Genomic DNA, 97152 nt, shown 5'->3' on the forward strand with positions numbered 1-97152 from the left:
CTTCCGGGACCAGGCCGCCGCTTGTGACAGTGGCCTGTGACTCCTGATGCGTAAGTGCACAACGCAGTCTCCAAGGCTGTGAGTTGGAGGGTCAAGGACGCGTTCCGGTCAGCTTTTGCGAAGGAGTTGTGTGGGCCGGAACGAGCCGGTAAGCGGGCGACTGCGGTGGGTGTCCGGGCCGTACCGCCCGTGAGCGGGGCGCGCCGGTGCATACCGGGCGCGGGTTGCCCGCCGCGCGGGGAGGTCCGGCAGCGGAGGGGTGTACTCCGTGTGAGGAGGTGGTGCGGGCCACCGTCGAGATCCGGCCGAGTCCGGCCGGCCGGCGTGACGCGAGCCTCCGTCCGCGTGATCTGTGACAGTAATCACCGCCGCAGTGTGATCTGTGATTTAGGAGGGTCGCTGCCGCGGGGATAACCTGCGAGACGGACATGCCGCGTACCGGCTGACGATGTACGCCCTTGCTGTGACTGCGTTGTCACCCTGCCTTCGCGGCACGCCCGCGCAGACAACGAATCCGCGATCACCACGACTCGCGGGCTACTTGATTAGCAAAGGGACGGACGCGCGTGGACCTGTTCGAGTACCAGGCGAGGGACCTCTTCGCCAAGCACGGTGTACCGGTGCTGGCCGGTGAAGTCATTGACACGCCTGAGGCGGCCCGCGAGGCGACCGAGCGTCTTGGCGGCAAGTCGGTCGTCAAGGCCCAGGTGAAGGTCGGCGGCCGCGGCAAGGCCGGCGGCGTGAAGCTGGCCGCGACCCCGGACGAGGCCGTCGCTCGCGCGACGGACATCCTCGGGATGGACATCAAGGGCCACACGGTCCACAAGGTGATGATCGCGGAGACCGCTCCGGAAATCCTCGAGGAGTACTACGTCTCGTACCTCCTCGACCGCACCAACCGCACCTTCCTGGCCATGGCCTCGGTGCAGGGCGGCATGGACATCGAGGAGGTCGCGGAGAAGACCCCCGAGGCCCTCGCGAAGGTTCCGGTCGACTCCAACGAGGGTGTGACCATCGAGAAGGCCCGCGAGATCGTCGCCCAGGCGAAGTTCCCGGAGGCCGTGGCCGAGAAGGTCGCCGAGGTCATGGTGACCCTGTGGGACACCTTCGTCGCCGAGGACGCGCTCCTCGTCGAGGTCAACCCGCTGGCCAAGGTCGCCTCCGGCGACATCCTGGCGCTGGACGGCAAGGTGTCCCTGGACGCCAACGCCGAGTTCCGCCAGCCGGAGCACGAGGCCCTCGAGGACAAGGCCGCAGCCAACCCGCTCGAGGCTGCCGCCAAGGCCAAGGGCCTGAACTACGTCAAGCTCGACGGCCAGGTCGGCATCATCGGCAACGGCGCGGGTCTCGTCATGAGCACCCTGGACGTCGTCGCGTACGCCGGTGAGAAGCACTCCGGCGTCAAGCCCGCCAACTTCCTCGACATCGGTGGCGGCGCCTCCGCCGAGGTCATGGCGAACGGCCTGGAGATCATCCTCGGCGACCCGGACGTCAAGTCCGTGTTCGTCAACGTCTTCGGCGGCATCACCGCCTGTGACGAGGTCGCCAACGGCATCGTGCAGGCCCTGGAGCTGCTGAAGTCCAAGGGTGAGGACGTCAACAAGCCGCTCGTCGTCCGCCTGGACGGCAACAACGCGGAGCTGGGTCGCAAGATCCTGTCGGACGCGAACCACCCGCTCGTGCAGCGCGTGGACACCATGGACGGCGCGGCCGACAAGGCCGCCGAGCTCGCGGCTGCGAAGTAAGGGAAGAGGGACTCCAGAACAATGGCTATCTTCCTCAACAAGGACAGCAAGGTCATCGTCCAGGGCATGACCGGTGCCACGGGCATGAAGCACACCAAGCTCATGCTGGGTGACGGCACGAACATCGTCGGCGGCGTGAACCCGCGCAAGGCCGGCACCGAGGTCGACTTCGACGGCACCTCCGTACCGGTCTTCGGCTCGGTCAAGGAGGCCATGGAGAAGACGGGCGCCAACGTCTCCGTCCTCTTCGTGCCGCCGGCCTTCTCCAAGGCCGCCGTCGTCGAGGCCATCGACGCCGAGATCCCGCTCGCCGTCGTGATCACCGAGGGCATCGCCGTCCACGACTCCGCCGCCTTCTGGGCGTACGCGAAGGCCAAGGGCAACAAGACCCGCATCATCGGCCCGAACTGCCCCGGTCTCATCACCCCGGGCCAGTCCAACGCCGGCATCATCCCGGGCGACATCACGAAGCCGGGCCGCATCGGCCTGGTCTCGAAGTCCGGCACGCTGACGTACCAGATGATGTACGAGCTCCGTGACATCGGCTTCTCGTCGGCCGTCGGCATCGGTGGCGACCCGGTCATCGGCACCACCCACATCGACGCCCTCGAGGCGTTCGAGGCGGACCCCGACACCGACCTGATCGTCATGATCGGCGAGATCGGCGGCGACGCCGAGGAGCGTGCGGCCGACTACATCAAGGCCAACGTCACCAAGCCGGTCGTCGGCTACGTCGCGGGCTTCACCGCCCCCGAGGGCAAGACCATGGGCCACGCCGGCGCCATCGTCTCCGGCTCCTCGGGCACCGCCCAGGCGAAGAAGGAGGCCCTCGAGGCCGCCGGTGTCAAGGTCGGCAAGACCCCGACCGAGACCGCCGAGCTCGCCCGCGAGCTGCTCGCCGGCTGAATCCGGCGCGGCGCGGCACTGCGTCCCTGACGTGGTGTGCGCGTAGTTTTCCGAGCGCGGACCCGTACTCCCTTGGGGGGTGTACGGGTCCGCGTTCGTGTGTACGGGGCCGCGCGTCAGGGGCGGTGCTGCGGGTCGTGCTCGGCGTGCGCGTCGCCGGCCGGGGCCGCGGGCGCGCCGGGCGGCACGGGCGGCTGGACGTACCGCTCGCCGGTGCCCGCCCACAAGGAGGCGGCCGTGACCGCCACGATCAGCCCGGTCAGCCCGATCGCGCTGCGCGTCATCCGCCGGGTGCTGCGCTCGCTGCCGGTCCGTACGGCACGCGCCGACGCCGTCCGTACCGGGTGCGCGTCCGCCAGTTGCGCCAGCCGCTCGCACAGGATCTCCCGCTGCCGGGCCGGCGGCGCGCCGGCCAGCCCCAGCTCCGGAAGCCGCCCGGCCAGCGCCTCGCGGGCGTGCGTGAGCCGCCCGCGCGCGGCCGGCGTGCTCGCCTCGATCTCGGCCGCGGCCTCGGGCAGCTCCAGGCCGACGGCGTCGTGCAGCAGCAGGGCGCGGCGGTAGGGCGCGGGCAGCCGCAGCAGGGCGGCCAGCAGCGGATCGGGCCGCCCGCTGCCCGCCGCCTTCACGGGGGACCGGCAGGTGCTGGGGCGAAAGCGGTGCCAGGGGGAGAGCGCGTACTCGTGGGTCGCGGCCCGCACCCAGCCGGCCGGGTCGTGGTCCGTGGCCACCTCCGGCCAGCGCTGCCAGGCGAGCTGGAAGCCCCACTCGACGGCCTCGCGGGAGAGGCGCGGCCGGCCGGTGAGGAGGAACGCCTGCCGGGCGAGCGCCGGTGCGTGCCGGACGTACAGCGCGTCGAAGGCGGCCGCGGGTGACGGCGCGTCACCGGTCGCGGGTGACGGCACGTCAGCCGGGCCGGGACCCTCACCGGCCCGCCGGGGCTGCTGGGACTTTCGGGCTGTCCGGGTTGTAAATCCCATAAACGTATCTTGGGCGACACGTCCGGCATTCGCCCGCTGCGTAGTGGAAACGGGTGTTGTTGGCAGCATGGCGGCGTGAGCCAGATGACCGACAACGGACCGACGGCGGCCACGCCGGGCGGGGCCGCCGCGCAGCCCGCCACCACGACCGGCGGCGCGCTCCTCGCGGGGATGGTGACCGCCGGGCTGGGCCTCGGCGTCTGCACCGTCTCCGTCCTCCTCCTGTGGATCGCCGCGCCGGCGCCGGCCGCCGGCAGCCCCTCCGGCGCGCTGCACATCGCCGCCGACCTGTGGCTGCTCGCGCACGGCGCCGACCTCGTACGGACCGCGGGGCCCGGCGCGGCCGCCGTGCCGGTGGGCGTGACGCCGCTGCTCCTCGTCGCCGTGCCCGTATGGCTGCTGTACCGCTGCGCCCAGCGCGCCCTGTCGGCGGCGGACGGCGGGCCGCGACGGCATGCGCGCGGCACGGGACCGCTGCGCCGCCCCGCTTCCCCCGGCGCCGTGCTCGGCCGGTTCCTCGGCGGATACCTGCTGACCGCCGCGGCCGCCGTGGCGTACGCGGCGTCCGGGGCGCTGCGAGTCGCGCCGGTCAGCGCGCTGCTGTGCGTACCGCTCACCGCCGCGGGCGCGGTGGCCGTGGCGGCGGCGCGCACGGTCGGGCTGCGCGCCGTACTGCCACTGCCCGCGCGCGCCCGGCGGGCCTGGGCCGGACTGCCGCCCGGCGTGCGCGCGGCACTCGCCCCGCCCCGGCGCGCCGCCGCGCTGCGCGCCGCCTGCGCGGCCGGCGCGGTGCTGCTCGCCACGGGCGCGCTGCTGGTCCTGACCGGCGTGGTGTGGCACGCGGGCGCCGTGCGTCACAGCCTCCTGCACGTCGCCCCGGACTGGCCCGGCCGCGGCACGGTCCTGCTGGTCTGCCTCCTGCTGCTGCCAAACGCGGCCGTCTGGGGCGCCGCGTACGCGCTGGGCCCCGGCTTCACACTCGGCGCCGGCAGCGCGGTCGGCCCGCTCGGCGCCGTCGGCTACCCGGCGGGCCTGCCGCCCTTCCCCCTGCTCGGCGCGGTCCCGCAGGAGGCCGCCGGGTCCCCGCTGACCTGGGCGGCGGCCGTCGGGCCCGTCGCGGCGGGGGCGGCCGCCGCGTGGTACGCGGCGCGGCCCGCGCGCGCCGCGGCGGCCGCGCGCGGGCCCGAGGCCCGGCTGCTGCGCTGGAACCGCCGGGCCACCGCCACGGTCGCGGCGCTCGCGGCACTGATGTGCGGGGCCGGGGCCGCGGTGCTCGCGGGCGCGGCGGGCGGCGCGCTCGGCACCGCCGCGCTCCGGCACGTCGGCCCGAGCTGGTGGCTCACGGGCGCGGCGGCGGCCGGCTGGACGGCGGCCGTCGCCGTACCGGGCGCGCTCGTCCTGCGCGAGTGGCATCTGTGGCGCACGCTCGGCCGCTCGCCGCTGGCGAAGCGCCGCTCGTGACCCCGCTGGAGGCCCGTGGTTTTTATTCCTGCACGCTCAGGATCGGCCGGAGCTGCTCGGGGAGGAGGTCCTCGCAGGAGTGCTGGGCGGACTGGGTGAGGGCGTCGTTGACGCAGGTGTAGTAGTCCTTGTACACGAGCTGGAGCGTGAAGCCCGCGGCCACGATGCACAGCGCCAGGCACGCCGTGACCAGCCCGCTCACCGCCGCGGTGGTCTGCGGCCGGCTGCTGCCGGAGGCCGTGGGCGCGCCCGTGTTGCCGGCGGTCGCGTGCGGCGGTCCCGCCGTCGGCGTGGTGTCCTGCTCGTGCGACGGCCTGCCGATCCCGATGTCCGCCGCCGTGGCCTTCGCGCCCTCCGGCTTCCCCTGGCCCGGCTTGCCCGCGCCCGGCTTGGCGCGCAGCGCGCTGATGCCCCAGTACAGGGCCAGCGCGCCGAGCAGCAGGGCGATCTCCGGGAGACTGAAGAGCGAGAAGAAGAACGCCCACATGCCCGACAGGAGCGCGTAACGCGCCCGCCGCTGGGCCGGGTCGGTCGGGTCCCAGCGCAGCCCGGTCTGGCCGGGGCCGCCGGAGCCGCCCGGTCCCTCCGGGCCGCCGCGCCCGGGGCGGCTGCCGAATCCGCCGCTCTGGCGCCCCGGCTGCCGGCTGCTCCACTGGCTGCCCCAGGCATGCCGGCCGTCGTGCTCGTCGGAGGAACCCCCGGCGTGGTCCCCGGAGTCGCCGGAGTCCCCGGAGGCCCCGGAGTCCTCGGGGTGTCCCGAGTGCGCGTGGCGGGGCCGCCATTCCCGGTCGGGCGTCCCGGCCGGCGGCGCGGCGAAGGGGTTGTCACGGTCCCGGCCGTCCTGGCCGCCGGCCCCCGCACCCCGGCCCTCCCCGGAAGCGCCCTCCGGGGAGGACGGCGACGGCTTGCGCTCACGCGGCAGCAGCACCGCCGCCCAGGGAGCGGTGGCGGGCTGGGGGCACCTCCCAGCGGTAGCTGGGGGCGGGAGAAGGAGGGCCGCCCGGCGGCGTCGGTCCGTCATCTGAGGTGCGTCTTCCCCTTGTCTCGTCCGTTCGCCGTTCCGTCCGTCCGGCGGCGGGTCCACCACGATTCGCGCGCGATCTGCACAGATCACATGCGGTCTTACGCCCGACGCTACCTTCCGCGTCCGCCCCCGTCCCGTGGGGGCCGCGCGGTGTGCCGGTATCGTTGCTGACGGTCGGCGCCTTCGTAGGGTTCCCCGGATTTCCGGTACCCACGGCCTTGTACGACCACACAAAGCTCGCGAGACCGAGAAAGAACCGCCGTGGCTTCCTCCCCACCCACCGTCCCCGCGCCCGCACGTCCTGGCCGCCCGGCCCGGATCGTCGTGCTGGTGTCCGGTTCCGGCACCAATCTCCAGGCGCTGCTGGACGCCATCGCCGAGCAGGGCGCGGAGGCGTACGGCGCCGAGATCGTGGCCGTCGGCGCCGACCGGGAGGCCATCGCCGGCCTGGAGCGCGCCGAGCGCGCCGGGCTGCCGGTCTTCGTCTGCCGGGTCAAGGACCACGCCGACCGCGCCGCGTGGGACCTGGCCCTCACCGAGGCGACCGCCGCGTACGAGCCGGACCTCGTCGTCTCGGCGGGCTTCATGAAGATCCTGGGCAAGGAGTTCCTGGCCCGGTACGGCGGCCGCGTGGTGAACACCCACCCGGCGCTGCTGCCCAGCTTTCCCGGTGCCCACGGCGTACGCGACGCGCTCGCGTACGGCGCGAAGGTCACCGGCTGCACCGTCCACTTCGTCGACGACGGCGTCGACACCGGTCCGGTCATCGCGCAGGGCGTGGTCGAGGTCCGGGACGAGGACGACGAATCCGCGCTGCACGAGCGGATCAAGGAAGTCGAGCGTTCGCTGCTCGTCGATGTCGTGGGGCGTCTGGCCCGTAACGGCTACCGCACTGAGGGACGAAAGGTAGTTATCCCGTGACCGAGACCGCCGAAGGTACCAAGCGGCCCATCCGCCGCGCGCTGGTCAGCGTCTACGACAAGACCGGGCTGGAAGAGCTGGCGAAGGGGCTGCACGCGGCGGGCGTCCAGCTCGTGTCGACCGGCTCCACCGCGAGGAAGATCGCGGCGGCCGGTGTCCCGGTCACCAAGGTCGAGGAGCTGACCGGCTTCCCCGAGTGCCTGGACGGGCGCGTGAAGACGCTGCACCCGAAGGTGCACGCCGGCATCCTCGCCGACCTCCGCCTGGAGGACCACCGGCAGCAGCTCGCCGACCTGGGCGTCGAGCCGTTCGACCTGGTGATCGTGAACCTCTACCCGTTCGCCGCGACCGTCGCCTCGGGCGCGACCCCGGACGAGTGCGTCGAGCAGATCGACATCGGCGGCCCGTCGATGGTCCGCGCCGCCGCCAAGAACCACCCGTCGGTGGCCGTCGTCGTCAACCCGCAGCGTTACGAGGACGTGCTCGCCGCCGCCTCCGAGGGCGGCTTCGACCTCGCCACCCGTAAGCGGCTGGCCGCCGAGGCGTTCCAGCACACCGCTTCGTACGACGTGGCCGTCGCCTCCTGGTTCGCCGACGACTACGCGGCCGCGGACGACTCCGGCTTCCCGTCCTTCACCGGCGCCACCTACGCGCGCAAGAACGTCCTGCGGTACGGCGAGAACCCGCACCAGGGTGCCGCGCTCTACGTGGACGGCAAGGGCGGACTCGCCGACGCCGAGCAGCTCCACGGCAAGGAGATGTCGTACAACAACTTCACGGACACGGACGCCGCGCGCCGTGCCGCGTACGACCACGCCGAGCCCTGCGTTGCGATCATCAAGCACGCCAACCCCTGCGGCATCGCGATCGGCGCGGACGTCGCCGAGGCGCACCGCCGCGCCCACGAGTGCGACCCGCTGTCCGCCTTCGGCGGCGTGATCGCCGTCAACCGCCCGGTCAGCAAGGCGATGGCCGAGCAGGTCGCGGAGATCTTCACCGAGGTCATCGTGGCGCCGGACTACGAGGACGGCGCGCTGGAGGCCCTCACCAAGAAGAAGAACATCCGCGTGCTGCGCGTGCCCGGCGCCCCGGCGAACCCCGTCGAGGTCAAGCCGATCGACGGCGGCGCCCTGCTCCAGGTCACCGACCGCCTCCAGGCCGACGGGGACGACCCGGCGAACTGGACCCTGGCGACCGGTGAGGCTCTGTCCGCCGACGAGCTCGCCGAGCTGGCCTTCGCCTGGCGCGCCTCCCGCGCCGTGAAGTCCAACGCGATCCTGCTCGCCAAGGACGGCGCCACGGTCGGCGTCGGCATGGGCCAGGTCAACCGCGTCGACTCCGCGAAGCTCGCGGTGCAGCGCGCGGGTGAGGAGCGGGCGCGCGGCTCGTACGCCGCCTCCGACGCGTTCTTCCCCTTCCCCGACGGCCTGGAGGTCCTGACCGAGGCCGGCGTGAAGGCCGTGGCCCAGCCCGGCGGTTCGGTCCGCGACGAGCTGGTCATCGAGGCCGCGAAGAAGGCGGGCGTGACGATGTACTTCACGGGCACGCGCCACTTCTTCCACTGAGCCCCGCGCGCGCCTCAGCGCCGCGCGCACGACGAAGGCCCCCGTCCACGGTGTGGACGGGGGCCTTCCGCGTGGCGATTACTTCTTGATGACCACGGTGCCGGCGGCACGGTCGTGCCAGCCCTGCAGCTTGCCGCTGTTGTCGAAGAACGGTGACAGGTAGGTCAGCAGCATGCCGATGTAGCAGATGAACGCGCCGACCATCGGGATGATGTAGCGGATGAAGCCAGCGCCGACGCCGGGGACGCCGCCGGTGGACTCCTTGACGACCCGCAGGCCGAGCGCCATCTTGCCGAAGGTGGCGCCCTTGATGCCGATCATCAGCCACTCGTAGAGCAGCATGAAGAGGGCGAAGATGCCCAGGATGCCGAACATGACGGCGACACCGCTGCTGGCCTGCGCGGCGGCCTCGTTCATGCAGGCGTCGTAGCCCGGGTCCATGTAGCTGCCGCAGTCCTCGGCGGCGTTACCGGCGATGCCGACGACGCTGCCCAGACCCGCGACCATGGCGATCGTCATGATCACACCGACGATCACGCCGTCCAGCAGTCGCGCCAGGAAGCGCTGGCCCATCGTCGCGAGCAGCACCGGGCCGCTGACGAGGTTGATGTAGCCGTTGTTGGCCTGGACGGAGCTGCCGGCGGGCTGCTGCTGGCCGTACGCGGCCTGCTGGCCGTACGGCTGCTGCGGCGCGCCCGGAGCCTGCTGCGGGTAGCCGTAGCCCTGCTGCGGCGGGACGCCCTGGGGAGCCTGCTGGGGGTAGCCGTAGCCGGGCTGGCCCTGCGGCTGCTGGGGCGGCTGCTGGCTGTAGGGGTTGTTCGGGTCGCCGGCGGGGGGCGGAGGGTAACTCACGGAAGCTTCCTTCGGGCGGGGACGTGGCGGGCCGACGGTTACTACGGGAAGCCACCGGACCGCCCCCGCGGCAGCGCCGCGTGAGCTGTGAAGAGTGCTTGGTGTTCTCCCCCGAGCGTGCTGCCGTCACATTCGGCCCCTCCTGCGACTGCAGCACGTATCGCAACATCGTGAAGTCCGGATAAAGGCTTTGTCCAGCGGACGAGAGTCCGTAGTCCCCAGGTGATCCCGATATGTGTTGTTCCTGTTACCGAGATTGGACAGCTCTGTGGTCCGCTCGCGACAACCGTCGTGCTTCTACGCGCGTCGACCTCCGAACCCGGCCCTGATTGGTACCCCGCCCCGGTCATCCGGGAGGATAGGAGCCATGAGCGCCCAGATTCTCGATGGCAAGGCCACCGCCGCCGCGATCAAGTCCGACCTGTCCGCCCGCGTGGCGGCGCTGAAGGCGAAGGGTGTCCAGCCGGGTCTGGGCACCATCCTCGTCGGCGAGGACCCCGGCAGCCAGAAGTACGTCGCGGGCAAGCACCGCGACTGCGCCGAGATCGGCGTCGCGTCCATCCAGCGCGAGCTGCCGGCCACCGCGACCCAGGAGGAGATCGAGGCGGCCGTCCGCGAGCTGAACGAGGACCCGGCCTGCACCGGCTACATCGTCCAGCTCCCGCTGCCCAAGGGCATCAACGAGAACCGCGTCCTGGAGCTGATCGACCCGGCCAAGGACGCCGACGGCCTGCACCCGACCAACCTCGGCCGTCTGGTGCTCAACGAGGCGGCCCCGCTGCCCTGTACGCCGAACGGCATCCTGCGGCTGCTGCGCCAGTACGGCGTCGAGATCAAGGGCGCCGAGGTCGTCGTGGTCGGCCGTGGCGTGACCATCGGCCGCTCGATGCCGCTCCTGCTCACCCGCAAGTCCGAGAACGCCACGGTGACCCAGTGCCACACCGGCACCCGGGACCTCGCCAAGCACCTCAAGGAAGCCGACATCATCGTGGCGGCGGCCGGCTCGCCGCACCTGATCAAGCCGGAGTACGTCAAGGAGGGCGCGGCCGTCCTGGACGTCGGCGTCAGCCGCGACGAGAACGGCAAGATCGTCGGCGATGTGCACCCGGGCGTGCGCGAGGTGGCCGGCTGGGTCGCCCCGAACCCGGGTGGCGTCGGCCCCATGACCCGCGCGATGCTGCTGGTCAACGTCGTCGAGGCCGCCGAGCGCGCGGCCGGCTGAGCCGCGGCGGCCGACGACCGTACGGACGACAGAAGGGCAGCCAGCGCATGAACGCCGGAGCGCACTCGGACGGGGTGTCCAGGCCGCAGCGCCTCACGCGACGCTTTCCGCTGATCACGAAGGACACCGCGCGGCCGCAGGGCGGCGGCCGCGCCGCGCCCGGTGACGCGCCGGCGCCGGTCCGCCAGTGGCCGCTGCTCACGGTGATCGGCGGAGTCGCGCTCGGCCTGCTGGTGCTCTCCCTCGACGCTTTCCGGGCGGGGATCCTGCTGATCGGGCTGTCCCTGCTGGCCGGCGCGGTCCTGCGGCGGGTCCTGCCGTCCGTCGGGATGCTCGCCGTACGGTCGCGCTTCACGGACATGGCGACGTACGGCGGGCTCGGCTTCGTGATCGTGATGCTGGCGCTCATGATCCAGCCCAAGCCCTGGCTGTCGCTGCCCTTCCTGGACGACATCGTCCACTTCACGGTGCGCTGACGGCCGGCTGCCGAACGCGCCCCGGCCGCGAAGGTTCCGTACGTGTACCGCGTGCGGAGGCGCGTGTCCAAAGCGTGAACGCTCCCCTGCGTCCTCGTCATGGGAACTGGCATCCTGGCTGCCGGCATCCCAACGGATAGCCGCAGCAGTTCGGGGGGATAGGGGGAGGCAATGCCTCGCTGGAGGGCGCTACCGGAGGAACTCGATCCGCAAGTGCGGGAGTTCGCCGGGCAGTTACGCAGGCAGGTGGAGCGCAGCGGGCTGAGCATATCGGCCCTTGCGGACCGCACGGGCTACAGCAAGACGTCGTGGGAGAGGTACCTCAACGGCCGGCTGCTGCCGCCGCAGCGCGCGGTGGTGGCGCTGGCCGAGGTGACGGGCGCGCACACCGGCCATCTCACGACCATGTGGGAGCTGGCCGAACGGGCCTGGAGCCGTTCGGAGATGCGGCACGACGTCACGATGGAGGCGATCCGGGTCGCCCAGGCGCGGGCCGCACTCGGCGAGTTCGGCCCGGCGCCGGACGAACCGAAGGGTGGCCTCGGGGACTTGGGCAAGCGGTCGGTGGCCGCCGCCCCGGCGGCGCCGGCCCCCGAGGCGCCGCCTCTCGACGTGCCCGAGGCGCCTGCCGCAGGGGAAGTGCCCGACGCACCCGGCGCGCCCGAAGCGCCCACCGCGCCGAGACTCCCGCACCAGCGAGGCGGCGGCTCCCCGGCCCTGGGCGCGCACCCCGCGCCCTCCATACCCCCGACGCCCGCCCCGCCCGTCTCGCCGCCCACAGCACCGCCCACAGCGCCGCCCGCCGCCGGGCCCGACCCGGAGCGCCGCCGCCGCATCACGATGTTCGTGACCGGCGTCGTCGGGGCGCTGCTGCTGATCGCCGCTGCCGTGCTGCTGCTCGGTGGCGGGGACGGCGGGCAGCGGGCGGAGCCCGCGCCCGCGCCCACCCACTCGCAGGCGCCCGACCTGCCGGCCGGCGTGAAGTGCAGCGGCGCCGGCTGCACGGGCAAGGACCCCGAGGAGATGGGCTGCGGCGGCACGCACGCCACGACCCCGTCCCGGGGTGTCATGGGCGGCGCGCTGATCGAGGTCCGGTACAGCAAGGTCTGCGGTACCGCCTGGGCCCGGCTCACGGGCGGCGCGCAGGGCGACCGCGCCACCGTCACCTCCGGCGGGCGTACGGAGGAGGCGAAGGCGGGCCGGGACGGCTCGGCGTACACCGCGATGGTGCAGGTCAGCGGCGCGCCGGAGAAGGTCAGGGCGTGCGGCACGACGAACGCGGGCTACCAGAGCTGCACCGAACCGGAAGCCGCTCCGGCGACCGGCTCGGCACCGGCCACCGCGTCCTGACCGCGCCCGGCGCGGGCCGTGTTGGTCCGTTCGGGCGTTCCGCGGAACCGTGGGCATGACCCGGCCGGAACGGGGCAGGCGCCCGTTCGACCCCCCACGGGTGTGGCACCGCCCGGCGGCCGCTCGCGCTCCCCTCCTTGTCGCGGGCGGCCGCTCTCCGTCCGCCGGGGGGCCGGTCGCGCGTCTTCGGGCAGGCGGCCGGTGACCTGCGAAGTGACGGCCGGTGAGGAGTTACACACCGGCCTGTCACCGGTGGGGCGCCGCCGTCCGATAGCCTGACGCCGGGTCTCTTGATACCGAGATACATCGAGGGGCTCCGTATACATGGGCAGGGACACCCACCGCCCACCGCAACATGGTGGCTCTGGGGCTCGCCCCCAGAAAAAACACGCCGCAGGAGATCGCCATGACCCGCACTCCCGTCAATGTCACCATCACCGGCGCCGCCGGCCAGATCGGCTACGCACTCCTCTTCCGCATCGCTTCCGGTCACCTCCTCGGTGCCGATGTGCCGGTCAAGCTGCGCCTCCTGGAGATCCCGCAGGGCCTGAAGGCCGCCGAGGGCACCGCGATGGAGCTCGACGACTGTGCCTTCCCGCTGCTCCAGGGCATCGAGATCACCGATGACCCGAACGTCGCCTTCGACGGCGCGAACGTCGCCCTGCTGGTCGGCGCCCGCCCCCGTACCAAGGGCATGGAGCGCGGTGACCTGCTGGAGGCCAACGGCGGCATCTTCAAGCCGCAGGGCAAGGCCATCAACGACCACGCGGCGGACGACATCAAGGTCCTGGTCGTCGGCAACCCGGCCAACACCAACGCGCTGATCGCCCAGGCGGCCGCGCCGGACGTACCGGCCGAGCGGTTCACCGCGATGACCCGCCTGGACCACAACCGTGCGCTCTCGCAGCTCTCGAAGAAGACCGGCGTGCCGGTCTCCGAGATCAAGAAGCTCACGATCTGGGGCAACCACTCCGCGACCCAGTACCCGGACATCTTCCACGCCGAGGTCGCCGGCAAGAACGCCGCCGAGGTCGTCAACGACGAGCAGTGGCTGGCCGACGAGTTCATCCCGACCGTCGCCAAGCGCGGTGCGGCGATCATCGAGGCCCGTGGCGCCTCCTCGGCCGCCTCGGCCGCGAACGCCGCCATCGACCACGTCCACACCTGGGTGAACGGCACCGCCGCCGGCGACTGGACCTCGATGGGTATCCCCTCGGACGGCTCCTACGGCGTGCCGGAGGGCATCATCTCCTCCTTCCCGGTCACCACCAAGGACGGCAAGTACGAGATCGTCCAGGGCCTGGAGATCAGCGACTTCTCCCGCACCCGCATCGACGCCTCGGTGCAGGAGCTGGTCGAGGAGCGCGACGCGGTCCGCGGCCTGGGCCTGATCTGATCCGTTCCCCCTCGGGGGACGGCGCGAGCCCGTACCGCTCACTTCACGGTGAGCGGTACGGGCTCGCTGTTTTTCCCCCGGCTCCAGCCGTCTTCGCACCCCGCTGTAGAGGACACCGATCCGCCAAAACGGGACAAGCTTGGGTAACTCAACAGTAAATCCGTGACTCCAGTCACCTTCCGTGAAGTTTTGCGCATGAGGACCGCATAAGAGGGGAGGGGTCGATGTTGCTGGTGTGAACCAGCGGCACCAAACGGCAAGTGCAAGTGGAAGGCTGAGCGGACGTGTCGGCAATCGAGACCATTCACGTAGACGGGGTGTGGCGCGCCGCCGCATCCGACGCCACGCGGGAGGTCCTCGACCCCGCCGACGCGACGGTGCTGGCGACCGTGTCGGAAGGCGGCGTCGAGGACGTGGACGCGGCGGTCGCCGCCGCGTCCCGGGCATTCGGCGGCGGGGCCGGTGAGTGGCCGCGCACGGCCGCCGCCGAGCGGGCCGCGCTGCTGCGCCGCGTCGCGGATCTCCTGCAGCGGGACCGCGAGGAGATCGCGCTGATCGAGAGCCGGGACACCGGCAAGACCCTGGAGGAGGGCCGGGTCGACGTCGATGACGTGACCAATGCCTTCCGGTACTTCGCCGACCTCGTGATGAACGAGAGCGGCGGCCGGGTCGTGGACGCGGGCAGCGAGGACGTGCACAGCGTCGTCGTGTACGAGCCCGTCGGCGTCTGCGCGATGATTACGCCCTGGAACTACCCCCTGCTGCAGGTGAGCTGGAAGGTCGCCCCCGCGCTGGCGGCCGGCAACACCTTCGTGGTCAAGCCCAGCGAGGTCACCCCGCTGTCCACCGTGCACCTGGTGAAGCTGCTGGTGGAGGCCGGTCTGCCGACCGGTGTCGCCAACATCGTCACCGGCGCCGGCGTCCCCGTCGGCCAGCGCCTCGCCGAGCACCCGGACGTGGACCTGTTCTCCTTCACCGGTGGGCTGGTCAGCGGTACGAAGGCCGGTGCGGCCGCCGTGTCCGGTGCGAAGAAGGTCGCGCTGGAGCTGGGCGGCAAGAACCCCAATGTGGTGTTCGCCGACGCCTGCTCCACGGACGAGGAGTTCGACACCGCCGTCGACCAGGCGCTGAACGCCGCCTTCATCCACAGCGGCCAGGTCTGCTCGGCCGGTGCCCGCCTGATCATCCAGGCGTCGGTCAAGGACCGCTTCGTCGCCGAACTGGCCCGCCGCGCCGAGCGCATCAAGCTCGGCCGGGGCACCGAAGAGGGCGTCGAGTGCGGCCCGCTCGTCTCCCAGCAGCAGCTCGACAAGGTCGAGGCGTACGTCGAGTCCGCGCTCAAGGAAGGCGCCCGGCTGCGCTGCGGCGGCTCGCGCCCCAAGCCGAGCGACGTCCGCCCCGAGGGCGGCTACTTCTACCAGCCGACCATCCTGGACCAGTGCCACCGCGGCATGAAGGTGGTCCGCGAGGAGACCTTCGGGCCGATCCTCACGGTGGAGACCTTCACCACCGAGGACGAGGCCGTCGAGCTCGCCAACGACACCGAGTACGGCCTGGCCGGCGCGGTGTGGTCCGGTGACACCGCACGCGCCCGCCGGGTCGCTGCCCGGCTGCGCCACGGCACCGTCTGGATCAACGACTACCACCCCTACCTCCCGCAGGCGGAGTGGGGCGGCATGGGCAAGTCCGGCGTCGGCCGCGAGCTGGGCCCGGCCGGTCTGGACGAGTACCGCGAGAGCAAGCACATCTACGAGAACCTGCGCCCGGAGCCGGTGCGCTGGTTCGCGGGCTGACGAGCCCGCGGTGACCGGGCGGGCAGCGGCACCCCGCACCCGCCCGGCCACCCCGCAGCCCGCCTCTCGAAGCGGGCCCGGCCGCACCCCACCCGGCAGGCCAGGCCCGCCCCTGTACCTCCCGGCCGCAATGAAGCGGCCCAGCGGATCCGCAGCCCCGCCGAGCGCACCCGCTCCGAAGCACTGCGCACCCGCTCGAACTTTGGAAAACACAAGGAGCTACCCATGTCTCCCGCAGCAGCGAAGAAGATGTCCGCGGACTATGTGATCGTCGGCGGTGGCACCGCAGGATCGGTGATCGCCTCCCGCCTGACCGAGGACCCCGACGTCACCGTCGCCGTCATCGAGGGCGGCCCGTCCGACATCGACCGCGAGGACGTGCTGACGCTGCGCAAGTGGCTCGGCCTGCTCGGCGGCGAGCTGGACTACGAGTACACGACCACCGAGCAGCCGCGCGGCAACTCGCACATCCTGCACAGCCGCGCCAAGGTCCTCGGCGGCTGCTCGTCGCACAACACGCTGATCTCCTTCAAGCCGCTGCCGTCCGACTGGGACGAGTGGGAAGAGGCGGGCGCCACCGGCTGGAACGCCAAGGCGATGGACCCGTACTTCGGCAAGCTCCGCAACAACATCGTGCGGGTGGCCAAGAAGGACCAGAACCAGATCGCCACGGACTGGATCGAGGCCGTCAAGGACGCCCTGGACGTCCCCGAGGTCGTCGGCTTCAACGACCAGCCCTTCGAGGAGGGCGTCGGCTTCTTCGACCTCTCCTACCACCCGGAGAACAACAAGCGTTCCTCCGCCTCGGTGGCCTACCTGCACCCGCACATGGAGGCCGGTGACCGGCCGAACCTGACGCTGCTGCTGGAGACCTGGGCGTACAAGCTGGAGCTGGACGGCACCACCGCCAAGGGCGTCCACGTCCGCACCAAGGACGGCGAGGAGATCTACCTGGAGGCCGGCCGCGAGGTGCTGGTCTGCGCCGGCGCGGTGGACACCCCGCGGCTGCTGATGCACTCCGGCATCGGTCCGAAGAAGGACCTGGAGGCGCTGGGCATCGAGTGCGTGCTCGACCTGCCGGGCGTCGGTGAGAACCTGATCGACCACCCCGAGTCGGTCATCGTCTGGGAGACCAACGGACCGCTCCCGGGCAACTCCGCGATGGACTCCGACGCGGGCCTCTTCGTGAAGCGGGACCCGGACCACAAGGGCCCGGACCTGATGTTCCACTTCTACCAGATCCCCTTCACCGACAACCCCGAGCGGATGGGCTACGAACGCCCCGAGCACGGCGTGTCGATGACCCCGAACATCCCCAAGTCGCGTGCACGCGGCCGCCTCTACTTGACCTCCGCCGACCCCGAGGTCAAGCCCGCGCTGGACTTCAAGTACTTCGAGGACGAGGGCGACTACGACGGGCAGACCCTCGTCGACGGCATCAAGCTGGCGCGCAAGGTCGCGCAGTCCGAGCCGTTCGCCAAGTGGCTCAAGCGCGAGGTCTTCCCCGGCCCCGACGTCACCGACGACGCGGAGATCAGCGAGCTGGTCCGCAAGGCCGCGCACACCGTGTACCACCCCGCCGGCACCTGCAAGATGGGTGCCGTCGACGACGAACTCGCCGTTGTCGACCCGCAGTTGAAGATCCGCGGTCTGAACGGTATCCGTATCGCGGACGCGTCCGTCTTCCCGACGATGCCCGCCGTGAACCCGATGATCGGCGTGCTGATGGTGGGGGAGAAGTGCGCCGAAATTCTCACCGAGACCCCGACCCAGGGAGGTGATGCGTGATGGCCAGCACCGTCGTCGACGCATCCGGCACCGAGAAGTCCACCGCCACGCCCACCGGTACGCAGACGGAGCAGGACGCGGTCTTCGCGGTCCGCCACCTGTGGAAGGTCTTCGGACCCAAGGCCGAGAAGGTGCCCGAGGACGCCTCCCTCGCCGAGCTGTCCGCGCAGGAGCTGCGCGAGAAGACCGGCTGCACCGCCGCCGTCCGTGACGTCTCCTTCGACGTCAAGAAGGGCGAGGTCTTCGTCGTCATGGGCCTCTCCGGCTCCGGCAAGTCCACCCTGGTCCGCTGCCTGACCCGGCTCATCGAGCCGACCAGCGGCGACCTGGAGATGGACGGCGAGGACGTGCGCGGCATGGACCGGTCCGGGCTGCGCGAGCTGCGCCGGCACCGCGCCGCCATGGTCTTCCAGCACTTCGGCCTGCTGCCGCACCGCTCGGTGCTGGACAACGTCGCGTACGGGCTGGAGATCCAGGGCGTCGGCAAGGCCGAGCGCCGCGCCCGGGCCATGGAGACGGTCGAGAAGGTCGGCCTCGGCGGCCTGGAGCAGCGCAAGCCCGGCCAGCTCTCCGGCGGTCAGCAGCAGCGCGTCGGCCTGGCCCGCGCGCTCACCGTGGACCCCGAGATCCTGCTCTTCGACGAGCCCTTCAGCGCGCTGGACCCGCTCATCCGGCGTGACATGCAGGAGGAGGTCATCCGCCTGCACAAGGAGGAGGGCCGCACGATGGTCTTCATCACCCACGACCTCGCCGAGGCCCTGCTGCTCGGCGACCGCATCGCCCTGATGCGCGACGGGAAGATCGTCCAGCTCGGTACCCCCGAGGAGATCGTCGGCTCGCCGGCCGACGAGTACGTCCGGGACTTCGTCCGCGACGTGCCCCGCGAGCAGGTGCTGACCGTACGCCGCGCCATGCGGCCCGCCGAGTCCGGCGAGGCAGACGAGGGCGCCGCGCTCACCCCCGACACGCTGATCTCCGACGCCATCGAGGCCGTGGCGCGCTCCGGCGGCGCGGCACGCGTCGTCGAGAACGGCCGCTGCCTGGGCATCGTGGACCACGCCTGCCTGCTCAACGTCGTCGCCCGGCTCGACGAAGAGGCGCCGGACGACGGGAAGGCGGCCGCCTGATGCATCCCCCCACCGTCCCCACCGTTCCCGTGACGCTGAATCTGAGAGCCCGCCCCGCGGCCGCCCGGCCGCTGACCCTGCGGGGGCTGCGCGCAGCGGCCCGCCGGTACTGGCACGAGGCGCAGCGCGCCGCCGCGCTGAACGTGCCCACCGGTACCGCGAAGCGGGGGCGCGTGTGAGCGCCGCCACGACCAGCCCCGCCACGACCGCACCGGGCACCTCCTCCCAGGGCCCGTCCCGCGTCGCCACCTCCCTCCGCCACGGTGCCCTCGGCAAGCTGCTGATCCTCGCCGTCGCCGCGGCTGTCCTCGTCCCCCTCGTGAACGCCAAGTGGGCGAGCGGTGTCTGGCCGCACGCGCTGACCGTCGACCTCTCCGGTCCGTTCGGCGACGCCAGCACCTGGATCGTGAACAACCGCGATTCGCACTGGTTCTTCGTCTACTTCCTCGGCCACCTCTCCAACGGCGTGGTCGTCTCCGTACGCGCCGTCTACCTCTGTCTCCTCGCGCTCGGCTGGACCGGCGTGACCGCGCTGGTCACCCTCGTCGCCTGGCGCGTGGCGGGCCTGCGCATCGCCGCGACCGCCCTGGTATCGCTGCTGGTCAGCGGCGTGCTCGGGATGTGGGTACCGACCATGCAGACCATCGCGCTGATGGTCGTCTCGGTGCTCGTCTCGATCGCCGTGGGCGCGCTGCTCGGCCTCGCCGGCGGCCTCTCGGACCGGATGTTCCGGCTGCTGCGGCCGGTGCTGGACACCATGCAGGTGCTGCCGGCCTTCGCGTACCTGCTGCCGTTCGTCATGGTCTTCGGCATCGGCGTCCCCGCGGCGCTGCTCGCCACCGTGATCTACGCGGCCCCGCCGATGGCCCGGCTGACCGCGCTCGGCCTGCGCGGCGCCGACGCCGGCGTGCTGGAGGCCGTCGCCTCCCTCGGCGCCACCGGCAAGCAGCGGCTGCTGACCGCCCGGCTGCCGCTGGCCCGCAAGGAGCTGCTGCTCGGCGTCAACCAGACGATCATGATGGCGCTGTCCATGGTCGTCATCGCCTCGATGATCGGCGCGGCCGGCCTCGGTGACCGCGTGTACCAGGCGCTGGCCTCCGTCGACGTCGGCGCCGCGCTGGCCGCCTCCATCCCGATCGTGCTGCTGGCCATCGTCATGGACCGCACCACCGCCAAGGCCGGCGAGCGGCTCGGCGCCGGCCAGGCCGGCGGCCCGGCCTGGCTGCGCGGCCGCTTCGTCTGGCCCGCCCTCGCCGTCGTGACCGCGCTCGCGGCCGTCGTGGGCCGGCTCACCGGCTCGCTGGTCTGGCCGACCGCCTCGGTGGTCGACATCGCGCCGCCGGTCAATCAGTTCAAGGAGTGGATGGTGGACCACCTCTACTCCGGCATCCCCGTCGTCGGCGGCACCGCCGACTGGGCCGCTGGCTTCACCTCCTGGGTGCTCAACCCGCTGCGCGACGGCCTGACCGCGCTGCCCTGGTGGGGCGCGCTGCTGATCGTCGCGGCGCTGGCCTGGCTGATCGGCACGTGGCGCACCGCGCTGACCGCCACGCTCGCGCTCGCCGTCATCGGCGTGCTGGGCGTCTGGGTGCCGTCCATGAACACCCTCTCGCAGGTGCTCGCCGCCCTGGTGGTCACGCTGGTCGTCGGCGTCGGCGTGGGTGTGCTCGCGGCCGGCAGCGCCCGTATGGAGAAGATCCTGCGGCCGGTGCTGGACGTCTGCCAGACCATGCCGCAGTTCGTGTACCTGATCCCGGTGGTCGCGCTGTTCGGCGTGGGCCGCGCCCCGGCCGCCGCGGCGGCCGTCGTCTACGCGCTGCCCGCCGTCATCCGCATCACCACCCAGGGCCTGCGCCAGGTCAGCCCCGCCGCCATGGAGTCCGCGCAGTCGCTCGGCGCGACCCGCTGGCAGCAGCTCCGCCAGGTGCAGCTCCCGCTGGCCCGGCCCGCGCTGCTGCTGGCCGTCAACCAGGGCGTCGTCCTCGTCCTCGCCGTCGTCATCATCGGCGGCCTGGTGGGCGGTGGCGCGCTCGGCTACGACGTCGTCACCGGCCTGTCCACCGGCGACCTGGGCCTCGGCATGATCGCCGGTATCGCCATCGTCTGCCTCGGCCTGATGCTCGACCGGGTGACGCAGCCGACGGACCGCCGCGCGGGGAAGGGAGCCTGACCGTGATGCTCACGCGCAAGCGCACCACGGCCGTCGGCGCGGCCGCGCTGACCGGCACCGTGCTGCTGGCCCTCAGCGGCTGCGGCAAGGCCGACATGACCAAGCAGACGTCGCCGTTCGCGGCGGCCGCCGGTACCAAGACGGTGACCCTCTCCACGCAGACGTGGGTGGGCGCGCAGTCCAATGTCGCGGTCGCCAAGTACCTGCTGGAGCACGAGCTGGACTACCGGGTCGACACCGTTCAGGTGGACGAGACCCCGGCCTGGGACGCGCTCAGCCAGGGCCGCGTCGACGCGATCATGGAGGACTGGGGCCACCCCACCCAGGAGAAGCTGTACGTCGACGACAAGAAGACCATCGTCCCCGGCGGTGACCTGGGCGTGGACGGCCACATCGGCTGGTGGGTCCCCAAGTACTTCGCGGACAAGCACCCGGACGTACTGAACTGGAAGAACCTCGACAAGTACGCCGACCAAATGAAGACCGCCGAGAGCGGCGACAAGGGCCAGCTCATGGACGGCTCGCCGTCCTATGTCACCAATGACAAGGCGCTGGTGAAGAACCTCAAGCTGAATTACGAGGTCGTCTTCGCCGGCTCCGAGGCGGCCCAGATCACGCAGATGCAGCAGTTCGCCAAGGAGAAGAAGCCCTTCCTGACGTACTGGTACGCGCCGCACTGGCTCTTCAACCAGCTGCCGCTGAAGGAAGTCAAGCTTCCGAAGTACACGAAGGACTGCGCCGACAAGGGCACCAAGGATCCGACGACGATCGACTGTGCCTATCCGACGACGCCGCTGCAGAAGTTCTTCAACGCCGACTTCGCCAAGGGCAAGAGCTCGGCCGCGCAGTTCCTGAAGAATTTCAAGTGGACCACCAAGGACCAGAATTACGTCTCGGAGCTCATCGCCTCCCAGCACCTGCCCGCGGACGAAGCGGCCGCGCGCTGGGTGAAGAAGAACCCGGACGTCTGGCAGAAGTGGATGCCGAAGAAGTGACCCGCTGAAAAGCGGTTGTGCCGCGGCCGGGTATCCCTCACGGGGTGCCCGGCCGCCGCCATTCCGCGGCGGTCACCGCGTATTCGACATCCCCGTGCTCGGCCCCCGGCAGCGGATCCGCCCATTCCTCGTGGAACGTACGGATGTACCGCAGCCCGGATTTCTCCAGCACCCGCCGGGACCCGGCATTCACTGCCATCGTCGTGGCCGTCACCCGCACCACGCCCAGCTCCGTGAAGCCCCTGCTGAGCAGCGCCCGGGCGCCCTCCGTCGCGTACCCCTGCCCCCAGGCGGCGCGCCGCAGCCGGTACCCCAGCTCGGCCTCGTCCGTACGGCCCGCCCGCACGGGCCGGAATTCGAACCAGCCGAGAAACGCCGCGGTGGTCCTTTCCTCGGCGGCCCAGTATCCGAAAGCGGCGGGGCGCGCATAGCGCGTGACGAGCAGCTCGGGCGCCGGGTGGCCCCTGTCCAGGAATCGCATGACTTCGGGTTCGCCGTGCAATTGACGCAGATTGTCCAGGTCCGCCCCGGCGAAAGCGCGCAAACGCAGCCGTTCCGTCTCCAGTAAGACGTGCATCACAGCCCCCTACTCGCGCGTCACCCCCTGCTTAGCGGCATAGTAGGGCCCGCCCCTGAATGGGGTCATGACAAAAACAGCACAGCAGTTACCAGGGGGAGCAGGACCCATGCCATCCATACGCCGAACCGCAGCAGCCGCCGTGGCGGTCGCCGCGCTGCTCGTCACCGCCACCGCCTGCGGGCCCGAGGACACCAAGGCCGCGGGCCAGGACAGCGCGGCGCAGGCCGACGGGAAGCCGGACGGGATCGAGCTCCCCAACGGCCTGCCCAAGGACCTGGATTCGCTGAAGAAGTGGGAGCAGGGCGGCTGGAAGGACTGGGACAAGGAGACCTGGGCCCGGAAGGCGTCCGAATTCGCCAACCCGGTCATCAAGGACCTCTGGAAGCCGTCCCGCATGGCCAAGGCCGCGGACGCCCCCACGGTGACCACGCAGAGCGCCGGTTCCGGCGGTACGGGCGCCACCGATCCCGAGCCGCGCCCGGTGACCGCCCGGCAGGTCGAGCGCCCGTACCACCAGCACATGGCGCCCATCGGGAAGATCTTCTTCGACAGCCCCGACGGCCCGATGGTCTGCTCCGGCACCGTCGTCACCGACCCGGCCAACCCGGGCAAGTCCAACCTGGTGTGGACCGCGGGCCACTGCGTGCACTCCGGCCGGAACGGCGGCTGGATGCGCAACATCGTCTTCGTGCCCTCGTACAACGACAACGGGCTGCCCGCGAACCAGGTCTCCGCCTCCTCGCAGCAGAACGTCACCCCGTACGGCACCTGGTGGGCGGACTGGTCGCAGACCGCCTCGCAGTGGATCGACGGCGGCGGCCACAGCGGCAACGCCGCGTCCGCCTACGACTTCGCCGTGCTGCACGTGAAGCCGGAGAACGGCGGCGGCAAGTCCCTGGAGGAGACCGTCGGCGCCTCCGTACCGGTCTGGTTCGGCGCGCCCTCGGGCAGCGGGGTGACCGGCCTCAGCGGCGTCAAGGCGATCGGCTACCCGCAGGCCCCGCCCTACGACGGCGCGAAGATGATGAACTGCCTCGACCGGCCGGTGCGGCTGACGATGGCTCAGGGCACCCCCGCCATGCACTGGATCGGCTGCAGCATGACCGGCGGCACCTCCGGCGGCGGCTGGCTCACCGACCACAACGGCGAGCTCTCCCTGGTCTCCAACAGCTCCATCGGCTCGCGGGACCACACCTGGCTGGCCGGGCCGCACCTCGGCACCGAGGCGAAGGGCGTCTTCGACGCGATCAGCAAGAAGTACGCGGGGCAGTGACGCGCCGCGCGTGACGGCACGCAGGAGTCGCGGCCGCTTCCGTACGAGCCCGTACGGAAGCGGCCGCGCCCGCGTTCAGCCCGCCCGCAGCTCCGCCGCCACCCCGCGCAGCGTGTCCATGGCCCGGCGCTGCAGCCCACCGCCGAAGGTGACGCGGGAGGCGCCGGATGCGCCCAGCGCGCGCGGCGACGGGCCGCCCGGCAGCGCGATCGCGTTGACCGGCGCGCCGATGCCCTCCGCCAGGTCGGACAGCAGCTCCGGCGGCGCGAGGATCGGATACACGCAGTCGGCGCCCGCGGCGACGTACCGCAGCCCGCGCGCCACGGCCGGCGCGGCACCGCTCCCGCCGTGCAGGAAGGTGTCGATCCGGGCGTTGATCACCAGCGCGTCCCCGGCGACGGCCCGTACCTCGGCCAGCCACTCGGCCTGCTCCTCCGGATCGCGCAGGGTGCCGGTCGCCGCGTCCGAGTCCTCCAGATTGCAGCCCACCGCGCCCGCGTCCAGCAGCCGTTCGACCAGCTCCTTTGCGGGCAGGCCGTAGCCCGCCTCCACGTCGGCGCTGACCGGCACGTCCACGGCCCGGGTGATCCGGGCGATCGCGGCGAACATCTCGTCCGGCGGGGTGTGCCCGTCCCCGTACCCCAGCGACTCGCCGATCCCCGCGCTCGGCGTGGCCAGCGCCTCGAACCCGGCCTCCACGAAGACCCGCGCGCTCGCCGCGTCCCAGGGCCCCGGCAGCACGAGCGGGTCCTCCGACGCCCGGCGCAGATGCAGAGCGCGCAGCGCCGCGGCGCTCACGCGGAGGACTCCGGGGCCGGCCGGCGGCTCATGCCGGAGAGCTTCCCGGCGCTGACCGTAGCGGGCCCGCGCGCGCCGGCGTCGCCGCCGGCCGTCGTGTTCATCGTCATGCGTCCGACGCTACGACGCACCTGGCCGCTGGGTAGGGTCCTTCCCGGCTTTCGCCGCGGAATTCGTCCCCGGACCGGAGGCGACCGCCCGCCGTCCACCGAGGAGTTCACCATGACCGCGCGCCCCGTCACCCTCGTCACCGGCGGCAGCCGCGGCATCGGCGCCGCCACCTGCGTCCGGCTGGCCGCCGCGGGCCACGACCTGGCGCTGTCCTACGTCCAGGACGCCGGAGCCGCCGAGCGGACCGCCGAGGCGGTACGCGCCGCCGGAGCCCGCTGCGTCGTCGTCCGGGCCGACACCGCCGAAGAAGCCGACGTGGACCGGCTGTTCGACGCGGCGGCCGACCGGCTCGGACCGGTCACCGGACTGGTGAACAACGCGGGCGTGACCGGACCGCTCGGCAGGCTCGCCGACGCCGACACCGCCGTGCTCCGTCGCGTCCTGGACGTCAACGTCCTCGGCGCGCTGCTCTGCTGCCGCCGCGCCGCCCAGGTCATGGCCCCGCGCCGGACCGGGTCCATCGTCAACGTCTCCTCGGCGGCCGCCACCCTCGGCAGCCCCGGCGACTACGTCCACTACGCCGCCTCGAAGGCCGCCCTCGACGCCCTGACCGTCGGGCTCGCCAAGGAACTCGGCCCCGACGGCATCCGCGTCAACGCCGTGGCCCCCGGCATCACCGACACCGACATGCACGCCGCCATGGGCGCCCCGGACCGCGCGGCACAGGCGGCCCCCGGCATCCCCCTCGGCCGCGCCGGCGAGCCCGGCGAGATCGCCGCCGCCATCGCCTGGCTGCTCTCGCCGGACGCCTCGTACACCACGGGCACGGTCCTGCGGGTGTCCGGCGGACGGTGAGCCGCGGGCGCGCCGCCCGTGCGTCGAAGTGGGCCGGGGCGCCGGGCAGATGGCTCAGGCCGGTGTCCGGATCCTCGCTGCCGAGGCCGCCTGCGCGGCGCGCCCGGCCGCCCCCTAGGCTGGCGGGAGCACGACAATCGCTTCTACGGGGGACGACGAACCATGGCCGAAAAGGCACGGCGGAGGCTGCGGTCGAGCACGGTGATCCTGGGCGGGATGGGCGCGCTGGCCGCGGCCCTCACCTCCTGCGGCTCCGAGCCCGACAAGCGCTGTGTGGACCGCGGCAGTTACGACACGCTCAACGGATACCGCGTCGTCGATTCCAAGCACTGCACGAGTGGCAGTACGTCAGCGGGCAGGAGCGGCAAGAAGGGCAGCCGCGGCGGGTCGGTCGACGGCCAGTGGTACTACGACGCGGACGTCGACGGGCGCCACGCCGACTACGGCACATTCAGCAAGAGCCAGGCCGTGGACCGGGGCGGTTTCGGCTGCTCGGGTTCGGCCGGCGGCTGAGCGGGCGCGGCGGCATGGAACGGCACACCATCGAGCCCCGCCCCGGCTGGCAGCAGACCGTCGAGGCACAGGGCCTGATCTACCCGCTGACCCGGTACCCGGACGGCTCGCTGCGCCCGTACTGGGACGAGAGCGCGTACTACTCCTTCACGCTGCCCGAGGTCGAGGCGCTGGAGGAGGTCGTCGAGGAACTGCACGGCATGTGCCTGGCCGCGGCGGCGCACATCGTCGAGCACGACCGCTTCGCCGATCTCGGCATCGATGACCCGCGGCTGGCCGGCCTGATCGCCGAGGCGTGGCGGCGCAGGGACGAACTGCCCTCCCTTTACGGCCGGTTCGATCTGCACTACGACGGCACCGGGCCGGCGAAGATGCTGGAGTACAACGCCGACACGCCCACCTCGCTGGTCGAGGCGGCGAGTCCGCAGTGGTTCTGGATGGAGGACCGGTTCCCCGGCGCCGACCAGTGGAACTCGCTCCACGAGCGGCTGGTCGAGGCATGGCGGCGGCAGGCGAAGCTGCTGCCGCCCGGCGCGCCGCTGCACTTCGCGCACTCCGCGGGGGACGAGCTGGGCGAGGACCTGATGACCGTCGCGTACCTCATGGAGACCGCGCAGCAGGCCGGGCTGGAGACCGTCGCGATCTCCGTGGAGGACATCGGCTGGGACCGCCTCGCCGGCCGCTTCGTCGACCAGCGGCTGAAGTTCATGCGGGCCTGCTTCAAGCTGTACCCGTGGGAGTGGCTGGCCACCGACCGGTTCGGTCCGCACGTCCTGGACACGCTCGACAACGGCGGCGGCACCGGTACCACGCTGTGGATCGAGCCCGCGTGGAAGATGCTGCTGTCCAACAAGGCGCTGCTCGCGATCCTCTGGGAGCTGTACCCGGGCCATCCGAACCTCCTCCCGGCGTACCTGGACGGCCCGCGCGAACTCGCGGACGCGGCGGGGTACGTCGCCAAGCCGCTGCTCGGCCGGGAGGGGGCCGGCGTCACGGTCCACCGGGCCGGCGCCGAGCCGGTGGTACGCGACGAACCCTGCTGCTACCAGGAACTGGCCCCGCTTCCCGACTTCGACGGCAACCACGTCGTCCTCGGTGCCTGGGTCGTCGAGGACGAGGCGGCCGGGCTCGGGATCCGGGAGTCCGCCGGGCTGATCACGGACGAGTACGCGCGCTTCCTGCCGCATGTGATCCTGTAGGAGCGCGGCCCCGCGGCCCGCACCGTCACCGGGCGGGCACGTCGCGTAGTCGGCCCCGGGGCTTGTCCTACCTATCGGTATTCCCACCGGCGGCCAGGACGCCCCGCGGACCTGAGAGAATAAGTGCCATGGCTCTCGATCGTCCGCGTGTGCTCTCCGGTATCCAGCCCACCGCCGGCTCCTTCCACCTCGGCAACTACCTCGGCGCCGTCCGCCAGTGGGTAGCGCTCCAGGAGTCCCACGACGCCTTTTACATGGTCGTGGACCAGCACGCGATCACCGTGCCGCAGGACCCGAAGGAGCTGCGCGCGAACACCCGCGTGGCGGCCGCCCAGCTTCTCGCGGCCGGGCTGGACCCGGAGCGCTGCACCCTCTTCGTCCAGAGCCACGTCCCCGAGCACGCGCAGCTCGCCTGGGTGCTGAACTGCATCACGGGCTTCGGCGAGGCGTCCCGCATGACCCAGTTCAAGGACAAGTCGGCCAAGCAGGGCCAGGACCGCACGACGGTCGGCCTCTTCACGTATCCCGTGCTGATGGTCGCGGACATCCTGCTGTACCAGGCCGACCAGGTCCCGGTCGGCGAGGACCAGCGCCAGCACCTGGAGCTGACCCGCGACCTCGCGGACCGCTTCAACCAGCGCTTCGGTGACACCTTCACGATTCCGAACCCGTACATCGTGAAGGAGACCGCGAAGATCCAGGATCTTCAGGACCCGCTGATCAAGATGAGCAAGTCGGCGTCCTCGCCGAAGGGCATCATCGACCTGCTCGACGAGCCCAAGGTCACGGCCAAGAAGATCAAGAGCGCGGTGACCGACACGGACACGGTGATCCGCTTCGACCGCGAGGCCAAGCCGGGCGTGTCCAACCTGCTGACGATCCTCTCCACCCTCACCGGCACGGACATCCCGCAGCTCGAGAAGGACTACGAGGGCAAGATGTACGGCGCGCTCAAGACCGACCTCGCCGAGGTGATGGTCGACTTCGTCACACCCTTCCGGGACCGTACGAAGGAATACCTCGACGACCCCGAGACGCTGGACTCTGTCCTGGCCAAGGGCGCCGAGAAGGCCCGCGCGGTGTCCGCCGAGACGCTGGCCGCCACGTACGACCGGATCGGCTTCCTGCCGGCCAAGCACTGAGCGCCCGCCCGGATGCGCTCGCCGTAACGGCGGCGCACCCGGCACACTGGCATCCGGGGACACCATCCGTTTCAGGTGAGGAGAACGCAGTGGGGACCGTAACGCTCGGCGTTTCGATCGCGGTCCCGGAGCCGTACGGCCGCTTCCTCCAGGAGCAGCGCGCGCGCTTCGGGGACCCGGCCGCGCACGCCATCCCCACCCACGTCACCCTCCTCCCGCCCACCGAGGCCGACCCGGCGGACCTGCCGCGGATCGAGGAGTACCTCGCCGAGGTGGCGTCGGAGTTCCGGCCCTTCACGCTGCGTCTGAAGGGCACCGACACCTTCCGGCCGCTCTCGCCCGTCGTCTTCGTCAAGCTCGTCGACGGCAAGGCGGGCTGCACGGCCCTGCAGGAGCGCATCCGCGCCGCGTCCGGGCCGTGCGCCCGCGAGCTGCAGTTCCCGTACCACCCGCACGTCACCGTCGCGCACGGCACGTCCGAGGAGGCGATGGACCGGGCCCAGCGGGAGCTGGCGGACTTCGAGGCCGCCTGGACGATAGGCGGTTTCGCGCTGTACCAGCAGGGCGCCGACGGCGTGTGGCGGCTGGAGCGCAATTACCCTTTCGGCGCACCGGTCGGCGGCGTCCCGCGGCAGGCCGACCTCACCCGGCCGCCGGCCCCCTCCCGCTGACCCGCCGCGCGCTGGCGCGTCTGCGCCGTACGCGGCCATCCGGAGGCTAGTGTTCCGCCGGATGGGGGACAACGGCTCGGGAAGGGGTACCCGCGGCTCATGGAGTGGCTGACCAGGCTGCCGCTGATCGGACCCGCGGTGGTGTGGCTGATGCGCACCCACCTGTGGCGGGCGTACCAGCGGATGGACCGCGTGCACTGGACCCGGCTGGCCGCCGCCCTCACCTTCACCAGCTTCGTGGCGCTCTTCCCGCTGCTCACGGTCTCGGCGGCGATCGGCGCCGCGACGCTCACCGACGCGCAGCTCCGCCAGTTCCAGCACCAGCTCACCGAGCAGGTCCCCGGCATCGCCGGGCAGCTCGACGTCGGGGCGCTGGTGGACAACGCGGGCACGGTCGGGGTGATCGCCGGTGCCGCGCTGCTCTTTACGGGCGTGGGCTGGGTCCAGTCGCTGCGGGACTGCCTGCGCGCCGTCTGGGAGACCGACGACGAGGACGGCAACTTCTTCGTCGCCAAGGCCAAGGACGGCGCGCTGCTGCTGGGCCTGGGCGGGGTGGCGGTGGTCTCACTGGCCTGCTCGGCGTTCGCCTCGGCGGCGGTGGGCCGGGTGGCGGGGGCCATCGGCATCCCCGAGGACGGCGCGGGCAGCGTCCTGCTGACACTCGCGGGCTTCCTGATCGCCGTGCTCGCCGACTTCCTGCTGCTGGCGTACGTCCTGACCCAGCTCCCCGGCGCGGAGCCGCCACGGCGCGCCGTGGCCGTCGCGGCGCTGATCGGCGCGGTCGGCTTCGAGGTACTGAAGTACGCGCTCAGCGGCTATCTGCAGGGCGTCGCGGCGAAGAGCATGTACGGCGCGTTCGGCACCCCGATCGCGCTGCTGCTGTGGATCAACTTCACCGCGAAGCTGCTGGTCTTCTGCGCGGCCTGGACGGCCACCCAGGAGCCGGCCGACGAGCCGGTGGAGGTGCCGGCGGCGCCGCCGTCCGCGGGAGCGGCGGAGGACGCCGCCTGACGCCCTCCCCGCCCGTCAGGGACCGGCTCAGCGGCCGCGGCGCCGTACCAGCTCCGGCAGCGGCCAGCGGCGGTGCACCGCGAAGGCCACGCCGCCGAGGACGATCAGCGCGCCGCCCGCGATCCCCAGCGCGGCCCACGCGCCGCTCCGGCTGCCGTCGCTCTCCGTAGCGGCGAGGTGCGCCGCGCTCTTGCCGTGCGGCTTGCCGGCGCTGTGCTTGCCGGCGTCGCCCTCCTCGCTCTTCGGGCCGACCAGCCGCCCCACCGGCTCGACCTCGTCCCGCGCCGCGAACCCCCAGTCGAACAGCGCGGCGGTCTCCTTGTAGACCTCGTTCAGGTCCTTCTTGGCCGGGTTCATGACCGTGACGAGGAGGACCTTGTCGCCGCGCTGCGCGACGCCGGTGAAGGTCGAGCCCGCGTTCGTGGTGTTGCCGTTCTTCACGCCCGCGATGCCCTTGTACGGCTTCATGCCGAACGCGCCGGTCAGCAGCCGATTGGTGTTCTGTATGCCGAAGGCCGGGCGCTTCTTGCCCTTCTTCGCCTCGCCCGGGAACTGCGCGTACGCCGTCGAGCAGTACTCCCGGAAGTCCGCGTTCTGCAGCCCGGAGCGGGCGAACAGGCTCAGGTCGTACGCGCTGGAGACCTGCCCCTTCGCGTCATAGCCGTCCGGGGTGACGACGTGCGTGTCGTGCGCGTTCAGCTCGTCCGCGTGCGCCTGCATGTCGCGGACGGTCTGCTCGACGCCGTGGTTCATCGAGGCCAGGGTGTGCACCGCGTCGTTGCCGGAGCGCAGGAAGACGCCCAGCCACAGGTCGTGGACGGAGTAGGTCTGGTGCTCCTTTATGCCCACCAGGCTGCTGCCCTCGCCCATGCCCTCCAGGTCCTCGGGCTCGACCTTGTGCTGCTCGGTCTTGGGGAACTTCGGCAGCAGGGTGTCGGCGAAGAGCATCTTCAGCGTGGAGGCGGGCGGCAGCGGCCAGTGCGCGTTGTGCGCGGCGAGCACGTCCCCGGACTCCGGGTCGGAGACGATCCAGGAGCGCGCGGAGAGGCCCTTGGGCAGCTTCGGTGCGCCGTCCTTCAGCCGGACCTGCGTGCCGGGCTTCGCCAGCAGGTCGCCGCCGACGGCGGACATCGCGGCGGGCGGCGCGGGCGCCTTCGACTTCGTCGGCTTCACGTCGTCGGCGTGAGCGGGCGCGGCCACGGCCAGCGGCGCGGTCAGCGCGGCGCACACCAGGGCGGCGGCCGCGGTCCTGCGGGCGGCGCGGCGGCGGGCGGGGGACGGGGCGGGGGAGGGCGTGATCGTCGGCACGACGGTGAACGTACCCGCCGTGCCCGGCGCGGCCGCCGTCACCCCGCACGACGCGGCCCCTGACGACAGTCCTACGGACCCGCCGCTCATACTGGAAGGCATGAAGCTCTCGCGCCCCGTCTCCTGGTTCCTGCTCGCCTTCGGGGTCTGGAGCTGGTTCATCTGGATCACTTTCGTCAAGAATCTGGTCAAGGACGGAAGTGGTCTCGCCTTCGATGACGCAGGTGACCCGACTGCCTATTTCTGGGTGCATCTGGCGCTCGCCGTGACGTCCTTTCTCTTGGGGACGGCAATCGGGGTGATCGGGTTCCGTGGGGTACGGGCCCTGCGGCGCGAGACCGCGGTCCCGGCGAGCGAGACGTCCGGTACGTGATCTTCCTTCTGGTCGTCGCGGCGATCTTCGCGCTGCTCGGCGCGGTGCACGGGTACCTGTGGCGCCGCCTGGTCCGCGACACGACTTCTCCCGGCAGCGGCGCGCGCCGGACCGGCACCGTGCTCGCCGTCGTGCTGCCGCTGCTCACCGTCGGCGCCCTGGTCGCGCCTCGCGCGGGCGCGCCGTTCCGCCTCCAGCAGCTCTTCGCCTGGCCGGGCTACCTGTGGCTCGCCCTGGTGCTCTACCTCACGCTCGCCCTGCTGGCGGGCGAGGTGGTCCGCGTGGTGTGGCTGCGGGCGGTGCGGGTGCGCGAGACGGTGCCGGAGCCGGTACGAGAGCAGATACGCGAGCCGGAGCCGGTCCCCGCGGGCGCAGACGCGGGCGGCGACGCGGGCGCAGACGCGGGCGCGGGCGGCGACACGGCCGTCGCGAGCGCGCCTCCCGCCCCTGCGCCCGCCGCTCCCTCCCGGCGCCTCTTCGTCGCCCGCTCGGTGGCCGTCGGGGCGTCGGCAGCCGCCGCCGCGACCGTCGGGTACGGCACGTACAGCGTGCTCAGCGGGCCGCGCCTGAAGCGGGTGACGGTGCCGCTCGCCAAGCTGCCGCGCGCCGCGCACGGCTTCCGCGTCGCCGTCGTCAGCGACATCCACCTCGGCCCGGTCCTGGGCCGCGCGCACACCCGGCGGATCGTGGACACCGTCAACCGCGCCAACCCCGACCTGATCGCGATCGTCGGCGACCTCGTCGACGGCAGCGTGGCGGACCTGGGCCCGGCCGCCGAGCCGCTGCGCGCGCTGACCGCCCGGCACGGCGCGTACTTCGTCACCGGCAACCACGAGTACTTCTCCGGCGCGCAGCAGTGGGTCGACCAGGTACGCGAACTGGGCGTCCACCCGCTGGAGAACGCCCGCGTGGAGCTGTCCGGCTTCGACCTCGCCGGCGTCAACGACATCTCCGGCGAGAACTACGCCGACGGCCCCGACTACGACCGCGCACTGGGCGACCGCGACCCGGCCCGCGCCTCCGTGCTGCTCGCCCACCAGCCGGTGATGATCCACGAGGCGGTACGGCACGGCGTCGACCTGCAGCTCTCCGGGCACACCCACGGCGGCCAGCTCTGGCCCGGCAACCTGGTCGCCGCGGCCGCCAACCCCACCGTCGCGGGCCTGGACCGCTACGGCGACACCCAGCTCTACGTCAGCCGCGGCGCGGGCGCGTGGGGCCCGCCGGTCCGCGTCGGCGCCCCGCCGGACGTCACCATCGTCCAACTGGCCTCCCGGCAGGCATGACGCGCGCGCGGGGAGCCCGCGCGCGCAGGAAAAAATCGGGCGACGCCCGCCCGTACCGCCTGTTAGCTTTCGGAATCATGGACCCGCTGGCAGAAACCGACATCCGCGCCTCTTTCGTGAACTGTTCGAAGGGCGAGGCCCGTCGGCTGAACCTCCCCGCCGGGCTCGCCGAACTGCCCTGGCCCGACCTGGACTTCCTCGGCTGGCGTGACCCGCAGGCGCCCGACCGCGCCTATCTCGTCGTACCGCGCGCGGACGGCCCGCTCGGCGTCACGCTGCGCCGCCCCACGAACGTCCGCCGCACCTTCACCAAGACCACGGTCTGCTCCTTCTGCCTGACCGGGCACGGCGGTTCGGGCGTGAGCCTGCTCGCCGCGCCCCGGGCCGGCGCGGCGGGCCGCCAGGGCAACACCGTCGGCGCGTACGTCTGCGCCGACCTGGCCTGCCCGCTGTACCTCCGCGGCAAGAAGCGGCCCGATCTCGCCGCGCGCTATGAGGAGCAGCTCAGCGTCGAGGAGAAGGTCGCCCGGATGACCGCCAACCTCGACGCCTTCCTGGACAAGGTCACGGACGGCAAGGTCACGGCGGGCTAGGTCACCGACGACCGTGCCATCGGCGGTCAGGTCGCCGATGGCACGGTCACCGGCGGCGGCCGGGCGTGAGGAAGTCGTCCAGCAGATCGGTCAGTTCGCGCACCAGGGGCCGCAGGACGCGGTAGCGGGACGCGGCGACCGCGCGGGCGATCAGCGGCGCCGTACGGGCGGCCAGCGCCCGCGACCGGGCGCAGTCCGGCGACCGGTCGTACACCCAGAACAGCACCAGGCCCATCTGGTGCAGCCACAGCAGCCGCGGGAGCTGGTCCGCCAGCTCCGGCGCGGCCTTCACGCCCGCGCCCGCGAGCACCTCGCGGTGCAGCGCGACGGCGGCCTCGCGGGGGCCCCGGGATTCCTCGGAGAAGGGGCTGAGCGGGCTGTCGGGGTCGGCGGCGTTCTTGAAGAACTGGGTGGCGAACCGGTGGTACGGCGCCGCCACGTCCAGCCACGCCAGCAGCACCCCGCGGATCCGCTCGGCCAGCCCGGTCTCGGTGGCGAGCACCGCGCGGGCGGCCGCCGCGTGCTCCGCCGCGATCCGGTCGTAGAACCCCTGGACCAGGTGTTCCTTGGAGGCGAAGTAGTAGTACGCGTTGCCGGTGGAGACGCCCGCCTCCTGGGCGATGGCCCGCATCGTCGTCCGGTCGTACCCGCGTTCCTCGAAGAGCCGCATCGCGGTGGCCAGAATCAGCGCCCGCGTCTGCTCTCCCCGGGATACCTGCTTCGCGTCGTCCACGCCCCGACCCTAAGCGAGCGGCCGGGACGCGGGGGACCGCAGGGGCCCACCGGACGCCTCTCAGGGGCCCCTAGAGGCCGTGCGCGGCGAGGAAGCCGGTGATCAGCCGCTCCCACTCCTCGGGGCACTCGTGCATCGGCACATGGCCGGCGGCGAGTTCGGCGTACTGCGCACCGGGGATGTGGTCGGCCAGGTAGCGGGAGTGCGCGGGGTCGACGAGCTGGTCGTGGAGGGTGGCGATGACGAGCGTCGGGACGGCGATCCCCGGCAGGTCGGCGCGGACGTCCAGGGACCGTACGAGAGCTGCCTGGTCCGCCGAGCCGTCGGGCACCAGCTCCGGGCAGGGGTCCAGCAGCGCGTCCAGGTCGTCGTGCGGCAGGTCCCGGAGGCGGCCGGGGGACCAGCCGCTGAGCGTACGGGCCAGCGCCAGGGCCGTGTAGTCGTCCTGCGCCAGCAGGCGCTGCCAGAGCGCGAGCCAGAGGTCGGTGCGGCGGTCCGGGACGGCCAGCCCCGCGGTCAGCACGAGGCCGCTGACGTGCTGCGGGTAGCGGGTGGCGGTGCGCACCGCGACGGCCGCACCGAGCGAGTACCCGACCAGGGTGAAGGTCTCCAGGCCCGCGGCGACCGCGCCGTCGACGACCGCGTCGGTGAGGCCGTCCAGGGTGAGCGGCCCGGCCGCGCGCGGGGTGCGGCCCGAGCCGGGGTAGTCGGGGGCGACGACGGTGTGGCCGGCGGCGAGCGCCGGTAAGAGGCGGGCGTAGTTGTCGTCGATGCTGCCGGTGGCGCCGTGGGCCAGGACGATGCCCGGGCCGGAACCGGTGACGGTGGCGGAGAGCGGAGGCAGGGGCCGGTGCGGGGAAAGGGGGGCGGTGTCGTTCCTCATACGAATGAGCATTCCCCGGCACGGCGGGCGAACCTACGCGAAGGGCCCCTGCCCGGTACGAAATCCGGACAGGGGCCCTTCCTTTGCGGCTAAACCGCCGCCGCTCTCGCGGAGTGGGTTGCTCGCCGCAGGGGTTCCTCAATTAATGGCTGAGGTACTCGCTGCGAAGGCCCCGTCCCGGTGTTCGTACCGGGACGGGGCCTTCGCGCTGTTCAGGCCAAAATCAGAAGCGCCGGGTGATCAGCGCGCGCTTCACTTCCTGGATCGCCTTCGTGACCTCGATACCGCGCGGGCAGGCGTCCGTGCAGTTGAAGGTCGTACGGCAGCGCCAGACGCCGTCCTTGTCGTTCAGGATCTCCAGGCGCTGCTCACCGGCCTCGTCGCGCGAGTCGAAGATGAAGCGGTGCGCGTTGACGATCGCCGCCGGGCCGAAGTACTGGCCGTCGTTCCAGAACACCGGGCACGAGGTCGTGCACGCGGCGCACAGGATGCACTTGGTGGTGTCGTCGAAGCGCTCGCGGTCCTCGGCGGTCTGCAGCCGCTCGCGGGTCGGCTCGTTGGTGTCCTTCGTGATCAGGAAGGGCATCACGTCGCGGTACGCCTGGAAGAACGGCTCCATGTCCACGACCAGGTCCTTCAGGACCGTCAGGCCCTTGATGGCCTCGACCGTGATCGGCTTCTCAGGGTTGATGTCCTTGATCAGCGTCTTGCAGGCCAGCCGGTTCTTGCCGTTGATCCGCATGGCGTCGGAGCCGCAGATGCCGTGCGCGCAGGACCGGCGGAAGGTCAGGGTGCCGTCCTGCTCCCACTTGATCTTGTGCAGCCCGTCGAGCACGCGCTCCTTCGGGTCCAGCTCCAGCTGGAAGTCCTGCCACTTCGCCTCGTCCGAGACCTCCGGGTTGAACCGGCGGATGCGGAAGGTGACGGTGATCTTCTGGAGTGCGGTGCTCTCGGCCGCGTCCAGCGCCGCCGAGTGCTTGTCAAGCGTGGGGGTGCTCATCAGTACTTACGCTCCATCGGCTGGTAGCGGGTCTGGACGACCGGCTTGTAGTCGAGGCGGATCGACTCCTTGCCGTCTGCGCCGACCTCGCGGTACGCCATGGTGTGCCGCATGAAGTTGACGTCGTCGCGGTTCGGGTAGTCCTCGCGGTAGTGACCGCCGCGGGACTCCTTGCGGGCCAGCGCGGAGACCGCCATGACCTCGGCCAGGTCGAGCAGGTTGCCCAGCTCGATGGCCTCCAGCAGGTCGGTGTTGAAGCGCTTGCCCTTGTCCTGGACGGAGACGTTCAGGTACCGCTCGCGCAGCTCGCCGATCTTCTCGACCGCGGTCTTGATCGTCTGCTCGGTGCGGAACACCATCACGTTGGCGTCCATGCACTCCTGCAGCTCGGTACGGAGCTTGGTCACGCTCTCCGTGCCGTTCGAGTCGCGCAGCCGCTCGACCTGCTCCTGGACCTGCTTCGCCGGGTCCTCGGGCAGCTCGACGAACTCGCTCTTGTGCGCGTACTCCGCGGCGGCGATGCCCGCGCGGCGGCCGAACACGTTGATGTCGAGCAGCGAGTTGGTGCCGAGGCGGTTGGCGCCGTGCACGGAGACACAGGCGACCTCGCCGGCGGCGTACAGGCCCGGCACGACGGTGGTGTTGTCGGCCAGCACCTCGCCCTCGACGTTGGTCGGGATGCCGCCCATGGCGTAGTGCGCGGTCGGCTGGATCGGGATCGGGTCCGTGTAGGGCTCGATGCCGAGGTAGGTCCGCGCGAACTCGGTGATGTCGGGCAGCTTGGCGTCGAGCTGCTCCGGCGGGAGGTGCGTGAGGTCGAGGTAGACGTGGTCGCCCTCGGGACCGCAGCCGCGGCCCTCGCGGATCTCCGTGTAGATGGAGCGCGAGACGACGTCACGCGAGGCGAGGTCCTTCATGACCGGTGCGTACTTCTCCATGAAGCGCTCGCCGTCCTTGTTGCGGAGGATGCCGCCCTCACCACGGGCGCCCTCCGTCAGCAGGATGCCCATCCGCCAGATGCCGGTCGGGTGGAACTGGAAGAACTCCATGTCCTCCAGCGGCAGCCCGCGGCGCCAGGCGGCGGCCTGGCCGTCACCGGTCAGGGTGTGCGCGTTGGAGGTCACCTTGAAGAACTTGCCGGTGCCGCCGGACGCGAAGATGATCGACTTCGCCTGGAAGACGTGGATCTCGCCGGTCGCCAGCTCGTAGGCGACGACACCGGCGGACTTCTTGACCCCGTCGACCTCGTTCAGCAGCAGGTCCAGGACGTAGAACTCGTTGAAGAACTCCACGCCCTCCTTGACGCAGTTCTGGTACAGCGTCTGGAGGATCATGTGGCCGGTGCGGTCCGAGGCGTAGCAGGACCGGCGGACCGGGGCCTCACCGTGGTTACGGGAGTGACCGCCGAAGCGGCGCTGGTCGATCGTGCCGTTCGGGGTGCGGTTGAACGGCAGGCCCATCTTCTCCAGGTCGAGGACGGAGTCGATGGCCTCCTTCGCGAGGATCTCGGCGGCGTCCTGGTCGACCAGGTAGTCGCCGCCCTTGATCGTGTCGAAGGTGTGCCACTCCCAGTTGTCCTCCTCGACGTTCGCGAGGGCGGCGGCCATGCCGCCCTGCGCTGCGCCGGTGTGGGAGCGGGTCGGGTAGAGCTTCGTCAGGACGGCGGTGCGGCTGCGCTTGGTCGACTCGATGGCCGCGCGCATACCGGCGCCACCCGCGCCGACGATGACGGTGTCGTACTTGTGGATCTTCATTGTTCCAGTCAGCCCCGGCGTTAGCGGATGTTCGGGTCGAAGGTGAAGATCACCAGCGTGCCCAGAAGGACGGTGAACACCGTGGCGGCGTACAGCAGCATCTTCAGCCAGAAGCGGGTGTTGTCCCGCTGCGCGTAGTCGTTGATGACCGTACGCAGGCCGTTGGCGCCGTGCAGCATCGCCAGCCACAGCATGATCAGGTCCCATGCCTGCCAGAACGGCGAGGCCCAGCGACCGGCCACGAAGGCGAAGCCGATCTTGCTCACGCCGCCGTCCAGCACGAGCTGGAGGAGCAGGTGGCCGAGGACCAGGACGACCAGCACGATGCCGGACAGCCGCATGAACAGCCAGCCGTACAGCTCGAAGTTGGTCCGGGTCGACCGCGGGGTCTTCTTGGTACGGGCGCGGGGCGGCTCGATGACGGGAGCCGGGTTGTCCACGTCGTACAGGGACACGGAGTCGTTCACAGGAGTCGTCTCAGCAGAGGACATCGCGCTTCATCAGCTCCCGAACAGCGTGCGCAGGGTGTGCTGCAGCACGGGGTAGAAGGCGCCGGCCATCAGGACGGCCCACACGCCGACAACGGTCCACAGCAGCTGCTTCTGGTACTTCGTGCCCTTGGACCAGAAGTCCACGGCCACGACGCGCAGGCCGTTGAGCGCGTGGAAGAGGATGGCGGCCACGAGGCCGTACTCCATCACGTTGACGAGAGGCGTCTTGTACGTGGCGACGACGTCGTCGTAGGCCTCCGGGGAGACACGAACGAGAGCGGTGTCGAGCACGTGCACGAACAGGAAGAAGAAAATGAGGACGCCGGTGACTCGATGAGCCACCCAGGACCACATACCTTCCCGGCCGCGATACAGCGTTCCAGCCGGCACGGAAAAACCCTCCGGGAGCGGGGACTGGGGCCTGCCGGCTTCACTGTCGGTCTGGCCCGGCCGGGTACGGTCCACCGGCCCTGGCCATCGTAGCGACGACTTGTCGGTTCCTCCCGCCGGGGTCCTCAGGTGTGATCAAACAAGCACGGACGGGCGATCGGACGGGCTAACGGACAGGGAGGAAAGCGAATGTCACGGACTTTCGGCCGCAAGGTGGGCGAGGCGCCCCCGCGCGATCCGGCGCAGCTCGTCGGCGGCGATGGCGCGCTCCTCGTCCGGCTCGTGTCCCAGCCGGTCCCTGATCCCGCTCAGCACACAGTCCAGCAGCTCGTCGTCGCGCAGCCCGTCCAGGCAGATCACGAAGGCGTGCCGGAAGCGGCGCTCGTACTCGGCGTGCGCGGCGCGCAGCGCGGTGTGCGCCGCGAGGGTGCCGCGGCCACGGGCGCCCGCGAGCGGCTGCGGGGAGAGGGACTCCCCGGCGAGCGCCTCGGTGAGATCGCCCGGGCTGAGGTCGTAGCTGGCCTCGTCGGCGGCGGCGAGCAGCGCTTCCAGGTCGGGATACGGGCGGTGCGCGGCGATCCGGCGGGCCCAGCGGTGGCTGCCGCAGCAGGCCAGCAGTGCGGCCTCGGCGATGTCGTCGGCGGCCGAATTGAGACGGTCGAGCCCGGGCGCGTCGCCGGGCAGCGCTCGCCACGGCCGGCACGTTTGCGAAGGTATGCCGGAGCGGGGAGCGTGCAGCGTGGTCGGCGGGGCGGCCGGGGGCTCGCTGGTCAGCGTGATCTCCTCGGGCAACAGGGGACTACGCGCGCGGGGCGCGGGACCGGGGCGACTCCGTCGGGGGCGGCGAGGGCCCCGGGGAAGGAGGGACTGTCGGCGCTCGCACCGTCTTCCGGGGGTGGAGGTCGGGTGACGGGCGGGCAAATGCGACGTCACCGTAACGACGCAAGCCGTCTTCTGTCTGACGGATGCGCGAATTTCACCCGGATGAGAGAGCTTTCGAGCGCGTAGTGGACGGGACGTTTCTCTAGCTGGCCATACTTCGCCCTGGAAAGGGAGGTTTGCGTAGATGAGGAAGCTGACGGCATGGGTGGCACTGGCCGCCTCGGCCCTGACCATCACCGGCTGCTCGGACGGCTCCGCGCAGCACGGCGGGGGCAGCGGTACCGGAAACCAGGATTCCAAGTCGCCCACGTCCGCCGCGTCCTCGGCAGCGCCCACGCCCCGCTGGGCCGCGGTCAAGGGACCCCCGCGCACGATCCCCGCGGTCCGCGGCTTCAAGGCGGCCGACGGCACCGGCTGGCGCGTCTCGAAGAACGCCCGCGTCGTCGTGCCCGCCGGGCAGGACAGCCCGCTCGCCGACGAGGCCCGCCGGCTCGCCGCCGACCTGGGCGGCCTGAAGCTGTCCTGGAAGGACGACGCGCGCCCCGGCGACGTCGAGCTGACGCTCTCGGGCAAGGGCAAGGGCAAGGCGGCGGGCGAGAACAACGCGGCGCCCGCGAGCACCGCCGACGAGGCGTACACGCTCACGGCGCGCGACACCCGTCTCACCCTGTCCGCGCCCACCGACACCGGGATCTTCAACGCCACCCGTACGGTCGTGCAGTCCGTACGGGCCTCCGGCGGCGTCCCCGAAGGCACCATCCAGGACCGCCCCGACCGGGCCCAGCGCGGCCTGCTCGTCGACACCGCGCGCAAGCACTTCAGCGCGGACTGGCTGGAGAAGCGCGTCCGCGAGATGGCCGATCTCAAGCTCAACCAGCTCCAGCTCCACTTCTCCGACGACCAGGCGTTCCGCATCGAGAGCTCCAGCCACCCGGAGATCGTCTCGAGCGACCACCTGACCAAGGCGCAGGTCCGCCACCTGGTGAAGCTCGCGCGCGAGCTGCACATCACCGTCATCCCCGAGATCGACTCGCCGGGCCACCTCGGCGCGGTGATCGACAAGCACCCCGAGCTCCAGCTCCGCAGCGCCGCGGGCACCTCCCAGCGCGGCGCGATCGACATCTCGCAGCCCAAGGCCGCGCGGATCGTCGACGACCTGCTGCGCGAGTACGCCGAACTGTTCGCCGAGGAGGGCGTGCCCGGGCCGCGCTGGCACCTGGGCGGCGACGAGTACCGAGCCCTGACCGTGAAGTCGCCCGGCGCCACCTATCCGCAGCTCGCGCGCGCCGCCACCAAGAAGTACGGCGCCAACGCCACCGTCCAGGACCTGACGACCGGCTGGCTCAACGACCGCGAGAAGACCCTGCGCAAGGCGGGCGTGCAGCACGTCGAGGCGTGGAACGACGGCTTCCACGACTCCAAGGTGGTCACCCCCGACCGGGACCGCACGGTGGCGTACTGGACCGGCAAGGAGATCGGCGCCCGCGAGCCCGTGACGTACCTGAAGGAGGGCCGCACGGTCGTCAACCTCAACGACGAGTACCTCTACTACGTCCTCGGCCAGCCGAACGACTTCACCTACCCGACCGGCGAGCGGATCTACAAGGAGTGGACCCCGGCCGTGGTCCGCGGCAGCAAGGCGGTCCCGGCCTCGCTCGCCGGGCCCGACCGCATCCCCGGCGCCCGCTTCGGCGTCTGGTGCGACCTCGCCCAGTCCCAGACCACCGACCAGGTCGCCCGCGGCATCCGGCTGCCGCTCGCCGCGCTCTCCCAGAAGGTCTGGGACCCGCGCAAGCCGTCGCTGTCCTGGACGGACTTCAAGGCCCGCGCGGCAACGGTGGCGCCCGCGCGCTGAGCGGTACGGACGTACGTCTTTACCCCTGTATGTCACAGTCCGCTGTGACGTTCCCACGCCCTGGCACGCAGTACTGCCCGACAAGCAAGTGCCGGGTGCGGAGGGAAGGCGTACGTCATGAGCCTGGTGGAACTGCTCGCGCGGGCCGATGCGCGCGGGCTGGCAGCGAGCGGCCTCGCCTGCCTGGACCGCTGCCTGCCGCTGCTCGGCGCGGACGACGACGCGCTGCGCCCGCTGTGGGCGAGCCTGACGGCGGACGGCGCCGAGTGGGGCACCCAGCTCGCCGCGGTACGGGCCGTGCTGCCGCCGGACCCGGCGGACGGCACGGCGGACGGCGCCGGGCCGGCCGTACTGGCCCGCCGGATGCTCGACGCCGCGCCGGCCACCGGCTCCGACGAGGAGGCGCTCCGCGCCTGGGCCGACGACTGCTCCGGCGCGGCGCTCCATGTGCACCACCTGCTGGACCACCCCGGCAAGCCGGACGAGGGCGCGCAGGTCCTCGCTGAGCACCGCGCGGGCCGCACGGACGGCATGACCCCGCTGGTCGAGGCCGAGCTCCGGCGCCAGACCACGATCCTGGAGCTGCTGGCCGGACACGGCCCCGCGGGCCTGCGCCAGGCGGTGGAGATCTCCGCCGAGGGACGCCGCGTACTCCGCGCGGTGGTCTCCCGACAGGCACGGGGCGCCGCTTAGGCCCCGAGCGTGCCGTTGTCCGTGTGCTCGCCCTCGGGGCGTACGTCAGCGAGGTGACGTACGCCCCGAGGGCTCCCTTGTGATCTTCTGCCTCCCCCTGCGTGGCCGGGGCCGCGCGGGCGCGGCACTGTGACATTTCCGTCCACTCGGACGCTGATGACTGTGGAGGCACAGGTGCCCTGATCCGTGCCGCGCCGCCGCGGCCGCCGCGGATCCGCCGAGAAGAGGACAACGGGGTTGGGCCGGGGAGGGGAGCTCCGTCGGGTGCAGGCGCGCGACGGGGAGCTGGGCGCGGCAGTGGCACGGGCGCAGCAGGGGGACGAGGCCGCCTTCGCGACCGCGTACCGCCTGGTGCAGCCGGGGCTGCTGGGCTATCTGCGCGGCCTCGTCGGCGACGAGGCCGAGGACGTGGCGGCCGAGGCGTGGCTGGAGATCGCCCGCGACCTCGGGCGGTTCAGCGGGGACGGCGCGGGGTTCCGCGGCTGGACCGCGACCATCGCCCGGCACCGGGCGCTGGACCTGCTGCGCCGGCAGAAGGTACGGCCGCGCGCTGCCGCGTTCGAGCCGGACCTGGTCGAGCTCCCGGGCCCGCACAGCACCTCCGAGCAGGCCCTGGAGACGCTCTCGACCGAACGGGTGCTGGCCCTGATCGCGGAACTCCCGCGCGAGCAGGGCGAGGCCGTGCTGCTGCGCGTCGTGGTCGGTCTCGACGGCCCGGCCGCCGCCCGCGTCCTGGGCAAGCGGCCCGGCGCCGTCCGCACGTCGGCGCACCGCGGGCTGCAGCGGCTGGCGGAGGAGCTGGGCGTGCGGGGGAACGGGGAAGAACGAAGCGGAACGAAGGACAAGAGGCGAAGGTGAGGAAGCCACGCATGGGTGGCGGTTCCAGGAACGCCGGTGCGGCGTCCGGAGAAGACGACACGGGCGACCTCGCCGTGCTGGCCGAGCGGCTCGGCGCCGCGGTACGCGCGGGCGCGGCCGCCACCCCGGAAGGGGAGGAGCGGGCGGTCGCCGCCTTCCGCGCGGCCCGGGACGCCCGGGACGCCCAGGCGCCGGCGCCGGGCACTCGGCTGTGGGGCACCCGGCTGTGGGGCGCTCGGCGCCCGTGGCGTATGGGGTTGCCGGCACGCGCCGCGTTCGGCGCGCTGCTGGCATCGGTCATGCTGGGCGGCGTGGCGATGGCCTCGATCGGTGCGCTCCCCGGCAGCACTCCGGACCGCCCGACCCCGTCCCCCACCGCTCCCGGCCATGCCGTACCCCCGTCCGGCCGCCCGACCCTGCCGGCGCGCCCCACGGTCCCGCTCCTCCGCCCGCCGAAGCCCTCCCCGGAAACCCCACGAACGCCCGAGGACCCGGAAAAGCACGACCACCACGGCAAGCCGAAGCAGAAGCCGAAGCCGGGGCATGAGCAGAAGCCGGAGGCGAAGCCCGAGAAGCCCCCGAAGGCACCCCAGCACAAGGAAGAGCCCCTCAAGCCCCGGCAGGGGAAGGGCCGGGACCAGGGGCAGAAGGCGGCAAAGCTCCCGCACAAGGCGGCGAAGGACTCGCCCAAGGCGAAGAAATAGCAAACAAAAGGGGGACGGCCGGGGCCGCCACCCCCCACAGGAGAGGCCCCGGCCGTCGTTCGCGGGAGGGCCGCACCGGGCCCTCATTCCCTACAGCGTCACCGACCCCGAAAGCGTCACAGCGGCGTCACTCGCCGTACGGATGCCCGCATCCCGGCGACTCTGGACGCAGGGCGGCCAATGCCCGTAACGTGCAGGTCCGCGCCGGTCGGTGCGCTTGCCACGCGTTCTGCGGCGGCCCTGCGGGTCCGGTGGACGGGCACCAGGCGTACTTACTTCGGCGTAGGGGGCACCACGGGATACCGTCGGCGCCAGAAGCAGTTCCTTTACCTGCGGTAGCCGGATTGCCGGCAGCAGACGTAGGCAGCAACGACCGGGCAGCGGATGCTTCGCGTGCGACAGGATGGACCCGTGCAAGGGGACGACACTCAGCCGGACGACAGCCGGTTGACGGTCGCCGTACAGGCGGCACAGGACGGTGACGAGACGGCCTTCCGTACCGTCTACCGGGCCGTACATCCCCGTCTTCTGGGATATGTACGGACCTTGGTGGGCGAAGCGGACGCCGAGGACGTCGCCTCCGAAGCCTGGCTGCAGATCACCCGGGACCTCGCCCGCTTCAGCGGCGACGCCGACCGCTTCCGCGGCTGGGCGGCCCGCATCGCCAGGAACCGCGCGCTGGACCACATCCGTATGCGCGGCCGCCGCCCGGCCATCGGCGGCGACGAGAGCGAGCTCACCGAGAAGCCGGGTCCGTCCGACACGGTCGACGAGGCCCTGGAGTCGCTCGGTACGGGACGCGCGTTCCGGCTGATCTCCCAGCTTCCGCAGGACCAGGCCGAGGCGGTCGTGCTGCGCGTGGTCGTCGGCCTGGACGCCAAGAGCGCGGCCGGGGTGCTCGGCAAGCGCCCGGGCGCGGTCCGCACGGCCGCCCACCGCGGACTGCGCCGGCTCGCCGAACTGATCACCGACCGCGACGACGACCCGGCCCCCGGTGACGGAGCCGCGCCGGAGCAACCGGAAGGGCTTCCGGACCGTCCTGTACCAGGGAGCAGGCCGGCCGGCGGGCCCGTGGGAGGGGTGCCCTTCCCGCGCCGCGGGTGCCGGACCGGAGGAACGGAATCGTACGTCCCGGGTGTGACGGAAACGGCCGCACGGACGCAGAAGGACATGTGATGGCCGACGACCGGTACAGCTGGCTCGACAAGAACGCCGCGGAGGGTTTGCTGCGCGGCGAACGGGTCGATGCCGGCGGCGGCTTCGGCGCGGATGAACTGAACGACCTGCTGAGCGCCGCCGCCGTGGCCGGCGCGCGCTCCTCGGCGGACGCCCCGCTGCCCGGCGAGGAGGCGGCGGTCGCCGCGTTCCGCCAGGTTTCGTCGGGAGGGTCTACGCGCGACACTGCCGCCGGCGGCGCGGCGCGGGCCTCCGCGGAGGACGGCATACCCGTGGTGCGGTCCGTGCCCGGCGGCGGCACGTCCCGCACCGCTGAACGCACTCGCCTCGGCCGCCCCCTCCGACGCGGGCTCGCCGTCGCCCTGGCCGGCTGCGCGCTCGGCGGCGTAGCGGTGGCCGCCGGCACCGGCGTCCTCCCCACTCCCTTTCACGGCGGCGGTGACCCGTCCCCGAGCGTCACGTCGGCCGTCACCCCCAGCATCCTGGAGAGCCAGGACCCCGAAGCGGACGCCTCGGACGACGCCGCGCAGTCTCCCGACGCCGGCCCGCACTCCTCGTCGCCCGCCTCGCCCACGTCCCCCGACGCCTCGGACGGCAGGTCGACACCCGGCCGCGAGGGCACCGGCGACACCTCGAAGCCCCCGCTGCCGCAGCTCACCCCGGGAGACGGCGCCTTGAACACCGACAAGGCGAAGCGAAAGGCGGCGGTACTCGCCCTCTGCCGCGACTACGAAGCGGGCCGCACGTCACCCAAGGACCGCCAACGCCTGGAACGCACCATGGGCGGCGCGGAAAAACTCCACACCTTCTGCAAGCAGTACCTGCAGAAGAACGGCCTCACGGGCGGTCTGGGCAGCTCGGACCCGACTCCCGACTCGGGCCTGACCGGCGGCTCCAACGACGGCGACGCCACGGGCGGCACCAGCACGGGTGGCAACGACTCCGACAACCAGGAGTCGACCGACGGTAACAAAACCACCGACGACGAATCCCACCCAGCGGTATCCCCGTCGACAACCACCCAGTCGCCTCAGCCGTCACCGACGCCCTCAACCCCAACGACGAGCCCCACCGCAACCCCCAATTGAGCAACCCCAACGGCGCCCAGCCACATCCGCGAGAGCGGCGGCGGTTTAGCCGCAAAGAAGAGGGCGCGAGCGGGGCCGGGGGAACGTGCCCCGCTCGCGCCGAACGCGCGGTGCCGTAGGTACGGGGGGAACCCCGGCTCCCGCGCAGCCGATGACCAGTCGGCTTCAGTACGTACAGCGTCACCGTCGCCAAAAACGTCACACCCGCCGCTCAGGACGGCCGCGCGGCCCGTCGTCTACTTGTATATGACGACCTTCGTCCCCGGCTTCACCTGCTGAAACAGGGCGGCGATCTTCTTCTTGTCACGGACGTTGACGCAGCCGTGCGAGGCGCCGGCGTAGCCGCGGGCCGCGAAGTCGGCGGAGTAGTGGATCGCCTGGCCACCGCTGAAGAACATCGCGTACGGCATGGGTGTGTCGTAGATCGTCGAGACGTGGTGGCGGCTCTTGAAGGTGATGCCGAAGGTGCCTTCGCGGGTGGGGGAGTACTGCGAGCCGAAGCGCACGTCCATCGCCGAGACGACCTTGCCGTCAACCATCCAGGCCAGCGTGTCACTCTTCTTGCTGATGCAGATCGCCCGGCCCGTGAGGCACCGCTTGTCGGGCGCCGCCACCGGCCGGGCGGTGGGCGGGTACAGCTCGTCGCGCGTCGGGCGCTGTGTCCGCACACGGAGGGCGCTGAGCGTCGCCGCATCCACTGTGCCCGTGCGGGGGAGGCCCTGGTCGCGCTGGAAGGCCGTGACGGCGGCGGCCGTGACGGAGCCGTAGTACCCCGTCGGATTCCGGCCGAAGTACTTCAACTGCCTTAGCCGAGCCTGCAGTTCGCGCACCCGCTCGCTGCGGGCCCCGGGCGCGAGCACCGGCTTCTGGGTGGTGTGCGTCGGCTTCGGCGCGGGCGCGCGGGACGAGGGTGCGGCCGGGGTCGTGGGGGTCGCCATGGGCGGGGCGGGGGCGGTGTGCCCGGCGCCCTTGCCGTCGTCGATCCGTACCCGCATCTCCTTGCAGCCGGTCGTCACCGACAGTGCGGCGGTCAGCGCCAGCGTGCCGGCCAGCGCGCGGAACGTTCTGCTGTGACGCCTATGGCGCCTATGACGCATGCGACGCATATCCCACCCCTGTGGTCTCACCCGCCCCTTCCCATGCTTCCCGGCGCTGCGCCCCGCCGAACCTGCGGCCATGCTGGGAGTCGAGCTGTGAGCAAGGTCCTAGGCTGCGCCCCTCCACGGGGCGCACGGCCGCCGCTACAGTCCGTCGCGAAGGCCAATCATTACCGAGTAGTAGTCCAGCATCACTGAGCAGTAGCACAGCGGGAGGCAGGCACCATGGCGCGCGAGTCCGGCAGCTCTCGATTCACCGAGAGCGGTTTGCCCATCGAGCCCGTTTACGGTCCGGACGCCCTCGGCGACTGGGACGCTGCGGAGAAGCTGGGCGAGCCCGGTGCGTACCCGTACACCCGGGGCGTGTACCCGACGATGTACACCGGACGCCCCTGGACGATGCGCCAGTACGCCGGATTCGGTACGGCTGCCGAATCGAACGCCCGGTACAAGCAGCTCATCGCGAACGGCACGATGGGCCTGTCCGTCGCCTTCGACCTGCCGACCCAGATGGGTCACGACTCCGACGCGCCGATCGCCAGCGGCGAGGTCGGCAAGGTCGGCGTGGCGATCGACTCCATCGAGGACATGCGGGTGCTGTTCGGCGGCATCCCGCTGGACAAGGTCTCCACCTCGATGACCATCAACGCGCCCGGCGCCCTGCTCCTCCTGCTCTACCAACTCGTCGGCGAGGAGCAGGGCGTGGACCCCGCCAAGCTCACCGGCACCATCCAGAACGATGTCCTCAAGGAGTACATCGCGCGCGGGACGTACATCTTCCCGCCCAAGCCGTCGCTCCGCCTGATCGCCGACATCTTCAAGTACTGCAAGGCCGAGATCCCGAAGTGGAACACCATCTCGATCTCCGGCTACCACATGGCCGAGGCCGGCGCCTCGCCCGCGCAGGAGATCGCCTTCACCCTCGCGGACGGCATCGAGTACGTACGGACCGCCGTCGCGGCCGGCATGGACGTCGACGACTTCGCGCCCCGCCTCTCCTTCTTCTTCGTCGCCCGCACCACGATCCTCGAAGAGGTCGCCAAGTTCCGTGCCGCGCGCCGGATCTGGGCCCGGGTGATGAAGGAGGAGTTCGGCGCGAAGAACCCCAAGTCGCTGATGCTGCGCTTCCACACCCAGACCGCGGGCGTGCAGCTGACGGCCCAGCAGCCCGAGGTGAACCTCGTGCGCGTCGCCGTCCAGGGCCTCGGCGCGGTCCTCGGCGGCACGCAGTCGCTGCACACCAACTCCTTCGACGAGGCCATCGCGCTGCCGACCGACAAGTCCGCGCGGCTGGCGCTCCGTACGCAGCAGGTGCTGGCGTACGAGACGGATGTGACGGCCACCGTCGACCCGTTCGCCGGTTCCTACGTCGTCGAGAAGATGACCGACGACGTCGAGGCCGCGGCCGTCGAACTGATGGGCAAGGTCGAGGAGCTGGGCGGCGCCGTGGCCGCGATCGAGAACGGCTTCCAGAAGAACGAGATCGAGCGCAGCGCGTACCGCATCGCCCAGGAGACCGACTCGGGCGAGCGTGTCGTGGTCGGCGTCAACCGTTACCAGCTCGACGAGGAGGAGCCGTACGAGCCGCTCCGCGTCGACCCGGCCATCGAGGCGCAGCAGGCCGAGCGCCTGAAGAAGCTGCGCGCCGAGCGGGACCAGGCCGCGGTGGACGCGGCGCTGGCCGACCTGAAGAAGGCCGCCGAGGGCACGGACAACGTCCTGTACCCGATGAAGGACGCGCTGAAGGCCAAGGCGACGGTCGGGGAGGTCTGCAACACGCTGCGGGAGGTCTGGGGCGCTTACGTCCCGACGGACGCGTTCTGATCGACTGGACACGTTCTGAGTGGGCGCGGACCATCGCTGTCCGCGCCCTGCGTCAAACTAGGTGCATGTCGTCACCCCGCCGCACCTGCCCCGTCTGCACCAGAGAGATCGCCGTGGTCGGCGGGCGGTTCGCCCGGCACGATCCGCCCGGGCGGCGTACGGGCCTGGAGCTCATCTCGTGCCCCGGCTCGCGGCGGATGGCGCCCATGATGGCGCCGGCGGAGAAGCTGTTCGACCCGGAGGAGCCGCCGTTCCCGGGGCAGCAGCCGCTTTTCTGAGGCCGCGAGCCCTTTCGCCTCTTACGGCGCGAGGATGTCCAGCTCGGCCATCGCGCCGACGGTGATCTCGCGCGTCAGCTCTTCCGCGCGGGCCGCGTCGCCCGTGCGTACCGCCTCCGCGACCTGGACGTGCAGGGTGACCGCCGCCGGGTCCGGGTCGGTGAACATCACGTGGTGGTGGGTGCGGCCGGTCAGGATCGCCGCCACGACGTCGTTGAGCCGGGCGAACATCTCGTTGCCCGATGCCGTGAGCAGGGTCCTGTGGAAGGCCGTGTCATGGACGAGGTACGCCTCGAGCTGCTGGCCGCGTGACGTGGCGACCATGCCCATGGCGTGCTCGGTGAGCGCCGCGCACTGCTCGGGCGTGGCGTGCCGGGCGGCCAGGCCCGCCGCGGCCGGCTCGATGGCGCAGCGCAGCACGGTGAGCGAGCGAAGCTGGCGGGGCCGGTCGGCGCCGGCCAGCCGCCAGCGGATGACCCGCGGATCGAAGACGTTCCACTCCTCGGTGGGCCGTACGGTCACGCCCACCCGGCGCCGGGACTCGACCAGGTGCATGGACTCCAGGACCCGGACCGCCTCGCGGATGACCGTACGGGAGACGTCGAAGCGCTGGGCCAGCTCATCGGTGCGGAGCACCGTGCCCGGGAGGTGCTCGCCCGCGGTGATCTCCGGCCCGAGGGACTCCAGCACTCTGGCATGCAGCCCCTGCCCCGTGTTCTCCATGGGATAAGCCTACGTTCCTGGCTCGCGGGAAAATAAGTATGACGTTTGCGTCACAGACTCTTGAATACGTCGTACCTAATGCGTTTCAGTGGGGCGATGCATTCGAGCCACCCAGGTGGCCTCGACACGCCAAGTCAATGAGGACGAACGAGCGAGGTAACCGCGATGAGCACCCCCCATGTCATCGTCGTGATGGGAGTCGCCGGCACCGGCAAGACGACGATCGGACCGCTCGTCGCCGATGCGCTGGATGTCCCGTACGCCGAGGGAGACGACTTTCATCCCCCGGCCAACATCGCCAAGATGTCCGCCGGGACGCCGCTCGACGACGCCGACCGCTGGCCCTGGCTCGACGCCATCGGCGCCTGGGCGCACGGGCGGGCCGGCAAGGGCGGGGTGGTCAGCAGCTCCGCGCTCAAGCGGGTCTACCGCGACCGGCTGCGGGCCGAGGCCCCCGGCATCGTCTTCCTGCACCTCACCGGCTCCCGCGAGCTGATCGCGGGCCGCATGGCCGAGCGCAAGGGCCACTTCATGCCCACCGCGCTCCTCGACTCCCAGTTCGCCACCCTGCAGCCGCTCGGCGACGACGAGCGGGGCGTGGCGGTGGACGTCTCCGGGACTCCGGAAGAGATCACCGAGCGGGCCGTCGCCGCACTGCGGCAGCTCGACGACACCGCTCCGGCCACCACCGAGCTCTGATCAGGAGCCACACCCCCGAGCTCTGAACCGGCCCCTTCCCTCGGGGTCCGGTCCTGAGCCGTACCCATGAGCTCCGATCGCGAGACCGGGCTCCAACCGAAGGAAAAGCCGTGACCCATCTCAGCGTCGAGATGATGGCAGCGGACGCGGTCGAGCCGATCACCTCGGCCGGCAACGCGCAGCTGGGCATCTCCGTGCTCGTCGGCATCGCCGTCATCGTCCTTCTCATCACCAGATTTAAGCTGCACGCCTTTCTGTCACTGACCATCGGTTCGCTGGTGCTCGGTGCGGCGGCGGGCGCGCCGCTGGACAAGGCCATCACCAGCTTCACCAACGGCCTGGGCTCGACCGTCGCGGGCGTGGGCGTACTGATCGCGCTCGGCGCGATCCTCGGCAAGCTGCTCGCCGACTCCGGCGGCGCCGACCAGATCGTCGACACCATCCTCGCCAAGTCCAGCCGGCGGATGATGCCTTGGGCGATGGTCCTGATCGCCGCGATCGTCGGCCTGCCGCTCTTCTTCGAGGTCGGCATCGTGCTGCTGATCCCGGTCGTGCTGCTGGTCGCCAAGCGCGGCAACTTCTCCCTGATGCGGATCGGCATCCCGGCGCTGGCGGGCCTCTCCGTCATGCACGGTCTGATCCCGCCGCACCCCGGCCCGCTCGTCGCCATCGACGCGATCAAGGCCAACCTGGGCGTCACCCTCGGCCTCGGCGTGATCGTCGCTATCCCGACCGCGATCCTGGCCGGCCCGGTCTTCTCCCGCTTCGCCTCGCGCTGGGTGGACATCGCGCCGCCGGAGAAGATGATCCCGCAGCGTCCTTCCGAAGACCTGGAGAAGCGCCCCAGCTTCGCCGCGACGCTGTCCACCGTCCTGCTGCCGGTCGTCCTGATGCTCGCCAAGGCGCTGGTCGACATCGTCGTCGACGACCCCGAGCAGCACATACAGCGCGTCTTCGACGTCATCGGCTCGCCGCTGGTCGCGCTGCTGGTCGCGGTACTGGTCGGCATGTTCACCCTGGGCAAGGCCGCGGGCTTCAGCGCCGGCCGGCTCTCCACGACCGTGGAGAAGTCCCTCGCCCCGATCGCGGGCATCCTGCTGATCGTCGGCGCGGGCGGCGGCTTCAAGCAGACCCTGGTCGACGTCGGCGTCGGCGACATGATCCTGGACATGTCCAAGGACTGGGGCCTGCCCGCCCTGCTGCTGGCCTGGCTGATCGCGGTCGCCATCCGCCTCGCGACCGGCTCCGCGACGGTCGCCACGGTCTCCGCGGCCGGCCTCGTCGCCCCGCTCGCCGCCGACATGAGCACCACCCACGCGGCACTCATGGTCCTCGCCGTCGGCGCCGGCTCGCTCTTCTTCAGCCACGTCAACGACGCGGGCTTCTGGCTGGTGAAGGAGTACTTCGGGATGAACGTCGGCCAGACGGTCAAGACCTGGTCCCTGATGGAAACGGTCATCTCCGTCGTCTCGATCATCTGCGTACTGCTGCTGTCGCTGGTGTTGTAGCCGGGTATCCCGGCACGGAAATGGCGTCGCGGAAGGGCCGTAAGGACGGATAGCGTCCGTACGGCCCTTCCCGTACGAGAGGCGACCCCATGCCCACCGATGACGGCGCACCGGCCGACAACGGCGTACCGGTCGACAACGGCGTACCGGTCGACCACGCCCTGGTACGCGCCGCCGAGGAAGCCGTCGCGGCCTACGCGCACGGCGACGACCACACCGTGGCGGCGGCCGCCCGCACCGCCGACGGCCGCATCGTCACCGGCCTGAACGTGTACCACTTCACCGGCGGCCCCTGCGCCGAGCTGGTCGTGATGGGGGCCGCGGCCGCGCAGGGCGCGTACGACCTGCGCCAGATCGTGGCGGTCGCCGACGAGGACCGCGGCATCATCCCGCCCTGCGGCCGCTGCCGCCAGGTCCTGCTGGACTACTACCCGAGCCTCACCGTCATCCTCGGCCCGCCCGACGAGCCCCGCGCCCTCCCGATCAGCGCACTTCTGCCCGCGGCATACGCGCAGGCCGACCACCAGCCGTGACCGACGGGAAGTGGCGGCCCAGTTCCGCGGCGACCGGTCCCGGTTCCGTTGCCGCCACTGTCACGTAGCCGTCCGGGCGGATGAGGAACAGGCCGGGGCCGTATGCCTGTTGGGCATGGGACTCGGGGTCCGTCAGGTCGGGGGTGTGGCCGCCGATGCGGTACGTGTGGACGTGGGCGGGCCACTCGTCGGCCGGGCGGGGCAGTTCCGTGTCGCCGATGGCGAGCAGCGTGAAGTGCGGGCCGCGGAAGGCGTCGAAGAGGCGGAAGGGGGCGCCGGAGGGGGTCGCGCACGGGGCGTCCGGCGCGCGGTCGCCGGCCCGTAGTGCGTCCGGCGCGAGGCCGTCGCGGTGCTCGGCGGTCAGCGGCGACTCGCGGTAGTGCAGCGTGAGTTGGTGCAGCTCGCGGCCGCGGCGCCAGGAACCCGAGCGGTGCAGCCGGGTGCTGGTCTCCAGGATGCCGGCGGCGACGGGCAGCCGCTCGGTCCCGTATGTGTCCAGCAGCGCGTCGGGCGCGCCGTGCCGCAGTACCTGGCCGAGCTTCCAGCCGAGGTTGTACGCGTCCTGGACGCTGGTGTTCAGGCCCTGCCCGCCGGCGGGGGAGTGGATGTGCGCGGCGTCCCCGGCCAGGAAGATCCGGCCGTCGCGGAACCGCTCGGCCATCCCCGCGCGGGGCCGGAAGACCGAGGTCCACAGCACCTCGCGGATCTGCCCGGCGGTCAGGTGGGTGTGGGCCGCGACGGTGGCGCGTACGGCCTCGGGCGAGGTGTCCGGGGTGTCGGCGGAGACCGCCGCCATGCACTGGAAGTGGTCCGTCCCGGCGAGCGGCAGCAGCATGACGAAGCCGCCGTGCGGCTGCGGGAAGCGGTGCCAGTGGTCCCGGTCCAGGCCGTCGATGCGCAGGTCGGCGAGGAGCGCGGCGCCCGGTGGCAGGTCCGGGCCGCTCATCGGGACGCCCAGGTGCCGCCGGACGACGCTGCGGCCCCCGTCGGCGCCGACCAGGTACGCGGCGCGCACGGTACGGGTCGTGCCGTCGGCGGCCGAATTCAGCTCGGCGGTGACGCCGGCCGCGTCCTGCCCGATGGCGGTCAGTTCGGTGCCGAAGGCCACCGCGCCGCCCAGCTCCGCCAGCCGGCCGTGCAGCAGCTCCAGGTGGCGCCACTGCGGGATCATCAGCGTGTCCGCGTACGGCGTGTGCGGGGTCGGCGCCACGCGCTCGACCATCTCGAAGACGTCCGTCTTCCGGCCGTCCTGCCAGGTCGCCATGGGCGGGTACGGGCCGCCCGCGGCGCGCACGGCCGGGAGCACGCCGAGGTCGTCGTACACCTCCTGGGTGCGCGGCTGCAGGCCGGTGCCGCGGGCGCCGGGGGAGAGCCGGTCCTGCCGCTCGACGACCAGCGCGCGCACACCGCGCCGGGCCAGGTCGATCCCGAGCGCGAGCCCGGTCGGCCCGGCCCCGGCGACCAGTACCTCCACGTCCACGTCCACGTTCCTGTTCACGGTCATGTCCACGCCCGGCTCCCCGTCCTTAACGCCGTTAAATTCCCCTCGTGCCGAGCATGGGCTTAACGGTGTTAAGTTGTCAACATGGCGACGCGACTGGACCGGACACTGGTGGTGGACACCGCCCTGCGGCTGCTGAACGAGGTGGGCCTGGACGGGCTCACCCTGCGCCGCATCGCGAAGGAGCTGAACGTCCAGGCCCCGGCCCTGTACTGGCACTTCAAGAACAAGCAGGAACTGCTCGACGAGATGGCCACGGAGATCTTCCGGCGGATGGCGGCGGAGTTCGCCGGGGGCCCGCTGGGCGGCCACGACGCGACCTGGCAGCGGATGCTGACGGTGAGCTGCCACACGCTGCGCCGCACGCTGCTGGGCTACCGCGACGGCGGCAAGGTCTTCTCCGGTACCCGGATGACCGACGACAGCTACGCCGCGCCGATGGACGCCCTGCTACGGCAGCTGACGGACGCCGGCTTCACGCTCAGGGACGCGGCGCACGCCTGGTGGGCCGCGTACAACTTCACCATCGGCCTGGTCATCGAGGAGCAGTCGGTCTTCCCCGACCCCGGCCCCCCGGAGGACCGCGCCCCGGAGTCCCGCGACCCGGCATACGACATCGGCGACCGCGAACGCCGCCTGGCGGGCCGCTACCCCCTCGCGGCCGCCGTGGGCCGCGAATTCTTCGACGACTTCGACCGCGCCTTCGAGTCCGGCCTCCGCATCGTGGTGGCGGGCATCGAGGCGACGGTGCCGCGCCAGGACGCCGGCTGAGGAGGCCGGCCCGGCGTCCGGTGGCGGCGCCGTAACGCCGGAACCATCATTTCGGGCGATAGCGGGGCCAGCAGTTTCGAAGTACTTTCAAAGTTATGGCCACCGACAACGCCGCCGTGAACTTCTCCGAGCTGGTGAACAAGAACAAGCAGACGCTCGCCCGGCTGAAGGAATCACCCCGGCTGCTTCTGCACCGCAGAGACGGAGAGGACCTGGTCCTCACCACGGCGACACGGGCAGAGCAGGACCGGACCGTGGTCTCGGCCGCCACCCGCATGCTCGCCGCGGTGGCACGGCGCGAACCGGGCAGCATGGAACTGCTTCTCGACATACTGCCGGACGCCTTCCCCTGGGTCCGTTTCCTGCCGGAGCCGGATCTCCATGCCTTCGCCGTCGAACTGGTCGACACCATGCGCGCCGCCGACTCCGTCAACAACAGCGCGTCCGTGGCCCAGTTGCTCATTGCCTGGCAGCACACCGCGGAGGCGCACTCCGCCCCCGACCTGCTGGCCGCACTGACCGGACAGCACGACGAGGACTACGGCCAGGCCCCCGACCCACGGCACGCTTCATGACCCCGGGCCGCGGTGACCGCGCCGCCCCTCCGGCGCCGGAGGGCCAGTGGGATGTCCGATTCGCCGACGCAGCTGCGGCCAAAGGCTGGGAGTGCCTTGCCCAGCAGGCTCGTGAGAACACATACCGGGCTTGGCTCACCATGCGTACGGACCCTCGGCCGACGGCGGAGACCCCACGCCACCACCGGTTGAAAGGCTCCTTGGCGCATGGTTCACACCGCGGGCGGACCTGTGAGCAGGGGCAGATGGAAGTGACCGGCGGGGGCCGCGTCTGGTACCTCGTGGACACCACGCTCGACACCTGCTGGATCACGTACGCCGGCACGGCGCATCCGCGTGCCACGGACCGTCGGTGAATCCGCTCGGTCGCCTCACCTCATGATCGCCCGTTTCAGCCGCGGAGTCAGCGGCCGTTCCACGAAGCGGTACAGGCACCACGCCAGGGCGAGCATCGCCACCAGGACCAGGGGGAACGTCGCCGCGGCCGGCAGGCCGAGGTCCTGGTGGAGGAGGTGTACGGCGACCCAGCCCAGGTGTTCGTGGATGAGGTAGAAGGGGTACGTCAGGGCGCCTGCGACCGTCAGCCAACGCCAGTTCGCCCAGCGGAGTTTGCCCAGGGCGATGGCCGCGATCATGAGGTAGCCGAGGGTGATGACGGCGACGATGCCGAGGGAGGGGCGGTAGGAGAACGCGTCGGGCAGGTCGGCCGGGTGCCAGAGGCGGGAGACCGCGTAGTGCTGGCCGAGCAGCCAGCTCACCACGACGATCGCCCAGCCGGCGGTGTCCCGGCTGCCGTAGCGGTGGATCAGGTAGAAGCCGATGCCGCCGATGAAGAACGGCGCGTACTCGGGCATCAGGACGATGTCGAGAACGGAATTGTCCGCGGCCTCGGCGACGACCGCTGCCAGGGTCCAGCCGGCGCAGAAGAGGGCGACGCGGCCGCGGGTGGCGCCCGGCAGGACGACGCAGAGCGCGAAGAGCGCGTAGAAGCGCATCTCGGCCCAGAGCGTCCAGCAGACGCCGAGGACGCGGTCCACGCCCAGCGGCATCTGGAGCATGGTGAGGTTGGTCAGCGCGTCGGTCGGGGAGACCGCCTCGTATGCCACCCAGGGGAGGGCGAAGACGACCGTGACCAGGATGACCGCCGCCCAGTAGGCGGGGAAGAGGCGGGAGACGCGGCTCGCGAAGAACGCCCGGAGCGGGCGTCCCCAGCCGCTCATGCAGATCACGAAGCCGCTGATGACGAAGAAGATCTGGACGCCGAGGCAGCCGTACGCGAAGAAGCCCGACGCGGTCGGGAACTGATACGCGGGCGAGCTGCCCCAGGCGTCGCCGATCTCGCCGTCCCGGCCGCCGTAGTGGTACGCGGCGACCATCAGGGCGGCGAGCAGGCGCAGTCCGTCCAGGGCGCGCAGCCGGGTGGGGCCGGCTCCGCGCGAAGGAACGACAGGTACAGGCGCTCCCGTGGTGCGGGGGAGCGTGGGGGGAGCCGGTGCGGTCGTCATCCGAACGCGGCCCGCTTCTTCAGCCGGCGCTGCACGGAGCGGGCGCGCCGGGCGACCTTCCGCACCGTGGGATTGCGCGGGATGAACGCGAGCTGGACCGGGACGCCGCCGGGCAGCGCCAGCGCGGTGAGCCGGCGGCGCTTGAAGTAGCGCCAGGTCGACTCGTCCAGGTGGGCCGAGAGGTAACGCTCGGCTGCCGGGCGCAGGTCCGGGTAGATCTGGTGCTGCATCGCGTACCCGACCGCCTTGACCAGGCCGGTCAGTTCGCGCGCCACCTCGCCCTCGGTGGGCGGCGTCCAGCGGGCCACCGCGCTCGCGTCGGCCAGCGGCGGCAGCAGCGCGTCGACGATCGTGACCGGGACGCGATTGCTGTTCTGGTACGGCGCGAGGCGCTCCAGCAGCAGGTCCGTGCCGATCCGCGCCGCGGGCAGGCCGTAGAACGCGGTGGCGGTCAGCAGCGCGGTCGAGAAGCAGCCGACGACCAGCGCGGGCTTGAGGCGCTGGTACAGCACCTCGGCGAGCTGCGGCGTGTCCAGCACGGTCAGCTCGGCGCCCAGCCGCTCCGCCTCCTGCTCCAGGACGCGCGACCAGCGCGCGGGCGCGGTCGGGTGCGGCTTGAAGACCACCTGCCGGTGGCCCAGGTCCACGGCCCCGCGCAACATCTGGACGTGCAGCTCCTCCTCTTCCTCGGGGGTGAGGATGGAGAGCGCGGAGAGGTACTGGCCCAGCAGCAGGGCGCCGCCCTCGGCCGGTACCGCTGCCGTACCGCCCTGCTCCGCCGCCTCGGCGAACTCGGCCAGCTCGGCGAGGACGGCCAGGAACGGCTCGGTCGGCACGGTCTCGGCGGGCACACCGAACTCGGTGAGGAGCAGCGGCTTCAGGCCGGGCACCAGGTCCAGGTGGAGCAGCCGCCGGATGCGGGTGCCGACCAGCGGGTCGAGCTTGGAGCGGGTGGGGCCGTAGCTCATCAGGCCGTCGGCGTAGACCTCGACCGGCGCGCCCTGGAAGATCTGGCAGAGGGCCAGGGCCGGGTTGACCTGGATGGACTCCACGATCAGCTCGACCGGGGAGTCACCGAGGTCCCACAGCAGCCGCAGGTGGCGCTCCCACAGCGGGGCGTCGTCGCCGCGCGGGGACCAGCCGCCGGGGTGGAACGGGCTGATCGCCTCGTTCCAGGACCGTACGTCGTCGAAGCGGCCGCGCAGCCGCTCGAAGCCCGGCATCCCGTCCAGCGACGGGGTGGTCTCGGGGCACGCCGCGTTATTGCTGACCAGCAGGATCCGGCGACCGGCCGGCTCGAAGCGGTCGGCGTCCAGGGCGGCGGCCAGCGTGGCGGCGCCGTACAGCGTGGACGCGAAGAAGATCTGCGTACGCGGCCCGGCGGGCAGCGGGGAGAATCCGGCGGCGGACATCAGGCGGCCACCTCCGCCGGGACCGGCTTGCGGCGGAGCCTACGCAGCCGGGAAGCGCGCTGTACATCCATGGAATCGAGGGCTTCCTTCAATACGTCCTGCGGCATTCGCTTCAATGCCGCGGCACTCATCGAACGCAATTTACGGGCCACCTGCGGCTCAAAGCGTTCGATCGAACCGAGGTGGTGGGAAATGATCGCGCAATACGTCCGGACCGCCTTCGGCAGCAGCACCGCGGCGTCCCGGTCCTTGGCCGTCTCCTCGATGACCTGGTCGAATGCGCGGATGAAGTCGAGCTGGCGGACGTCGCCGATCTGGGTCAGCGACGAGGCCACGCCGCGGCGGTAGAACACGCCCAGCATCCCGAGCACCGCCATCGACTTCGCCTCGCGGTGCAGCCGCCAGATCCACGGCCGGTCCTCGGCCGTGCGCAGCCCGTGACGGAAGTGCAGCAGCCCGTCGTCCAGCAGCCGCCGGTGGTACATCCCGGCCCAGGCGAACGCGTAGTCCACGGAAGTGGAGCGGTCGGCGGGCAGGATCAGCTCGCGCGGGTCCAGGACGACGTTGCGGCGGCCGTACGGCACCCGGTGCACGGAGCGTGCCCGCGCCGTGCACTGCACGTGGTCGGTGCGAACGAAATCGCAGCCGAGTTCTTCGATTGCGCCGAGGAGTTCCTGGTAATAACCGGGCGCCAGCCAGTCGTCCCCGTCCAGGAAAGTGATGTATTCACCGCGGGCCGCGTCCAGGCCGGTGTTCCGGGCGGTGGCCAGGCCGCCGTTCTGCTCGTGCCGCAGCAGCCGGGCGCCCGGGAGCTCGCGCTCGGCGCGCTCCAGAATCTGCGGCGTCCCGTCGCGCGAGCAGTCGTCGACGAGAAGGAATTCGAAGTCGTCACGGGCATTGGCCGCGAGACTTCTCAGGGTGTCGGGCGCGTATGTCTGCACGTTGTAGAACGGCACGATGACGGAGAGCTTAACCACTCAGGAGACGTTAGGTGCGGCTCCGGCATTCGTCTTTGCCGTATGGGGGCGCTTGGGTGAACGAAGAATGGCGGAATGGTTAACCACCCTTTCCGGCCTGCCGGTTCGCCGTTCGTCGATGTGCTGTTAACCCTTTGTTGCGCCCTGGTTGGCCCGCGAATCGAAATGCCTTCCTAGCGTCTTCGACGTGCCATCACGTACACCTTCTCAGCCGCGGGTCGCGGTGCTCGCCGACTCGGACACCCGGTGGAAATGGGGCGCCCTCACGGCGCACCGTCTCCAGCCCGGCTGCCGGCTCGACGGCTTTCTGCTCCGCGGCCGCGCCACGCCCACGGTCCGCCAGCTCGACGAGGTCGGGGCCCGGGCGGACGCGCTGCGCGAGATCCGCGGGGTCGACTTCGTACGGTCCGTCGACCGTACCGGCTACGACGTGGTCCTGCTGTCCTGCGTGGGCGGCGCGGTGCAGGCGATGCTGCACGGCCTGGCCCGCGCCTGGGAGGGCAGCGCCCGCCGCCCCGTCGTCGTCACCGGCTACGTCGGCGTGGTCTACGAGAAGCTCGCCGACGGGCTGCTGCTGCGGCACGGCGCCGACGTGGTGCTCGCCAACTCCGGCCACGACGCGGACCGCTTCCGCGCGGTCTACCGGGGCGTCAACGCGGACGAGCGCAGCGTCGTGGAGTGCGCGCTGCCCTTCCTGGGCGGCGCCCGCCACGAAGGCGGCAGCGAGGTACGCACCGTCGTCTTCGCCGTCCAGCCCTCCGTGCCCGACAACCGCAACGACCGCGCCTACCTGCTGCGCCGCGCCGCCGAGCACGCCCGCCGGCACCCCGCCCGCGAGGTGCTGATCAAGCTCCGCAGCAAGCCGGGCGAGCACACCACGCACATCGAGGAACTGCCGTACCAGAAGATCGCGGCGCGGGTCCCCGGCGGCCTGCCCGCCAACTGCCGCCTGGTGTACGGGAACATGGGCGAGGTCCTGGACCGCACCGACCTGATGGTCACGGTCTCCTCGACCGCCGCGCTGGAGTCCCTGCACCGCGGCGTCCCCACCGCCGTCCTCACCGACCTCGGCATCCGCGAGGCGCTCGGCAACCACCACTTCCTCGGCTCCGGCTGCCTGGCCTCGTGGGACGAGCTGGACGCCGGGTATCTGCCCGAGCCGGACCCGGAGTGGCTGGCCCGCCAGGGCGTCTGCGCCGACGGCTCGTACGAGAACGCCTTCGACGCGGCCCGCGCCCGCGTCACCGAGCTGCGCGAGGCCGACGCGCTGCCGCCGCTCGCCCCGTACTACACGCCCCGCACGGCCCCCGGCTATCTGCCCGGCATCCTCGCCCGGCACGGCCTGGACGCGAGGGGCGAGCCGCTGCCCGGCTACACCGCCGAGGCCGCGGAGCCGACGGGACTGCGCCGGATGGCCCGCGACACCGTCCGCGAGGCGGCGCGCGGCGCCTACCGGCACGGCGTCCAGCGCGTCGCCCCCGCCATCCGCCGCTGGGGCCAGCTGTGAACTCCCCCTCTACCGGTCTCCGGAAGGAGCCTGAGATGCCGCAGACCGACCGGCCCACCGTGGTGGCCGTCATCCCCGCCAGAGGCGGATCGAAGGGCGTGCCCGCCAAGAACCTGGCCGCCGTCGGCGGCGTGCCGCTGGTGGCCCGCGCCGTGCGCGAGTGCCTGGCGTCCCGCCTGATCACGGATGTCGTGGTCTCCACGGACGACGACGCGATCGCCGCGACGGCACGCGGCGCGGGCGCCGTGATCGTCCGCCGCCCCGGCGCCATCGCCGGCGACACCGCCACCAGCGAGGCCGCCGTCCTGCACGCCATGGACGCGTACGAGACCGAGCACGGCACCGCCGTCGACGCGGTCCTCCTCGTCCAGTGCACCAGCCCCTTCCTCGCCCGCGAGGACATCGACGGCGTCGCGTCCGCGGTCGTCGAGCAGGGCGCCGACTCCGCGCTGACCGTCGCCCCCTTCCACGGCTTCGTGTGGCGGGACGCGGCGGACGATTCGGACGCCGCGGCCCGGACCACCGGCACCCGCAGCGCCGAGGGCGGCGCGGCGACCGTGACCACCGTCGGGACCGAGGCGGGCGGCTACGGCGTCAACCACGACAAGTCCTTCCGGCCGCGCCGCCAGGACCGCCCCCAGGACCTCCTGGAGACCGGCGCCGCGTACGCCATGGACGCGGCCGGCTTCCGCACCGCGGGCCACCGCTTCTTCGGCCGTACCGAACTCGTGCGCACCGACCCGGCCCGCGTGCTGGAGGTCGACGACCCGCACGACCTGGCCCGCGCCCGCGCCCTCGCGCCCCTGCTGGACGGCCCACGGCCGGGCGCCCTGCCGACCCGCGACGACATCGACGCGGTCGTCATCGACTTCGACGGCACCCAGACCGACGACAGGGTGCTGATCGACTCCGACGGACGGGAGATCGTCGCCGTGCACCGCGGCGACGGCCTGGGCATCGCCGCTCTGCGCAAGGCGGAGCTGAAGATGCTCATCCTGTCCACGGAACAGAACCCGGTCGTCGCCGCCCGGGCCAGGAAGCTCAAGATCCCGGTCCTGCACGGCATCGACCGCAAGGACCTCGCGCTCAAGCAGTGGTGCGAGGACCAGGGCATCGCGCCGGAGCGCGTGCTCTACGTCGGCAACGACGTCAACGACCTCCCGTGCTTCGGCCTCGTCGGCTGGCCCGTGGCGGTCTCCAGTGCACACGACGTCGTGCGTGGCGCTGCACGCGCCGTCACCTCGACTCCCGGAGGAAACGGCGCGATCCGCGAGATCGCCTCGTGGATCCTCGGCCCGTCTCTCTGAGCCGCACCCACCACCCGTAGCCCAGAGAACCCCTAATGAAGAAGGAACTCTCCAAGATGACCAGCAACAACCGCGTTCGCACCATCGGTGACCGCCTCGTCGGCCCCGGCCACCCCGTCTACGTCACCGGTGAAATCGGCATCAACCACAACGGCGACCTGGAGAACGCGTTCGCGCTGATCGACGCCGCCGCGGACGCCGGCTGCGACGCCGTGAAGTTCCAGAAGCGCACCCCCGAGGTCTGCACCCCGCGCGACCAGTGGGAGATCGAGCGCGACACCCCCTGGGGCCGGATGACCTACATCGACTACCGCCACCGCGTGGAGTTCGACGAGGACGGCTACCGCGCCATCGCGGACTACTGCAAGAAGCGCAACATCCACTGGTTCGCCTCTCCGTGGGACGTCGAGTCGGTCGCCTTCCTGGAGAAGTTCGAGGTCCCGGCCTACAAGGTGGCCTCCGCCTCGCTGACCGACGACGAGCTGCTGAAGGCCATGCGCGCCACCGGCCGTACGGTCATCCTCTCCACCGGCATGTCCACCCCGAAGCAGATCCGCCACGCGGTCGAGGTCCTGGGCAGCGACAACATCCTGCTCTGCCACGCCACCAGCACCTACCCGGCCAAGGCCGAGGAGCTGAACCTGCGGATGATCAACACCCTGCAGGACGAGTACCCGAACGTCCCGATCGGCTACTCCGGCCACGAGACCGGCCTGCAGACCACCCTCGCCGCCGTCGCCCTCGGCGCCACCTTCGTCGAGCGCCACATCACCCTGGACCGCGCCATGTGGGGCTCGGACCAGGCGGCCTCCGTCGAGCCGGGCGGCCTGACCCGCCTGGTCCGTGACATCCGCACCATCGAGGAGTCCCTCGGTGACGGCGTCAAGAAGGTGTACGAGAGCGAGCTCGGCCCGATGAAGAAGCTCCGCCGCGTCGCGGGCGTCGTCGCCGAGACCGAGGCCGCCGAGGCCGACCGCGAGCCGGTCTCGGTCTGAGCAGAGAGCACGACGACACCGTGAGCGCAGCAGACGGGGCCCAGCGCCCTGTTACCGCGGCCGGACGTGGGGGTCCGGCCGCGGGGACGGCCGGGCGTGGAGGCCCGGCTGCGGAGCCGGCCGGGCGCCCTGACTCCCGCAGGACGGCCGGCCGCCGCGGGCGGGCGTCCCGGCGGAACTCGGACGCCGCCGGGTCGACCCTCGCCTTCGTCGAGAGCCCTGTGCAGCTGCTCAACGTCCTGGAATGGGTGTACACCGAGCAAGCGGTACAGGCCGGCGCCGTCACCGTCGTCGTGCTCTCCCCGCACGACCCGATGACCCGCGGCCAGCTCCGCCGGATGGCGGAGCTGGCCCGGGACGAGGGCTGCACGGTCCGCTGGGAGGAGGCGCGCGGCGGCGCGGCCGCCCCCCTGCGGACCATCGGGGGCCTGACCCCGCTGCTGCGCCGCGCCCGCCGCATCGTCATCGGCGACCCCTTCTCGCGCTACGTCCAGCTCCTGCTGACGCTGGCCCGCGCCCGGGACCTCGTCGTGGTCGACGACGGCACCGCGACCATGGAGTTCATCTCCCAGCTCGCGCGCGGCGAGCGGCTGGTGCGCTGGCACCGCAGCGGCGGCAGCCGGGGCCCGCGCGACCTCGTCTTCGCGCCGTTCTCCGCCACCGCACGCCGCCGGCTCACCCCCGTACCCGACAGCGACCGCCGTACGGTCGGTGTCTTCTCTTCGATGCCCGTCGAGCCCCCGCCGGGCGTGACGGTCACCGCCAACGACTTCGCCTGGACCCGGGCCCGCTTCGGCCCGCCCCGGCTCACCCGCGGCACCGACATCGTCGGCACCTCCCTCGTGGAGACCGGCGTCGTCGACCCGGACCACTACCTCGCGGCCGTCCGCGCCCTGGCCCGTACGCACGGCGCCACCCGCTACTTCGCGCACCGCAGGGAGAGCGCCGAGAAGCTGCACGCGCTGGCCGCGGCCACCGGCCTGGAGATCGTCCGGCCCGACCTGCCGCTCGAACTGATCGCCCGGCGCGGCCCGATCGGCCGCACGATCCTCAGCTTCCCGTCCACCGTGGTGCACACCCTGCCGCTCGCCCTCGTCGGCACGGGCGTGAAGGTCGCGGTGTGCGACGTGGACCCCGCCTGGCTCACCACCAAGGCGTCCCCGCGCGCGCAGGGATTCCTCTCCGGCGTCACCGGCACCGCCCGTGACGTGCAGCGACTCACCTACGCGGGGAGCTTCTGACGGCCTGCGGCCCGGCGCCGGGGCCGGCCTCGCGGACACGGTCGGGGTTTGGGATTCGCCGATACGTGAAACCCTTGGTCATACCCCCTCGATGACCTGTCCATGCGCCGGGCGGCCTAGATTGTCTTCCCCTAACGGGCTGAACTTTTGTTGATCGACGGACAGTTGCCCCGCTCGGCCCCGTAACCTTCAGCGGGTGAACCAACTGATGTCCCGCGGACCCGAAGCCGATGCCAGCCCCGTACACGGTTCCCTGCCCGGAGCGCTCACCGAGGACTTGCGCGCCGAACTCATCGCCTTCCGGCGGGACTTGCACATGCATCCGGAGCTGGGGAACCAGGAGTTCCGGACCACAGCGGCGCTGCGGGCGCGGCTGGAGAAGGCCGGCCTCGCCCCACGGGTGCTGGACACCGGTACGGGGCTGATCTGCGACATCGGCAGGGACCCCGGTACGACACCGGCCGCCGGGCGCCCCATGCTCGCGCTGCGGGCCGACATCGACGCGCTGCCCATCCCGGACACCAAGACCGTCGACTACCGCTCCACGGTGCCCGACCGCGCCCACGCCTGCGGCCACGACGTGCACACCACCGTCGTGCTCGGCGCCGGGCTGGTACTGGCCGACCTCGCGGCCCAGGGCCTGCTGCCAGGGCCCGTACGGCTGCTGTTCCAGCCCGCCGAGGAGGTGCTGCCCGGCGGCGCCACCGACGCGATCGACTGCGGCGTCCTGGAGGGCGTCGGCCGCATCCTCGCGGTGCACTGCGACCCGAAGGTCGAGGTGGGCCGGATCGGGCTGCGGACCGGCGCGATCACCTCCGCCTGCGACCGGCTGGAGGTCGCGCTGGAGGGCCCCGGCGGCCACACGGCCCGCCCGCACCTGACCACCGACCTGGTCACCGCCGCGGCGCGGGTCGCCGTCGACGTGCCCTCGCTGATCGCCCGCCGGGTCGACGCCCGCGCCGGGCTCGCCGTGACCTGGGGCCGCCTGGAGACCGGGCACGCGTGCAACGTCATCCCGCAGCGCGCCGAGCTGTCCGGCACGGTCCGCTGCCTGGACCTGGAAGCCTGGCGGCAGGCACCGGACCTGGTCTACGCCGCGATCGACGAGATCGCCACGCTGCACCGCGCCAAGTCCCAGATCACGTACGTGCGCGGAGTCCCGCCGGTGGTCAACGAGCCGATGACCACCTCGCTGCTGCAGAACGCCATGGCGGCCCGCCGCGGCCCCGAGTCGGTGGAGGACACCGAGCAGTCCCTGGGCGGCGAGGACTTCTCCTGGTACCTGGAGAAGGTGCCGGGCGCGATGGCGCGGCTGGGCGTGAAGCCGGTCGGCGACCCGACCGGACGCGACCTGCACCAGGGCGATTTCGACGTGGACGAAGAGGCGATCCGGGTGGGCGTGGAGCTGTTCACCGCCGCCGCGCTGCTCGACCGCAACGCGCTGTAGACACAGCCGTCGGCCGCGCTTCGCGACGATCCGATAACGGCTTCCAGACACCCCTTTATCTGGCATCTACGCGCGTTACGATGCGGCGGAATCAGCGCCGTAGGAGGCGCTACGAGCCGAAGGGGACCCCTCGTGCGCCGGGTAACCAAGATCGCTGCCGCGGGTATAGCCTCCGCGGCCCTCGCCTGTTCGCTGACCGCATGCGGTGAATCCTCCACGGAGGCCGCCGGCAAGGACAAGGGCGTCGGCCTCGCCTTCGACGTCGGCGGCCGGGACGACCACTCGTTCAATGAGGCGGCCGCCCGCGGCACCGACAAGGCCGTCAAGGAACTGGGCGTGAAGTCCAAGCTGATGACCGCCAAGAACGGCGAGACGGAGGCCGACCGCGAGCAGCGGCTCACCTCCCTCGCCGAGGCCGGGTTCAACCCCGTCATCGGCGTCGGCTTCAACTACGGCAACTCCGTCAACAAGGTCGCCAAGAAGTTCCCCAAGACCACCTTCGCGGTGGTGGACTCCGCGTCCACCGCGAAGAACGTCTACGGCATCAACTTCTCCGAGAACGAGGGCTCCTACCTCGCCGGCGTCGCCGCGGCCCTGAAGACCAAGACCAAGAAGGTCGGCTTCATCGGCGGCGTGAACAACGCGCTGATCCAGAAGTTCCAGGCCGGCTTCGAGCAGGGCGTCAAGGACACCGACCCCAAGGTCAAGGTGACCTCGCAGTACCTCTACGCCAACGACGACAAGGGCTTCAACGACCCGGCGGCCGCCAAGGGCAAGGCCAAGGGCATGCTCGACGACGGCAAGGACGTCATCTACACCGCCGCCGGCCAGTCCGGCGCCGGCTCGATCGAGATGGTCGCCGCCAAGAAGGGCGCCTGGGCGATCGGCGTGGACTCCGACCAGTACGCGCAGCCGGGCCTGGCCAAGTACAAGGACCACATCCTGACCTCCGTCGTGAAGAACGTCGACGTGGCGGTCTACGACGTGATCAAGAGCGTCGAGGACGGCAAGCCGCTGCACGGCACCGTCCACCTCACGCTGAAGCAGGACGGCGTCAGCCTGGCCACCTCCGGCGGCTACATCGACGACCTCAAGGGCGAGCTGGACGCGGCGAAGAAGCGGATCGTCGACGGCAAGGTCAAGGTCGCCGAGAACCCCGCCAAGTAAGAGCTCCACGAGCATGTGTCCGAGGGCGGGGCCCTGCACCGCCCCGCCCTCGCTCCTTCTCTCCGAGGAGAGTGCGCCATCACAGCGTCCAGCAGCCCCCCGGCAGAGCGCGCCCCCGCCGCGGCCCCTGCCGTCGAACTCCGCGGCATCACCAAGCGGTTCCCCGGCGTCGTCGCCAACCACGACATCGGCATCACCGTCCGGCGCGGCACCGTGCACGCCCTGGTCGGGGAGAACGGCGCGGGCAAGTCCACCCTGATGAAGATCCTCTACGGCATGCAGAAGCCGGACGAGGGCACCATCGCGATCGACGGCGAGCAGGTGAGCTTCGCGAGCCCCGCCGACGCCATCGCCCGCGGCATCGGCATGGTGCACCAGCACTTCATGCTCGCCGACAACCTCACCGTCCTGGAGAACATCGTCCTGGGCGCCGAGAAGCTGCACGGCATCGGCGCGGCGGCCCGCAAGGCCGTCCTCGAGGTCTCCGACCGGTACGGCCTGAACGTACGCCCCGACGTCCTGGTCGAGGACCTCGGCGTCGCCGACCGGCAGCGCGTGGAGATCCTCAAGGTCCTCTACCGCGGCGCCCGTACGCTCATCCTCGACGAGCCGACGGCCGTGCTGGTCCCGCAGGAGGTCGACGCGCTCTTCGACAACCTGCGCGAGCTCAAGGCCGAGGGCCTCACCGTCCTCTTCATCTCGCACAAGCTGGGCGAAGTGCTCTCCGTCGCCGACGACATCACCGTCATCCGGCGCGGCACCACCGTCGCCTCCGTGGTGCCGGGGGAGACCACTCCCAAGCAGCTCGCCGAGCTGATGGTCGGCAGCGAACTGCCCTCCCCGGAGACCCGCGAGTCCACCGTCACCGACACCCCGATGCTGACGGTCGACGGGCTGCACCTGAGCGCCACCGACCCCGACGGCGTCGCGCGCGCCGTCCTGGACGGCATCGGCTTCACCATCCACAAGGGCGAGGTCCTGGGCATCGCCGGCGTCGAGGGCAACGGCCAGGCCGAGCTGGTCGAGGCCATCATGGGCATGCGCGACCCGGACGGCGGCACCATCACCCTGGACGGCGCGGACATCAGCCACGCGCCCACCCGCAAGCGGCGCGAGGACGGCATCGGCTACGTCCCCGAGGACCGGCACCGGCACGGCCTGCTGCTGGAGGCCCCGCTCTGGGAGAACCGCATCCTCGGCCATGTCACCGAGAAGCCCAACTCCAGGGGCCGGCTGCTGGACCTGAAGGCGGCCCGCGCCGACACCGAGCGGATCGTCACCGAGTACGACGTCCGCACCCCCGGCATCGAGGTCACCGCGGCCTCGCTCTCCGGCGGCAACCAGCAGAAGCTGATCGTCGGCCGCGAGATGAGCCACCACCCCAAGCTGCTGATCGCGGCGCACCCGACGCGCGGCGTGGACGTCGGCGCGCAGGCGCAGATCTGGGACCAGATCCGCGAGGCCCGCCGCGAGGGCCTGGCCGTCCTGCTGATCTCCGCGGACCTGGACGAGCTGATCGGCCTCTCCGACACCCTGCGGGTGATGTTCCGCGGCCGGCTGGTCGCGGACGCGGACCCCGCCACGATCACCCCCGAGGAGTTGGGCTCGGCCATGACCGGCGCCGCCAGCGGCCATCTGGAACACGCCGAGGACGGCGCGGAGACCGGGGGAGGTGCGGCGGAGTGAAGAAGATCGACCGTACGAAGCTGACCCTGGGCATCGCGGCCCCGGTCCTCGCCATCGTCGCCGCCCTCCTCATCACCTCGGTGATCATCCTGGCCACCGGCAAGGACCCGCTGCACGCCTACGCCGTGATGGTGGACTTCGGCTCCAAGAGCGACAGCCAGGTCTGGATCATCAACAAGGCGGTGCCGTACTACCTCTCCGCGCTGGCCGTGGCCATCGGCTTCCGGATGAACCTCTTCAACATCGGCGTGGACGGCCAGTACCGCATCGCGGCCTTCTTCGCCGCGGTCGTCGGCGGCGCGCTCACCCTGCCCGGCTTCCTGCAGATCCCGCTGATCATCATCGTGGCGATGCTGGTCGGCTCGGTCTGGGCGGGCATCGCGGGCGTACTGAAGACCACCCGCGGGGTCAGCGAGGTCATCACGACCATCATGCTGAACTCCATCGCGGCCGCCGTGATCGGCTACTTCCTCCAGGAAGGCCGGCTCGCGGTCAAGGACGGCAACCTCTTCCACACCCCGGACCTGCCGGCCTCCAGCCACTTCTTCACGATCCCGACCCAGCCGGACCCGCTCGACGGCTTCCTCGTCGTCGCGGCCGTCGTCGGCGTCGCGTACTGGTTCGTCCTCGGCCGCACCCGCTTCGGCTTCGACCTCCGTACGGTCGGCCGCTCGGAGTCCGCCGCGCAGGCGGGCGGCGTCAGCGTCAAGCGCATGGTCATCACGTCCATGCTGCTCTCCGGCGCCGCGGCGGGCCTGATCGGCATGCCGACGCTGCTCGGCGTCTCGTACAACTACGGCACCGACTTCCCCGTCGGCATCGGCTTCACCGGCATCGCCATCGCGCTGCTCGGCCGCAACCACCCCCTCGGCATGGCCGCCGGCGCGCTGCTGTGGGGCTTCCTGGAACGCACTGGCACCCAGCTGGAGTTCGAGGACTACGAGCAGGAGATCGTCGGCGTGATGCAGGGCGTCATCGTGCTGTGCGTGGTCATCGCCTACGAAGTCGTACGCCGCTACGGCCTGCGGATCCAGCAGCGCAAGGTCGGCGAGGAGCTCGCCGCGCAGGCCCGCAAGACCGACAAGGCGGAGGTGTCCGCGTGAGCCAGAACCTCACGGCCCCGGTCGCGAAGGACCCCGGCGGCAAGGGCGGCAGGCTCGCCGCCGCACGCACGAAGCTGACCTACCCCAAGGTCCTGCTGATCATCGCGGGCGCGCTCGTCCTGCTCTCCCTCCTCCGGGTCGTCACCGGCGCCACCGACCTCACCGGCTCCGGCCAGTACACCGCGGCCCTCAACGCCGCCGTGCCGATCGGCCTCGCGGGCCTCGGCGGCCTGTGGGCCGAGCGCTCCGGCGTCATCAACATCGGCCTCGAAGGCATGATGATGCTCGGCGCGTTCTCCGCCGGCTTCGTCGGCTGGGAGTACGGGCCCTGGGCGGCGGCGCTGGCCGGCATCCTCGGAGGCGCGCTCGGCGGCCTCATCCACGCCATCGCCACCGTCACCTTCGGCGTCGACCACATCATCTCCGGCGTCGCCGTCAACATCATGGCGCTCGGCCTCACCCAGTTCCTCGCCAAGCTGTGGTTCGGCGCCGAGGGCAGCGCGGCCGCGCAGGCGGGCGGCAACGACAAGCAGTCCCCGCCGATGGACGACATGCCGACCTTCACGGTCCCCGGCCTCTCCGACTGGCTGCTGTCCATCGAGAAGCACCACTGGTTCCTGGTCTCCGACCTGGCCGGCATCCTCGGCTCGCTGGTCACGAACGTCTCCTGGCTCGCCGTACTGGCCGCGGTCGTCTTCGTGCTCAGCTTCTTCGTCCTGTGGCGCTCGTCCTTCGGGCTGCGGCTGCGGTCCTGCGGCGAGAGCCCGGTCGCGGCCGAGTCCCTCGGTGTCAACGTCTACACGTACAAGTACGCGGCGGTGATCGTCTCCGGTGCGCTGGCCGGCCTCGGCGGCGCGTTCCTCGCCATCTACGTGCACATCTACCAGGATGGCCAGACCGGCGGCCGCGGCTACATCGGCCTCGCCACCATGATCTTCGGCAACTGGCGGCCCGGCGGCGTCGCCATGGGCGCGGGCCTCTTCGGCTTCATGGACGCCTTCCAGCTCCGCGGCGGCGGCACCACCGTGCACGCGCTGCTCCTCCTGCTCGCGGTGCTGCTCGTCGGCCTCGCGGTCTGGAAGCTGCGCGGCGGCCACCGCCTCCAGGGCATCGCCAGCATCGCCGTCGCGGCCCTGCTCGCCCTCTGGTACGCCACGACCGACACGGTCCCGCTGGAAATCGTCTCCGTGGCGCCCTACATCGCTACGCTGCTGGTCCTGTCGCTGGCCGCCCAGCGGCTGCGGGCACCGAAAGCCATCGGCAAGGCGTACCGAAGGGGCCAGGGCAAGTGACCGACGTACAGCGAGGGGGCTCGCGCACGTGACCGAAGCTCCCGACTGGGAGAAGCTGCGCGAACGGGCCCGGGACGCGATGTCCCGGGCCTACGCGCCCTACTCCGGCTATCCCGTCGGTGCGGCGGCCCTCGTGGCCGACGGCCGCACCGTCACCGGCTGCAACGTGGAGAACGCCTCCTACGGCCTCGGCCTGTGCGCCGAATGCGGCCTGATCTCCGAGCTGTTCGCGACCGGCGGCGGCCGGCTCACCGCGTTCGCGTGCGTCGACCGGTACGGCAAGGTCCTGATCCCCTGCGGCCGCTGCCGCCAGCTCCTGTACGAGCACGGCGGCCCGGACCTCATGATCGACACGGAGTCCGGCATCCGCCCGCTGTCCGAACTCCTCCCGGACGCCTTCGGCCCGGAACACCTGTCCCGCTGACCACAAGGAGTGCCGATGGACGCCATCTCCGTCATCCGCGCCAAGCGCGACCGCGCCGAGCTGACCGACGACCAGATCGACTGGGTCATCGACGCGTACACCCGCGGCGAGGTCGCCGACGAGCAGATGTCGTCCCTCGCCATGGCGATCCTCCTCAACGGCATGAACCGCAAGGAGATCGCCCGCTGGACCGCCGCGATGATCAACTCGGGGGAGCGGATGGACTTCTCCTCCCTCACCCGCCCCACCGCCGACAAGCACTCCACCGGCGGCGTCGGCGACAAGATCACCCTCCCGCTGGCCCCCCTGGTCGCCGCCTGCGGCGCCGCCGTACCGCAGCTCTCCGGCCGCGGCCTCGGCCACACCGGCGGCACGCTGGACAAGCTCGAAGCCATCCCCGGCTGGCGCGCGCAGCTCTCCAACGCCGAAATGCTGGACGTCCTGGGCTCCGTCGGATCGGTCGTCTGCGCGGCGGGTGCCGGCCTCGCCCCCGCCGACAAGAAGCTCTACGCGCTCCGCGACGTGACGGGCACGGTCGAGTCGATCCCCCTGATCGCCTCCTCCATCATGTCCAAGAAGATCGCCGAGGGCACCGGCTCACTGGTCCTGGACGTGAAGGTCGGCTCCGGCGCCTTCATGAAGAACCTCGACGACGCCCGCGAACTGGCCGCCACCATGGTCGAACTGGGCACGGACCACGGCGTACGCACCACCGCCCTGCTCACCAATATGGCCACCCCCCTCGGCCTGACCGCGGGCAACGCCCTCGAAGTCCGCGAATCCGTAGAGGTACTGGCCGGCGGCGGCCCCGCCGACGTCGTCGAACTCACCCTCGCACTCGCCCGCGAGATGCTGGACGCGGCGGGGCTGGGCGACGCCGACCCGGCCAAGGTACTCGCCGACGGCTCCGCGATGGACCACTGGCGCCGCATGATCCAGGCCCAGGGCGGCGACCCCGACGCGCCCCTCCCGGTCGCCCGCGAACAGCACGTGGTGAACGCCGCGGCCTCCGGCGTCCTCACCACCCTCGACGCCTACGCCGTCGGCCTCGCCGCCTGGCGCCTGGGCGCCGGCCGCGCCCGCAAGGAGGACCCGGTACAGCCCGGCGCCGGCATCGAACTCCACGCCAAGCCCGGCGACGAGATCCAGGCCGGCCAGCCCTTGCTGACCCTGCACACCGACACCCCGGAGAAGTTCGCGTCGGCCATCGAGGCCCTCGACGGTGGCGTGCTGATCGCCCCGCCCGGTACGCCCTTCACCCCGGCCCCGATCATCCTGGACCGGATCGCGTAACACCCCTGCTGGGGCCGGACGGCGGGCGTGCTCCGAGCGGGCGCGCTCGCCGCGCGCCGCCCGCACGCAGGTGTTTCCCTGACCGCATGGCTCAGAAAAAGAATCAGCGGCAGAGCAAGGACGACCTCAACAAGGGCGACAAGGTCACCTGGAAGAGCCACGGCAGCGAGGCCGTCGGCGAGGTCGAGAAGAAGATCACCAAGCGGACCGAGGAAGCCGGCCGCACGGTCGACGCCTCCCCGGACGACCCTCAGTACAAGGTCCGCAGCGAGAAGTCCGGCGGCAGCGCGGTCCACAAGCCAGACGCTCTGAAGAAGAAGGGCAAGTGAGCGCGGTGGCCAAGGGCGACGACCAGGACGACACCTGGCGCGACTTCAAGGACGCGGTGAACATGACCCCGTCCGAGCTGGAGAAGTGGCTGAGGACGGACGAGTCCAAGGACGCGGGCCAGCACAAGGACGGTGGCGAGTCCGTCGGCCACGAATCCGGCCGGAAGATCGTCGGCATTCTCAAGGCGAGGCGCGACGACCTCTCCGGCACCGACTACGCCCACATGCGCAAGGTCACCGGCTACGTCCACCGCCACCTGGCCCAGCGCCCCAAGGGCGACGTCAAGGACAGCACCTGGCGCCACTCCCTCATGAACTGGGGCCACGACCCGCTGAAGAAGTAGCCGCACATGCAGAAACGTGCCGCCTGACCTGCGGTTTCCTCATCCAGGTGAACGGCATCAGTGGACCGGTTCGGGTCCTGTTCGGCATGCTGGGATCGGTGACGTACCGATAGAGGAGACCGCCATGAGCGCACTCGCCGTCGACCACGCGTCGGACAACGACCACGAGTGGGACGACCTCGTCCGTATCTGGGAACAGGCGGACGTACCCGAGGGCTGGAAGGTGGAGATCATCGAGGGGATCGTCACCGTGTCGCCACCGCCCGACAACGTCCACAACGTCATCGCCGAGAGGGTCCACCGCCGTCTGTACTCCGTGCTCCCCGAGGACTGGGGCGTCTATCAGACGGTTGGGGCGTCAGTTCCCGCACGGAAGGGCATCTGGATTCCGGATCTCGCTGTAATTCCGCACGACGATCTTCTTGGCGGGGAATCCAAGACATTCGTCCCAGCATCTGCCGCCAAACTGATCGTCGAAGTCACATCGCAGTCCAACGCGCGCAACGACCGGATCGCCAAGGCCGCAGGCTACGCCCGAGCAGGCGTCCCGCTCTATCTGCTCGTCGACCGGTTCGCCCCCGCCGGTCCCGCCATCACCCTCTACGGCGAGCCGTCGAACGACGTCTACCGTGTGCTGTGGAGCGGCAAGTTCGGCGACGAGGTGGACCTTCCAGCTCCCTTCGATCTCACCCTCGACACGGGAATCTTCCCCATTGACTGACGCCGCACAAAGGCGAAGGGGCCGTCCCGCCAGGACAGGTGACGGGGCGGCCCCTTCGGGCTTGAGTCGGCGCTGTCGCGCCGTTACGCGGCCTTCTGCATGTGCAGTACGCGCTGTTCCGCGACTGCCTTGCGGGTGGCGTACAGGGTGACCGACGCCGCCGCGACCATGGCCAGGAGGCCGAGGGTGACCGTGGCGGGCCAGCCGCCGGCGTGGAAGGCGGCAGCGCCGAGCGCGCCGCCCACGCTGGAGCCGATGTAGTACGCGCTCTGGTACAGCGCCGACGCCTGCGCGCGGGCCGTCTTGGCCGTGCGGCTGACCGCCGAGGACGCCACCGCGTGGCCCGCGAAGAAGCCGGCGGTGATCAGGACCAGGCCGAGGACGACCAGGATCAGCACGTCCGCGAGGGAGAGCAGCAGGCCCGTCGCCGTGGTGCCCACGGCCAGGTACAGCGCGCCGCGCCGGCCCAGGCGGCCGACCAGGCGCCCGGCCGCGGCCGAGGAGACCGTGCCGACGAGGTACACCAGGAAGACCGAGCCCGCGATGCCCTGCGGGAGCGAGAACGGCTCGCCGACGAGGCGGTAGCCGATCACCGTGTACACCGCGCCGAAGACCGTCATGAAGAGCGCGCCGATCGCGTACAGACGGCACAGCAGCGGGTCGGAGAGGTGCTTGCCGATCGTCTTGGCGAGTGCCTTGGGGCCGACCGCCTTCGGGGTGAAGTGCCGGGCCTTCGGCACCAGCACCCGGAACGCCACCGCGCACACTACGGCCATCGCACCGACCGCGGCGAGCCCGGCCCGCCAGCCCCACGCCTGCGCGACCCAGCCGGTCACGATCCGGCCCGACATGCCGCCGATGCTGTTGCCCGCGACGAACAGGCCCACCGCGGCGACCAGCGCCTTGGCCCGTACCTCCTCCGCCAGGAAGGCCATCGCCGAGGCCGGGACGCCCGCCAGCGCCACGCCCTGGAGACCGCGCAGCGCGATCAGCGTCCCGAGGGACGGCGCGAACGGCACCAGCATCGCGATCACGGCGGCGACCGACAGCGAGACGGTCATCATCGTGCGGCGGCCGAACCGCTCGGAGCAGGCGCTCAGCGGCAGCACCGCGAGCGCGAGTCCGAAGGTCGCCGCCGACACGGTCCAGCTCGCCTGGTCCGGGCGCACCCCGAGGTCGTCGGAGATGGCGGGCAGCAGCGCCTGCGTGGAGTACAGGAGGGCGAAGGTGGAGATGCCGGCCGCGAAGAGGGCGAAGCTCATCCGGCGGTAACCGGGGCCCCCGGGCCGCAGCTTGCCGGCCTCGGGGTCGGCAGCGGTGGCGGCGGAATCGGCAGTGGTGGACGACAGGGCAGAGGCGTCCGCGCGGGTCCCGGCGGACGCCCTGGTATCAGCAGGAGGCATGACTCGAACGTACGGCGGCCACGTTTCATGCGTCCAATGCATCGAAACGCGATAATCGATGCCATGCGGCATGATCACAGCTCACAGCGGCCCCTGTTGCAGCTTCGCAACAGAAAAGACATCCACGATTCGTCCTGGGCACTGGCCCTGGCGCCTCGCCTCGCCCAGTTCGAGGCGGTGGCGCGGCACGAACACGTGACCCGCGCCGCGTACGAGCTGGGCATGCCCCAGCCGACCCTCAGCCGCGCCATCGTCCGCCTGGAGGAGGAGCTGGGCGTCGCGCTCTTCGCCCGGCACGGCCGCACGCTCTCCCTCAGCCCGGCGGGCCGCGCCTTCCTCGGCTCCGTCGAGCGCGCCCTGACCGACATCGAACGGGCAGCGGAGTCCGTACGCGCCGACGCCGACCCGGCCGCCGGCAAGGTCGCCTTCGGCTTCCTGCACACCCTCGGCTCCGAGACCGTACCGGGCCTGATCCGGACCTTCCGCGCCGACCACCCCCAGGTCCGCTTCCAGCTCATCCAGGGCTTCGGCGAGGCCATGCTGGACCGGCTGCGCGCGGGCGACCTGGACCTCTGCCTGACCTCGCCGGTCCCCGACGCGCCCGAACTGGTCGCCCGCCGCCTGGACGAGCAGAAGCTGCGCCTGGTCGTCCCCGATGACCACGCCCTCGCCACCCGCAAGCGCATCCGCCTCGCCGAGGCAGCCGACGAGCTGTTCGTGACCCTCGAAGAGGGCTTCGGACTGCGCCGCATCACCGACGCGCTGTGCGCCGAGGCCGGCTTCACCCCGAAGGTCGCCTTCGAGGGCGAGGAGGCCGAGACGCTGCGCGGCCTGGTCGCCGCGGGCCTGGGCGTCGCCCTGCTGCCGCCCCCGCCGGTCCCGCGCCCGGGCGTCGTCGAACTGACCGTCACCGCGCCGCGCGCCGTCCGCGAGATCGGCGTCGCCTGGCTCGACGGCCACGTCGACACTCCTCCGGTGGCCGCCTTCAAAAAGTTCCTGCTGAGCCGGCGGGGGCAGTTGCTGCATTGAGGGTGGGGTGCGGGGGAGCGGGGCGAGGGCGGGGAAGAGGCGGTGGGGCCGGCTCGCATGTTTCCTGGCAGGGCCCCTCCCTCTCCCCACGAGGGACGGCGCCCCGGGAGCCCGGTGACGAGGCCCCTCCCCCACCTCCGCCACACTGCTCCCGAAGCTACCGCGCCCCACTGACAATCCGACCTGAGCCGGTACCCCCCTGACAATCCGGCCCGGCCCGGCTCACCCCCGCAGCGTCGCCCCGAAGCCCGCTGCCAGGGGCATGCGGAGGCCGAGGGGCGGGGGAGCGGCCATGGCGTCCTGGACGGGGCGGGAGTAGGTGCGGTGGAAGAGGGAGCCGAGGACGAAGTCTGCGGCGAGGGAGCGGACTTCGGAGCGGTGCTGGTGGAGGCCGTGGCCGTCGGAGTGGACCTCGAAGCGGCAGGTGTCGCGGTTGATCTTCTTGGCGCGCTCGGCGTAGCGGTAGGACAGGTCGGGGTCGACGCGTTCGTCATTGGTGCCGTGTACGAGCAGCACACGGCGGCCGACGAGCTGCTTGACCGGGTCGGGCGGGGTGGCGGCCGGGCCGTTCGGGAGCCAGGGCGCGATGCCCAGGACGGAGTTGACCGCCGGGTGGCCCGCGGCGAGCAGCGCTGCGCGGGCGCCCGTGCCCGTACCGACCAGGCAGAGCGGGACGTCGCCGTAGCGGCGGACGATCTCGGCCACCGCCCACTCCGCGTCCTGCGCGGGGTGGGCCGCGTCCCCGTTCCAGCCGCGGCAGCGGAAGTGCAGGACGTGGGTGGTCAGCCCGTCCCTGCGGCCGGCCCGCGCCAGGCCCGCGGCCAGCGCGCGGGCCGTCAGCGTGGCCACCGGCGAGGGGCGCCCGGTGCCCGTCTCGCCGCCCTCGGGAAGTAAGAGGGCGACCGCGTTCACCGCGCCGCCCGCCGGTCCCGTACCCGCTCCCAGTCGTTTCCCCAGCCGGGCCGTGCGCCCGGACAACGATTGCCCATCCATGGGCAGAACGATGGCAGACAGGAGGTCGGTGGCCCACCCCGTGTACGGGTCACTGTTCCGTATCGGTGCCCGGCCCGGTCGCGAGCGGTACCGAGTCCGGTACCGGGGCGGCTCGGAGCCCGCCGGAACGCGGCCGAATCGCTAGTGCGTTCTACGCGCGTAGGGGCTACAGTGCGGCAATGACGAGCCAGACCAGCAATCTCCCGACCGCAGAGCAGATCCGCCGCGCGCCGAAGGTGCTGCTCCACGACCACCTCGACGGCGGCCTGCGGCCCGCCACGATCGTCGAACTCGCCCGCGAGACCGGGTACGACGGCCTGCCCGAGACGGATTCCGAGAAGCTCGGCATCTGGTTCCGCGAGGCCGCGGACTCGGGCTCGCTGGAGCGCTATCTGGAGACCTTCGCGCACACCTGCGCCGTCATGCAGACCCGCGACGCGCTGGCCAGGGTGGCCGCCGAGTGCGCCGAGGACCTGGCCGCCGACGGCGTCGTCTACGCCGAGATCCGGTACGCACCCGAGCAGCACCTGGAGAAGGGGCTGACCCTCGAAGAGGTCGTCGAGGCGGTCAACGACGGCTTCCGGGAGGGCGAGCGGCGGGCGCGGGCCAACGGCCACCGCATCCGCGTCGGCGCGCTGCTCACCGCGATGCGGCATGCCGCCCGCGCCCTGGAGATCGCCGAACTGGCCAACCGCTACCGCGACCTGGGCGTGGTCGGCTTCGACATCGCGGGCGCCGAGGCGGGCTACCCGCCCACCCGCCACCTGGACGCGTTCGAGTACCTCAAGCGCGAGAACAACCACTTCACGATCCACGCGGGCGAGGCGTTCGGGCTGCCGTCCATCTGGCAGGCGCTGCAGTGGTGCGGCGCCGACCGCCTCGGGCACGGCGTGCGGATCATCGACGACATCCAGGTCGACGAGGACGGCGGCGTGAAGCTGGGCCGGCTGGCGTCGTACGTGCGCGACAAGCGCATCCCGCTGGAGATGTGCCCGACCTCGAATCTGCAGACCGGCGCGGCCAGTTCGTACGCCGAGCACCCGATCGGGCTGCTGCGCCGGCTGCAGTTCCGGCTCACGCTCAATACGGACAACCGCTTGATGAGCGGCACGACCATGTCGCGCGAATTCGAGCACCTGGTCAAGACGTTCCAGTACACGTTCGACGACATGCAGTGGTTCACCGTCAACGCCATGAAATCCGCGTTCATCCCTTTCGATGAACGTCTGGCCATGATCAACGACGTGATCAAGCCCGGTTATGCCGAGCTGAAGTCGGAATGGCTCTTCCCGAAGGGTGTCGCACGGTCCATGTGAGCTGGGCGTCCTGACGCTGAGTGAGGTGCTGGGGCGGGGAGTTCGGATGGTCGGCCGAGGCGGCGAACCGGGCATGTGGGATGTTTGCGGCTTGGGCGATCATGTCTTTAGCGTCAAGTGCCGGACAAAACCCCGTCACGAGGACAAAAGTTGATGAAGCAGGGAACCGTCAAGATCATCGGTGCCGCGGCCCTCGGAGCGGCCTTCGCCGCCACCGCGGCCGGCACCGCTTCCGCCGCTTCCGTGGCCGAGCCGGTCACCGGTGCCGCCAGCGGGCCGCTGCAGAGCCTCACCGGCCAGGCCGCGCCGTCCTCCGACGGCGGCGGCAAGAGCACGACGAACGCCAAGGGGAACCTCCTCGGCGGGCTGCCGGCCGGCGGCGTCACCAAGGCCGTGGGCGGCGGCCTCCCCCTCGGCGGCTGAGGCGCCGCCACGCACCGCGCCCCGGTCCGTACACATCCGTACGGGCCGGGGCGCGGCTCTGCCCGGGTACTGCGGCGCGAAGCCCCCGGAGGGGCGCGCCGCGCGGATCACCAGGCTTCGCTGTACTTCTTCTCCGCCGGGAGGAAGATCCACAGCGCGAGGTAGACGAGGAACTGCGGGCCGGGCAGCAGACACGACAGCACGAAGATCACGCGCATCGTGGTGGGGGTCGTGCCGAAGCGCCGGGCCAGACCCGCGCAGACTCCGGCGATCATCCTGTTGTTGCGGGGGCGGACCAGTGCGGCGGCCATGGGGCTCGACTCCTTGCTCGGTTTCCGGGTCCGCTTCCGGTGCGACCCGATGACTCCACGCTAGGTCCGCGAGCCGGACAGGGCGTCGGCCTGCGGAGCGAGACCGACCCTGGGGATCGTCGGGGTCGGCACCGCCCCCGCGTACTCCCGACGGCGGAGCCGGGCCCTGACCACAGGGACGATCACGAGGTGCGCCAGCGCCACCCCCAGCGTGTTCAGCAGTACCACGTCCACGTCCGGCACCCGCCCCGGCACCGTGCTCTGCAGCACCGCGACGGCGAACGCGATCATCGCGCCCGTGAACACCGTACGGGTGAAGGACCCCAGCGCCGAGGCGGTCAGCCGGCCGCCCGCGAGCGGCAGCAGCACGCCCAGCGGCGCCATCAGCAGCACCGCGCCGCCGAGCTGGTGCACGGCCTCCCAGGGCCCCAGCGCCAGCGCGGCGCGGATCGTCTCCAGGGGCCGGAGATTGGCGGCCGGTACCCAGGGCACCGCGCGTGGACGCAGCATCACCGAGTAGACGATCGACAGGTGCGCCAGAAGGAGGACGAAGCCCGCGGCGCGCATACGGAAACCGGCCATCCCGCCGGGGCCATGACGCTGCACACCCGCCCAGACGTCACCACAGGCGGCGGCGGTTCCGTGCGGGGCGTCACAGTGGGAGCCGGGGCTCAGCCCTCGCCGTCCGCCCCGTCCGTCCCGTCCGGGGTCGGTACCGGGCTGCCCCAGTCGGCGTGCTGGGCGATGTCGGGGTGGCGCAGGACGGCGTCCGAGCAGCCGTAGTAGCGGGGGGCCGCCGCGTCCGGGCCGCCGAGCACCGCCGCCCGCTTCCCGTCCACCGGCAGCCGTGTCCCGTACGTGCACACGAGCTGTGCAAGCGCGAACGACGGCAGGTCCTCGGGGCGGATGTTCAGCCGCAGCGCGTCGTCCGGATCGCCGGCGCGCGGCCCGGAGACCGTCAGGTCGTCCGGTACCGCCGTGTCGAAGCCCGCGTCCTCCTCACCGGGCGCGGGCCGCTGCCGCAGCTCGTCCAGGAGCGTACGGGCCACCTCCGGCCGGTCCTCGGACGTACCGCCCTTGGGCAGCGACACGGTCCGCTCCACCGGGACCAGCGCCGAGCTGCACACCAGGTAGATCCTGACCGGGTCGCCGACCGGCACCTCGGGCACCCCGGCCGGCTCCTCGGCCCGGCAGCTCACCCGCGAGGGCGCGCCGCCCGCGTCCACCGGCACCGACGTGCCGCGGATGCCGCAGCCGGCGGCCGTGAGGGCGAGCGCCAGGAGTACGGCGGCCCGCCTCATCGCTCACCCTCCGCAGCCGTGCCGTCCGTACCGCCGTCGCCGTCCCGCTGCTGCCGCTCGGCGGACGCTCCGGAACCGGCCCCGGATTCGCCGTCCCTGTTCCCATCCCCGTCCGCCGTCAGCCGCGACGCGTCCCTCGGGAGCCGCAGCGTGAAGACTGCGCCGCCCTCCTCGGAGTTGGCGGCCGTGATCTCGCCGCCGTGGATGTGCGCGTTCTCCAGGGCGATGGAGAGGCCCAGGCCCGAGCCCTCCGAGCGCGGCCGGGAGGCGCTGGCCTTGTAGAACCGGTCGAAGACGTGCGGCAGCACCTCTTCCGGGATACCGGGTCCATGATCCCGTACGCGTACGAGCAGCCACTCGCCCTCGGTACGGACCGACACCCGCACCGGCGACCCGCCGTGCTTGAGCGCGTTGCCGATCAGATTCGCCAGGATCACGTCCAGGCGGCGCGGGTCCAGCCGCGCCATGATGCCGCGCTCGGCGTCCAGCTCCACCGCGTCCAGCCAGGCCCGCGCGTCGATGCACGCGGTCACCTGGTCGGCGACGTCCACGTCGTCCAGGACCAGCCGCGCCGTCCCCGCGTCGAAGCGGGTGACCTCCATCAAGTTCTCCACCAGGTCGTTCAGCCGCCGGGTCTCGCTGACCACGAGCTGCACCGCGGGCGCGATCATCGGGTCCAGCGACTCGGCCTCGTCCTCCAGGACCTCCGTCACGGCCGTGATCGCGGTCAGCGGCGTCCGCAGCTCGTGCGACATGTCTGCGACGAACCGCCGCGAGGACGCCTCCCGGGCGCTCAGCTCCTCCACCCGCTGCTGCAGCCGCTCCGCGGTCCGGTTGAACGTACGGGAGAGATCGGCCAGCTCGTCCGTGCCGGTCACCCGCAGCCGAGTGTCCAGCTTCCCCTCGCCCAGCTCGCGCGCGGCCGTACCGAGCCGCTGCACGGGCCGCAGCACGGTCGTCGCGGCGGCCTGCGCCAGCAGCGCCGAGCCGACCAGCGCGAGCAGCGTCGCCACCCCCAGCGACCACGCCAGCGAGTTCAGGTCCTGCCGCTCCGTGGCCAGCGACTTCAGCATGTAACCGGTCGGGCCGCCGCCGATCATCTTCGCCCCGGCCACGAAGTACGGGCCGTCGTCGATCTCCTGCCGCTGCCAGTACAGGTGGTACGGCGCCTTGTTCGACTCGTCCACCGGCCGGCGCTGCTCCACGGCCTTCTGCAGCGACTTCGGCACGGTCGTGAGGTTGAGCAGGTCCTTGTCGGTGGTGGCGGCGCAGGGCTTGCCCGCGCTGTCCTCCGAGATCAGCAGGACCGCGTAGTTCTGCGGCCCCGCGGCCATCTGGCGGGCGGCGTCCCGCAGTTCCTCGCAGGCCGGATGGAGCGGCAGCGACCGCGTGCGCTCCGCGAGCTGGGTGCGGAAGTCCTTCAGCGCGGCGTTCTGCGTGCGGTCCAGCACGGTGTTGCGGTTGAGCCAGTACGCGATGCCGGACGCCGAGACCGCGGCGGTCAGCGCCACCAGCGCGAAGACCACGACCAGCCGCAGCCGCAGGCTCGTCCAGCGCAGCAGGCCCGAGGCGACGCCGCGCAGCCGGCCCGGGGCCGGTTCGCTCACTGCGGGGTGTCCAGGCGGTAACCGACCCCGCGGACCGTGCGGATCAGCGTCGGCGAGGACGGCACGTCCTCCACCTTGGCGCGCAGCCGCTGCACGCACGCGTCCACCAGGCGCGAGTCGCCGAGGTAGTCGTGCTCCCACACCAGGCGGAGGAGCTGCTGTCTGGACAGCGCCTGCCCGGGGCGGCGGCTCAGCTCCAGCAGCAACCGCAGCTCGGTCGGGGTCAGTTGCAGGTCCTCGCCGTTCTTGGTGACGGTCATCGCCGAACGGTCGATGACCAGCGACCCGAACGTCGCCGAATCGCTCGACTCGCGTTCGCCGCGGCGCAGCACCGCCCGGATGCGGGCGTCCAGCACCCGCCCCTGCACCGGCTTGACGACATAGTCGTCCGCGCCGGACTCCAGTCCGACGACCACATCGATGTCGTCGTTCCGTGCGGTCAGCAGGATGATGGGCAGTTGGTCCGTACGGCGGATCCGCCGGCACACCTCGAAACCGTCGATCCCCGGCAGCATCACGTCCAGGACGATCAGGTCGGGGCGCTGCTCGCGCAGCAGTTTCAGGCCGTCCTCGCCCGTCGCCGCGGTCACCACACGGTGACCCTGGCGGGACAGCGAGAGTTCGAGGGCCGTGCGGATGGCGTCGTCGTCCTCGATCAGCAACAGGAAAGGCACGTGCGCCATTCTGGCGCATGGCGCGGCCGGACTTCGACCGGCGGCGTCCTCCCGCCCTTCCGCACACCCGCCTCACCTGCCCCGGCGTACGCCCGAAGCGGGCGTTGTGAACCTCGCGCGGCCCCCTGTGACAGGGCTGTGACAGTCGGCGGACACCGCGATGAAACTGCCGCGGCAGAGTTTCTGTCACCGGGTGGGAAAGACGGCCCGGGACGTGGAGGAACGAGCCGGCTCTACCGACGGGGGGCGCGAGATGAACACACTGCACAGCACCGCCAACAGCGCAGTAATCACGCGGCTCCACGATGTCGTACGGGCCGGGGAGAAGTCCGGTGCCGCGATCGGGCGGGGGTGCGCTCGCGGCACCGGGCGTCAGCGGCAGGCGTTCTTCGTGACGCCGGTCGAGGCCGTTGACACCGTCGTGGGGGGAATCGACCGGGGGACCGACGGGGGAAACGCGTACGGGGAGGCCACGGAGGAGCGGAGCGCCGCGTCGCCGGCGGTGGACAGCGAAGCCGAGTTCACCGCCTACGTCCAGGAGCGCCGCGCCTCCCTGTACGCCACCGCCTACCACCTGACCGGCGACCGTCACGAGGCCGAGGACCTGCTGCAGAGCGCGCTGTTCTCGACCTACCGGGCGTGGGACCGGATCAGCGACAAGCAGGCGGTCGGTGGGTACCTGCGCCGCACGATGACCAATCTGCACATCAGTGCGTGGCGTCGGCGGAAGCTGAACGAGTACCCCACCGAGGAACTGCCGGAGACGGCCGGCGACCACGACGCGATGCGCGGCACCGAGCTGCGCGCCGTGCTGTGGCAGGCGCTGGCCAAGCTGCCCGAGACGCAGCGCACGATGCTCGTGCTGCGCTACTACGAGGGCCGGACCGACCCGGAGATCGCCGACATACTGAACATCAGCGTCGGCACGGTGAAGTCGAGCATCTGGCGTTCGCTGCGGCGGCTGCGCGAGGACGACGTCCTCAGCTTCGGCCGCGACCAGCAGGAGTCCTTCGGCGAGCTGGTGGCCTGAGGGGCCGGCCCGAGGGGGCTGGGGGAAAACGGGGGAGAGGTACGGGGGAAGAAGGAGCGGGAACCGGCAGCCGGGGGGTCTGCCGATTCCCGCTCTTTCATGCTGTCCGCGCGCCGGCCTCGTCCGCCGCGGCTATCCGGGCCAGTGCCTCGGGCTTCGCGCAGGCGTACGCGCCCAGTGCGGTCTGCCGCGCCACCACCGACCGCTCGGCGCGCAGCAGCCGCAGCCCCCGGCGCACCAGATACCCCGCGGGCTTGCGGGCCTCGCGCAGGTCCCGCAGCAGCCGCCGCCGGAAGGTCGTGGTGGCCCTGCCGCGCAGGCACAGCGCGTCGGCCAGTACTCCCGCCTCGCGGCAGGCCGTGACGATCTCCGCGGCGAAGATGCCCTCGGCGATGAAGAGCGGCGCCCCGGCCAGCTCCAGCTTGCCCTCGCCGACCCGGGAGCTGCTGGCGAGGTCGTAGTCGGGGAGGGCCGTGCGGCCCGTACGGCACAGCTCCTCGATGGCCGCGAGTGCGGCGGCCGCGTCCCACGACAGCGGCGAGTCCCAGTCGGCGCCGCCGCCGTCCGGGAGCTGCGGCAGGGAGGCGTCCGTGCCCTCCTTGTAGAAGTCGTCCAGGCGCAGCACGGGCAGGCCCGTGCGGGCGGCGAGGGAGGACTTTCCGGAGCCGGAGGGGCCGGTCAGCAGGATGACGCGGGCGGACGGTGCACCGAGGAGAAAGCTCACGGGCACTCATTGTCCCGCATTCGCCCGTGTGAGCTACCCCGGCCGCACAAGGTGGAATGTGGACACATCCGTCAACTACTCTGCGCATCCGACCCATTACGCACGATCAGGACACCGGCGGCGGTGCGGCGGTCGGCATCGCCGCCGCCACGCGATCCACAGGCAGGTGCTCATGGCCTCTCACGCACGTCCTCCCCACCAGAGCCGCACCGCGCGCGGGCTGCTGCTGCGCGCCGGGCTGGCGGTGTCCGTGGCGGGCGCCGCACTCGCCGCCGGCGCCCCGGCCGCCACCGCCGCCGACGGGAAGTCCGACCCCGCGAGCCTGGAGGACATCCGGGCGGCCACGAACTCCACGGTCGGCGCGCTGCAGCAGGCCACCGCCAGCGGCCTGGGCACGGTCAAGAACCTCCGTCTGAACCCCCTCTCCGGCACCGGCACCGACCCGCTGGACAACGCCGTCGGCACCCAGATCGCCGACTTCAAGCCGATCAGTACGGCGGTGCTGACCGCGCCGCTGGCCAGCGGCGCCTCGCTGAGCCAGCTCCCCGTCGTGGGCACGGTGGCGCAGGCCCTGCCGGGATAGCCCGGGCGCGTGCGCGAAGGGCGCCCGCAGCCGTCCGTACGTACGGCTGCGGGCGCCCTCCTGTGCGCCGTGCGGCGTCCTCAGACGCCCATCGGGTGCCAGACCGTCTTGGTCTCCAGGAAGGCCAGCATGCGGCCGGTACCGGGATCGGCGGCCCAGTCCACAGCCTGTGGACGAAGGACGCGCTTGAGGTTGTCGGCGGCGGCGGTTTCCAGTGCGGTCGCCTCCTCCGCATCGCCGGACACGCCCGCGAGGTCGATCGCGTTGACGTCCTGGTGCGCGGCCAGCGGCCCGGCGATCTCCGCCGTACGACCCGACAGTACGTTCACCACGCCGCCCGGCAGATCGGACGTGGCCAGCACCTCGGCCAGCGACAGCGCCGGGAGCGGCGCCTTCTCGCCGGCCACCACCACGACGGTGTTACCGGTGACGATCGCCGGCGCGATCACCGACACCAGCCCCAGGAACGAGGACTCCTGCGGCGCGAGGACGGCCACCACACCGGTCGGCTCCGGCGTGGAGAGGTTGAAGTACGGGCCCGCGACCGGGTTGGCGCCGCCCGCGATCTGGGCGATCTTGTCGGACCAGCCCGCGTACCAGACCCAGCGGTCGATCGCCGCGTCCACCTGCGCCGCCGCCTTGGACTTCGACAGCCCCTCGGCGTCCGCGACCTCCGAGACGAACTGTTCGCGGCGGCCCTCCAGCATCTCGGCGATCCGGTACAGGATCTGCCCGCGGTTGTACGCGGTGGCGCCCGACCAGCCGCCGAACGCCTTACGGGCGGCGACCACGGCATCGCGCGCGTCCTTGCGAGAGGACAGCGGGGCGTTGGCGAGCCACTTGCCCTTTGCGTCGGTCACTTCGTACACCCGCCCGCTCTCGGACCGGGGGAACTTGCCCCCGACGTACAGCTTGTAGGTCTTGAGGACGGAGAGCCGTTCAGACATTGAGGTACGCCTCCAGACCGTGCCGGCCGCCCTCGCGGCCGAAGCCCGACTCCTTGTAGCCGCCGAAGGGCGAGGCCGGGTCGAACTTGTTGAACGTGTTGGACCAGATGACGCCCGCGCGCAGCTTGCCCGCCATCCACAGGCTCCGGGAGCCCTTCTCGGTCCAGATGCCCGCCGACAGGCCGTACGGCGTGTTGTTCGCCTTGGCCACGGCCTCCTCCGGCGTACGGAAGGTCAGCACCGACAGCACCGGGCCGAAGATCTCCTCGCGGGCGATGCGGTGGGCCTGCGTGACGCCGGTGAACAGGGTCGGCGCGAACCAGTACCCCTCGCCGGGCAGTTCGCAGGCCGGTGCCCAGCGCTCGGCGCCCTCGGCCTCGCCCGCGGCGGCCAGCTCCTTGATGCGGCCGAGCTGCTCGGCGGAGTTGATCGCGCCGATGTCGGTGTTCTTGTCCAGCGGGTCGCCGACCCGCAGCGTCTGCATCCGGCGCTTGAGCGCGTCCAGCACTTCGTCCTGGACGGACTCCTGGACCAGCAGGCGGGAGCCCGCGCAGCACACGTGGCCCTGGTTGAAGAAGATGCCGTTGACGATGCCCTCGACGGCCTGGTCGATCGGCGCGTCGTCGAAGACGATGTTCGCGGCCTTGCCGCCCAGCTCCAGGGTGAGCTTCTTGTCGGTGCCCGCGACCGTGCGGGCGATGGCCTTGCCGACCTCGGTGGAGCCGGTGAAGGCGACCTTGTTCACGTCCGGGTGCGCGACCAGTTCGGCGCCGGTGGAGCCGTCGCCGGTCAGGATGTTGACGACGCCCTTGGGCAGCCCGGCCTGGCGGCAGATGTCCGCGAAGAAGAGCGCGGAGAGCGGGGTGGTCTCGGCGGGCTTCAGGACGACGGTGTTACCGCAGGCCAGCGCCGGGGCGATCTTCCACGCGAGCATCAGCAGCGGGAAGTTCCAGGGGATGACCTGCCCGGCCACGCCCAGCGGCTTCGGGTCCGGGCCGAGGCCCGCGTGGCCGAGCTTGTCGGCCCAGCCCGCGTAGTAGAAGAAGTGCGCGGCGACCAGCGGCAGGTCGGCGTCGCGGGACTCCTTGATCGGCTTTCCGTTGTCCAGCGACTCCAGCACCGCCAGCTCGCGCGAGCGCTCCTGGATGATCCGCGCGATGCGGAAGAGGTACTTGGCGCGCTCGGCACCGGGCAGCGCCGACCACTTCTCGAACGCCTTGCGGGCGGCCTTCACGGCGCGCTCGACGTCGGCGGTCCCGGCCTGCGCGACCTCGGAGAGGACCTCCTCGTTCGCGGGCGAGACGGTCTTGAAGACCTTGCCGTCGGCCGCCTCGGCGAACTCGCCGTCGATGAACAGCCCGTAACTCGGCGCGATGTCGATGACCGCGCGCGACTCCGGCGCGGGTGCGTACTCAAAAGCCTGCTTTTCCATGGGCATGGGGTCTCAGTCCACCGTCACGTAGTCGGGGCCGGAGTAGCGGCCGGTACCGAGCTTCTGGCGCTGCATCAGCAGGTCGTTGAGGAGGCTGGAGGCGCCGAAGCGGAACCAGTCCGCGGTCAGCCACTCCTCGCCCAGCGTCTCGTTGACCATGACCAGGTACTTGATCGCGTCCTTGGACGTGCGGATGCCGCCGGCCGGCTTCACGCCGACCTGCACCCCGAGCTGGGCGTGGAAGTCGCGTACGGCCTCCAGCATCAGCAGGGTGACCGGGGGAGTGGCGTTGACGCCGACCTTGCCGGTGGAGGTCTTGATGAAGTCGGCGCCCGCGAGCATCGCGAGCCAGGAGACGCGGCGGACGTTGTCGTACGTCTGGAGTTCGCCGGTCTCGAAGATGACCTTGAGGTGCGCCGCGCTGCCGTCCCCGCGGACGCACGCCTCCTTGACGGCGCGGATCTCCTCGAAGACCTCCAGGTACCGGCCGGAGAGGAACGCGCCCCGGTCGATCACCATGTCGATCTCGTCGGCACCGGCCGCGACCGCGTCCCGGGTGTCGGCGAGCTTGACCGGCAGCGCGGCGCGGCCCGCGGGGAACGCGGTGGCCACGGATGCGACATGGATGCCGGAGGTGCCCAGCGCGTCCTTGGCGGTCGCCACCATGTCCGGGTACACGCAGATCGCGGCGACCTTGGGCACGGTGCGGTCCGTGGGATCGGGGTTGACGCCCTTGGCGCACAGGGCCCGGACCTTGCCCGGGGTGTCCGCTCCTTCGAGCGTCGTCAGGTCGATCATCGAGATGGCGAGGTCGATGGCGTACGCCTTCGCCGTGTTCTTGATCGAGCGGGTGCCGAGCGCGGCGGCGCGGGCTTGCAGCCCGACGGCGTCGACGCCCGGGAGGCCGTGCAGGAATCGACGGAGGGCCCGGTCGTCGGCGGTCACGTCCGCCATCGTCGCCAGACGCCCCGCGGCCTCTTTGCCGTATGCGGGAACAGTGGTGGGCATGGTCACGAGGGGAGCATATCTACGCGCGTAGTGACAGGACACCCCCGCCGTCGGGCGGTTGTGCATCGATGCCGGACCGCAACGTCCGGATGCCGGACTCTCGGGCACAATCGCCCCTATGACGAGCCCGGACAACTCCTCCCGTACGCCCACGCAGCCCTACGCGGACCGCAGTTACCGGTCGCCCGCCGCCCTCGTCGGCGGCGTCCTGCTGCTCGCGCTGCTCGCCTGGCTGGGTATCGACGCGCTGGTGCACGGCACCCCGCGCACCCGCCTGCTGGCGGTGTCCGGGCTGCTGTTCACCGTGCCGCTGGTGACCGCGTTCACGCTGCGGCCCGTGGTCCGCGCGAACGAGGACCGGCTCACCGTACGGAACCCCTTCCGCACGATCGTGCTGCCCTGGGCCTCGGTGGACGACCTGCGCGCGTCCTTCTCCTGCGAGGTGTTCGCGGGCGACAAGAAGTACCAGCTCTGGTCGATCCCGGTCTCGCTGCGGCAGCGCAAGCGGGCGAACCGCGCATCGGCGAAAGCCGCGGGGGCCGCGGGACGCGGCGAGGAGCCGGTTGAGGTGCGGCGTGCGTCGGCGGACCGGGCGCTGGACGAGTTGCGGGAGTTGCGCGAGCGCAACGCCATCCGGGAGACCGCCCAGGGGCCCGTCACGGTCCGCTGGATGTACGAGATCATCGCGCCGATCGTGGTCGGCGGGGCCGCGCTGGTGGTGCTCGCCGTGCTGTAGCGCGGCGCCGTCGTGGCCGGTCGCGCAGTTCCCCGCGCCCCTGAAAGCGCGCCGCTGTCGGGCCACGGTCCGGCGGAACAAGCCCGTCCGGCGCTTGAGGACGAGCCCGCCAGGGCGATAAGGGGGCCAGGGGCGCAGCCCCCGGTTTCGGGAAGGGGCGGGGACGGGGAAAACCCCGGCTCCGCCCCACCGGCGGTCAGAGCCCGGCCGCGGCCGCCAGGTCGTCCTTCACCGCGGAAAGCGCCGCCTCCGCGGCGACCCGCGCGTCCGGGAGCCCGTCCCGGGACGACACCGGGACCACGGCCTCCAGGTAGCACTTGATCTTTGGCTCGGTCCCGCTGGGCCGGACGACTACCCGCCCCGAGGCGACAGCCCCCGCGCCCGACAGGGCGTACCGCAGGCCGTCGGTCGGCGGCAGCGTCTCCGTGCCCCGGGACAGGTCCTCGGCCGCGGCCACCGCGAGCCCGCCGAGCGCGGCCGGCGGCTGCTCGCGCAGCCGGCGCATCGCGTCGGCGATGACGGACAGGTCCTCGACGCGTACGGAGAGCTGGTCCGTGGCGTGCAGCCCGTGCTCCACGGCCAGGTCGTCCAGCAGGTCGGTCAGCGTGCGCCCGTCCCGCTTGAGGACGGCCGCGAGCTCCGTGATCAGCAGCGCTGCCGTGATGCCGTCCTTGTCCCGCACCCCGGCCGGATCCACCGCATAGCCCAGCGCCTCTTCGAAGGCGTACCGCAGGCCGTCGACGCGGGCCAGCCACTTGAAGCCGGTCAGCGTCTCGGTGTACGGCAGGCCGGCCGCCGCGGCGATCCGGGAGAGGAGCGAGGAGGAGACGATCGTGGTGGCGAGCGTGCCCTGCGCGCCCGAGCCGACCACATGGGCGGCCAGCAGCGCGCCGACCTCGTCACCGCGCAGCATCCGCCAGCCCGAGGGCGTCTCCGGGGCCGGTACGGCGACGGCGCAGCGGTCCGCGTCCGGGTCGTTGGCGATGACGATGTCCGGGGCCTGTGCGGCCGTACGGGCCGCCTCGAAGGCCAGGTCCATCGCCCCCGGCTCCTCGGGGTTGGGGAACGCGACCGTCGGGAAGTCCGGGTCGGGGTCGGCCTGCTCGGCCACCACGACCGGCGCCGGGAACCCGGCCCGCTCGAACGCCGCCACCAGGACGTCGCGGCCGACCCCGTGCATCGGCGTGTAGACGACGCGGGTGTCCCGCGGCGAGCCGGGGGTCAGGACCGCCTCCGTACGGGCCAGGTACGCCTGCAGGACGTCCTCGCCGAGCACGTCCCAGCCGCCCTCCGGGCGCTCCACGTCGGTGAGCGGGCCGACCGCGGCGATACGGGCCGCGATCTCGCCGTCGGCGGGCGGCACGATCTGCGAGCCGTCACCGAGGTAGACCTTGTAGCCGTTGTCGCGGGGCGGGTTGTGGCTCGCGGTGACCTCGACGCCGGCCACCGCGCCCAGGTGCCGGATCGCGAAGGCGAGTACGGGCGTGGGCAGCGGGCGGGGCAGCAGTGCCGCCTTCAGGCCGGCGCCCACCATCACCGCGGCGGTGTCCCGGGCGAAGTCGGCGCTCTTGTGGCGCGCGTCGTAGCCGATGACGACCAGGCCGTCGTCCTGGCCCTGGTCCTTGAGGTACGCGGCGAGGCCGGCCGCGGCGCGGATGACGACGGCGCGGTTCATCCGCATCGGGCCCGCGCCCAGCTCGCCGCGGAGTCCCGCGGTGCCGAACTGCAGGGTGCCGGCGAACCGCTCGGCCAGCTCGTCGGTGTCCTCGGTCTCGATGAGCTTGGCCAGCTCTTCGCGGGTCTCCGGGTCGGGGTCCTCGGCCAGCCAGGCCTTCGCCCGGCCGGCCAGCTCCTCGGGGACGGTTGCCACGGTGATGCTCCTGCCTGTGGGTGCGTGAGGGGTGCCTGTGGGTGCGGTGCGGGTGCGGTACGGGGCCGGGGCGTGCGTGCCTTACGGACGGGCCGGCGTGCGCCCTGGTTCCCTTCCGGGCGCACGTGCCGGTTCCCGGCTGCTGCGGGCCCGGACGCACGCGTGCGGCGCGTGCCCAGGCGTACGGGGGCGGCGCGTGCCCCGGCTCGTAACCCATACCCCGCGCCCGGCGCGAACGGCGGGAACCGGCCGCACCGGCCGGTTCCGTACCGCCGGATCAGATCTTGCCGAGCACCTGGCCGAGCAGGCTGCCCATGCGGGTCGCGGAGTCGCGGCCGGCCTGCAGCACCTCTTCGTGGTTGAGCGGCTCGCCGGTCATGCCCGCGGCGAGGTTGGTGACCAGGGACAGGCCCAGCACCTCGGCGCCCGCCTCACGTGCGGCGATGGCCTCCAGCACGGTGGACATGCCGACCAGGTCGGCGCCCAGCGTGCGGATCATGCGGATCTCGGCGGGGGTCTCGTAGTGCGGCCCGGGGAACTGGGCGTAGACACCCTCCTCCAGGGTCGGGTCGACCTCCTTGCACAGCGCGCGCAGCCGCGGCGAGTACAGGTCGGTCAGGTCGACGAAGTTCGCGCCGACGATGGGGGAGGTGGCGGTGAGGTTCAGGTGGTCGCTGATGAGGACCGGCTGGCCGGGGCGCATGCCCTCGCGCAGGCCGCCGCAGCCGTTGGTGAGGACGATCGTCTTGCAGCCGGCCGCCACCGCGGTACGGACGCCGTGCGAGACCGCAGCCACTCCGCGGCCCTCGTAGTAATGCGTCCGGCCGAGGAAGACCAGTGCGCGCTTGTCGCCGAGGGCGTACGAGCGGATCTTGCCGCCGTGGCCCTCCACGGCCGGGGGCGGGAAGCCCGGCAGCTCGGTGACGAGGAATTCGTGCTCGGGCTCGCCCAGCGCCTCGGCGGCCGGGGCCCAGCCGGAGCCCATGACCAGGGCAACGTCGTGGGTCTCGGCGCCGGTCAGCTCGCGCAGGCGGTCGGCGGCGTCGGCGGCGGCGGTACGGGGGTCGCTCGCCAGGTCCGGGGTAACTGATGCGTTCACGCGGACGAGGGTAGCCGGTAATCGCCTACGCGCGTAGATGTGTCTCGTCACGGACCTGCGGCGGTCCCTTTCGTGTCTTCCTATGAACCGGGCCCCGTCAGCCCCTCAGCAGGGCCGTTTCCGCAGCTCCATCACATAGTCGTGGGGCGCGCCCGCCGATTCCGCGGCGTCGGCGATCTCACCGAGGTACCGGGCGGAGGGCAGCCCGCCCTCGTACCCGTTCAGGACGTACAGCCAGGCCGCCTCGTCGCCGTCCAGGGTGTGCACGCGCACCCGCATCCGGCGGTATATGTCCATCCCGACGCCCTCCCAGCGGTCCATCGCCTCCTCGTCCATCGGGGCGATGTCGTACAGCGCGACGAAGACCTGGGAGCGCGGCGCCTCCACGAGCGTGGCGAGCGCGCCCTCCCAGCCCATCTGCTCCCCGCCGAAGGTGAGCCGCCAGCCGTTCAGCCAGCCGGTGCCGCGCAGTGGTGAGTGGGGAGCGCGGCGGGACATCAGCCGCGCGTCGAGGTTGCCGGCGTAGGCGGCGTAGAGCGACATGGGTCAGAGCGTACGGGAGCGCGGGCCGCGTCCTGTGGATCCGCCGGTGCCACGGCGTCCGGCCTGCGCTCATGAGGCCCGCGATCCGTACGGCGGCCCCCGCGCTGACCGCGGGAGAAGCGTGCGGGACAATGGAGTACGTACTGCATCTCCCCGGGGGGCGACCCCCGGACCCCCGGCCGGAACCGCGCTGGGTGGGCCGGAAACGAGAGCGCGAGGCGTAATCCCTTGACCCGTATCGTGATCATCGGTGGCGGACCCGGCGGCTACGAAGCGGCGCTGGTGGGCGCCCAGCTCGGCGCGGAGGTGACCGTCGTCGACTGCGACGGCCTCGGCGGCGCATCGGTGCTCACCGACTGCGTGCCTTCGAAGACTCTCATCGCGACGGCCGAGGTGATGACCACCTTCGATTCGTCGTACGAAGAGCTCGGCATCATCGTCGAGGACGACACCCCGCACATCGACCGCCCCGCGCGCGTCGTCGGCGTGGACCTCGGCAAGGTCAACCGCCGCGTGAAGCGCCTCGCGCTCGCCCAGTCCCACGACATCACCGCCTCCGTCACCCGCGCGGGCGGCCGGGTCGTGCGCGGCCGCGGCCGGCTGGAGCCCGGCCAGGCCGTGGACGGCTCCCGCAAGGTCACGGTGACCGCCGCCGACGGCACGGAGGAGACGCTCACCGCCGACGCCGTACTGATCGCGACCGGCGCGCACCCCCGCGAGATCCCCGACGCGCTGCCCGACGGCGAGCGCATCCTGAACTGGACGCAGGTCTACGACCTGGACGAGCTCCCCGAGGAGCTCATCGTGGTCGGCTCCGGCGTCACCGGCGCCGAGTTCGCCGGCGCCTACCAGGCCCTCGGCTCCCGCGTCACGCTCGTCTCCTCCCGCGACCGCGTGCTCCCGGGCGAGGACCCCGACGCCGCCGCCGTCCTGGAGGACGTCTTCCGCCGCCGCGGCATGAACGTCATGTCCCGCTCCCGCGCCGCCTCCGCCAAGCGCGTCGGCGACCGCGTGGAAGTCACCCTTTCGGATGGTCGGACGATCTCCGGCACCCACTGCCTGATGGCCGTCGGCTCGATCCCGAACACCGCCGGCGTCGGCCTGGAGGAGGCCGGGGTCAAGCTCAAGGACTCCGGCCACATCTGGACCGACAAGGTCTCCCGCACCTCGGCCCCCGGCGTGTACGCGGCCGGCGACTGCACCGGCGTCTTCGCGCTCGCCTCCGTCGCGGCCATGCAGGGCCGGATCGCGATGTACCACTTCCTCGGCGACGCGGTGGCCCCGCTGAACCTCAAGACCGTCTCCGCGAACGTCTTCACCGACCCGGAGATCGCCACGGTCGGTTACAGCCAGGCCGACGTCGACAACGGGAGGATCGACGCCCGGGTCGTGAAGCTGCCGCTGCTGCGCAACCCGCGCGCCAAGATGCAGGGCATCCGCGACGGCTTCGTGAAGCTCTTCTGCCGCCCCGGCACGGGCATCGTCGTGGGCGGTGTGGTCGTATCACCGCGCGCGAGCGAACTGATTCATCCGATATCGCTCGCGGTGGACAACAACCTGACGGTCGAGCAGATCGCCAGCGCCTTCACGGTCTACCCCTCCCTCTCCGGCTCGATAGCCGAGGTCGCACGGCAGTTGCACACGCGCAAGACCGCCGGGGAGTGACTCCGGGCGTCCGTCGCGAACACATTCGCACGGACGCCCGCCCTATATCACTCGCGGGTACCGCAGACGAACAACTTCCGATAATTGGTGCAACCTGCTGAAAACAGACGGTCGTTGGCGTTACTGTCAGTTTCGTGTTCGCTGCAGAACGTCGCCAATTGATCCTTGAAATGGTGCGAGCGAACGGAGCGGTTTCGCTCCGTGAGCTCGCCCGCGTCGTCCAGACCTCAGAAGTGACCGTACGGCGGGACGTGCGGGCACTGGAGGCAGAAGGACTGCTCGACCGCCGGCACGGCGGTGCGGTGCTGCCGGGTGGCTTCACCCGCGAATCCGGCTTTCCGCAGAAATCCCATCTAGCAACCGCGGAGAAGACGGCCATCGCCGATCTCGCCGCGGGCTTCGTCGAAGAAGGCGAGGCGATTGTCGTCGGCGCGGGGACGACCACACAGGAGCTGGCCCGCCGGCTCGCCCGGGTCCCGGGCCTTACCGTGGTGACCAACTCCCTGCTGGTCGCCCAGGCCCTGGCGCACGCCAACCGCGTCGAGGTCGTGATGACCGGCGGCACGCTCCGGGGATCCAACTACGCGCTGGTCGGCAGCGGCGCCGAGCAGTCCCTCCAGGGGCTGCGGGTGTCCCGTGCCTTCCTGTCGGGCAGCGGCCTGACCGCCGAGCGCGGACTCTCCACCTCCAACATGCTCTCCGCCAGCGTCGACAGAGCGCTGGTGCAGGCCGCGGCGGAGGTGGTCGTCCTCGCCGACCACACCAAGCTCGGCACGGACACCATGTTCCAGACCGTGCCGACCGACGTCATCACCCGCCTGGTGACCGACGAGCCACCCGGCCACGACGACCGTGCCGCGACCGAACTGCAGGCCCTGGCCGACCAGGGCGTACAGATCACGGTCGCCGGCGGGGCCGCGGCCGCGGCCGCCCAGGGGCAGGGAGGCGCGGAGGGCACCCCGGCGGCCGACCGCCGGGGGCCGAGAAGGGAGGTACCACTGCCCGGCCAGCGCCGCAGCCATCCGACGGCGGGGCCCGCGCCACAGTTGCGCTCGGCCGCACTGACCGCCGATCCGCAGGGCGGCCGGGTCGCCGACCTGGCACCGCGCCGGCGCTGAGCACTGGGAACCGCGGGGTCCCAGCCGCTCGGCACGCACGTCGGCACGCCGCTCACAGCAGGGTTCGTACACCGCTCACAGGCGGGTCCGTACGCCACTCACAGCAAGGTTCGTACGCCGTCGCTCACCGGCCGGCCTTCAGGCCGGTCAGCGTGAGTGTCAGCAGCCGGTCGGCCAGCTCCGGGTCGTCCGGCGACTCCTCCGCGGCCAGCGCGATGCCGTTGGTCAACTGCATCAGGTCGCGGATGTCCACATCGGGCCGTACGGCACCGGACTGCTGGGCACGGGTGAGCAGCACGCCGCCCGCCTCCCGCATCGGCCGGCTGCACCGCGCCAGCCCGGAGCTCTCGTCGGCAGGCGCCGCCATCAGCGCGCGCGACAGGCCGCGGTAGGTACTGGCGTGCGTGATGATCGCGCGCAGCCACTCCACGAGCGCCGTGCAGGGCTGCGGCGCGTCCCCCAGCTCCCGCGCGCGCGACAGCAGGGCGTCCACCTCCCCCTGGAAGACGGCGCCCATCAGCGCGGTCCGGTTGGGGAAGTGACGGTAGAGCGTCCCGATGCCGACGCCGGCCCGGCGCGCGATGTCCTCCAGCGAGGTGTCCGTGCCGCGCTCGGTGAAGGCCGTACGGGCCTCGGCGAGCAGCCGCTCGTAATTGCGGCGCGCATCGGCCCGCATGGGGCGCGCGGCCGCGTCCCGCGCCGTGTCGGTCGCCATCGCCGTCCTCCCTGCTGTGATGGGTCCAGGATGCCACTGTCCGTACGGCGCGAGTGCCCCCGGTTACGGGAGAGGCTCCCGGCACCTGTTTCGGGTGCGGGAGCCTCTGGGACCGGTCGGCCGGACCGGCCGCCCGTTCAGTCCTTGATTTCGCAGATGACGGCGCCGGCGGTGAGGGAGGCGCCGATCTCGGCGGACAGGCCCTTGATGGTGCCGGAGCGGTGTGCGTTCAGCGGCTGTTCCATCTTCATGGCCTCCAGGACGACGACGAGGTCGCCTTCCTTGACCTCCTGGCCCTCCTCCACCGCGATCTTGACGATGGTGCCCTGCATGGGGGAGGCGAGGGCGTCGCCGGAGGCGGCGGAGCCGGACTTCTTG

The 97152-nt window shown here is 71.7% G+C and carries 95 protein-coding genes; 60 read left to right on the forward strand and 35 right to left on the reverse strand.

From position 1 onward, the window contains the following. Window positions 1-566: 566 nt before the first annotated feature. The gene (gene sucC, locus IG84_RS0122070) at window positions 567-1745 is read left to right on the forward strand and encodes an ADP-forming succinate--CoA ligase subunit beta (protein WP_031059904.1); all 1179 of its coding nucleotides are present in this window, start codon (window positions 567-569) and stop codon (window positions 1743-1745) included. A 21-nt stretch (window positions 1746-1766) separates the two neighbouring features. Further along, a complete protein-coding gene (sucD, locus tag IG84_RS0122075; protein WP_031059906.1) occupies window positions 1767-2651 on the forward strand; it encodes a succinate--CoA ligase subunit alpha in 885 nt (294 codons plus the stop codon). Window positions 2652-2767: 116 nt separating this feature from the next. Here the strand turns inward: sucD and IG84_RS0122080 are convergent, their stop codons facing one another. Continuing rightward, window positions 2768-3553, reverse strand: a complete 786-nt coding sequence (locus IG84_RS0122080) for an RNA polymerase sigma factor (protein ID WP_051862212.1) — start codon at window positions 3551-3553, stop codon at window positions 2768-2770. Between the two features lie 159 nt (window positions 3554-3712). Between IG84_RS0122080 and IG84_RS0122085 the strand changes: the two genes are divergently transcribed. After that, complete coding sequence (locus IG84_RS0122085; RefSeq protein ID WP_051862214.1) at window positions 3713-5089, forward strand: cell division protein PerM; 1377 nt, start codon at window positions 3713-3715, stop codon at window positions 5087-5089. Window positions 5090-5111: 22 nt separating this feature from the next. On the opposite strand, the gene IG84_RS0122090 is transcribed toward IG84_RS0122085, so the two are convergent. Further along, window positions 5112-6110 (reverse strand): hypothetical protein, encoded by a 999-nt coding sequence (locus IG84_RS0122090; protein WP_031059913.1) that lies wholly within the window; start codon window positions 6108-6110, stop codon window positions 5112-5114. A gap of 264 nt (window positions 6111-6374) precedes the next feature. Between IG84_RS0122090 and purN the strand changes: the two genes are divergently transcribed. Then, entirely contained in the window at window positions 6375-7034 is a 660-nt protein-coding gene (purN, locus tag IG84_RS0122095) for a phosphoribosylglycinamide formyltransferase (RefSeq protein ID WP_031059916.1), read from the forward strand. Continuing rightward, on the forward strand, window positions 7031-8599 hold the full coding sequence (gene purH, locus IG84_RS0122100) for a bifunctional phosphoribosylaminoimidazolecarboxamide formyltransferase/IMP cyclohydrolase (RefSeq protein WP_031059921.1): 1569 nt from the start codon (window positions 7031-7033) through the stop codon (window positions 8597-8599). Before purN ends, purH begins: the two co-directional genes overlap by 4 nt. A gap of 78 nt (window positions 8600-8677) precedes the next feature. Here the strand turns inward: purH and IG84_RS0122105 are convergent, their stop codons facing one another. Continuing rightward, window positions 8678-9451 carry an RDD family protein gene (locus IG84_RS0122105; protein WP_031059924.1) on the reverse strand — a complete coding sequence of 258 codons (774 nt, stop codon included), beginning with the start codon at window positions 9449-9451 and terminating at the stop codon, window positions 8678-8680. A 367-nt stretch (window positions 9452-9818) separates the two neighbouring features. On the opposite strand from IG84_RS0122105, the gene IG84_RS0122110 reads away from it, so the two are divergent. The 10 genes from IG84_RS0122110 (at window position 9819) to IG84_RS0122155 (ending at window position 21768) form a co-directional block, all read left to right on the forward strand. After that, entirely contained in the window at window positions 9819-10673 is an 855-nt protein-coding gene (locus IG84_RS0122110; protein WP_030609681.1) for a bifunctional methylenetetrahydrofolate dehydrogenase/methenyltetrahydrofolate cyclohydrolase, read from the forward strand. 47 nt (window positions 10674-10720) lie between these two features. Continuing rightward, entirely contained in the window at window positions 10721-11149 is a 429-nt protein-coding gene (locus IG84_RS0122115; protein WP_031059927.1) for a DUF3017 domain-containing protein, read from the forward strand. A 171-nt stretch (window positions 11150-11320) separates the two neighbouring features. Then, the gene (locus tag IG84_RS0122120; RefSeq protein WP_031059931.1) at window positions 11321-12499 is read left to right on the forward strand and encodes a helix-turn-helix domain-containing protein; all 1179 of its coding nucleotides are present in this window, start codon (window positions 11321-11323) and stop codon (window positions 12497-12499) included. A 406-nt stretch (window positions 12500-12905) separates the two neighbouring features. Then, a complete protein-coding gene (locus tag IG84_RS0122125) occupies window positions 12906-13895 on the forward strand; it encodes a malate dehydrogenase (RefSeq protein WP_031059936.1) in 990 nt (329 codons plus the stop codon). 284 nt (window positions 13896-14179) lie between these two features. Continuing rightward, on the forward strand, window positions 14180-15688 hold the full coding sequence (locus tag IG84_RS0122130) for an aldehyde dehydrogenase family protein (protein ID WP_031059941.1): 1509 nt from the start codon (window positions 14180-14182) through the stop codon (window positions 15686-15688). A gap of 225 nt (window positions 15689-15913) precedes the next feature. Continuing rightward, on the forward strand, window positions 15914-17476 hold the full coding sequence (locus tag IG84_RS0122135) for a GMC family oxidoreductase (protein ID WP_031059946.1): 1563 nt from the start codon (window positions 15914-15916) through the stop codon (window positions 17474-17476). Further along, window positions 17476-18603 (forward strand): quaternary amine ABC transporter ATP-binding protein, encoded by a 1128-nt coding sequence (locus IG84_RS0122140; protein ID WP_031059950.1) that lies wholly within the window; start codon window positions 17476-17478, stop codon window positions 18601-18603. Before IG84_RS0122135 ends, IG84_RS0122140 begins: the two co-directional genes overlap by 1 nt. Then, entirely contained in the window at window positions 18603-18782 is a 180-nt protein-coding gene (locus IG84_RS0122145; RefSeq protein ID WP_031059953.1) for a hypothetical protein, read from the forward strand. Before IG84_RS0122140 ends, IG84_RS0122145 begins: the two co-directional genes overlap by 1 nt. Then, window positions 18779-20773, forward strand: a complete 1995-nt coding sequence (locus IG84_RS0122150; protein ID WP_031059958.1) for an ABC transporter permease subunit — start codon at window positions 18779-18781, stop codon at window positions 20771-20773. The genes IG84_RS0122145 and IG84_RS0122150 overlap by 4 nt, the downstream gene beginning before the upstream one ends. A gap of 5 nt (window positions 20774-20778) precedes the next feature. Further along, entirely contained in the window at window positions 20779-21768 is a 990-nt protein-coding gene (locus IG84_RS0122155) for an ABC transporter substrate-binding protein (protein ID WP_031059963.1), read from the forward strand. A 37-nt stretch (window positions 21769-21805) separates the two neighbouring features. Here IG84_RS0122155 and IG84_RS0122160 read toward each other — a convergent pair whose 3' ends face one another. Then, window positions 21806-22345, reverse strand: a complete 540-nt coding sequence (locus IG84_RS0122160; protein WP_031059966.1) for a GNAT family N-acetyltransferase — start codon at window positions 22343-22345, stop codon at window positions 21806-21808. A gap of 109 nt (window positions 22346-22454) precedes the next feature. Here IG84_RS0122160 and IG84_RS0122165 point away from each other — a divergent pair, with 109 nt between their 5' ends. Continuing rightward, window positions 22455-23621 (forward strand): trypsin-like serine peptidase, encoded by a 1167-nt coding sequence (locus IG84_RS0122165; protein ID WP_031059968.1) that lies wholly within the window; start codon window positions 22455-22457, stop codon window positions 23619-23621. Window positions 23622-23696: 75 nt separating this feature from the next. On the opposite strand, the gene IG84_RS0122170 is transcribed toward IG84_RS0122165, so the two are convergent. Further along, window positions 23697-24419 carry an isocitrate lyase/PEP mutase family protein gene (locus IG84_RS0122170; RefSeq protein WP_031059971.1) on the reverse strand — a complete coding sequence of 241 codons (723 nt, stop codon included), beginning with the start codon at window positions 24417-24419 and terminating at the stop codon, window positions 23697-23699. Window positions 24420-24641: 222 nt separating this feature from the next. Between IG84_RS0122170 and IG84_RS0122180 the strand changes: the two genes are divergently transcribed. From IG84_RS0122180 to IG84_RS0122205, 6 genes are all read left to right on the forward strand, one after another. Further along, the gene (locus tag IG84_RS0122180; RefSeq protein WP_031059974.1) at window positions 24642-25385 is read left to right on the forward strand and encodes an SDR family oxidoreductase; all 744 of its coding nucleotides are present in this window, start codon (window positions 24642-24644) and stop codon (window positions 25383-25385) included. A 162-nt stretch (window positions 25386-25547) separates the two neighbouring features. Next, window positions 25548-25898 (forward strand): hypothetical protein, encoded by a 351-nt coding sequence (locus IG84_RS0122185; protein WP_031059977.1) that lies wholly within the window; start codon window positions 25548-25550, stop codon window positions 25896-25898. Window positions 25899-25912: 14 nt separating this feature from the next. Beyond that, entirely contained in the window at window positions 25913-27097 is a 1185-nt protein-coding gene (locus tag IG84_RS0122190; RefSeq protein WP_031059981.1) for a glutathionylspermidine synthase family protein, read from the forward strand. Window positions 27098-27225: 128 nt separating this feature from the next. Continuing rightward, the gene (trpS, locus tag IG84_RS0122195; protein WP_031059984.1) at window positions 27226-28239 is read left to right on the forward strand and encodes a tryptophan--tRNA ligase; all 1014 of its coding nucleotides are present in this window, start codon (window positions 27226-27228) and stop codon (window positions 28237-28239) included. Window positions 28240-28328: 89 nt separating this feature from the next. Next, window positions 28329-28910 (forward strand): 2'-5' RNA ligase family protein, encoded by a 582-nt coding sequence (locus IG84_RS0122200; RefSeq protein WP_031059987.1) that lies wholly within the window; start codon window positions 28329-28331, stop codon window positions 28908-28910. Between the two features lie 99 nt (window positions 28911-29009). Continuing rightward, the gene (locus IG84_RS0122205) at window positions 29010-29921 is read left to right on the forward strand and encodes a YihY/virulence factor BrkB family protein (RefSeq protein WP_051862216.1); all 912 of its coding nucleotides are present in this window, start codon (window positions 29010-29012) and stop codon (window positions 29919-29921) included. A gap of 27 nt (window positions 29922-29948) precedes the next feature. Here the strand turns inward: IG84_RS0122205 and IG84_RS0122210 are convergent, their stop codons facing one another. Further along, the gene (locus tag IG84_RS0122210; RefSeq protein WP_342668459.1) at window positions 29949-31229 is read right to left on the reverse strand and encodes a D-alanyl-D-alanine carboxypeptidase family protein; all 1281 of its coding nucleotides are present in this window, start codon (window positions 31227-31229) and stop codon (window positions 29949-29951) included. A gap of 100 nt (window positions 31230-31329) precedes the next feature. Between IG84_RS0122210 and IG84_RS0122215 the strand changes: the two genes are divergently transcribed. From IG84_RS0122215 to IG84_RS0122225, 3 genes are all read left to right on the forward strand, one after another. Further along, on the forward strand, window positions 31330-31602 hold the full coding sequence (locus tag IG84_RS0122215) for an SCO4848 family membrane protein (protein ID WP_031059996.1): 273 nt from the start codon (window positions 31330-31332) through the stop codon (window positions 31600-31602). Further along, window positions 31599-32888, forward strand: coding sequence for a metallophosphoesterase (locus IG84_RS0122220; protein WP_031060000.1), 1290 nt, complete (start codon window positions 31599-31601; stop codon window positions 32886-32888). Before IG84_RS0122215 ends, IG84_RS0122220 begins: the two co-directional genes overlap by 4 nt. A 77-nt stretch (window positions 32889-32965) precedes the next feature. Next, window positions 32966-33481: an FBP domain-containing protein gene (locus IG84_RS0122225; RefSeq protein WP_031060003.1), complete on the forward strand. Its 516-nt coding sequence runs from the start codon at window positions 32966-32968 to the stop codon at window positions 33479-33481. 46 nt (window positions 33482-33527) lie between these two features. Here the strand turns inward: IG84_RS0122225 and IG84_RS0122230 are convergent, their stop codons facing one another. From IG84_RS0122230 to IG84_RS0122260, 7 genes are all read right to left on the reverse strand, one after another. Next, window positions 33528-34214 carry a TetR/AcrR family transcriptional regulator gene (locus IG84_RS0122230; RefSeq protein ID WP_051862218.1) on the reverse strand — a complete coding sequence of 229 codons (687 nt, stop codon included), beginning with the start codon at window positions 34212-34214 and terminating at the stop codon, window positions 33528-33530. Between the two features lie 70 nt (window positions 34215-34284). Then, entirely contained in the window at window positions 34285-35097 is an 813-nt protein-coding gene (locus tag IG84_RS0122235) for an alpha/beta fold hydrolase (RefSeq protein ID WP_031060006.1), read from the reverse strand. Between the two features lie 223 nt (window positions 35098-35320). Next, entirely contained in the window at window positions 35321-36097 is a 777-nt protein-coding gene (locus tag IG84_RS0122240) for a succinate dehydrogenase iron-sulfur subunit (protein WP_031060010.1), read from the reverse strand. Then, window positions 36097-37851, reverse strand: coding sequence for a succinate dehydrogenase flavoprotein subunit (gene sdhA / locus IG84_RS0122245; protein ID WP_031060012.1), 1755 nt, complete (start codon window positions 37849-37851; stop codon window positions 36097-36099). Before sdhA ends, IG84_RS0122240 begins: the two co-directional genes overlap by 1 nt. 20 nt (window positions 37852-37871) lie before the next feature. Then, on the reverse strand, window positions 37872-38342 hold the full coding sequence (locus tag IG84_RS0122250) for a succinate dehydrogenase hydrophobic membrane anchor subunit (protein ID WP_031060017.1): 471 nt from the start codon (window positions 38340-38342) through the stop codon (window positions 37872-37874). Between the two features lie 9 nt (window positions 38343-38351). After that, window positions 38352-38732 carry a succinate dehydrogenase, cytochrome b556 subunit gene (gene sdhC / locus IG84_RS0122255; RefSeq protein ID WP_030254126.1) on the reverse strand — a complete coding sequence of 127 codons (381 nt, stop codon included), beginning with the start codon at window positions 38730-38732 and terminating at the stop codon, window positions 38352-38354. Window positions 38733-38924: 192 nt separating this feature from the next. Next, window positions 38925-39524, reverse strand: coding sequence for a 2-oxo-4-hydroxy-4-carboxy-5-ureidoimidazoline decarboxylase (locus IG84_RS0122260; RefSeq protein ID WP_382467368.1), 600 nt, complete (start codon window positions 39522-39524; stop codon window positions 38925-38927). Between the two features lie 274 nt (window positions 39525-39798). Here IG84_RS0122260 and IG84_RS0122265 point away from each other — a divergent pair, with 274 nt between their 5' ends. The 6 genes from IG84_RS0122265 (at window position 39799) to IG84_RS38140 (ending at window position 45988) form a co-directional block, all read left to right on the forward strand. After that, window positions 39799-41469, forward strand: a complete 1671-nt coding sequence (locus tag IG84_RS0122265) for a beta-N-acetylhexosaminidase (RefSeq protein WP_031060024.1) — start codon at window positions 39799-39801, stop codon at window positions 41467-41469. Between the two features lie 117 nt (window positions 41470-41586). Then, on the forward strand, window positions 41587-42162 hold the full coding sequence (locus IG84_RS0122270; RefSeq protein ID WP_031060028.1) for a hypothetical protein: 576 nt from the start codon (window positions 41587-41589) through the stop codon (window positions 42160-42162). A gap of 237 nt (window positions 42163-42399) precedes the next feature. After that, the gene (locus IG84_RS0122275; RefSeq protein WP_051862220.1) at window positions 42400-43020 is read left to right on the forward strand and encodes an RNA polymerase sigma factor; all 621 of its coding nucleotides are present in this window, start codon (window positions 42400-42402) and stop codon (window positions 43018-43020) included. 11 nt (window positions 43021-43031) lie between these two features. After that, window positions 43032-43724, forward strand: coding sequence for a hypothetical protein (locus IG84_RS40770; protein WP_031060032.1), 693 nt, complete (start codon window positions 43032-43034; stop codon window positions 43722-43724). A gap of 411 nt (window positions 43725-44135) precedes the next feature. Further along, window positions 44136-44900, forward strand: a complete 765-nt coding sequence (locus IG84_RS0122285) for an RNA polymerase sigma factor (protein ID WP_031060035.1) — start codon at window positions 44136-44138, stop codon at window positions 44898-44900. After that, window positions 44900-45988 (forward strand): hypothetical protein, encoded by a 1089-nt coding sequence (locus IG84_RS38140; RefSeq protein WP_037800737.1) that lies wholly within the window; start codon window positions 44900-44902, stop codon window positions 45986-45988. The genes IG84_RS0122285 and IG84_RS38140 overlap by 1 nt, the downstream gene beginning before the upstream one ends. A 236-nt stretch (window positions 45989-46224) precedes the next feature. On the opposite strand, the gene IG84_RS0122295 is transcribed toward IG84_RS38140, so the two are convergent. Next, complete coding sequence (locus tag IG84_RS0122295; RefSeq protein ID WP_078649197.1) at window positions 46225-47085, reverse strand: L,D-transpeptidase family protein; 861 nt, start codon at window positions 47083-47085, stop codon at window positions 46225-46227. Between the two features lie 225 nt (window positions 47086-47310). Between IG84_RS0122295 and IG84_RS0122300 the strand changes: the two genes are divergently transcribed. Continuing rightward, window positions 47311-48909 (forward strand): acyl-CoA mutase large subunit family protein, encoded by a 1599-nt coding sequence (locus IG84_RS0122300; RefSeq protein ID WP_031060039.1) that lies wholly within the window; start codon window positions 47311-47313, stop codon window positions 48907-48909. 65 nt (window positions 48910-48974) lie between these two features. Continuing rightward, window positions 48975-49187 carry a hypothetical protein gene (locus IG84_RS0122305; protein WP_030254100.1) on the forward strand — a complete coding sequence of 71 codons (213 nt, stop codon included), beginning with the start codon at window positions 48975-48977 and terminating at the stop codon, window positions 49185-49187. Between the two features lie 21 nt (window positions 49188-49208). Here the strand turns inward: IG84_RS0122305 and IG84_RS0122310 are convergent, their stop codons facing one another. Then, a complete protein-coding gene (locus tag IG84_RS0122310; protein WP_031060041.1) occupies window positions 49209-49910 on the reverse strand; it encodes a FadR/GntR family transcriptional regulator in 702 nt (233 codons plus the stop codon). A gap of 165 nt (window positions 49911-50075) precedes the next feature. Here IG84_RS0122310 and IG84_RS0122315 point away from each other — a divergent pair, with 165 nt between their 5' ends. From IG84_RS0122315 to IG84_RS0122325, 3 genes are all read left to right on the forward strand, one after another. After that, window positions 50076-50609: a gluconokinase gene (locus tag IG84_RS0122315; RefSeq protein ID WP_031060043.1), complete on the forward strand. Its 534-nt coding sequence runs from the start codon at window positions 50076-50078 to the stop codon at window positions 50607-50609. A gap of 110 nt (window positions 50610-50719) precedes the next feature. Beyond that, window positions 50720-52117, forward strand: coding sequence for a GntT/GntP/DsdX family permease (locus IG84_RS0122320; RefSeq protein ID WP_031060045.1), 1398 nt, complete (start codon window positions 50720-50722; stop codon window positions 52115-52117). An 89-nt stretch (window positions 52118-52206) separates the two neighbouring features. Next, entirely contained in the window at window positions 52207-52650 is a 444-nt protein-coding gene (locus tag IG84_RS0122325) for a cytidine deaminase family protein (protein ID WP_051862224.1), read from the forward strand. Here the strand turns inward: IG84_RS0122325 and IG84_RS0122330 are convergent. Then, window positions 52601-54154 carry an FAD-dependent monooxygenase gene (locus tag IG84_RS0122330; protein WP_031060049.1) on the reverse strand — a complete coding sequence of 518 codons (1554 nt, stop codon included), beginning with the start codon at window positions 54152-54154 and terminating at the stop codon, window positions 52601-52603. The genes IG84_RS0122325 and IG84_RS0122330 overlap by 50 nt on opposite strands. Window positions 54155-54235: 81 nt before the next feature. Here IG84_RS0122330 and IG84_RS0122335 point away from each other — a divergent pair, with 81 nt between their 5' ends. Next, window positions 54236-54922 (forward strand): TetR/AcrR family transcriptional regulator C-terminal domain-containing protein, encoded by a 687-nt coding sequence (locus tag IG84_RS0122335; RefSeq protein ID WP_031060052.1) that lies wholly within the window; start codon window positions 54236-54238, stop codon window positions 54920-54922. Between the two features lie 95 nt (window positions 54923-55017). Further along, a complete protein-coding gene (locus tag IG84_RS0122340; RefSeq protein WP_031060054.1) occupies window positions 55018-55497 on the forward strand; it encodes a hypothetical protein in 480 nt (159 codons plus the stop codon). Between the two features lie 371 nt (window positions 55498-55868). Here IG84_RS0122340 and IG84_RS0122350 read toward each other — a convergent pair whose 3' ends face one another. The 3 genes from IG84_RS0122350 to IG84_RS0122360 are packed head-to-tail and all read right to left on the reverse strand — an operon-like array spanning window position 55869 to window position 59391. Then, window positions 55869-57002: an acyltransferase family protein gene (locus IG84_RS0122350; protein ID WP_031060058.1), complete on the reverse strand. Its 1134-nt coding sequence runs from the start codon at window positions 57000-57002 to the stop codon at window positions 55869-55871. Continuing rightward, window positions 56999-58414: a polysialyltransferase family glycosyltransferase gene (locus tag IG84_RS0122355; RefSeq protein ID WP_051862226.1), complete on the reverse strand. Its 1416-nt coding sequence runs from the start codon at window positions 58412-58414 to the stop codon at window positions 56999-57001. The genes IG84_RS0122350 and IG84_RS0122355 overlap by 4 nt, the downstream gene beginning before the upstream one ends. Then, on the reverse strand, window positions 58414-59391 hold the full coding sequence (locus IG84_RS0122360; RefSeq protein ID WP_031060065.1) for a glycosyltransferase family 2 protein: 978 nt from the start codon (window positions 59389-59391) through the stop codon (window positions 58414-58416). The genes IG84_RS0122355 and IG84_RS0122360 overlap by 1 nt, the downstream gene beginning before the upstream one ends. Before the next feature lie 187 nt (window positions 59392-59578). On the opposite strand from IG84_RS0122360, the gene IG84_RS0122365 reads away from it, so the two are divergent. From IG84_RS0122365 to IG84_RS0122430, 14 genes are all read left to right on the forward strand, one after another. Then, window positions 59579-60898: a DUF6716 putative glycosyltransferase gene (locus IG84_RS0122365; RefSeq protein WP_037800738.1), complete on the forward strand. Its 1320-nt coding sequence runs from the start codon at window positions 59579-59581 to the stop codon at window positions 60896-60898. 35 nt (window positions 60899-60933) lie between these two features. Beyond that, on the forward strand, window positions 60934-62205 hold the full coding sequence (locus tag IG84_RS0122370) for an acylneuraminate cytidylyltransferase (RefSeq protein WP_031060071.1): 1272 nt from the start codon (window positions 60934-60936) through the stop codon (window positions 62203-62205). 56 nt (window positions 62206-62261) lie between these two features. Then, window positions 62262-63200 carry an N-acetylneuraminate synthase family protein gene (locus IG84_RS0122375; protein WP_031060073.1) on the forward strand — a complete coding sequence of 313 codons (939 nt, stop codon included), beginning with the start codon at window positions 62262-62264 and terminating at the stop codon, window positions 63198-63200. A 221-nt stretch (window positions 63201-63421) separates the two neighbouring features. Then, window positions 63422-64441, forward strand: coding sequence for a hypothetical protein (locus IG84_RS0122380; RefSeq protein WP_051862228.1), 1020 nt, complete (start codon window positions 63422-63424; stop codon window positions 64439-64441). Window positions 64442-64649: 208 nt separating this feature from the next. Then, entirely contained in the window at window positions 64650-65888 is a 1239-nt protein-coding gene (locus IG84_RS0122385) for an amidohydrolase (protein ID WP_031060078.1), read from the forward strand. A 132-nt stretch (window positions 65889-66020) separates the two neighbouring features. Then, window positions 66021-67055 carry a BMP family lipoprotein gene (locus IG84_RS0122390; protein WP_031060081.1) on the forward strand — a complete coding sequence of 345 codons (1035 nt, stop codon included), beginning with the start codon at window positions 66021-66023 and terminating at the stop codon, window positions 67053-67055. A gap of 15 nt (window positions 67056-67070) precedes the next feature. Continuing rightward, window positions 67071-68741, forward strand: a complete 1671-nt coding sequence (locus tag IG84_RS0122395) for an ABC transporter ATP-binding protein (protein WP_382467365.1) — start codon at window positions 67071-67073, stop codon at window positions 68739-68741. Next, entirely contained in the window at window positions 68738-69844 is a 1107-nt protein-coding gene (locus IG84_RS0122400) for an ABC transporter permease (protein WP_031060086.1), read from the forward strand. The genes IG84_RS0122395 and IG84_RS0122400 overlap by 4 nt, the downstream gene beginning before the upstream one ends. Next, window positions 69841-71136 carry an ABC transporter permease gene (locus IG84_RS0122405; protein ID WP_031060091.1) on the forward strand — a complete coding sequence of 432 codons (1296 nt, stop codon included), beginning with the start codon at window positions 69841-69843 and terminating at the stop codon, window positions 71134-71136. The genes IG84_RS0122400 and IG84_RS0122405 overlap by 4 nt, the downstream gene beginning before the upstream one ends. A gap of 79 nt (window positions 71137-71215) precedes the next feature. After that, window positions 71216-71560: a cytidine deaminase gene (locus IG84_RS0122410; protein ID WP_078649222.1), complete on the forward strand. Its 345-nt coding sequence runs from the start codon at window positions 71216-71218 to the stop codon at window positions 71558-71560. 15 nt (window positions 71561-71575) lie between these two features. Next, on the forward strand, window positions 71576-72853 hold the full coding sequence (locus tag IG84_RS0122415; RefSeq protein WP_031060098.1) for a thymidine phosphorylase: 1278 nt from the start codon (window positions 71576-71578) through the stop codon (window positions 72851-72853). An 86-nt stretch (window positions 72854-72939) separates the two neighbouring features. Next, complete coding sequence (locus IG84_RS0122420) at window positions 72940-73182, forward strand: hypervirulence associated TUDOR domain-containing protein (RefSeq protein ID WP_031060101.1); 243 nt, start codon at window positions 72940-72942, stop codon at window positions 73180-73182. Further along, on the forward strand, window positions 73179-73526 hold the full coding sequence (locus IG84_RS0122425) for a DUF3140 domain-containing protein (RefSeq protein WP_031060103.1): 348 nt from the start codon (window positions 73179-73181) through the stop codon (window positions 73524-73526). The genes IG84_RS0122420 and IG84_RS0122425 overlap by 4 nt, the downstream gene beginning before the upstream one ends. Before the next feature lie 124 nt (window positions 73527-73650). Next, window positions 73651-74247, forward strand: a complete 597-nt coding sequence (locus IG84_RS0122430; protein ID WP_031060104.1) for a Uma2 family endonuclease — start codon at window positions 73651-73653, stop codon at window positions 74245-74247. 83 nt (window positions 74248-74330) lie between these two features. Here IG84_RS0122430 and IG84_RS0122435 read toward each other — a convergent pair whose 3' ends face one another. Further along, window positions 74331-75650 carry an MFS transporter gene (locus IG84_RS0122435; RefSeq protein ID WP_031060106.1) on the reverse strand — a complete coding sequence of 440 codons (1320 nt, stop codon included), beginning with the start codon at window positions 75648-75650 and terminating at the stop codon, window positions 74331-74333. 63 nt (window positions 75651-75713) lie between these two features. On the opposite strand from IG84_RS0122435, the gene IG84_RS0122440 reads away from it, so the two are divergent. After that, window positions 75714-76679 (forward strand): LysR family transcriptional regulator, encoded by a 966-nt coding sequence (locus tag IG84_RS0122440; protein ID WP_078649200.1) that lies wholly within the window; start codon window positions 75714-75716, stop codon window positions 76677-76679. A 222-nt stretch (window positions 76680-76901) separates the two neighbouring features. On the opposite strand, the gene IG84_RS0122445 is transcribed toward IG84_RS0122440, so the two are convergent. Continuing rightward, on the reverse strand, window positions 76902-77672 hold the full coding sequence (locus tag IG84_RS0122445) for an alpha/beta hydrolase (RefSeq protein WP_078649205.1): 771 nt from the start codon (window positions 77670-77672) through the stop codon (window positions 76902-76904). Window positions 77673-77851: 179 nt separating this feature from the next. Between IG84_RS0122445 and IG84_RS0122450 the strand changes: the two genes are divergently transcribed. Together IG84_RS0122450 and IG84_RS0122455 are read left to right on the forward strand one after the other, a co-directional pair. Beyond that, on the forward strand, window positions 77852-78988 hold the full coding sequence (locus IG84_RS0122450; RefSeq protein ID WP_031060113.1) for an adenosine deaminase: 1137 nt from the start codon (window positions 77852-77854) through the stop codon (window positions 78986-78988). A 153-nt stretch (window positions 78989-79141) separates the two neighbouring features. Continuing rightward, entirely contained in the window at window positions 79142-79411 is a 270-nt protein-coding gene (locus IG84_RS0122455) for a hypothetical protein (RefSeq protein WP_031060117.1), read from the forward strand. Between the two features lie 107 nt (window positions 79412-79518). Here the strand turns inward: IG84_RS0122455 and IG84_RS0122460 are convergent, their stop codons facing one another. The 5 genes from IG84_RS0122460 to afsQ1 all read right to left on the reverse strand — a co-directional run bounded on the left by IG84_RS0122460 (window position 79519) and on the right by afsQ1 (window position 83304). Next, complete coding sequence (locus IG84_RS0122460) at window positions 79519-79722, reverse strand: PspC domain-containing protein (protein ID WP_030625222.1); 204 nt, start codon at window positions 79720-79722, stop codon at window positions 79519-79521. Between the two features lie 60 nt (window positions 79723-79782). Then, the gene (locus tag IG84_RS0122465) at window positions 79783-80304 is read right to left on the reverse strand and encodes a VanZ family protein (protein WP_245659510.1); all 522 of its coding nucleotides are present in this window, start codon (window positions 80302-80304) and stop codon (window positions 79783-79785) included. Window positions 80305-80393: 89 nt separating this feature from the next. After that, window positions 80394-81023: a hypothetical protein gene (locus IG84_RS0122470; protein WP_031060124.1), complete on the reverse strand. Its 630-nt coding sequence runs from the start codon at window positions 81021-81023 to the stop codon at window positions 80394-80396. Beyond that, window positions 81020-82729 carry a sensor histidine kinase gene (locus IG84_RS0122475; protein ID WP_078649208.1) on the reverse strand — a complete coding sequence of 570 codons (1710 nt, stop codon included), beginning with the start codon at window positions 82727-82729 and terminating at the stop codon, window positions 81020-81022. The genes IG84_RS0122470 and IG84_RS0122475 overlap by 4 nt, the downstream gene beginning before the upstream one ends. Next, window positions 82627-83304 carry a two-component system response regulator AfsQ1 gene (gene afsQ1 / locus IG84_RS0122480; RefSeq protein WP_131124765.1) on the reverse strand — a complete coding sequence of 226 codons (678 nt, stop codon included), beginning with the start codon at window positions 83302-83304 and terminating at the stop codon, window positions 82627-82629. Before afsQ1 ends, IG84_RS0122475 begins: the two co-directional genes overlap by 103 nt. Window positions 83305-83557: 253 nt before the next feature. On the opposite strand from afsQ1, the gene IG84_RS0122485 reads away from it, so the two are divergent. Next, on the forward strand, window positions 83558-84334 hold the full coding sequence (locus IG84_RS0122485; RefSeq protein WP_031060131.1) for a SigE family RNA polymerase sigma factor: 777 nt from the start codon (window positions 83558-83560) through the stop codon (window positions 84332-84334). A 97-nt stretch (window positions 84335-84431) separates the two neighbouring features. Here the strand turns inward: IG84_RS0122485 and IG84_RS0122490 are convergent, their stop codons facing one another. Then, complete coding sequence (locus IG84_RS0122490; RefSeq protein ID WP_031060134.1) at window positions 84432-85058, reverse strand: uridine kinase family protein; 627 nt, start codon at window positions 85056-85058, stop codon at window positions 84432-84434. Between the two features lie 172 nt (window positions 85059-85230). Here IG84_RS0122490 and IG84_RS0122495 point away from each other — a divergent pair, with 172 nt between their 5' ends. Beyond that, window positions 85231-85641 carry a hypothetical protein gene (locus tag IG84_RS0122495; RefSeq protein ID WP_031060137.1) on the forward strand — a complete coding sequence of 137 codons (411 nt, stop codon included), beginning with the start codon at window positions 85231-85233 and terminating at the stop codon, window positions 85639-85641. A gap of 80 nt (window positions 85642-85721) precedes the next feature. Here IG84_RS0122495 and IG84_RS0122500 read toward each other — a convergent pair whose 3' ends face one another. Genes IG84_RS0122500 through deoC form a run of 3 tightly spaced genes read right to left on the reverse strand, consistent with a single transcriptional unit; the run spans window position 85722 to window position 89028 of the window. After that, complete coding sequence (locus IG84_RS0122500; protein ID WP_031060140.1) at window positions 85722-86588, reverse strand: aldehyde dehydrogenase family protein; 867 nt, start codon at window positions 86586-86588, stop codon at window positions 85722-85724. Then, window positions 86581-88020 (reverse strand): aldehyde dehydrogenase family protein, encoded by a 1440-nt coding sequence (locus IG84_RS0122505; RefSeq protein ID WP_031060144.1) that lies wholly within the window; start codon window positions 88018-88020, stop codon window positions 86581-86583. Before IG84_RS0122505 ends, IG84_RS0122500 begins: the two co-directional genes overlap by 8 nt. Before the next feature lie 12 nt (window positions 88021-88032). Next, the gene (gene deoC / locus IG84_RS0122510; RefSeq protein WP_031060146.1) at window positions 88033-89028 is read right to left on the reverse strand and encodes a deoxyribose-phosphate aldolase; all 996 of its coding nucleotides are present in this window, start codon (window positions 89026-89028) and stop codon (window positions 88033-88035) included. Between the two features lie 118 nt (window positions 89029-89146). Between deoC and IG84_RS0122515 the strand changes: the two genes are divergently transcribed. After that, complete coding sequence (locus IG84_RS0122515; RefSeq protein WP_031060150.1) at window positions 89147-89764, forward strand: PH domain-containing protein; 618 nt, start codon at window positions 89147-89149, stop codon at window positions 89762-89764. Window positions 89765-89960: 196 nt separating this feature from the next. Here IG84_RS0122515 and IG84_RS0122520 read toward each other — a convergent pair whose 3' ends face one another. The 3 genes from IG84_RS0122520 to IG84_RS0122530 form a co-directional block, all read right to left on the reverse strand. Further along, window positions 89961-91634, reverse strand: a complete 1674-nt coding sequence (locus IG84_RS0122520) for a phospho-sugar mutase (protein ID WP_031060153.1) — start codon at window positions 91632-91634, stop codon at window positions 89961-89963. A 277-nt stretch (window positions 91635-91911) separates the two neighbouring features. Then, entirely contained in the window at window positions 91912-92733 is an 822-nt protein-coding gene (locus tag IG84_RS0122525) for a purine-nucleoside phosphorylase (RefSeq protein WP_031060156.1), read from the reverse strand. A 105-nt stretch (window positions 92734-92838) separates the two neighbouring features. Beyond that, window positions 92839-93276, reverse strand: a complete 438-nt coding sequence (locus IG84_RS0122530) for a gamma-glutamylcyclotransferase family protein (protein WP_031060159.1) — start codon at window positions 93274-93276, stop codon at window positions 92839-92841. Window positions 93277-93504: 228 nt separating this feature from the next. Between IG84_RS0122530 and IG84_RS0122535 the strand changes: the two genes are divergently transcribed. Both IG84_RS0122535 and IG84_RS0122540 read left to right on the forward strand, forming a co-directional pair. Then, on the forward strand, window positions 93505-94941 hold the full coding sequence (locus IG84_RS0122535; RefSeq protein WP_031060162.1) for an NAD(P)H-quinone dehydrogenase: 1437 nt from the start codon (window positions 93505-93507) through the stop codon (window positions 94939-94941). A 134-nt stretch (window positions 94942-95075) separates the two neighbouring features. Beyond that, window positions 95076-96059 (forward strand): DeoR/GlpR family DNA-binding transcription regulator, encoded by a 984-nt coding sequence (locus IG84_RS0122540; protein WP_078649210.1) that lies wholly within the window; start codon window positions 95076-95078, stop codon window positions 96057-96059. Window positions 96060-96183: 124 nt separating this feature from the next. Here the strand turns inward: IG84_RS0122540 and IG84_RS0122545 are convergent, their stop codons facing one another. Both IG84_RS0122545 and IG84_RS0122550 read right to left on the reverse strand, forming a co-directional pair. After that, complete coding sequence (locus IG84_RS0122545; protein WP_031060167.1) at window positions 96184-96774, reverse strand: TetR/AcrR family transcriptional regulator; 591 nt, start codon at window positions 96772-96774, stop codon at window positions 96184-96186. 137 nt (window positions 96775-96911) lie between these two features. Next, window positions 96912-97152, reverse strand: a 241-nt coding sequence (locus IG84_RS0122550) for an acyl-CoA carboxylase biotin carboxyl carrier protein subunit (protein ID WP_031060169.1), incomplete at its 5' end; no start/stop codon positions are given.

This window comes from Streptomyces ochraceiscleroticus (assembly GCF_000720485.1).
GTDB lineage: Bacteria > Actinomycetota > Actinomycetes > Streptomycetales > Streptomycetaceae > Streptomyces > Streptomyces ochraceiscleroticus.

Excerpts from the sequence above, each read along its gene's own strand:
- IG84_RS0122455 (WP_031060117.1), top strand. The coding sequence starts at position 79,142 with ATGAAGCAGGGAACCGTCAAGATCATCGGTGCCGCGGCCCTCGGAGCG.
- IG84_RS0122355 (WP_051862226.1), bottom strand. The coding sequence starts at position 58,414 with ATGTCCGCCGCCGGATTCTCCCCGCTGCCCGCCGGGCCGCGTACGCAG.
- IG84_RS0122115 (WP_031059927.1), top strand. The coding sequence starts at position 10,721 with ATGAACGCCGGAGCGCACTCGGACGGGGTGTCCAGGCCGCAGCGCCTC.
- IG84_RS0122250 (WP_031060017.1), bottom strand. The coding sequence starts at position 38,342 with ATGTCCTCTGCTGAGACGACTCCTGTGAACGACTCCGTGTCCCTGTAC.
- IG84_RS0122500 (WP_031060140.1), bottom strand. The coding sequence starts at position 86,588 with ATGTCTGAACGGCTCTCCGTCCTCAAGACCTACAAGCTGTACGTCGGG.
- IG84_RS0122465 (WP_245659510.1), bottom strand. The coding sequence starts at position 80,304 with ATGGCCGGTTTCCGTATGCGCGCCGCGGGCTTCGTCCTCCTTCTGGCG.
- IG84_RS0122545 (WP_031060167.1), bottom strand. The coding sequence starts at position 96,774 with ATGGCGACCGACACGGCGCGGGACGCGGCCGCGCGCCCCATGCGGGCC.
- IG84_RS0122515 (WP_031060150.1), top strand. The coding sequence starts at position 89,147 with ATGACGAGCCCGGACAACTCCTCCCGTACGCCCACGCAGCCCTACGCG.
- IG84_RS0122460 (WP_030625222.1), bottom strand. The coding sequence starts at position 79,722 with ATGGCCGCCGCACTGGTCCGCCCCCGCAACAACAGGATGATCGCCGGA.
- IG84_RS0122430 (WP_031060104.1), top strand. The coding sequence starts at position 73,651 with ATGAGCGCACTCGCCGTCGACCACGCGTCGGACAACGACCACGAGTGG.
- IG84_RS0122420 (WP_031060101.1), top strand. The coding sequence starts at position 72,940 with ATGGCTCAGAAAAAGAATCAGCGGCAGAGCAAGGACGACCTCAACAAG.
- IG84_RS0122205 (WP_051862216.1), top strand. The coding sequence starts at position 29,010 with ATGGAGTGGCTGACCAGGCTGCCGCTGATCGGACCCGCGGTGGTGTGG.
- IG84_RS0122445 (WP_078649205.1), bottom strand. The coding sequence starts at position 77,672 with ATGGATGGGCAATCGTTGTCCGGGCGCACGGCCCGGCTGGGGAAACGA.
- deoC (WP_031060146.1), bottom strand. The coding sequence starts at position 89,028 with ATGCCCACCACTGTTCCCGCATACGGCAAAGAGGCCGCGGGGCGTCTG.
- IG84_RS0122120 (WP_031059931.1), top strand. The coding sequence starts at position 11,321 with ATGCCTCGCTGGAGGGCGCTACCGGAGGAACTCGATCCGCAAGTGCGG.
- IG84_RS0122225 (WP_031060003.1), top strand. The coding sequence starts at position 32,966 with ATGGACCCGCTGGCAGAAACCGACATCCGCGCCTCTTTCGTGAACTGT.
- sdhA (WP_031060012.1), bottom strand. The coding sequence starts at position 37,851 with ATGAAGATCCACAAGTACGACACCGTCATCGTCGGCGCGGGTGGCGCC.
- sucD (WP_031059906.1), top strand. The coding sequence starts at position 1,767 with ATGGCTATCTTCCTCAACAAGGACAGCAAGGTCATCGTCCAGGGCATG.
- IG84_RS0122145 (WP_031059953.1), top strand. The coding sequence starts at position 18,603 with ATGCATCCCCCCACCGTCCCCACCGTTCCCGTGACGCTGAATCTGAGA.
- IG84_RS0122470 (WP_031060124.1), bottom strand. The coding sequence starts at position 81,023 with ATGAGGCGGGCCGCCGTACTCCTGGCGCTCGCCCTCACGGCCGCCGGC.
- IG84_RS0122110 (WP_030609681.1), top strand. The coding sequence starts at position 9,819 with ATGAGCGCCCAGATTCTCGATGGCAAGGCCACCGCCGCCGCGATCAAG.
- IG84_RS0122340 (WP_031060054.1), top strand. The coding sequence starts at position 55,018 with ATGGCCACCGACAACGCCGCCGTGAACTTCTCCGAGCTGGTGAACAAG.
- IG84_RS0122315 (WP_031060043.1), top strand. The coding sequence starts at position 50,076 with ATGAGCACCCCCCATGTCATCGTCGTGATGGGAGTCGCCGGCACCGGC.
- IG84_RS0122090 (WP_031059913.1), bottom strand. The coding sequence starts at position 6,110 with ATGACGGACCGACGCCGCCGGGCGGCCCTCCTTCTCCCGCCCCCAGCT.
- IG84_RS0122155 (WP_031059963.1), top strand. The coding sequence starts at position 20,779 with ATGCTCACGCGCAAGCGCACCACGGCCGTCGGCGCGGCCGCGCTGACC.
- trpS (WP_031059984.1), top strand. The coding sequence starts at position 27,226 with ATGGCTCTCGATCGTCCGCGTGTGCTCTCCGGTATCCAGCCCACCGCC.
- IG84_RS0122325 (WP_051862224.1), top strand. The coding sequence starts at position 52,207 with ATGCCCACCGATGACGGCGCACCGGCCGACAACGGCGTACCGGTCGAC.
- IG84_RS38140 (WP_037800737.1), top strand. The coding sequence starts at position 44,900 with ATGGCCGACGACCGGTACAGCTGGCTCGACAAGAACGCCGCGGAGGGT.
- IG84_RS0122295 (WP_078649197.1), bottom strand. The coding sequence starts at position 47,085 with ATGCGTCATAGGCGCCATAGGCGTCACAGCAGAACGTTCCGCGCGCTG.
- IG84_RS0122385 (WP_031060078.1), top strand. The coding sequence starts at position 64,650 with ATGTCCCGCGGACCCGAAGCCGATGCCAGCCCCGTACACGGTTCCCTG.
- IG84_RS0122450 (WP_031060113.1), top strand. The coding sequence starts at position 77,852 with ATGACGAGCCAGACCAGCAATCTCCCGACCGCAGAGCAGATCCGCCGC.
- IG84_RS0122370 (WP_031060071.1), top strand. The coding sequence starts at position 60,934 with ATGCCGCAGACCGACCGGCCCACCGTGGTGGCCGTCATCCCCGCCAGA.
- IG84_RS0122300 (WP_031060039.1), top strand. The coding sequence starts at position 47,311 with ATGGCGCGCGAGTCCGGCAGCTCTCGATTCACCGAGAGCGGTTTGCCC.
- IG84_RS0122270 (WP_031060028.1), top strand. The coding sequence starts at position 41,587 with ATGAGCCTGGTGGAACTGCTCGCGCGGGCCGATGCGCGCGGGCTGGCA.
- IG84_RS0122185 (WP_031059977.1), top strand. The coding sequence starts at position 25,548 with ATGGCCGAAAAGGCACGGCGGAGGCTGCGGTCGAGCACGGTGATCCTG.
- IG84_RS0122440 (WP_078649200.1), top strand. The coding sequence starts at position 75,714 with ATGCGGCATGATCACAGCTCACAGCGGCCCCTGTTGCAGCTTCGCAAC.
- IG84_RS0122180 (WP_031059974.1), top strand. The coding sequence starts at position 24,642 with ATGACCGCGCGCCCCGTCACCCTCGTCACCGGCGGCAGCCGCGGCATC.
- IG84_RS0122215 (WP_031059996.1), top strand. The coding sequence starts at position 31,330 with ATGAAGCTCTCGCGCCCCGTCTCCTGGTTCCTGCTCGCCTTCGGGGTC.
- IG84_RS0122240 (WP_031060010.1), bottom strand. The coding sequence starts at position 36,097 with ATGAGCACCCCCACGCTTGACAAGCACTCGGCGGCGCTGGACGCGGCC.
- IG84_RS0122265 (WP_031060024.1), top strand. The coding sequence starts at position 39,799 with ATGAGGAAGCTGACGGCATGGGTGGCACTGGCCGCCTCGGCCCTGACC.
- IG84_RS0122415 (WP_031060098.1), top strand. The coding sequence starts at position 71,576 with ATGGACGCCATCTCCGTCATCCGCGCCAAGCGCGACCGCGCCGAGCTG.
- IG84_RS0122165 (WP_031059968.1), top strand. The coding sequence starts at position 22,455 with ATGCCATCCATACGCCGAACCGCAGCAGCCGCCGTGGCGGTCGCCGCG.
- IG84_RS0122330 (WP_031060049.1), bottom strand. The coding sequence starts at position 54,154 with ATGACCGTGAACAGGAACGTGGACGTGGACGTGGAGGTACTGGTCGCC.
- IG84_RS0122085 (WP_051862214.1), top strand. The coding sequence starts at position 3,713 with ATGACCGACAACGGACCGACGGCGGCCACGCCGGGCGGGGCCGCCGCG.
- IG84_RS0122235 (WP_031060006.1), bottom strand. The coding sequence starts at position 35,097 with ATGAGGAACGACACCGCCCCCCTTTCCCCGCACCGGCCCCTGCCTCCG.
- IG84_RS0122410 (WP_078649222.1), top strand. The coding sequence starts at position 71,216 with ATGTCCCGGGCCTACGCGCCCTACTCCGGCTATCCCGTCGGTGCGGCG.
- IG84_RS0122140 (WP_031059950.1), top strand. The coding sequence starts at position 17,476 with ATGGCCAGCACCGTCGTCGACGCATCCGGCACCGAGAAGTCCACCGCC.
- IG84_RS0122485 (WP_031060131.1), top strand. The coding sequence starts at position 83,558 with ATGAACACACTGCACAGCACCGCCAACAGCGCAGTAATCACGCGGCTC.
- IG84_RS0122160 (WP_031059966.1), bottom strand. The coding sequence starts at position 22,345 with ATGCACGTCTTACTGGAGACGGAACGGCTGCGTTTGCGCGCTTTCGCC.
- IG84_RS0122350 (WP_031060058.1), bottom strand. The coding sequence starts at position 57,002 with ATGACGACCGCACCGGCTCCCCCCACGCTCCCCCGCACCACGGGAGCG.
- IG84_RS0122310 (WP_031060041.1), bottom strand. The coding sequence starts at position 49,910 with ATGGAGAACACGGGGCAGGGGCTGCATGCCAGAGTGCTGGAGTCCCTC.
- IG84_RS0122530 (WP_031060159.1), bottom strand. The coding sequence starts at position 93,276 with ATGTCGCTCTACGCCGCCTACGCCGGCAACCTCGACGCGCGGCTGATG.
- IG84_RS40770 (WP_031060032.1), top strand. The coding sequence starts at position 43,032 with ATGGGTGGCGGTTCCAGGAACGCCGGTGCGGCGTCCGGAGAAGACGAC.
- IG84_RS0122125 (WP_031059936.1), top strand. The coding sequence starts at position 12,906 with ATGACCCGCACTCCCGTCAATGTCACCATCACCGGCGCCGCCGGCCAG.
- IG84_RS0122305 (WP_030254100.1), top strand. The coding sequence starts at position 48,975 with ATGTCGTCACCCCGCCGCACCTGCCCCGTCTGCACCAGAGAGATCGCC.
- IG84_RS0122435 (WP_031060106.1), bottom strand. The coding sequence starts at position 75,650 with ATGCCTCCTGCTGATACCAGGGCGTCCGCCGGGACCCGCGCGGACGCC.
- IG84_RS0122335 (WP_031060052.1), top strand. The coding sequence starts at position 54,236 with ATGGCGACGCGACTGGACCGGACACTGGTGGTGGACACCGCCCTGCGG.
- IG84_RS0122190 (WP_031059981.1), top strand. The coding sequence starts at position 25,913 with ATGGAACGGCACACCATCGAGCCCCGCCCCGGCTGGCAGCAGACCGTC.
- IG84_RS0122495 (WP_031060137.1), top strand. The coding sequence starts at position 85,231 with ATGGCCTCTCACGCACGTCCTCCCCACCAGAGCCGCACCGCGCGCGGG.
- IG84_RS0122505 (WP_031060144.1), bottom strand. The coding sequence starts at position 88,020 with ATGGAAAAGCAGGCTTTTGAGTACGCACCCGCGCCGGAGTCGCGCGCG.
- IG84_RS0122375 (WP_031060073.1), top strand. The coding sequence starts at position 62,262 with ATGACCAGCAACAACCGCGTTCGCACCATCGGTGACCGCCTCGTCGGC.
- IG84_RS0122135 (WP_031059946.1), top strand. The coding sequence starts at position 15,914 with ATGTCTCCCGCAGCAGCGAAGAAGATGTCCGCGGACTATGTGATCGTC.